A 114,117-nucleotide genomic window follows, 5' to 3' on the forward strand; every position below is an offset into this window, starting at 1 on the left:
CCATGCGTGACGCGCTGGAGCGAGCCAATATCTCGGCCATCGTAATGTCAGCCATTTCCATGGTGGGCGTGACCGATCACTACGACCGTCGCAAAGCCATGCGTCACCTCAACGCCAAGGAAGTCGTGATCTTCGCGGCCGGTACCGGCAATCCGTTCTTCACTACGGATTCGGCGGCTTGCCTGCGCGCGATCGAGATCGACGCTGATGTCGTGCTGAAAGCAACCAAGGTCGATGGTGTGTACACTGCCGATCCATTCAAGGACCCGCATGCCGAGAAGTTCGATCGTCTGACCTATGACGAAGTGCTGGATCGCAAGCTGGGTGTAATGGATCTGACAGCCATCTGTCTGTGTCGTGACCACAAGATGCCACTGCGTGTCTTCAATATGAACAAGCCCGGCGCCCTGCTGAACATTGTGCATGGCGGCGCGGAAGGTACTTTGATCGAGGAAGGCGAACAATGATCAACGAAATCAAGAAAGACGCTCAAGAGCGGATGAAAAAATCCCTTGAGTCCCTGGCCCATGCATTCGGCCAGATCCGTACCGGCAAGGCGCACCCGAGCATTCTCGGCAGCGTGATGGTGCCGTACTACGGTTCCGACACCCCGTTGAGCGGCGTCGCCAACGTGACCGTGAAGGACTCCCGTACGCTGCAGGTCGTGGCGTTCGAGCGCAACATGCTTTCTGCGGTCGACAAGGCCATTCAGAGTGCTGGCCTGAACCTCAACCCGACCAACCTGGGCGAGATGCTGTTGATCTCCATGCCTGCCCTGACGGAAGAGACCCGCAAGGGCTTTACCAAGCAGGCGCGCAGCGCCGCAGAAGACGCCCGCGTTGCCGTGCGTAACATCCGCCGTGACGCGTTGGGTGAACTGAAGAAGCTGGTCAAGGACAAGGAAATCAGTGAAGACGAAGAGCGCCGCGCCGCTGCCGACATCCAGAAGCTGACGGACAAGGCTGAGGCGGACATCGACGCCGCGACCAAGTCCAAAGAAGCGGACCTGATGGCCGTATAAGGGCCGGGAAGCTTTCATGGATAAGACAAAGCTGGCCGCGCCGGGATCGGTGCCGCGTCATGTCGCGATCATCATGGATGGGAACAACCGCTGGGCCAAGAAGCGCCTGCTACCGGGTGTAGCAGGCCATAAGGCCGGCGTGGACGCTGTTCGTGCGGTGATTGAAGTCTGCGCCGAGGCCAAGGTCGAGGTGCTGACTCTGTTCGCGTTCTCCAGCGAAAACTGGCAGCGTCCGGCGGAAGAGGTCGGCGCGCTGATGGAGTTGTTTTTCACGGCGCTGCGTCGCGAGACCAAGCGCCTGAACGAGAATGGCATCAGCCTGCGCATCATCGGCGACCGTTCGCGGTTTCACCCCGAGCTTCAGGCTGCCATCCGCGAAGCCGAGCAGCGCACGGCTGAAAACAGCCGCTTCGTTCTGCAGATCGCCGCCAACTACGGCGGTCAGTGGGATATCGCGCAGGCTGCCCAGCGGCTGGCCCGTGAAGTTCAGGCGGGCCATCTGCGTCCGGAGGACATCACCCCGGAGCTGCTGCAAACGTGCCTGGCCACGGGCGACCTGCCGTTGCCCGACCTGTGTATCCGCACCGGCGGCGAGCACCGCATCAGCAATTTCCTGCTCTGGCAGCTGGCCTATGCCGAGCTGTATTTCTCCGACCTGTTCTGGCCGGACTTCAAACACGATGCCATGCGCACTGCGCTGGCCGATTTCGCTTCTCGCCAACGCCGCTTCGGGAAAACCAGCGAGCAGGTAGAAGCTGGAGCCCGCGCTTAATGCTCAAACAACGAATCATCACTGCGCTGATCCTCGCGCCGCTGGCCCTGTGCGGTTTCTTCCTCCTGGCAGGCGGCAGCTTCGCGTTGTTCATCGGCGCGGTCGTCGTGCTCGGCGCCTGGGAATGGGCGCGTCTTTCCGGCTTCGAAGCGCAATCGGCCCGCGTTCTGTACGCCGTGGTGGTCGCTGCGCTGCTGTTTCTCTTGTACCTGTTGCCCGACCTCGCGCCATGGTTGCTGGTGGCGGCGCTGATCTGGTGGCTGGTGGCAACCTGGCTGGTGCTCACTTATCCCGCGTCCAGCGAGCATTGGTCCAGTGCCATCTGCAAACTGCTGATCGGTTTGCTGATACTGCTGCCGGCATGGCAGGGGCTGGTGCTGATCAAGCAAATGCCGCTGGGCAACTGGCTGATCCTGTCGGTGATGATTCTGGTGTGGGGCGCCGACATCGGCGCCTACTTCTCTGGCAAGGCATTCGGCAAGCGCAAGCTGGCGCCGAAGGTCAGCCCGGGCAAAAGCTGGGAAGGCCTTTATGGTGGTCTGGCGGCGTGCCTGGTGATCACTGCGGCGGTGGGTGTCTACCGCGGCTGGTCACTGGGCGAAATCATCTTCGCTCTGGTATGTGCAGCCATTGTCGTGCTGATCTCGGTCGTTGGTGATCTCACCGAAAGCATGTTCAAGCGCAAATCCGGGGTCAAGGACAGCAGCAATCTGTTACCGGGTCACGGCGGCGTGCTGGATCGTATCGACAGTTTGACTGCCGCCATCCCGGTATTCGCCTTGCTGCTCTGGGCTGCCCAGGACTGGGGCGTAATGTGAGTACGCCTCAGCTCATTACCGTGCTTGGCGCAACGGGTTCGGTGGGTTTGAGCACGCTGGACGTCATCGCGCGGCATCCCGCGCGTTACCAGGTGTTTGCCCTGACGGGTTACACGCGTCTGGCCGAGCTGTTGGCGTTGTGCGTTCGTCACACCCCCCAGTTCGCCGTGGTGCCGACGACGGCCGCCGCCCGCCAGTTGCAGGACGACCTGCGCGCAGCCGGTCTCGATACCCGCGTGCTGGTGGGGGAGGGCGGGCTCTGCGAAGTGTCTGCTCACCCTCTGGTGGATACCGTGCTGGCTGCCATCGTCGGTGCCGCCGGTTTGCGCCCGACCCTCGCCGCGGTCGAGGCGGGCAAGAAAGTTCTGCTGGCCAACAAGGAAGCGCTGGTCATGTCCGGCGCCTTGTTCATGCAGGCCGTTCGCCGCAGTGGCACGGTGCTGCTGCCGCTCGACAGTGAGCACAATGCGATCTTCCAGTGCCTGCCCCGTGACTACGAAAGCGGTCTCGGGAAGGTCGGCGTCAGACGTATTCTGTTGACCGCATCCGGTGGCCCGTTCCGGCAGACGCCGCTGGCCGAGCTGGAACATGTCTCCCCGGATCAGGCCTGTGCCCATCCCAACTGGTCCATGGGTCGCAAGATTTCCGTTGATTCCGCCAGCATGATGAACAAAGGCCTTGAGCTGATCGAAGCATGCTGGTTGTTCGACACGACGCCCGCGCGGATCGAGGTGGTGATTCACCCTCAGAGCGTGATCCATTCGATGGTCGATTACGTCGACGGTTCGGTGCTGGCGCAGTTGGGTAATCCCGACATGCGTACCCCGATTGCCCACGCACTGGCCTGGCCCGAGCGCATCGACTCAGGTGTCGCCCCGCTGGATCTGTTCAGCATCGCGCGGCTGGACTTCGAAGCACCGGACGAAGTGCGCTTCCCATGCCTGCGTCTGGCGCGGCAAGCTGCCGAGGCGGGCGACAGTGCGCCTGCCGTGCTGAACGCGGCCAATGAAGTTGCGGTGGCTGCGTTTCTGGACAAGCGCATTCGCTATCCGGAGATCGCGAGTATGATCGACGAGGTTTTGAACCTTGAACCTGTTGTCGCCGTGTCCCAGCTGGAGACGGTGTTCGAGATCGATGCACGTGCCCGCGCGCTGGCCGGGCAATGGCTGGATCGCAATGGCCGCTAGGCAGTCGGTCCCGGCAGTAATGTTTTCTATGATTCGCAGGCAATGTGGGCTTCAACGCACCGCTAGATCGGTACCCGGAGAGCAGCGATGAGCGCGCTATACATGATTGTCGGCACCCTGGTTGCGCTGGGCGTGCTGGTGACGTTTCACGAATTCGGTCATTTCTGGGTGGCGCGTCGCTGTGGCGTCAAGGTCCTGCGCTTCTCGGTGGGCTTCGGCATGCCGTTGCTGCGCTGGAGTGACCGCAAGGGCACCGAATATGTCGTCGCGGCGATTCCGCTCGGTGGCTACGTAAAAATGCTCGACGAACGGGAGGGCGACGTTCCCCCCGAGCTGGCTGATCAGTCATTTAACCGCAAGTCGGTTTATCAGCGCATCGCCATCGTGATCGCCGGCCCGGTTGCCAACTTTTTGCTGGCAATTGTATTTTTCTGGGTACTCGCCATGCTGGGTAGTCAGCAGGTTCGGCCCGTCGTGGGCGGTGTCGAGCCGGGTAGTATTGCGGAAAAGGCCGGGCTGGGTTCCGGTCAGGAAATTGTCTCGGTTGATGGTGAGGCCGTTACCGGATGGGCGGGTGTGAACCTGCAACTGGTGCGGCGCCTGGGTGAGAGCGGCAGCATCGCGTTGAAGGTCCGTGAGCAAGGTTCCGACGTGGAAACGCCGCGTTCGCTGGTGCTCAGCGACTGGTTGAAGGGCGCAGCCGAGCCGGACCCGATTCGCTCGCTGGGTATTCGCCCGTGGCGTCCGGCCCTGCCACCGGTTCTGGCAGAACTCGATCCTAAAGGGCCCGCTCAAGCCGCCGGATTGAAAACCGGTGACCGCCTGCTGGCGCTTGATAACGAGCCTGTCGACGAATGGCAGAAGGTCGTGGACTGGGTTCGTGTCCACCCCGATACCCGGATTTCAGTGCGCGTCGAGCGTGACGGCGCGCCGCTGGATGTTCCCGTCGATCTGGTGAAACATGGTGAAGGCACTGCGGCGACCGGGTATCTCGGTGCCGGCGTGAAAGGCGTCGATTGGCCGCCGGAGATGTTGCGCGAGGTCAGCTACGGCCCTGTAGCCGCCGTGGCAGAAGGCGCGCGGCGTACCTGGACCATGAGCGTGCTGACCCTCGATTCGCTGAAGAAAATGTTGTTCGGCGAGCTCTCGGTAAAAAACTTGAGCGGACCGATAACCATTGCTAAAGTGGCGGGCGCTTCGGCCCAGTCAGGCGTAGGTGACTTCCTGAATTTCCTCGCTTATCTGAGCATAAGCCTGGGCGTTCTCAATTTGCTGCCCATACCCGTGCTGGATGGGGGGCACTTGCTGTTTTATCTGATCGAGTGGGCGCGTGGTCGACCACTGTCAGAGAAGGTGCAGGGCTGGGGGGTTCAGATCGGTATCAGTCTGGTGGTTGGAGTGATGTTGCTCGCACTGGTCAACGATCTGGGACGACTGTAAAAGCTACGCCGAATTGTGAATCTGCCGCATTTTGCGGCAGTTTGTTTATTGCCAGTTGGAATAAGAAAGGACTTCATGAAACGTCTGCTGCTAACTGCGGTTCTTGCCGTACTGATGATCGCCGAAGTTCACGCCGAGTCCTTCACTATCTCCGATATCCGTGTCAACGGTCTGCAGCGGGTTTCCGCCGGCAGCGTGTTTGGCGCGCTGCCGTTGAACGTGGGTGAACAGGCCGATGATGGGCGTCTTGTCGACGCAACTCGCGCGCTGTTCAAAACCGGATTTTTCCAGGACATCCAGCTGGGCCGCGACGGTAACGTCCTGGTCATCACAGTTGTCGAGCGTCCGTCGGTTTCGAGTATCGAGATCGAAGGCAACAAAGCGATCACCACTGAGGACCTTATGAAAGGTCTGAAGCAGTCGGGTCTGGCAGAAGGCGAAATCTTCCAGCGCGCCACGCTGGAAGGCGTGCGCAACGAGCTGCAACGTCAGTACGTTGCACAGGGCCGCTATTCCGCAGAAGTTGCCACTGAAGTCGTGCCGCAGCCGCGTAACCGTGTGGGTCTGAAGATCAACATCAACGAAGGCGCGGTCGCCGCCATCCAGCACATCAACGTGGTGGGTAACTCGGTTTTTCCTGAAGACGATCTGGTTGATCTCTTCGAGCTGAAAACCACCAACTGGCTTTCTTTCTTCAAGAACGATGACAAGTACGCCCGTGAGAAACTCTCCGGCGACCTGGAACGTCTGCGTTCGTACTACCTCGACCGCGGCTATATCAACATGGATATCGCCTCGACCCAGGTGTCCATCACGCCCGACAAGAAAAGCGTGTACATCACCGTCAACATTCATGAAGGCGAGAAGTACAGCGTCAAGTCGGTCAAGCTGAGCGGTGACCTCAAGGTTCCTGAAGATCAGGTCAAGTCGCTGCTGCTGGTCAAGCCGGGCCAGGTGTTCTCCCGCAAGGTGATGACCACCACGTCCGAACTGATCACCCGCCGCCTGGGTAACGAGGGTTACACCTTCGCCAACGTCAACGGCGTTCCGACACCGAACGATGAAGACCACACGGTCGACATCATGTTTGTCGTCGATCCGGGCAAGCGCGCGTATGTCAACCGCATTAACTTCCGTGGCAACACCAAGACGGCGGACGAAGTGCTGCGTCGCGAAATGCGCCAGATGGAAGGCGGCTGGGCATCCACTTACCTGATCGACCAGTCCAAGACCCGTCTTGACCGTCTGGGCTTCTTCAAGGAAGTGAACGTCGAAACCCCGGCGGTGCCTGGCACCGACGATCAGGTTGACGTGAACTACGCCGTTGAAGAGCAGGCGTCCGGTTCGATCACCGCCAGCGTTGGCTTTGCGCAGAGCGCCGGTCTGATCCTCGGTGGCTCCATCAGCCAGAACAACTTCCTGGGTACGGGTAACAAGGTCACCATCGGTCTGACCAAAAGCGAATACCAGACCCGTTACAACTTCAGCTATGTCGATCCGTACTTCACCCCGGACGGCGTGAGCCTTGGCTACAGCGCGTTCTACCGCAAGACCGACTACAGCGACCTCGACGTCGACGTGGCGAGCTACTCGGTCGACAGTCTGGGTGGCGGCATCAACATGGGCTACCCGATCAGCGAGACCTCTCGCCTGAACTTCGGCCTGTCGGTACAGAAAGATGAAATCAGCACCGGTAAGTACACCGTTGATGAGATCTTCGATTTCATCGACAAAGAAGGCGACAGCTTCACCAACTTCAAGGCATCGGTGGGCTGGTCCGAGTCGACGCTGAATAAAGGCACACTGCCGACCCGTGGCAGCTCCCAGAGCCTGACCCTGGAAACCACTATTCCAGGCAGCGACCTGTCGTTCTACAAGCTTGATTATCGCGGTCAGCTGTTCCACCCGATCACCAATAACTACACCCTGCGTTTGCACTCGGAGTTGGGTTACGGTGACGGTTATGGTTCAACGTCCGGTCTGCCGTTCTATGAGAACTACTACGCCGGTGGCTTTAACTCGGTGCGTGGCTTCAAGGACAGCACCCTGGGCCCTCGCAGTACGCCGAGTAACGGTAAGCGTGGCACCACCTCAGATCCCGATCAAGATCCGCTGCCGTTCGGTGGTAACGTCCTGATCACCGGCGGTGCAGAAATCCTGTTCCCGCTGCCGTTCATCAAGGATCAGCGTTCGCTGCGTACCTCGGTTTTCTGGGACGTGGGTAACACCTTTAATACCAACTGCGGGTCGCAGAAGACCACGCTCGACGGCCAAAAAGTCGAATGCAACGGCCCCGATCTGTCCGGTCTGGCCAGCTCCGTCGGTGTCGGCGTGACATGGGTCACTGCGTTGGGTCCGTTGAGTTTTGCCCTGGCGATGCCGGTCAAGAAGCCGGACGACAGCACCGAAACCCAGGTCTTCCAATTCTCTCTCGGTCAGACCTTCTAAGGGCCTGATCACTGCTAACGACAACGGATTCTGTAGGAGTTACATCGTGCGTAAGTTGACCCAATTGGCATTGCTGGCAACGGTTCTGATCGCAGGCCCGGCATTTGCTGACATGAAAATCGCAGTACTGAACTACCAGATGGCCCTGCTCGAATCCGACGCAGCCAAGCGGTACGCAGTGGATGCAGAGAAAAAATTCGGTCCTCAGTTGACCAAACTGAAGGCTCTGGAAAGCAGTGCCAAAGGTATTCAGGATCGTCTGGTCGCCGGTGGCGACAAAATGGCCCAGCCTGAGCGCGAGCGTCTGGAGCTGGACTTCAAGCAAAAGGCCCGTGACTTCCAGTTTCAGTCCAAAGAGCTGAACGAAGCCAAGGCTGTTGCTGACCGCGACATGCTCAAGCAACTCAAGCCGAAGCTGGACCAGGCGGTAGAAGAAGTCATCAAGAAAGGCGGCTTTGACCTGGTGTTCGAGCGCGGTGCCGTGATTGACGTCAAGCCGCAATATGACGTCACTCGCCAAGTTATCGAGCGCATGAATCAGCTGAAGTAAGTTAATGACCGCGATCATCACACTCGGCCAATTGGCCGAGTTCCTCGGCGCCACCTTGCGTGGCCCGGCGGACAAGCAAATCACAGGACTGGCAACCTTGCAGGAAGCCGGTCCTGATCAGGTCAGCTTTCTGGCCAATCCTCAGTACCGAAAATTCCTCGCGACCACCCAGGCCGCTGCCGTGCTGCTCAAGCCGGCGGATGCAGAAGAGTACGCCGCTGACGCATTGCTGGTGCCTGATCCGTATCTGGCCTACGCCCGTATTTCCCATCTGTTCGATCCCAAGCCCAAGGCTGCCGTTGGTGTACACCCGACGGCCATAGTGGCGCAGGATGCGTTCGTCGACCCGGCGGCCAGCGTTGGCGCTTATGCGGTCATCGAGAGCGGCGCACGGATTGCGGCCGGCGTGACCATTGGTGCGCATTGCTTCATCGGTGCCCGCAGCGTGATTGGCGAGGGCGGCTGGCTTGCCCCGCGCGTCACGCTCTATCACGACGTCCGTATCGGGCAACGCGTGGTCATTCAGTCCGGTGCGGTACTGGGCGGCGAAGGTTTTGGTTTTGCCAACGAGAAGGGCGTCTGGCAGAAGATTGCGCAGATTGGCGGCGTGACCATCGGTGACGATGTCGAGATTGGCGTGAACACCGCCATCGACCGCGGCGCCATGGATGACACCCGCATCGGCAATGGCGTGAAGCTGGATAACCAGATTCAGATCGCTCACAACGTTCAGATCGGTGATCACACAGCCATGGCAGCGTGCGTCGGCATTTCAGGTAGCGCCAAGATCGGCAAGCATTGCATGCTCGCAGGCGGTGTCGGGCTGGTGGGCCACATCGAGATTTGCGACGGGGTTTTCGTCACCGGCATGACCATGGTCACCCGGTCGATCACCGAGCCAGGCTCGTATTCGTCGGGGACGGCGATGCAGCCGGCGGCGGAGTGGCGCAAGAGCGCGGCACGCATGCGTCATCTCGATGACATGGCGCGACGCCTGCAGCACCTGGAAAAGATTGTCGAGGCAGTGACCTCAGGCGGTAAAGCTTCATCTGATGGCTGATACTTTTTTCTTATCAAGCGTGCACAGCCGATAAACTGCCTCCTTGATTTGCTAGAGGAGTGACGCGCGTTAGTCGCGCCCTCCCACTCTTTACTACAGGCTTCCTTTCGAAATGATGGACATCAACGAAATCCGCGAATATCTGCCGCACCGTTACCCGTTCCTGCTTGTGGACCGTGTGGTGGAGCTGGATGTCGAGACCAAGAGCATTCGTGCCTACAAGAATGTCAGCATCAACGAGCCTTTCTTCAACGGTCACTTTCCTCAGCACCCGATCATGCCGGGCGTGCTGATCATTGAGGCCATGGCTCAAGCTGCCGGCATCCTTGGCTTCAAGATGCTCGATGTGAAGCCTGCCGATGGCACCCTGTATTACTTCGTCGGCTCCGACAAACTGCGCTTCCGCCAGCCGGTGCTGCCGGGTGATCAGCTGATCCTCGAAGCGAAGTTCCTGAGCTGCAAGCGGCAGATCTGGAAGTTCGAGTGCCAGGCATCGGTTGATGGCAAGCCGGTGTGCTCGGCTGAAATCATCTGTGCGGAACGCAAACTATGAGTTTGATTGACTCTCGCGCAATCATCGATCCGACGGCCGTGCTGGCTGACAATGTGGAGGTCGGCCCATGGTCGATCGTCGGACCTGGTGTGGAAATCGGCGAGGGTACAGTGATCGGTCCGCATGTGATCCTGCGCGGGCCGACCAAAATCGGCAAACACAACCACATCTACCAGTTTTCTTCGGTAGGTGAGGACACGCCTGATCTGAAATACAAAGGTGAAGCGACGCGTCTGGTGATCGGTGACCACAACGTCATCCGCGAAGGCGTGACGATCCACCGCGGCACCATTCAGGACCGTGCGGAAACCACCCTCGGTGACCACAACCTGATCATGGCCTACGCCCATATCGGTCATGACAGCGTCATCGGCAATCACTGCATTCTGGTCAACAACACCGCTTTGGCCGGCCACGTGCACGTGGATGACTGGGCGATTCTGTCCGGGTTCACCCTGGTGCATCAGTACTGCCACATCGGCGCGCACAGCTTTTCCGGGATGGGCACTGCCATTGGCAAGGACGTCCCTGCGTTCGTCACCGTATTTGGCAATCCGGCCGAAGCCCGCAGCATGAACTTCGAAGGCATGCGCCGTCGCGGCTTCTCCGAGGACGCGATCCATGCGCTGCGTCGCGCCTACAAGACCGTCTACCGTCAGGGCCTGACCGTAGAACAGGCGATCGTCGAGCTGAGCGAACCTGCTGCACAGTTTCCTGAAGTCGAGCTGTTCCTCAAGTCCATCCAGTCCTCGACCCGCGGCATCACCCGCTGACCATGGCTCGTCTGCGTATTGCGCTGGTGGCCGGTGAGGCCTCCGGTGACATTCTCGGCTCCGGCCTGATGCGTGCGATCAAGGTGCGGCATCCAGACGCCGAGTTCATCGGTGTCGGCGGGCCGCTCATGGAAGCCCAGGGCATGACGTCGTATTTTCCGATGGAGCGCCTTTCGGTCATGGGCCTCGTGGAAGTGCTGGGCCGCCTGAAAGAGCTGCTCGCCCGTCGCAAGTTGCTGGTTCAGACCCTTATCGATGAAAAGCCGGACGTGTTCATCGGCATCGATGCGCCCGACTTCACCCTCAACATCGAGCTCAAGCTGCGTCAGGCCGGGATCAAGACCGTTCATTACGTCAGCCCCTCCGTGTGGGCGTGGCGTCAGAAGCGTGTTCTGAACATCCGCGAAGGCTGCGACCTGATGCTGACATTGCTGCCGTTCGAGGCTCGTTTCTATGAAGAGAAGGGCGTGCCGGTGCGCTTTGTCGGGCATCCGTTGGCCGACACCATCCCGCTGCAAGCGGATCAACGGGCCGCGCGCGCTGAGCTTGGCTTTGGCGAAGGCCCGGTGGTTGCGTTGATGCCGGGCAGTCGCGGTGGCGAAGTCGGGCGACTGGGTGCCCTGTTTTTCGATGCGGCGCAGCGTCTGCTGTCCGCGCGTCCCGACATCCGTTTTGTGCTGCCGTGTGCCAGCCCTCAGCGCCGTGAACAGATCGAGCAACTGCTGCAAGGGCGTGAACTGCCGCTGACCCTGCTCGACGGCCAGTCTCACCTGGCGCTGGCCGCCTGCAATGCCGTGCTGATCGCTTCCGGGACCGCGACCCTCGAAGCGCTGTTGTACAAACGACCGATGGTGGTTGCCTATCGTCTGGCGCCACTGACTTACTGGATACTCAAGCGGATGGTGAAAAGCCCGTACGTGTCGCTGCCGAACCTGCTGGCCCAGCGCTTGCTGGTCCCGGAGCTTCTGCAGGAAGCGGCGACCGCCGAGGCCCTGGCGCAGACGCTGTTGCCGTTGCTGGACAACGGCGACGCACAGACGGCCGGCTTCGACGCGATTCACCGAACCTTGCGTCGCGATGCCTCCAATCAGGCCGCCGAAGCGGTGTTGAACCTGATTGGCGCAACGCCTTCACAATGAGCAGGCAATCAATGCAAATGGGTCTGGACTTCAATCTTGTCGAGGATCTGGTCGCCGGTGTCGACGAAGTCGGCCGCGGCCCACTGTGTGGTGCCGTGGTCACCGCCGCGGTCATTCTCGATCCCAAGCGCCCGATTCTGGGCCTGAATGATTCGAAGAAACTCACCGAAGCCAAGCGCGAAAGGCTGTTCGACGAGATCTGCGAGAAGGCGCTGTGCTGGCACATCGCGCGGGCTGAAGTCGAAGAGATCGATGAGCTGAATATTCTCCACGCCACCATGCTGGCGATGAAGCGTGCGGTTGAAGGCTTGATCATCACTCCCAAGCTGGCGCTGATCGATGGCAACCGCTGCCCGCAGCTGTCGGTGCCCAGCGCGCCCGTCATCCAGGGCGATGCCCACGTGCCGGCCATTGCCGCCGCCTCGATTCTGGCCAAGGTCAGTCGCGACCGGGAAATGGCGCGCATGGAGCTGCTTTACCCGGGCTATGGCATCGGCGGCCATAAAGGTTATCCCACGGCTGTGCACCTTGAAGCGCTGGCGCGTCTGGGGCCTACGCCCATTCACCGGCGTTCCTTCGGTCCGGTCCGTCAAGCCTGGGCGGCGCGGGACATGATGGTCTCTACCGGCTTCATGTCGCTGCCACTCAGTTGATAGCAGGCTGATGTTTTCCTGAATGGCCGGTACAATCCGGCCTTCGTTTTTTGTGCACCATAGGATCACCCATGCCGGCTTCTTTCGTTCATCTACGCCTGCACACCGAATACTCCCTCGTTGATGGTCTGGTCCGTGTAAAACCCTTGGTCAAGGCGCTCGCGGGCATGAACATGCCGGCCGTGGCGGTGACCGACCAGAACAACATGTGCTCGCTGGTCAAGTTCTACAAAGCGGCGATGGGGGCGGGCATCAAGCCAATCTGCGGCGCCGACATCTGGCTGGCCGGGCGCGACCGCGATGCACCGCTCAGCCGTTTGAGCCTGCTGGTTATGAACCCGAAAGGCTACCTGAACCTCACCGAACTGATTTCCCGTGGCTTCATGCACGGCCAGCGCAATGGCCTGGTGGTGATCGAGCGCGAATGGGTGGCCGAGGCCAGCGAAGGGCTGATTGCCCTGTCTGCGGCGAAGGAGGGCGAGATCGGCATGGCCTTGCTCGGTGGCAACCCCGCCGAAGCCGATGAGCTGCTGAAGGAGTGGCTGACGGTTTTTCCGGACCGCTTCTACATCGAAATCCAGCGCACCAACCGTATCAACGACGAAGAACACCTGCACGCCGCCGTCGCCCTGGCCGAGCGCCATGGCGTGCCGCTGGTGGCCAGCAACGACGTGCGCTTTATCAAGCAGGAAGATTTCGAAGCCCACGAGACTCGCGTGTGCATCGGCGAAGGTCGGGCGCTGGACGATCCGCGCCGTTCGCACAACTACAGCGATCAGCAGTACCTGAAGAGCGCGGAGGAGATGGCCGAGCTGTTCAGCGATCTGCCGGACGCCCTCGCCAACACCGTCGAGATCGCCAAGCGCTGCAACATCGACGTCAAGCTGGGCACGCACTTTTTGCCCAACTTCCCGATCCCCGATGGCATGACCATCGACGAGTATTTCCGCAAGGTGTCCTTCGAGGGGCTGGAAGAGCGTCTCGCGGTGCTCTGGCCGAAGGAGACCACGCCGGACTACGAGGCCAAGCGACAGGTCTACGTCGACCGCCTGAATTTCGAGCTGGATATCATCATCCAGATGGGGTTCCCCGGTTACTTCCTGATCGTTATGGACTTTATCCAGTGGGCGAAGAGCAACGGCGTCCCGGTGGGTCCGGGCCGGGGTTCGGGTGCCGGCTCGCTGGTGGCTTACGTGCAGAAAATCACCGACCTCGACCCGCTGGAATACGACCTGCTGTTCGAACGTTTCCTTAACCCCGAGCGGGTCTCCATGCCCGACTTCGACGTCGACTTCTGCATGGACGGTCGCGATCGGGTCATCGAGTACGTCGCCGAAAAATACGGCCGCAACGCGGTCAGTCAGATCATCACCTTCGGTTCCATGGCCGCGAAGGCGGTGGTCCGGGACGTGGCGCGGGTGCAAGGCAAGTCCTACGGATTGGCCGATCGTCTGTCGAAGATGATCCCCTTCGAAGTCGGCATGACCCTGGAAAAAGCCTACGAGCAGGAAGAGATCCTGCGCGACTTCCTCAAGGTGGATGAGGAAGCGGCAGAAATCTGGGAGATGGCGCGCAAGCTCGAGGGCGTTGTGCGTAACGTCGGCAAGCACGCCGGTGGTGTGGTCATCGCGCCCACCAAGCTGACTGACTTCTCGGCGATTTACTGCGATGAAGAGGGCGGCGGTCTGGTCACCCAGTTCGACAAGGATGACGTCGAGGCAGCCGGTCTGGTGAAGTTTGACTTCCTGGGTCTGCGTACCCTGACCATTATTGACTGGGCACTGAAGACGATTAACCGCGACCGCGCCAAGGTCGACGAAGAGCCTCTCGATATCGCGTTCATCCCGCTGGATGACATGCCGACCTACGAGCTGCTGCAGCGCGCCGAAACCACGGCCGTCTTCCAGCTTGAATCCCGCGGCATGAAAGAGCTGATCAAAAAGCTCAAGCCCGACTGCCTGGAGGACTTGATCGCACTGGTGGCGCTGTTCCGTCCCGGTCCGTTGCAATCGGGCATGGTCGACGACTTCATCAACCGCAAGCACGGTCGTGCGGAACTGTCGTACCCCCACGTCGATTACCAGTACGAAGGCCTCAAGCCGGTGCTCGCTCCGACCTACGGCATCATCCTGTATCAGGAACAGGTGATGCAGATTGCCCAGGTCATGGCCGGCTACACCCTCGGCGGGGCCGACATGCTGCGTCGTGCAATGGGTAAAAAGAAGCCCGAGGAAATGGCCAAGCAGCGCGGGGGCTTCATCGAGGGCTGCAAGACCAACAACATCGACCCGGACCTGGCCGGTAACATTTTCGACCTGGTGGAGAAATTCGCCGGTTACGGTTTCAACAAGTCGCACTCGGCGGCCTACGGGCTGGTGTCGTACCAGACCGCCTGGCTCAAGCGTCACTACCCGGCACCGTTCATGGCGGCGGTGCTTTCAGCGGACATGCACAACACCGACAAGGTCGTGACCTTGATCGAAGAAGTGCGGATCATGAAGCTGCGCCTTGATGCGCCGGACGTGAACAATTCCGAATTCAAGTTCACCGTGAACGACGACGGCCGTATCGTCTATGGCCTCGGCGCGATCAAGGGCGTCGGCGAAGGCCCGGTGGAAGCCATCACCGAAGCGCGGCAGGAGGGCCCGTTCGCCGACCTGTTCGATTTCTGCGCCCGCATTGACCTCAAGCGCGTCAACAAGCGCACCCTCGACGGCCTGATCCGCAGCGGTGCGCTGGACCGTCTGGGGCCGTTTTTCTACGACGAGCCGAAACAGTACCAGGCCAACATCGACCGCAACCGCGGGGTTCTGCTGGCCGCGCTCGAAGAAGCCATTCAGGCCGCCGAGCAGACCGCGCGCAGTCACGACAGCGGCCATGCCGATCTCTTCGGCGGCCTGTTCGTCGAAGCCGACGCCGACGTGTACGCGAATCACCGCAGCGCCAAAGAGGTCACGCTCAAGGAGCGGCTGCGTGGCGAAAAAGAAACCCTGGGCCTGTACCTGACCGGGCACCCGATCGATGAATACGAAGGCGAGATACGCCGCTTCGCGCGCCAACGTATCGTTGATCTCAAGCCCTCGCGGGAAACCCAGACCATTGCCGGTCTGATCATCGCGCTGCGGGTGATGAAGAACAAAAAGGGCGACAAGATGGGCTTCATCACCCTGGACGACCGTTCGGGGCGCATAGAAGCGTCGCTGTTTGCCGATTCGTTCCAGGCCGCCCAGTCGCTGCTGCAAACCGACGCGATGGTAGTGGTAGAGGGGGAGGTCAGTACCGACGACTTCTCCGGTGGTCTGCGGTTGCGCGCCAAACGGGTGATGAGCCTGGAAGAAGCGCGCACCGGGCTGGCGGAGAGTCTGCGCCTGAACGTGCGTGCCGAAGCGCTCAAGGGCGATCGGCTACGCTGGCTGGGCGAGCTGTGCAAAAAGCACCGCGGCGCGTGCCCTATCACCCTCGACTACACCGGGCAGGAAGCCAAGGCACTGCTGCAGTTTGGCGAAGCGTGGCGAATCGATCCCGCAGACAGCCTGATTCAGGCGCTGCGTGACCAGTTCGGACGAGAGAACGTCTTCCTGCAGTATCGCTGACACCGATCAGCTCAACATTTGTGATTCGACACTTTAAACTCGACCGAAAGGCGCCCGCTCCATTAAGGTATGGCGCTTATCGGATCAACCGGCCGGCCTCTTGGCCGTCGACCCAAGACGGATGCCTATGAACCCGAATTTTCTGGATTTCGAACAGCCGATCGCTGACCTGCAAGCCAAGATTGAAGAGCTGCGTCTGGTAGGCAATGACAACTCGCTGAACATCGGCGACGAAATCTCTCGACTGCAAGAGAAGAGCAATACGCTCACCGAAAGCATTTTCGGCAACCTGACCAGTTGGCAGATCGCGCGCATGGCGCGTCATCCGCGTCGTCCGTACACGCTGGACTACATTCAACACATCTTCACCGAGTTCGACGAGTTGCATGGTGATCGCCACTTCTCCGACGACGCCGCCATCGTCGGCGGTATTGCCCGCCTGAACGACCAGCCGGTGATGGTGATCGGTCATCAAAAGGGCCGCGAAGTGCGCGAGAAGGTTCGCCGCAACTTCGGCATGCCGCGTCCCGAAGGCTACCGCAAGGCCTGCCGCCTGATGGAGATGGCCGAGCGCTTCAAGATGCCAATCCTGACCTTCATCGATACGCCAGGCGCTTACCCGGGCATCGACGCCGAAGAGCGTAACCAGAGCGAAGCCATCGCCTGGAACCTGCGTGTCATGGCGCGATTGAAAACCCCGATCATTGCCACCGTGATTGGTGAAGGCGGTTCGGGCGGCGCACTGGCTATTGGCGTGTGCGATCAACTGAACATGCTGCAGTACTCGACCTATGCGGTGATCTCGCCGGAAGGCTGCGCGTCCATCCTGTGGAAAACCGCAGAAAAAGCGCCGGACGCTGCTGAAGCGATGGGCATCACTGCCGAGCGTTTGAAGGGACTGGGCATCGTTGACAAGGTCATCAACGAGCCACTGGGTGGCGCGCACCGTGACCCGGCCGCTGCCGCTGCATTGATCCGCGAAGAACTGAGCAGCCAACTGAGCATGCTCCAGAAATTCGATAACGACGCGCTGTTGGCCCGCCGTTACGACCGCCTGATGAGCTATGGCCTTTAACCGGACCGTTCTGCATGAAGAGCGTCACCGAACCCGGTGACGTCTCCCGGTCCGGCGAGCTTTAAGCAGGGTTAACCAGCATGAGCAAACCGGACAGCATCGCACTCGCACTCTCCAGACGTCTGTTGTCGCGCCTCGAACCCTGGCGCGCTGCAGCCGCCTGGCGCGTTGCATTCTCCGGTGGGCTCGATTCCACTGTTCTGCTTCACCTGCTGGCCGAACTGGCCAGGGTTCACCCCCTTCCTCCTCTGACCGCTGTTCACGTCAACCATGGCCTTCAAGCGGTGGCGGCCTCGTGGCCGGTGCATTGCCGGCAGATGTGTCAGATTCTGGGTGTGCCGATGCAGGTCATCGACGTCCAGGTACGCCCCGGCGCAAGCCTTGAGCAAGCGGCACGCGACGCTCGCTATGCCGCGTTCAACTCAACCCTCGGGGCGGGCGAGGTGCTGCTCACTGCCCAGCACCGTGACGATCAGGCTGAAACGCTGCTGTTCCGGCTGCTGCGCGGCGCCGGGGTGCGCGGACTGGCGGCCATGCCGGCGCAGCGTCCTTTGGGCGCAGGACAGTTGTTTCGGCCGCTGCTGGACGAATCCCGCGCTACCCTCGAGGCCTATGCCCGGGAGCAGGGTCTGAGCTGGATCGAGGATCCGAGCAACAAGGACAGCCGCTTTTCGCGCAACTACCTGCGCAGCCATGTGCTGCCACTGGTGACGACCCGCTGGCCGCAAGCGGTCTCGAGCATGGCCCGCAGCGCCGCTCATCTGGCCGAAGCCCAGCAGCTGCTGGACGAGCTGGCGGTGCAGGACCTCGCCCTCGCCGATACGCCGTGCCCCTGGCCCTGGCTGGATATGCCATCCCTTGAACTCGCACCGCTCGAAGCCCTGTCACCCGCCCGCCAGCGCAACGCATTGCGTCATTGGCTGGCGCCGCTCACTCGATTGCCGGACACCGATCACTGGGTGGGCTGGGACTCGTTGCGCGACGCCGGGCCGGACGGTCGCCCCATCTGGCGACTGGCCGACGGTCAGATGCACCGTGCCGAAGGGCGCATCTGGTGGCTATCGGGGATCTGGCTGAAAAACGTCGCCGGCTCGCAGCACTGGTCCCTGGCCTCGCAACCTCTCACGCTGCCGGGCAACGGCATGCTGCAGATCCTCGGCGCCGCGCCCGCGGGTGGTCTGCATGTGCATTACCGTCAGGGCGGTGAAACCTTCGATGTGCCGGACCGAGGCCGACGAGACCTCAAACGGCTCCTCAATGAGAAGGGCGTGCCGGTGTTTCTGCGCGGCCGATTGCCGCTGTTGTACCGCGGCGAGCAGTTATTGGCCGTGGCAAACCTCCCGGGACTGGACGCCAGCCCCCGTGGCGACTGGCGATTGCACTGGTTGCCACCGACGAATGACCAAAGTTTGAGCTGAATGGTCGTTTCCGGTAGACTACGCTCCCTTCTTGATACAGCTTATGTCGATCCTTCCGGAACGATGCAAGTTGCCGATTACCAGCCAGTTTTTACTGGGCGATTCTCAAAAATGTGGCGAGCCACGGACAGACCTTTTCAAGGCCGGTCGTTGACTTGGGCGCGACAGATTCGAAAATGCACAGTGAAACACGCAGGTTGTCGGGGGCTTCGGCCTTCCTTCGCTTTCCCCGGCGGCTCTGACCGCTTTAACGCAGACTTCTAGGGTTTTTCATGACGCGCTACATCTTCGTCACGGGCGGTGTTGTTTCTTCATTGGGGAAAGGCATCGCCTCGGCTTCATTGGCGGCCATCCTGGAGGCGAGGGGACTTAAGGTCACCATGCTCAAGCTGGACCCCTACATCAACGTCGACCCCGGCACCATGAGCCCGTTCCAGCACGGTGAGGTGTTCGTCACCCACGACGGCGCCGAGACTGACCTGGACTTGGGTCACTACGAGCGTTTCATTCGCACCACCATGACCCAGAACAACAACTTCACCACCGGCCGTGTGTACGAACATGTCCTGCGCAAAGAGCGCCGTGGTGATTATCTGGGCGCGACCATTCAGGTGATCCCGCACATCACCGACGAAATCAAGCGTCGCATCATCAAGGGCGCCGGCGATGCCGACGTCGCCATGGTCGAAATCGGCGGGACCGTGGGCGATATCGAGTCGCAACCGTTCCTCGAAGCGATCCGCCAGCTGCGTTTCGAAGTGGGCGCCAAGCGCGCCATGCTCATGCACCTGACCCTCGTTCCGTACATCGCCACCGCGGGCGAGACCAAGACCAAGCCGACTCAGCATTCGGTAAAGGAACTCCGTTCGATCGGCCTGCAGCCAGACGTACTGGTCTGCCGCTCCGACCACCCGATCGACATCTCGTCGCGCCGCAAGATCGCGCAGTTCACCAACGTTGAAGAGCGCGCGGTCATCGCCCTCGAAGACGCCGACACCATCTACAAGATCCCGGGCATCCTGCATTCCCAGGGCCTTGACGACTTCGTCGTCGAGCGCTTCGGCCTGCAGTGCGGCAGCGCCGACCTGTCCGAGTGGGAAAAGGTCGTCGACGCCAAGCTCAATCCGGAACACGAAGTCACCATCGCGATGGTCGGCAAGTACATGGAGCTGCTGGATGCGTACAAGTCGCTGATCGAAGCGATGAGTCACGCCGGTATCAGCAATCGCACCAAGGTCAATCTGCGCTACATCGATTCCGAAGACATCGAGAATCAGGGCACTGGTTTGCTCGAAGGCGTTGACGCGATTCTCGTCCCGGGCGGCTTTGGTCTGCGCGGCGTCGAGGGCAAGATCACGGCGGTGCAGTTCGCTCGCGAGAACAAGGTTCCGTATCTGGGCATCTGCCTGGGTATGCAGGTGGCGGTCATCGAGTTCGCACGTAACGTGCTGGGCTGGAAAGACGCCAACTCCACCGAGTTCGATCGCGCCAGCGAGCACCCTGTCGTCGGTCTGATCACCGAATGGGAAGACGCCACCGGTGCTGTCGAAACCCGTACCGAAACCTCTGACCTGGGCGGCACCATGCGTCTGGGCGCCCAGGAGTGTCTGCTGGAGCCGGGTTCGCTGGTGCACGATTGCTACGCCAACGACGTCATCGTCGAGCGCCATCGCCACCGTTACGAAGTGAACAACAATCTGCTGCCGCAACTGGTCGAGGCCGGTCTGAAAATCTCCGGTCGTTCCGGTGACGGCGCGCTGGTTGAAGTGGTCGAGTCTCCGGACCATCCGTGGTTTGTGGCCTGCCAGTTCCACCCCGAGTTCACCTCTACGCCGCGCGATGGCCACCCGTTGTTCAGTGGTTTCGTCAAGGCAGCGCTTGCTCAACACCAGAAGAACGGTTGATAGGGAATCCATCACATGGCACAGAAAATCATCCGCGTCGGCTCGATCGACATCGCCAACGACAAACCCATGGTTCTGTTCGGCGGCATGAACGTCCTGGAGTCGCGCGACATGGCGATGCAGGTCTGTGAAGAATACGTACGAGTGACCGAGAAGCTCGGCATTCCGTACGTGTTCAAGGCCAGCTTCGACAAGGCCAACCGTTCGTCCGTGACCTCCTATCGCGGCCCTGGCCTTGAAGAAGGCATGCGGATTTTCCAGGATATCAAGCAAGCCTTCGGCGTGCCGATCATCAGCGACGTGCACGAGCCTGAGCAGGCCGCTGCCGTGGCGGAAGTCTGCGACATCATTCAGTTGCCAGCCTTTCTGTCCCGTCAGACCGACCTGGTCGTGGCCATGGCCAAGACCGGCGCCGTGATCAACATCAAGAAAGCCCAGTTCCTCGCGCCCCACGAGATGAAACACATCCTCGCCAAGTGCGTCGAAGCGGGCAACGATCAGTTGATCCTGTGCGAGCGCGGTTCGAGCTTCGGTTACAACAACCTGGTCGTCGACATGCTCGGTTTCGGCATCATGAAATCGTTCGAATACCCGGTGTTCTTCGATGTGACCCACGCCTTGCAGATGCCGGGCGGTCGCTCCGACTCCGCCGGTGGCCGTCGCGCCCAGGTCACCGATCTGGCCAAGGCCGGGATGAGCCAGGGCCTGGCCGGTCTGTTTCTGGAAGCCCATCCGGATCCGGACAACGCCAAGTGCGACGGTCCCTGCGCCCTGCGTCTGGACAAGCTGGAGCCGTTTCTGGCCCAGCTCAAGGCCCTCGACGAACTCGTTAAAAGCTTCCCGACGATCGAAACGGCGTAAAACCCGCTTCTCCGGCGCCGAGCCCTCCGGTAGAGTGCCGTTCGTTGTTTTCCCGACCAGAGGGTCGGGAAAATTGTCGTTTCAGGGCCTGCCCGTTGTCCTAGAGCCCTGAGACGCCGAATCGTTTTCCCAGCTGCGTCGTTTTCGTCAATCTTGGAGTGTTAACAACAATGGCAAAAATCGTCGACATCAAAGGTCGTGAAGTTCTCGACTCCCGTGGCAATCCCACCGTGGAAGCAGACGTGCTCCTCGACAACGGCATCATCGGCAGCGCCTGCGCGCCGTCCGGTGCTTCCACCGGCTCGCGTGAAGCGCTTGAGCTGCGTGATGGCGACAAAAGCCGTTACCTGGGCAAGGGCGTTCTGAAAGCCGTGGCCAACATCAATGGCCCTATCCGCGACCTGCTGCTGGGCAAAGACCCGGTTGACCAGAAAGCCCTCGATCACGCGATGATCCAGCTGGACGGCACCGAAAACAAAGCCAGCCTGGGCGCCAACGCGATCCTCGCTGTGTCCCTCGCCGCTGCCAAAGCGGCCGCTCAGGATCAGGATCTGCCGCTGTACGCGCACATCGCCAACCTGAACGGCACGCCGGGTGTTTACTCGATGCCGGTCCCGATGATGAACATCATCAACGGTGGCGAGCACGCCGATAACAACATCGACATCCAGGAATTCATGATTCAGCCGGTGGGCGCCAAGACCTTCTCCGAAGGCCTGCGCTGGGGCACCGAGATTTTCCACCACCTCAAAGCGGTGTTGAAAGCGCGCGGCCTGAACACTGCCGTGGGTGACGAGGGCGGCTTCGCGCCGAACCTGAACTCCAACGCCGACGCGCTGGACGCCATCGCCGAAGCCGTTGCCAACGCTGGCTACAAACTGGGCACCGACGTGACCCTGGCGCTGGACTGCGCAGCGAGCGAGTTCTACAAGAACGGCAAGTACGTGCTGAGCGAAGAAGGCGAGTATGACTCCGCCGGTTTCGCCGACTACCTGGCCGACCTGGTCAGCAAGCACCCGATCATCTCCATCGAAGACGGTCTGGACGAGTCGGACTGGGATGGCTGGAAAGTCCTTACCGACAAGATCGGCGACAAGATCCAGCTGGTGGGCGACGACCTGTTCGTGACCAACACCAAGATCCTGAAAGAAGGTATCGACAAGAAGATCGGTAACTCGATCCTGATCAAGTTCAACCAGATCGGCACGCTCACCGAAACGCTGGAAGCGATCCAGATGGCCAAAGCTGCGGGTTACACCGCCGTGATCTCGCACCGTTCCGGTGAAACCGAAGACTCCACCATTGCCGACCTGGCCGTGGGCACCGCCGCTGGCCAGATCAAGACCGGTTCATTGAGCCGTTCCGACCGTATCGCCAAGTACAACCAGCTGCTGCGTATCGAAGAGCAACTGGGCGCGAAGGCGGTGTACCGTGGTCGCGGCGAGTTTCGCGGCTGATTGCAAAGATGGTAAAAAGGCAGCAGGCGTTGTAGGAGAAGTCACTGAAGCGTGACTTCTCTTGTCGTCCTGATCCATGAGCCCGGTGACCACCGGGCTTATGGGCATTTGAAATGGTCGGTTTTGCTGTCTTTATTCGCCGGGTAACAGATATTCACAATGCGCAGTCCTAACTGGTTGTTCCTCGTTCTGCTTTTGATGCTCGCTGGCTTGCAGTATCGCCTATGGGTAGGTAACGGCAGTCTCGCGCAGGTGGCCAGTCTGACTCAGCAAATCGCCGATCAACACGCCGAAAACGATGCTCTGCTGGAGCGTAATCGAGTCCTGGATGCGGAAGTGCTGGAGCTGAAAAAAGGCCTCGAAACCGTTGAAGAGCGTGCCCGTCACGAATTGGGCATGGTCAAGGACGGCGAAACCCTTTATCAGTTGGCACAGTGACGTTGGCGTAATGACTCAATCCCTTCCTGCCTTCTGGGCAGTGATTCCCGCAGCGGGCGTTGGCGCGCGCATGGCGGCAGACCGTCCCAAGCAGTACCTGCAACTGGGCGGCCTCACGATTCTTGAACACAGCCTGCTTTGCTTTCTCGATCATCCCCGGCTCAAGGGCCTGGTGGTCAGTCTGGCTGTGGATGACCCTTATTGGCCTACGTTGCCTTGCGCCCTGGATTCCCGTATCCAGCAGGTCGCGGGCGGCAGAGAGCGGGCGGACTCGGTGCTCAATGCGCTGCTGCACCTGCACGCCAACGGCGCCGATGACAACGATTGGGTGTTGGTGCATGACGCGGCCCGCCCGAATCTGGCGCGTTCGGATCTCGACACCTTGCTGGGTGAACTGGCGGATGATCCGGTTGGGGGCTTGCTGGCGGTGCCAGCGAAAGACACCCTTAAGCGTGCGGACGCCAATGGCCGCGTGACCGAGACCGTTGATCGCAGCCTTATCTGGCAGGCCTATACGCCGCAGATGTTTCGTCTGGGCGCGCTGCACCGGGCGCTGGCGGACAGTCTGGTGTCGAACGTGGCGATCACCGATGAAGCGTCGGCTATCGAATGGGCCGGGCAATCGCCGCGCCTGATTGAGGGGCGCGCGGACAACATCAAGGTTACCCGCCCGGAAGACCTCGAATGGCTGCGTCAGCGGCGTGTGGAATTCAACGGCTGATCTGTTTGCAATGAAGGCGGATACATTCGCTGATTTTGCTTGTGTAGGAGCGCGCTTGCCCATCAACGCGATATGTCTGCACCGTCGTTGCAGCCTGACACTCTGCATTCGCGGGCAAGCGCGCTCCTACAAAGGATCGGCATGATGACTGTACTCATCCCGCGACGCCAATCCCGCCTTCAGATAATCCACCAGCTTTCTCACCTTGGGCGACAGATGCCGTTGCTGCGGGTAAAGCGCCCAGACGGCGGTGTTCGGCGGCTGATGGCCATCCAGTAACGACACCAGCGCGCCGCGCTTGAGATGCTCCAGCACGTAGTAATCCGGGAGCTGACACAGCCCGACCCCGCGCAACGCCGCATCCAGCACAGCCTGCCCACTGTTGCAGCGCCAGTTGCCTTGCACCCGCTGGGAAAACTCCCGCCCGTTTTGTTGCAACAGCCAACTGTCCGAGCTGCCGATCAGGCAGTTGTGTCGCGCCAGTTCCGACACGCTGTGGGGACGGCCGTACCGTTCGAGATAGGCGGGTGAGGCGCACAGGTACATTTTGCGTGGCGCCAGTCGGGCGGCCATCAATCGTGACTCCTGCAAGCGACCCAGCCGGATCGCCAGGTCCAGGCCTTCGTGCACCAGGTCCAGCGTGTTGTTGGTCAGCTCGATGTCCACGCGCAGTTGCGGGTATTCCTCCATGAAGCGTGTCACCAGCGGTGCGATGAACCTCTCGCCGTATGCCACGGCGCAGGTCATTCGCAGCAGTCCCTTCGGCTCGCTGGTCAGGTCCGTGACCGCACGCAGCGCTTCTTCTCGTCCGTCCTGCAAACGCTGGCAGTGATGCAGAAACGTCTGACCGGCTTCGGTCAGTGCGACCTTCCGGGTACTGCGATACAGCAGTCGCGTCTGCAAACGCTCTTCCAGTCGCGCGATCTGGCGACTGATGTGCGACGACGAGACGCCGAGTCGGTCCGCCGCTGCAGTGAACTGCCCGCACTCGGCGACGGCCACGAACTCATCCAGACCTGCCCAGCGATTGATCTGCATCGATTGTCCCTGCACAGCATTAATGTTTTGCTTTCAGGCGGATTATTCATCAGTCAGCACTGTATTACACTTCGGGCTCGTATTTATTTAGCTGGAGACCATGATGATCAAGTCACGTGCTGCCGTTGCCTTCGCGCCCAATGAACCACTGCAGATCGTCGAAGTGGACGTTGAGGCCCCGAAAGCCGGCGAAGTGTTGATTCGTACCGTCGCATCCGGCGTTTGTCACACCGATGCCTACACCCTGTCCGGTGCTGATTCCGAAGGCGTCTTCCCGTGCATCCTCGGGCACGAAGGCGGTGGCGTCGTTGAAGCCATCGGCGAAGGCGTGACCTCCCTCGCGGTGGGCGACCACGTTATTCCGCTGTACACCGCCGAATGCCGCGAGTGCAAATTCTGCAAATCCGGCAAAACCAACCTCTGCCAGAAAGTCCGCGCCACCCAGGGCAAGGGGCTGATGCCCGACGGCACCACCCGCTTCAGCTACAACGGCCAGCCGATCTATCACTACATGGGCTGCTCGACGTTCTCCGAATACACCGTGGTCCCGGAAATCTCCTTGGCGAAAATCCCCAAGGAAGCGCCTCTGGAGAAGGTCTGCCTGCTGGGGTGCGGCGTGACCACCGGCATCGGAGCGGTCCTGAACACGGCGAAGGTCGAGGAGGGCGCCACCGTTGCGGTCTTCGGGTTGGGCGGTATTGGCCTGGCGGCGATCATCGGCGCAAAAATGGCCAAGGCCTCCCGCATCATTGCGGTTGACATCAACCCGTCCAAATTCGACGTGGCCCGTGAACTGGGTGCGACCGAGTTCGTCAATCCGAAAGACCACGACAAGCCGATTCAGGAAGTAATTGTCGAAATGACCGACGGTGGTGTCGACTACAGCTTCGAGTGCGTAGGCAACGTGAACCTGATGCGCGCGGCACTGGAATCGTGCCACAAGGGCTGGGGCGAATCAGTGATCATCGGCGTCGCCGGGGCTGGTCAGGAAATCTCCACGCGTCCGTTTCAACTGGTGACCGGTCGCGTCTGGCGCGGTTCGGCCTTCGGCGGCGTTAAAGGCCGCACCGAACTGCCAAGCTACGTCGAAAAAGCACAGGCTGGCGAGATCCCGCTGGACACCTTCATCACCCACACCATGGGCCTGGACCGGATCAACGAAGCCTTTGACCTGATGCACGAAGGCAAAAGCATCCGTACGGTCATTCATTTCTAGGAAGCAGCGGCAAGCTACACGCTGTAAGCGGCAAGAGGTGCGTGTCATGCCCTCTTGCCGCGAGAAGCTTGAAGCTTGCCGCTCGGAGATCCCCATGAGTCTTGAAAATATCTCGTGCCAGAAAAGCTTCGGCGGCTGGCACAAACGTTACAAACATCACTCCGACGTGCTCGGCTGCGACATGGTGTTCGCGGTATATCTCCCTCCCCAGGCGGAGCAGGGCGGCAAGCTGCCGGTGGTCTATTGGTTGTCGGGATTGACCTGCACCGATGAGAACTTCATGCAGAAGGCCGGTGCGCTGCGCGTGGCGGCGGACCTGGGGCTTATCATCGTGGCGCCTGACACCAGCCCGCGCGGCGCCGACGTGCCGGATGATCCCGACAACGCCTACGACTTCGGCCTGGGCGCCGGCTTTTATCTGAATGCCACCGAGCAACCGTGGGCGCGGCACTACCGCATGTACGATTACGTGATCAGCGAGCTGCCCGCGTTGATCGAGGCGCACTTCCCGGCCTCGGACAAACGCAGCATCAGCGGGCATTCCATGGGCGGCCATGGCGCACTGGTCGGCGCGTTGCGCAATCCGGGCCGCTATAAATCGGTGTCGGCGTTCTCGCCCATCTGCAACCCGATGGATTGCCCGTGGGGGCAGAAAGCCTTTTCGCGCTACCTGGGCGAAGACCGTTCGCGCTGGCGTGAGTGGGACGCCAGCGTGCTCATCGCCGAGGCCACCGAGCGCTTGCCGCTGCTGGTGGACCAAGGCGATCGCGACGACTTCCTCGGCAATCAGCTCAAGCCAGAATCGCTGGTTCAGGCGGCGAAGGCGGCGGGTCATCCTCTGGAGTTGCGCATGCAGCCGGGGTACGACCACAGCTATTACTTCATCGCCAGCTTCATCGAAGATCACTTGCGCCATCACGCCCGAGCCCTGGCCGGCTGAAGTCCTCGCGCTCAATTGCAGCGTCTCGGGCAATTGAGCGCGGGCCGACCCTAATCCCGGTCAAAGTAGGTAGAATCACGCCCTGACTTTTTCAGGGCGTTTTTTTATGCGTATTGGCCACGGCTACGATGTGCACCGTTTCGCTGAAGGCGATTTCATTACCTTGGGCGGCGTGCGGATTGCGCACACGTCGGGTTTGCTCGCGCATTCCGATGGCGATGTAGTGCTGCATGCGCTGAGCGATGCCCTGTTGGGTGCTGCAGCGCTGGGCGACATCGGCAAGCACTTCCCGGACACCGATCCGCAATTCAAGGGAGCCGACAGCCGGGTTCTGCTTCGTCACGTGCTCAAGCAAGTGCAGGCAAAGGGTTGGAAGGTCGGCAACGTCGACGCGACCATCGTTGCCCAGGCGCCGAAGATGGCGCCGCACATCGAAAGGATGCGTGCCTTGATTGCCGAAGACCTCCAGGTCGACATCGAACAGGTCAACGTCAAGGCCACCACCACTGAAAAGCTGGGCTTCACCGGCCGTGAAGAAGGCATCGCCGTGCACGCCGTTGCGTTGTTGATCAGCGCATGACCGAGCTCGAACTTCTGGGCCCGAGCGCCTACGGCGACGCGTTGGGTACTGCCGTACTGAAGGCTACCGCCGAAGATTTTCAGGTTGATGAAGTCCTCGATATCCCGCTTTCCGGGGATGGCGAGCACTTGTGGTTGTGGGTCGAAAAACGCGGCCTGAACACCGAGGAAGCCGCCCGGCGTCTGGCCAAGGCGGCCGGCGTGCCGTTGCGAACCGTCGCCTACGCCGGTTTGAAGGATCGTCAAGCGTTGACTCGCCAGTGGTTCAGCATTCAGCTGCCGGGCAAGGCCGATCCGGACATGTCAGCGGCTGAAAACGATTCCCTGAAAATTCTCGACAGCAAACGCCACAAGCGCAAGTTGCAACGGGGCGCCCACGCGGCCAATGGCTTCACGTTGCGTCTGACGCAATTGCAGGCCGACAAGTCCGGGCTCGACGCGCGTCTTGAATCGATCAAACAACGCGGCATCCCCAACTATTTCGGCGCCCAGCGTTTCGGCCATGAAGGCGGGAACCTTGGTGAAGCCCGGCACTACGCCGAGCGTCAGGCCCTGCCCGAGCAGCGCAATGTGCGCTCTCGGTTGCTCTCTACCGCCCGCAGCTACCTGTTCAATCAGGTCCTGGCCGCGCGGGTGGCCGATGGCAGCTGGCAAAAGGCGCAAGTGGGCGATCTGCTGGCGTTCACCGACAGCCGCAGCTTTTTCCCCGCAGGGGAAGCCGAGTGCAGCGACCCTCGGCTGGCGATCCTTGATCTTCACCCGACAGGGCCGCAATGGGGCGAGGGCGGTTCCCCGGCGTCCGGCGCTACCGCCGAGCTTGAAAACAGCATCGCGGCGCGCGAGGCGTCGCTCTGTAACTGGTTGATAAAAGCGGGAATGGAGCATGAACGGCGCATCCTGCGACTGCCCATCGGGCGGTTGACGTGGCATTATCCCGAGCCTGACATTCTGCAACTGGAATTCGTCCTGCCGGCCGGATGCTTCGCCACCGCATTGGTGCGCGAACTCGTCGATCTCGCGCCAGCAGGGCAGACGGACAGCTCATGCGTATTCTGATTTCAAATGATGACGGGGTTATGGCCCCCGGGCTTGCTGCGCTGCATCGCGCGCTGGCCGGGTACGCCGAGTGCGTCGTGATTGCACCCGATCAAGACAAAAGCGGCGCGAGCAGTTCGCTGACGCTGGACCGGCCGTTGCACCCGCACACCCTGGACAACGGTTTCATCAGCCTCAACGGCACGCCCATCGATTGCGTCCACCTCGGACTCAACGGCCTGCTGCCCGATGAGCCGGACATGGTCGTTTCGGGCATCAACCTGGGGGCCAATCTGGGTGACGATGTGCTCTATTCAGGCACCGTCGCTGCGGCCCTGGAAGGCCGTTTTCTGCAACGCCCGTCATTTGCCTTTTCATTTTTGTCACGTCAGGTCGATAACCTGGCAACCGCTGCGCACTTTGCCCGGCTTCTGGTCGAAGCTCACGAACGCCTCGACCTTCCACCCCGTACCGTATTGAATGTGAATATCCCTAACCTTCCGTTGGCAAACGTGCGCGGTATCCAGCTGACCCGTCTTGGCCATCGCACCCGTGCGGCGGCGCCCGTGCGCGTGGTCGACCCGCGCGGAAAGGCCGGTTACTGGATTGCTGCTGCCGGAGATGCCGAAGACGGCGGGCCGGGCACCGATTTCCACGCGGTGATGCAGGGTTACGTGTCGATCACCCCGTTGCAGCTGGATCGTACCTATCAGGACGGTTTCAACAGCCTGAACGCATGGCTGGAGGGAATGGCCTGATGTCGCGTGAGCAAGATGATCTGTTACGACGTGGCGTGGGGATGACTTCCCAGCGTACCCGCGAGCGCCTGATTCAACGGTTGTGCGAAGAAGGCATCGCCAACACCCAGGTGCTGGACGTCATTCGCAAGACGCCACGGCACCTGTTCGTTGACGAAGCCCTGGCGCACCGCGCCTACGAAGACACCGCGCTGCCGATCGGCAACAACCAGACGATCTCCCAGCCTTACATGGTGGCGCGCATGAGCGAGCTGCTGCTGGCGGCGGGTCCGCTGGACAAGGTGCTGGAGATCGGCACCGGCTCGGGCTATCAGACCGCCGTGCTGGCGCAACTGGTGGAGCGTGTGTTCTCCGTTGAGCGCATCAAGGTGCTGCAGGATCGCGCCAAGGAACGCCTCGTCGAGCTGAACCTGCGCAACATGGTGTTTCGTTGGGGCGATGGCTGGGAAGGCTGGCCGGCGCTCGCGCCCTACAACGGCATCATCGTCACCGCCGTGGCCACCGACGTGCCTCAGGCCTTGCTGGACCAACTGGCACCCGGCGGTCGCCTGGTGATTCCGGTGGGTTCGGGTGAAGTACAGCAACTGATGTTGATCATCCGCGAAGAAAACGGCTTCTCCCGGCATGTGCTGGGCGCCGTTCGTTTCGTCCCGTTGCTCAACGGACCGCTGGCTTAAGCGCTATTTTGCGGCGGCAATGAATTCCACAAGACGCAGCCGGTCTACAGGCTGGCGTTTTGCAACGCTGCTTCGGTCAACTGCCGCAGCGCTGTTTCACACCATATTTTTCATGGCTGCCTGGTCTTTTCACGACCCAGGGCAGTTTCTTCTTCAGTCACCGGTAAAGGGAGTGGCGGGTGAGTCTCACAGTCATTCGGCAGCGTAGTTCTTCAACAAGTTTTCAGCGTCTGGTGATTGGAGTTGCCCTGAGTATCCTTCTGGTCGGCTGCTCCAGCACGCCATCAGGCGGCGTGCGCGTTGTCGACCGTAACGGCAAATCGACGGTGCCGACGCGTCAGCCGGTCACCACCGGTCAGTACGTCGTGAAGCGCGGTGACACGCTTTTTTCCATTGCATTCCGTTACGGCTGGGACTGGAAAGCGCTGGCCGCACGCAACAGCATTCCAGAGCCCTTCACCATTCATGTCGGTCAGACAATCCGCTTTGACGGGCGCGCCAGCTCGCCGTCCACGGCAGTGGCCGCTGGCTCGGCAGGCGTTCCGCAGACCACGACGAGCAGTTCGTCATCGCCTTCCGGATCGCTGAAAACCACCGTCATTTCAAGGCCGGTAGGCGCTGTTGCCGCGACGACGCCACCGCCGACAAGCAACTCGACGACCACGCCGGTCAACACAACCGTAGTCACCGGCGCCCGCTCGCCAAGCGGCTGGACATGGCCGACAAGCGGCGTTTTGATCAGCAAGTTCTCTTCAAACGGTAGTTTGAATAAAGGAATTGATATCGCTGGTGATTTGGGACAGCCTGTTTTGGCCGCGTCTGATGGGACCGTGGTATACGCCGGGAGTGGATTAAGGGGCTACGGCGAGTTGGTCATCATCAAACACAGCGATACCTACGTCAGTGCATACGGACATAACCGTCGGCTCTTGGTTCGGGAGGGACAACAGGTCAAGGCAGGGCAAAGTATTGCCGAGATGGGCTCCACGGGAACGGACCGGGTGAAACTGCATTTCGAGATTCGCCGCCAGGGTAAACCTGTAGATCCACTGGAATTTTTGCCACGTCGCTGATCGGTTGTCAGCCTGTTCCTGCGTAGAGGGGACAGGCTCAAGTGTTGCCATGGAAGAAGGCGTCACTGGAGCTTGAGGTCGAACTCACCAAAGGACTATAACAATGGCTCTCAGCAAAGAAGTGCCGGAGTTTGACATAGACGACGAGGTGCTCCTGATGGTGCCCGTAATCGTCCTGGATTCTGCAACGGATGAGAAGCCAGCTACACCTTCTGTCCGTGCAAAACCCAAAAACTCTGCAGCGCTCAAACAGCATAAGTACATTGATTACACGCGTGCACTGGATGCTACGCAGCTGTATCTCAATGAAATCGGCTTTTCTCCCCTGCTCTCCCCGGAAGAAGAAGTTCACTTTGCGCGACTGTCGCAAAGCGGCGATCCGGCTGGGCGCAAACGCATGATTGAGAGCAATCTGCGGCTGGTCGTGAAAATCGCCAGACGCTATGTCAATCGTGGTCTGTCATTGCTGGACCTGATCGAGGAAGGCAATCTGGGCCTGATTCGAGCGGTCGAAAAATTCGATCCAGAGCGCGGATTCCGGTTCTCGACCTACGCCACCTGGTGGATTCGTCAGACCATTGAACGCGCGATCATGAATCAGACGCGCACGATCCGCCTCCCGATTCATGTGGTCAAAGAGCTCAATGTCTATCTGCGCGCCGCGCGGGAGTTGACGCAAAAGCTGGACCACGAACCCTCTCCCGAAGAAATCGCCAACCTGCTGGAGAAGCCGGTCGGTGAGGTCAAGCGCATGCTCGGCCTTAACGAGCGCGTGTCTTCGGTGGACGTGTCGCTGGGTCCTGATTCGGACAAAACGCTGCTCGACACGCTGACCGACGATCGTCCTACCGATCCATGTGAGCTGCTTCAGGACGATGATCTGTCCCAGAGCATCGATCAATGGCTCTCCGAGCTGACCGACAAACAGCGTGAAGTCGTTGTCCGTCGCTTCGGATTGCGCGGGCATGAAAGCAGCACCCTTGAAGACGTCGGGCTGGAAATCGGCCTCACCCGTGAGCGTGTCAGGCAGATTCAAGTGGAAGGGCTGAAACGCCTTCGCGAGATTCTCGAGAAGAATGGTTTATCCAGCGAGTCACTCTTTCAATAAGGCGCAGAGGGTTGGCGCAAGTTACATCAAGCAATACGAAAGCCCCGACGCGTCGGGGCTTTTTTTATGTCGATTGAATGTAGGTTTGATGGACTGCCTGTGACAGCTTCTTGCGAGAGAAACGATCATTTTCACAATCGGGTAAGTGATGCTTACTCAGGCTGTAAGCCGTTTCTTACACGTTATGTGAGTTATCGTCTCTTCTTTAGCGGATGATGTCTCCGTCAGGTGAAAGCCGATGGTTATCTCATTGATTTAATTATCAATTTAAAACTATCGTCGGCCAGCGGGTGAATTTTCCTGAAAACTCTCAGCCCTTGCCCTCATCGTTTAAATCACTAATATCAGTCCTGTACCGACGGATTGGTACAGGCGGTCAAGGAAGACTGCTCGAGGACATCGCAGGATGCGATTCATCAGGATGATGAACAAGGATTGAAGGGATTATGGAAAAAATGTGGGCGGGTCATACCGCCCCTTTTTTCGTCTGTAGAAAAGTGAGGCTGTATCAGAGCCCCATGAAAAAAAGGCCCCGTAGGGCCTTTTTTATCAGCAAGCGCTTAGCGCTCCAGATCGGCGATCTTACCGGTCTTGCCATCCCACTGCGCCGCATCCGGCAGCGCGTCTTTGCGTTCCGTGATGTTGGGCCAGACGTCGGCCAGCTCTGCGTTCAGCTGAATGAAATTCTCCATGCCGGCCGGAATCTCGTCTTCCGAGAAGATCGCATTCGCAGGGCACTCAGGCTCGCACAGGGCGCAGTCGATGCACTCGTCCGGGTGAATCACCAGGAAGTTCGGGCCTTCGTAAAAGCAGTCCACCGGACAGACTTCTACGCAGTCGGTGTACTTGCACTTGATGCAGTTGTCGGTGACGACGAAGGTCATTTCTAATTCTCTCCTCAGGCGGCGGCAGCAAGGCCGTTCAGTCCGGCTTGCCAGGTACGGGACGTCCCCCGGCCGTAAAACTCAGCTTCTCGAGCAACGCGGCAGGCAAGGTGTCCTGCGCGGCGATGTCCGACCTTGGTTCGCTGCGTTCAAACGCGGCCAGGTGCGCTGTAAAGCCAGGCTAAAAGCTCACAGCGTCCCGAACCGCGCGGGATTCTAACAGCTTGTTACGAATCACGTTAGATGCGTGTTTTCATCGAATACAACAACTCGAGCGCCTGTCTCGGCGTCAGGTCGTCGATCTTCAGGTTCGACAACTCGTCCAGCACAGGGTGCGGCAAGCTTGCAAACATGTCGCTCTGCATCGGCAGCGGAGGTTTGCCCGGCTTGGCCCTGGGCTGCTCGTGGGGCAGGCTGGTGGTCTCCAGACGCAACAGATGCTCCTTGGCCCGCGTGATGACGCGCCCCGGTACGCCGGCCAGTTGCGCCACGGCCAGACCATAGCTCTGGCTCGCCGGGCCCGGCAGCACGCGGTGCAGGAAGACAATGCGCTCGTTGTGCTCGGTGGCATTCAGATGCACGTTGGCCACCAGCGGCTCGCTTTCCGGCAACACGGTCAGCTCGAAGTAGTGGGTAGCGAACAGCGTGTACGCGCGAAGCTGGGCGAGGCATTCTGCCGCAGCCCACGCCAGCGAAAGCCCGTCGAAGGTACTCGTGCCACGTCCCACTTCATCCATCAGCACCAGGCTTTTGTCGGTCGCGTTATGCAGAATGTTCGCCGTCTCGCTCATCTCCACCATGAAGGTGGAGCGGCCGCCGGCCAAGTCATCGCTTGAACCGATCCGCGTGAAGATACGGTCTACCAGCGAGAGTTCGCAGGTTGCCGCCGGCACGAAGCTGCCGATATGGGCCAGCAGAACGATCAAAGCGGTCTGGCGCATGTAGGTGGATTTACCGCCCATGTTAGGACCGGTGATCACCAGCATGCGCGTGCTGTCGTTCAAATCCAGGTCGTTGGCCACAAACGGCGACGTCAAGACCTGCTCCACCACCGGATGACGACCTTGCTCGATGCGCATGCACGGCTCATCGGTGAAGCGCGGCCGGTTCAGATCCAGGTTCAGCGCGCGCTCGGCCAGGTTGCTCAGCACATCCAGCTCCGCCAGCGCCGCGGCGGTGTCCTGTAGAGGCGCGAGGTGACCGATCAGGTCTTCCAGCAGCGTCTCATAAAGCATCTTTTCCCGAGCCAGCGCGCGGCTCTTGGCCGACAAAGCCTTGTCTTCGAATTCCTTGAGCTCAGGGGTGATAAAACGCTCCGCGCCTTTCAGCGTCTGGCGACGGATGTAGTCAGCCGGCGCCTGTTCCGCCTGCTTGCTCGGCAGCTCGATGAAGTAGCCGTGCACGCGGTTGTAACCGACCTTGAGGTTGGCCAGCCCGGTGCGCGCCTTCTCCCGGGTTTCGAGATCGATGAGGAACTGCCCGGCGTTCTCGCTCAGCGATAGCAACTCATCGAGCTCAGCGTCGTAACCGGTCTTCAGTACGCCGCCGTCGCGAATCACGGCAGGCGGATTGTCGATGATCGCGCGTTGCAGCAGGTCGGCCAGCTCCGGGTAGGTGCTCGCCGTTTTCGCCAATTGCTGAATGTGCGGCGCTTCGAGCTCGGCCAGTGCCTGTTGTAATTCGGGCAGGGCGCCGAGGGCATCACGCAGTCGCGCCAGGTCACGGGGGCGGGCATTGCGCAGACCGATACGCGCAAGAATGCGCTCGATGTCGCCGATCTCTTTCAGTTGCGGCTGCAGGTTCTCGAAGCGATAGCGTTCAAGGAAGCAGCCGATCGACTCCTGCCGGGCCTGAAGGATATTGAGATCGCGCAGTGGGCGGTTCAGCCAGCGGGTGAGCAGGCGCGTCGCCATGGCGGTCTGGCAGCGATCCATCACCGACTGCAGCGTGTTGTCGCGGCCGCCTGCCAGGTTGGTGTCGAGTTCCAGATTGCGGCGGCTGGCGCCGTCCAGAATCACCGTGTCGTCGAGGCGTTCATGGCGCAGGCTGCGCAAGTGAGGCAAGGCCGTGCGCTGGGTTTCCTTGGCGTAAGCCAGCAGGCAGCCCGCCGCGCCGATTGCCAGGGTCAGGTTCTCGCAGCCGAAGCCTTTCAGGTCCTGAGTGGAGAACTGCTGGCACAGGCTCTTGTGTGCCGAATCGCGCTCGAAGTCCCATGGTGCGCGACGACGGGCACCGCGGCGTTTTTCCGCTGGCAGGCCCTGTGGCCAGTCATCGGGAATCAACAACTCCACCGGATTGATACGCTCAAGCTCGGCCAGCAGATTTTCCCAGCCTTTGATTTCCAGCACCGTGAAATTGCCGCTGGTGATGTCCAGCACGGCAAGCCCGAACAGACGCTCGTCACCCAGCACGGCGGCGATCAGGTTATCCCGACGCTCGTCGAGTAACGCTTCGTCGCTGACGGTGCCCGGCGTGATGATGCGCACCACCTGACGATCAACCGGCCCTTTGCTGGTCGCCGGATCGCCGATCTGTTCGCAGATGACCACCGACTCGCCCAGCTTCACCAGCTTGGCCAGATAGCCTTCCGCTGCGTGATAGGGGATGCCGCACATGGGAATGCTTTGCCCCGCTGACTGACCGCGGGCGGTCAACGTGATGTCGAGCAGCTTGGCCGCCTTCTTGGCGTCTTCGTAGAAGATCTCGTAGAAGTCACCCATGCGATAGAACATCAGCTGGTCGGGATGCTGATTTTTCAGCCGCCAGTATTGCTGCATCATGGGCGTGTGCGAGGAGAGGTCGGAAATTGCTTTATTCATCAGTTATTTAGGCAAATTCTGTAGGAGATTGAGGCAAGTTTCGGTCGACGACGGGGATTCCACCTACGTGGCTCGACGTTAGATCCGATTGCATTTTCGATGGCGGCAAGGTTACCACGCACGTTCTCGGGACGCAGGTCCGGCTGATTCGTCACGGCGCGTTTCCGAACCGACACGAGACGCTTCGAGCTGGCTAGGATGTCGAGCACCGCCCGACTGGAGGCGGCATCATCGACAAGGATTGCACCATGCAACGCAAGCGAGGACGAGATTCAACCAACGGCCGCTTCATCCCTCTGGAGGAGGCCAAGCGACGGCCACGGGAAACCATCGTGGAAACCGTCAAGAAACCCTGCCCCGAAAAACCGGAGCGCAAATAGATGACGTGCAAGCGTGATCCGGATTCAGGTCCGTCCTGTAGTGCACATCAACCTGGCTGGTGTAGCGTGTCTGCTTTGCCTCGACCGATACGGAGAATCTTCTGTGGATGACATCACTCACCTGGCAGCAACCCTGGGTCAGCAACTGCTGGGGGCAGGCGCGCAGGTCAGCACGGCCGAATCCTGCACAGGAGGCGGCATCGCCGAAGCCATCACCCGTATCCCCGGGAGTTCGGCCTGGTTCGAGGCCGGGTATGTCACCTACTCCAACCGGCAGAAGACCCGTCAACTGGCGGTGCCGGAGGCGTTGTTCGGCCAGGTCGGCGCCGTCAGTCGTGAGGTGGTCGAAGCCATGGCCAAGGGTGCGCAGGCAAACAGCGGCGCGCATTTTTCGGTCGCGGTCAGCGGCGTGGCCGGGCCGGACGGGGGCTCGGCGGAGAAACCCGTCGGCACGGTGTGGGTCTGCTGGGGCGTGGCGGAACGATTGATCGCCGAGCGCTTTCTATTTGCAGGTGACCGTGATGCGGTCCGCCGACAAACGGTGAGCGCCGCGCTAGAGGGGCTTGTTCGCCTCTCTCGCGGAGAAATACCAAATCAGGGGTAGGCGCGCGTCGGACCCTGTGGAATAATACTGGCTACTTATACAGTTATATCGGCCGTCAAGGCCTAACCTATTACGAGAGGATTCAATGGACGACAACAAGAAGAAAGCCTTGGCTGCGGCCTTGGGTCAGATCGAGCGTCAATTCGGCAAAGGTGCCGTAATGCGCATGGGTGACCATGACCGCCAGGCTATTCCTGCTATCTCCACCGGCTCGCTGGGTCTCGATATCGCACTCGGTATCGGTGGCCTGCCAAAAGGCCGGATCGTTGAAATCTACGGCCCGGAATCTTCGGGTAAAACCACCCTCACTCTGTCCGTCATCGCAGAAGCCCAGAAAATGGGCGCGACCTGCGCATTCGTCGACGCCGAGCACGCCCTCGATCCAGAGTACGCCGGCAAGCTGGGCGTCAACGTCGATGACCTGCTGGTTTCCCAGCCAGACACTGGCGAACAGGCCCTCGAAATCACCGACATGCTGGTGCGCTCGAACGCCATCGACGTCATCGTCGTCGACTCCGTCGCCGCTCTGGTTCCAAAAGCTGAAATCGAAGGCGAAATGGGCGACATGCACGTCGGCCTGCAAGCCCGACTGATGTCCCAGGCGCTGCGCAAGATCACCGGTAACATCAAGACGGCCAACTGCCTCGTCATCTTCATCAACCAGATCCGTATGAAGATCGGCGTGATGTTCGGCAGCCCGGAGACCACCACCGGTGGTAACGCACTGAAGTTCTATGCGTCGGTCCGTCTGGACATCCGCCGTACAGGTGCGGTCAAGGAAGGCGACGAAGTCGTCGGTAGCGAAACCCGCGTCAAAGTCGTCAAGAACAAAGTGGCCCCGCCGTTCCGTCAGGCTGAGTTCCAGATTCTTTACGGCAAGGGCATCTACCGTAACGGCGAGATCATCGACCTCGGCGTGCTGCACGGTCTGCTGGAGAAATCCGGCGCCTGGTACAGCTACCAGGGCAGCAAGATCGGTCAGGGTAAAGCCAACTCCGCGAAGTTCCTGGCGGACAACCCGGAAATTGGCACCACCCTCGAAAGGCAGATTCGCGAGAAGCTGCTGACTGCAGCGCCTGATGTGAAGGCCCAGTCGTCCCGCGTAGCCGCAGACGATGTGGCTGAAGTCGAAGCTGACGCGGACATCTGATCCCCGCCATGTCGGCTGTGCTTGATACGCCCGTCGCTGTTAGGCGGACTGCAATGGACCTGCTCGCGCGACGCGAGCATGGTCGTGTCGAGCTGACGCGCAAACTGCGTCAGCGCGGCGCCCCTCCCGAATTGATTGATGCAGCGCTCGACCGTCTGACAGAAGAGGGTCTGCTGTCTGAATCCCGATACCTCGAAAGCTTTGTTTCCTACCGTGCCCGTTCTGGCCACGGCCCTTTGCGTATCCGCGAAGAGCTGGGGCAGCGCGGCTTGATGCGTGCGGACATTGAGCAGGCGCTGCGCGAGTGCGGCGTGGACTGGTGGGAAAAGCTGGAAGCACTATGGCAGCGCAAGTTCAGCGGCCAGCTACCCAGGGATGCCCGCGAACGTGGGCAGCAAATGCGCTTTCTGAGTTATCGCGGTTATCCACCCGAGCTCATCGGGCGTTTGCTGAGCGGCAAGGGCAACGACGACTGATGCTTGGTCTGCGTAAAGGCGCACAGAGGCGCCCTCACGCATTCATCATCACATCGACTTCACGGGTTCGATTCCTCGATCCTGTTGAGAATGTGCAGGTTTCGCCCAGTTTTCTTCCAGGTTTAGGAAGTCCACCAGTTCGCGCAAGCGGCCATGGTTGCGGCCGTTGAAGGCGAATGCCAGACGCGTGAGATGGCTGAACTGCGCCTCGTCATATTCGTCCTGATGGCCGTATTGCTGGAAGTCGCCACTTGACCGCAGATCAGCGAACCTGTCCTGCAGGGCGTTGAGGGCATGTTCGCCCAGGGCGTGATGCATGCGGATGACAAAGGTGTTCTTCAGCCAGCGGCTGGAGTGGAAGTTGGCGTAGAACTGATTGATTTCGGCAACAGCTTCATCGGCGCTATACACCAGCTTCATCAGGTTCATGTCCGTGGGCAGAATGTACTTATTCGCCTCCAGTTCGTCTTTGATGAAACTGAGTGCGCCTTCCCAGAACGTACCGCCCGGTGCATCCAGCAGCACGATCGGCACCAGCGGGCTTTTGCCTGTCTGGATCAGCGTCAGCACTTCCAGCGCTTCATCGAGGGTGCCGAACCCGCCCGGGCAGAGCACCAGCGCGTCGGCTTCTTTGACGAAAAACAGCTTGCGCGTGAAGAAGAAGTGGAACGGCAGCAGATTCCCGGTGCCATCCACGGTCGCGTTGGCGTGCTGCTCGAACGGCAGGGTGATATTGAAGCCCAGGCTGTGATTCAGGCCGGCGCCTTCGTGGGCTGCGGCCATGATCCCGCCACCGGCGCCGGTGATGACCATCAGGTCGGAGGCCGCCAGTTGCTTGCCCAGTTCACGGGCCAGCGCATAAACAGGATGCTCAAGGGGAGTGCGTGCAGAGCCGAAGACGGTGACCTTGCGCCGGCCTTTGAATCGTTCGAGCACCCGGAAGGCATTCTCCAGTTCACGCAGCGCTTGCAGGGTGATTTTGGCATTCCAGCGATTCAGGTCGTCTTGGGCCATGCGCAGGACGGTCAGGGTCATGTCGCGGTAGAGCGGAAGATTGGGGCTGTCCGGGGCGACCGAACCGAGGAGTTCCTCGACCTTGTGGGTGAGGTCGTGTCCGTTGCTCTGAAAGTGCTGAGACAACGCGTCACTGGGTACGTAAGGCATTCAGCTTTCTCCTTCTGCAGAATCATTGACCGGCGCCAGAGGGCGGGATCGCGACGCTTCATGCGTCGGCGTGCGCAGCGCATCCGAAGGAAAGGGAGGCATCAGACCTGCGCGGCGCCCGATTCTGGACTAATCCAGGGTTGGAAAGAGAAAACATTGATGGCAACCGGCGCCGCAGGCAACCCTTTCTTGCAGGCAAAATGTGATGAGGCATGACGAGCACGGCAATACGAAACGCATGCCCCAAGATCAGCGATCAAGCAGCGCGCGAAAAGTACCGGGTGGTGGAATTTGAGTAGCGCATGTAGCAAGGGAGGAGAGGGCAAGGCTGCGCGTTGAAGAGACCTCGAAACGCGCAGCCGGTAAAGCGGGTTAGATCACTTCTTGTGGGCAGGGGGTTTGGCAGCGCAGTCCGCCGCTTTGATTTCCTGAGTCGTGATGAGCTTGTTGGTTTTGTATTCGGTGAACTGGTAACGCAGGATTGCGCCCTTGGCCATCAGTTGGCGATAACCGGCGTTGCGGCACACGCTGCCGCCTAGCTGACCGCGGACGTCGTCCGGGTTTTCGCGCATCTGAGCTGCCTGGCCAGACTGCACACTGAGGTGGTTGATCAGCATTTTGCCTTCAACGGTGTAGCCTTCGTCGAGGATGTCTTCGTTGATGGCGCGTGGCGTGCCGACACTGCTTTCCTTCGCGACTTTATCAAGCATCTGGCTCAGTTCGTAATCCTGCTTGGACGCCGCGTTGGCGCACAGTGGAGCGACGAGCAAAAGCGTGAGAGTGGGGGCGATGAGGCGCAGCATTGAATTCTCCTGGTGCATGGACGGGTGGTGCAGAGGCAGGCCGTTGGACCGGCGACATCCCAAGGCGTTCACTGCGAGGGTGAGTGCTCTCAAGGCCGGGCAGTATAGGGGAGGAGCCTCGGCGGACACCAGAGAGCAGGGCGCGTTGGACGGTGTCTGATAGAATGCCACGACTTTTCGACCTGCCGGATACCCCTCGTGTCACTGCCTTCTATCCCGTCAATGACCCAGACGATGTTTCACAAGAATTCTGTCGCGTGTCTGAGAGATGAGCGGGAGGAGGAGAGTACAAAGCCTTACCTGGCTCGCGGATCACGTGCGCCAAGGTGCCATTACTGTCGAGTGATCGAAAGTCATTGCCTGTGCAGGTGGCGTCCCAAGGTCGAAGCACGATCAGGGGTTTGTCTCATCATGACGAAAAAAGAGGTGTTCAAACCCAGCAACACGGGTTGGCTGATTGCAGACGTCATTCAGGATAACCATGCGTTTGTGTGGTCTCGCACTGAGGTCGATGACAAGCTGATTGCATTGCTCAATGATCCGCAATGGCAACCCTACCTGGTTTTCCCGGGAGAATATGTAGCGCCAGAGCGCGTCACCAACACGGTGACAGTTGATCAAAACAAGCGACCGCTGTTCGTACTGATCGACGCTACATGGACTGAAGCGAGGAAGATCTTCCGCAAAAGCGCTTATTTTGACTCTATCCCCATTTTGAGCCTGATCCCCGAAAGGCTTTCACGATATAAGCTAAGACGCTCCACCCGCAGCGAACATCTCTGTACCGCTGAAGTGGCCGCGCTGTGTTTCGATTTAGCCGGCGATACCGAAGCCGGTTCGGCTTTGAGCTGCTACTTCGATGTGTTCAGTCAGCACTATTTAGGTGCTAAAAATCAGCTGCCCCTCGACTTGTTAAGCGATGCCCATCAAGAGTTGAAGGGTTACATGGACTAGTCAGTGGTCATGACGTCGCCGGCAAGCCGCATCAAAACGGCTCGAAACAGAAGCATGGCCTCAGGCGAGGTTTTTCTTCGGCCACAACTGCGCCAGCAGCATCCCGGCCAGCATCAATCCGCAACCGATATAACCGCGCAGTTGCAACGCCTCCCCGAGAATCCAGGCGCCGGCGATGGCGGCGAACACGGCCTCCAGCGAAAGGATGATGGCGGCGTGGGAAGCAATGGCGTGTTTCTGCGCCACCACTTGCAGCGTGTAGCCGACGCCGACCGCGACGATGCCGCCGTAGAGCAGGGCAGGGCCCGCGTCGATGATCGCGTTGAGGGTGATCGGTTCGAAGAACACTGCCAGCAGCAGACTCACCACCGAACAGGTGGCGAACTGCAGAAAGGCCAGACGGATCGGATCGTGGCGGCTGGCAAATAAACTGACTAACACTACGTGCCCGCCCCACACGAACGCGCCGATCAACTGCAGCCAGTCCCCCGAGGCGACATGAAAGTTATCGCCAATACTGAGCAGACACATGCCGACCACGGCCAACAGGCAGCCCAGCCAGGTGCCCAGCCCGGTTTTATGGCCGAGCAGCAAGCCCAGCAGCGGAACGACAATCACGTACAGGCCGGTGATGAAGCCGGAGTTGGTCACACTGGTAAACAGCAGCCCGACCTGTTGCAGGTTAATGCCCAGTGCCAGCGCCAGGCCCATGATGACGCCGGCGCGTAACATGCCGCGATTGAGCAAGGGCTCTGGCACGCGGGCGGTTTTGGCGTTGCGCAGAATCAGCGGGATCAGGCACAGCGAACCCAGCGCGAAACGAAGCCCCGAGAACAGATAGGGGCCTATGTGATCCATCCCGGCGGTCTGGGCGACAAAGCCGGTGCCCCAGATCAATGCGGTCAGGAGCATGAGCAGGTCCGCTCGCAGGGCATGGTTTGGCATGATGGCACTCGTCAGGTGGGGGGCGCAGACTGTGCCGCAAAGCGTCAGGCTTGACCACCCCGACTTCGCTGGGCATCCTTGGCGCCGCTCACGTCCGGTCCCTGTGTCAAGATGTCGCGGGTGTCTTCATTGAGTGTTGAATTCGTCGGCGCTCAGCCACTTACAGGATCATGAAATGCCATACGAAATCCTGATTGCCGACGACCATCCGCTGTTTCGCAGCGCCTTGCATCAGGCGCTGAGCCTGGGGCTCGGACCGGACGCAAGGCTGGTCGAGGCCGAAAGCATCGCTGATCTGGAAGCGCGACTGACCGAGAAGTCCGATTGGGATCTGGTTCTGCTGGACCTGAACATGCCCGGCGCTTATGGCTTTTCGGGGCTGGTGCTGTTGCGCGGTCAGTACCCGCAAGTGCCGGTGGTGATGGTCTCCGCTCAGGAAGAGGCTGCGGTCGTGGTCAAGTCCCGCGAATTCGGCGCCAGCGGTTTCATCCCTAAATCCAGTTCCCTCGAAACCATTCAGAATGCCGTGCGAACGGTGCTGGATGGCGATGTCTGGTGGCCTCCCCAGGTCAACGAAAGCATTAGCGTGTCACCTGAGGCCAAGGCGGCCAGCGAAGGCCTTGCCAGCCTGACGCCCCAGCAATTTCGCGTGTTGACGATGGTGTGCGAGGGGTTGCTGAACAAGCAGATCGCCTACGAGCTGAGCGTGTCGGAAGCGACGATCAAGGCCCATGTCACGGCGATCTTTCGTAAGCTCAATGTGCGCACCCGGACTCAGGCAGCCTTGCTGCTGCAACAATTGGAATCCATTCCGCAGAGCTGATTCCCGCGAATCAGGCTAAACCCCGGGCTTTACGCGGCCGACCTTCACACTTTTTTGACCGTCGCCGCACTAGCCTCCACCGCTTTCATTATCAGTAGTTTTCCTATGACGTCCCCATTCAAAGGCCAGACTGGTCTGAAACGTATCCTCAACGCGTCGGGCTATTCCTTCGACGGCCTGACCGCTGCCTTTAAAGGCGAAGCCGCGTTCCGTCAACTGGTGTTGCTCAACGTCGTGTTGATCCCGCTGTCGTTCGTGTTCCATGTCAGCCGTGGCGAGCGCGCGATCCTGATCGCGGTGTGCCTGTTGGCGCTGATCGTCGAACTGCTGAACTCGGCCATCGAAGCGGCGATTGACCGGATTTCCCTCGACCGCCACCCGCTGTCGAAGAACGCCAAAGACATGGGCAGCGCCGCACAGTTCGTGGCGCTGAGCATGATCGCTGTGGTCTGGGGCCTGATCCTGCTAGGCTGACAATCGTCCCCAGTGAGCCGGGCGGCGCGTCAGGCAATGCTCGGCAGGACAATCTCGTCGCTGCGGTTAACGCCGGCGGTGAATGAGCGACAAAGGTCGAGGAATTCACGGATAGCCGACGTCTGATATTTCTGTTTGTGCCAGATGAAGTAGAACTGCCGCACCAGATCCAGCTCCGGCGTTTCGACCGCGACCAAGCTGCCCCGGCGAAAAGCGTCACGCAGTGCCAGACGCGAGATGCAGCCAATCCCCAGCCCTGACTCCACAGCGCGTTTGATCGCCTCGGTGTGTTCCAGCTCCAGCCTCACGTTCAGGCTGTTCAAGTGATGACGCATGGCCTGATCGAAGGTCAGGCGCGTCCCCGAACCCTGTTCCCGCAGAATCCACGCCTCCCGCGTCAGTTCCTCCAGCGACGCCCGGCCCTTTTTGGCCAGCGGATGCTGAGGGGCGCAAAACACCACCAGCTCATCCTCGACCCAGGTTTGCACTTCGATGTCGGGGTGGCTGCAGTCGCCTTCGATCAGGCCCAGATCAATCTCGTAGTGGGCGACCTGCTGAACGATGTTCGCCGTGTTTTGCACGTGCAGCTTCACCTGGCTCTCAGGGTGGCGCTGCATGAAGCTGCCGATCAGCAGCGTGGCAAGGTAGTTGCCAATGGTGAGTGTCGCGCCGACCGCCAGCGAACCGAAGCCCGACTTGCCATTGAGCAGGTCTTCGATCTCCTTGGCCTGATCCAGCAGCGCCACGGCCTGGGGCAACAGCTGCCGGCCGGTGGCGTTGAGGCTCAGCCGTTTACCGGCGCGGTCGAACAGCTGGCAACTGGACTGGCGTTCCAGTTCGGTAATGGACGTGCTCGCCGCCGATTGCGACAAGGACAGCAGGACCGCCGCGCGGGAAACGCTTTCCTGCTGGGCGACGGCGACGAAAACCTGGAGCTGACGGAGAGTAAATCGCATATCTATATAACCGATAACCTATATCTTGATAATTCAGTTAACAGATATTGTGTCTGCCACTAGAATGTCGCGCAATGGCGCATTGACTGGCGCACGTTATTTATCAGGAGCTCCCACGTACCATGAGCAACATGAATCACGAGCGTGTCCTCAGCGTTCATCACTGGAACGACACCCTCTTCAGTTTCAAGTGCACCCGTGATCCTGGCCTGCGCTTCGAGAACGGTCAGTTCGTCATGATCGGTCTGCAGCAGCCAAACGGGCGCCCGCTCATGCGTGCCTACTCCATTGCCAGCCCGAACTGGGAAGAGCATCTGGAGTTCTTCAGCATCAAGGTACCGGACGGCCCGCTAACCTCGCAGCTGCAGCATTTGAAGGAAGGCGACGAGATCATCATCAGCAAGAAGCCTACGGGCACGCTGGTGCTGGACGACCTCAAGCCGGGCAAGCACCTTTACCTGCTCAGTACCGGTACCGGTCTGGCGCCGTTCATGAGCGTGATTCAGGACCCTGAAACCTACGAGCGTTTCGAGAAGGTCATCCTCTGCCACGGCGTGCGTTACGTGAACGAAGTCGCTTACCGCGAATTCATCACCGAGCACCTGCCGCAGAACGAATTCTTCGGGGAGATGCTGCGCGACAAACTCATCTACTACCCGACCGTGACCCGCGAGCCGTTCGAAAACGAAGGCCGTCTGACCGATCTGATGCGCAGCGGCAAGCTGTTCAGCGACATCGGCCTGCCGCCGATCAATCCGCAGGATGACCGCGCGATGTTGTGCGGCAGCCCGAGCATGCTCGACGAGACCAGCGAAGTGCTCAACAGCTTCGGCCTGACCGTTTCGCCACGCATGCGTGAGCCGGGTGATTACTTGATCGAGCGCGCCTTCGTCGAGAAGTAACACTGTTCAGCTACGACCCAATCGCCGATGAATCATCCTCGCAGCACGGCGAGGGTGACGTCATTGGCGAACAGGTCAGTACAGGCACCCGCATTTTCGGGGTCTGAAAAAAACCGCCTGGAGGTCACGGACCAGGCGGTTTTTTTGTGGGCGGGTGTAAGCGGTTTATTAACCGGCGGCGGGGACGACTTCCAGTACGCAGATGACGCCTGCTTGCGGGTAATGCCAGCGCACGTCCAGGTCCCAGAACTGCGCACCGTAGCGTCGCTCCGGCGTGGGCGTCTGGTAGGCCGGTCGCGGGTCTTGAGCCAGGCACTGCTCGATCAGCTCGATCAGCGGTTCTTCGAGGCGCAGCCCATGTTCGCGGGCCTGGGCCAGCGCCGCGTCTGCCCACTGCACCGGAATCAGCTCCGGCGCAGCGGCGGCCATGCTGTTGCGTGCATCGACGATCACATCGGCATAAGGCACGTAGGGTTTGACGTCCAGCACCGGCGTGCCGTCCAGCAGGTCGATGCCTGACAACCACAGGCGCCCGGCCTCGACCTTGTCCAGCTTGACCACCGATTGACCGATGCCGTTGGGCCGATGGGTCGCGCGGGTGGCGAACACGCCCATCGACTGATTGCCGCCCAGGCGAGGAGGGCGCACCTTGAGTCGCGGCTTGTCCTCCAGGGCCTGATGAAACAGAAACAGCAACCAGACATGACTGACCTGTTCCAGGCCCTGCACGGCGTCACCCTGATCAAAAGGTGCGACCAACTCCAGCACGCCCCGCGCGGCAGGCGCGAGTTGCGGCTGCCGGGGAATGGCGAACTTCTCTTTGAAGCACGAGCGCATGAAGCCGATCGGCGAGACGTTGTAGGCCTGGGTCATCGACGCAGCTGCAGCGCTTAGCCGCGCACGCGCAAGGTCAGGCCACGCAGGAAGTTGCGCAGCAACTGGTCGCCGCAGACGCGATAGTTGGTGTGACCGGCCTTGCGGAACAGGGCACTGAGTTCAGGCTTGGACACCGGGAACTCGGACGCTTTGAGGATCGCGTGCATGTCGTCTTCTTTCAGCTCGAAAGCCACACGCAGCTTTTTCAGGACGATGTTGTTGGTGATCGGCAGTTCGACAGGCAGCGGCGGGCGGCTCTCGTCTTTGCCACGCTTGAAGAACACCAGGCCGTCGAGGAAGTGCGCCATGACCTCGTCGCTGCACGGCAAGAAGCCTTCTTCTTCGTCTTTCTTCATGTAGGCGGCGACGTCGGCTTTGGTCGCGTCGAACCCGCCGAGCTTGATGATATCGACCACTTTGGCGTCGTTGATATCAAGCATGTAACGGATGCTGCGCAGTACATCGTTGTTCATCATGGTGCGTGTATTTCCTGGGGATTCGCAGATGAGCGCACGCGAGATGGGATACGGCGCTCAGAAAGGGATTCAGAATTTTTCTTTGTCGGTCATGTAGCGCCACTGGCCTTCAGGCACCTTGCCGATGGACACGCCGCCGATACGAATACGCCGCACCGAAACGACTTTCAGGCCCACCGCTTCGCACAGTTGGGCGATGACGCCGGGCTGCGGGTTCTTCATGGCAAAGCGCAGGCGGTTTTCGTTCTGCCAGCTGGCTTTGACCTTCGGCAGTTCCTTGCCCTTGTAGGTCATGCCGTGGTTCAGGCGGTTGAGGCCGTGGGCAACCATGTCGCCCGAGATCTCGACGACGTATTCCTGCTCGATCTTGCTGCGGTCGTCGGTGAGTTTGCGCAGGATTTTCCAGTCCTGGCTGAACACCATCAGGCCGCTGGCGTTGGCTTGCAGCGTGGAAATCGCTTCCAGGCGCAGGAAGTGCCCCTTGAGCGGACGTCGGCCGATGCTGTGGTCGGCGGATAACGTAGCGGGTGTGATCAACGCCAAGGCGCTTTCAGGGGCCATGCCCGCCGGCGCGTTGAACAGAAGGGTGACGGATTCAGGCGTATCGGCTTTCGCTTCCGCATTCAGTACCACGGTCTGATTTTCGACCTTGAACTGCGGCTCGTCGACGACAACGCCGTCCACCGTGACCCAGCCGCCTTCGATGAACAGCTCGGCTTCGCGACGGGAGCAGCCGACCAGCTCGATCAGGCGTTTGGAAAGGCGAATGGGGTCAGTCATGAGAAAAGCCGTAACAAAATGGAAAGGCGCCTATTGTACCCGCGCAGGCACCGTTAATCGCGGCCACATTGAAATTGGCGGGTGAATAAGCCTCCACTCCATGGATTTTTCCGGGAGCGACGCAGGTCTGCTCTGTATTCCTACATTGTCTGGAGCGAATTCATGACCAAATGGCTACCCGCATTGCTGATGACTGTCAGCCTGCCGCTGCTCGCTGCGCAAACCCCGTCCTACGGCCCGCAGCTGGAAGGCTTTCAGTATCCGTTCCCGGCACAGAATTTCAGTTTCGAATCACAGGGCGCGCCGGTGCAGATGGGGTACATGGACATCAAGCCAGCCGGGCCTGCCAATGGTCGTAGCGTCGTGTTGCTGCACGGCAAGAACTTTTGCGGCGCCACGTGGGAAGGCACCATCAAGGCGCTGACGGGCGCGGGCTATCGGGTGGTCGCGCCGGATCAGATTGGCTTCTGCCGCTCCAGCAAACCGGCGGACTACACATACACTTTCGAGCAACTGGCGCAGAACACCAGAGCGCTGCTGACCCAACTGGGCATCGATCACGTCACCGTGGTCGGGCATTCCATGGGCGGCATGCTGGCGACCCGCTTTGCGCTGATGTACCCCGAGCAAGTGGATCAACTGCTGCTGGTCAACCCGATCGGTCTGGAGGACTGGAAAGCCAAAGGCGTGCCGGATCGCAGTTTCGATGACTGGTATGCCCGGGAGCTGAAGACCAGCGCCGAGAGCATTCGCAAGTATCAGCAGTCAACGTATTACGCCAATGAATGGCGGCCCGAGTTCGATCATTGGGTCAACATGCAGGCCGGCATGTTCACCGGCAAAGGCAAGGAGGAGGTCGCCCGGGCGTCCGCGCAGACCTACGGGATGATCTTCAATCAGCCGGTGTTCTACGACTTCGAGAAACTCAAGATGCCCACCGTGTTGCTCATCGGGCAAAAGGACAACACCGCCATTGCCAAGGACGCGGCGCCCGAGGCCCTTCGCAAGACGCTGGGCAATTACCCGGAGCTGGGCAAGGCGGCCGCCAAACGCATTCCGCAGGCGACACTGGTGGAGTTCGCAGGTCTGGGGCATGCGCCGCAGATTCAGGACCCGCAGCAATTCAACAAGGTGCTGCTGGAAAGTCTGAAGCGCTGATGCAGACCAGCACATGCAATCTGTAGGAGCCGGCTTGCTGGCGAATGCGTTGTGTCAGGCGCTGCCGGGCGCCGACGGATTGGCTTCGCCAGCAAGCCGGCTCCTACAGTCCGAACCTCTCTCTGACCCGGTTCAGGCGTCACGGCCCGATTTCACCCGCATCCGCAATATCGGATGCGGTCGGCCGAGCCCGTCCAGCTCGGTCCTCCCCACCACTTCAAAACCCTGTTTTTCATAAAAGCCCAACGCCTGACCATTTTGTTCGTTCACGTCCAGCTCGGTGATGTGGAAATGCTCGATCGCGTAGTCCAGCAGCCGCTTGCCCAGGCCCATGCCACGGTGGTCAGGGGCGATGAAAAGCATTTCGAGTTTGCCCGGCGTAGTACCGGCGAAACCGGTGATGCGCAGGTGCGAGTCGCGGCTGCAGAACAGGTTCACGGCACCCAGGTATTGGGTTTCCAGCAGATGCCGGAGCAGCGTGATGTAGTTCTCGGACAGGAAGTCATGGGTCGCGCGCACGGAGGCTTCCCAGACCCGGGTGAGTTCGGCGAAGTCGTGCTGCCTGGGCAGATAGATGACCGAGTGCCGGGTCATGTTGCCGCTGCTCCCTGGGTTGTGATCCTGATGTGGGGACGATAGCCAGAAAAAACAAACCCCGCCGTTTTACGGGCAGGGCTGTTGGAGGCGAAGCGGCTGTCGAGCCGGAGATTGAGCGTTAAATCGGCTCAGCCCACAGGTCGTACTCATCGGCATCCACCACGCGGCACATGACCTTGTCGCCCGGCTTGAAGTCGCGGTCACTTTCGACAAACACGTTGCCGTCGATCTCCGGCGCATCGAAGAACGAACGGCCGACGAAACCCTGCTCATCCACTTCGTCGATCAGCACTTCGATTTCCTTGCCGATCTTCATCTGCAGGCGCGCGGCGCTGATGGCTTGCTGGTGCGCCATGAAGCGGTCCCAGCGATCCTGCTTGATGTCGTCCGGAACGATCGGCGCATCCAGCAGATTCGCCGGCGCGCCTTCGACAGGGGAGTACTGGAAGCAACCGACGCGATCGAGCTGGGCTTCAGTCAGCCAGTCCAGCAGGTACTGGAAATCTTCTTCGGTTTCGCCCGGGAAGCCGACGATGAAGGTCGAGCGGATGATCAGGTCCGGGCACTGCTCGCGCCAGTTCTTGATGCGCGCCAGGGTCTTGTCTTCGAAGGCCGGGCGCTTCATCAGCTTGAGGATCTTCGGGCTGGCGTGCTGGAACGGGATGTCCAGGTACGGCAGGATCTTGCCCGCCGCCATCAGCGGGATAATCTCGTCGACGTGCGGGTATGGGTAAACGTAGTGCAGGCGTACCCACACACCCAGCGAACTCAGTGCCTGGCACAGCTCGGTCATGCGCGTGCGGACCGGCTGACCGTTCCAGAAACCGGTGCGGTACTTGATGTCGACGCCGTAGGCGCTGGTGTCCTGGGAAATTACCAGCAGCTCTTTTACGCCGGCCTTGACCAGTCGCTGGGCTTCGTCGAGCACGTCGCCAATCGGGCGGCTGACCAGCTTGCCGCGCATGGAGGGGATGATGCAGAAGCTGCAGCTGTGATTGCACCCTTCGGAAATCTTCAGGTACGCGTAATGACGGGGCGTCAGCTTGACCCCTTGCGGCGGTACCAGATCGATCAGCGGGTTGTGATCGAGCTTAGGCGGCGCGGCGTCATGGACGGCATTGACCACTTGCTCGTACTGCTGCGGACCGGTGACGGCCAGCACGCTCGGGTGCACGCTGCGAATCACGCTTTCGTCCACGCCCATGCAGCCGGTGACGATCACTTTGCCGTTTTCGGCCAGCGCCTCGCCAATCGTCTCGAGGGACTCAGCCTTGGCGCTGTCGATGAAACCGCAGGTGTTGACCACGACCACGTCAGCGTCCTGGTAGGTCGGAACGACCTGATAGCCTTCCATGCGCAGCTGGGTCAGGATGCGCTCGGAATCGACCAGAGCCTTCGGGCAACCGAGGCTGACAAAGCCGACCTTGGGGGCGGCAGACGTGGTGACGGTGGACATTGACTAACCTCGGCGTAGGATGCCCGGCGAATAGCCGGGCATTGACTGGGCGCTTGGGGCGCCTCTGATCAAAAAGTGCGCAATTCTAGCGGCGCGTCTAACGATTGACCAGTGTTATACAGAGAATTACGACGAGTGCTGCGCTATGCTTCGCGGCGTTACGCCCGGCACCTCAAGTGGGCCGGGCGCATCGGAATTTACCGGTGCGGCGTGGGTCAATCCGACAACGCCGGATCGCGGTGCTCGAGTCATGGTTTCAGGAGTCGTAAATGGGTCACGCAACGAGTCAGGCAGAGGTCGGGCATTCTTCGGCGAAACCGTTGAGTCTGTTGGTGGGTGCGGTGGGTGTCGCCTATGGCGACATCGGTACTAGCCCGCTGTACACCATTAAAGAAGTGTTCGTCGGCGGCTATGGCGTGCAAGCCGGCCATGACGCCGTACTGGGCATTCTGTCGCTGATCTTCTGGTCACTGATCTGGGTGGTCTCCTTCAAATATATGGCCTTGGTGCTGCGTGCCGACAATGACGGCGAAGGCGGCATCATGGCGCTGATGGCGTTGGCGCGCAGGGCGTCGGCCAATTACCCGAGGCTGCAGGCGAGCATGATCGTCTTCGGCCTGTTCGGCGCGGCGCTGTTTTACGGCGATAGCATGATCACCCCGGCGATTTCGGTGCTGTCGGCGGTCGAGGGCATGGAACTGGCCTTTGACGGACTGGAACACTGGGTGGTGCCGATCGCGTTAGTCGTGCTGGTGGCGCTGTTTCTGATTCAGCGTCACGGCACTGCGCGGATCGGCGTGATGTTCGGCCCGATCATGGTGCTGTGGTTCGTGACCCTCGGGGTACTCGGCGTTCACGGTATCCTCCAGCAGCCGGAAGTGCTGCATGCCGTCAACCCGGTGTGGGCGGTTCGCTTCTTTATTGATCATCCCGGCATTGGCGTTTCGGTCCTCGGCGCTGTGGTGCTCGCACTGACCGGTGCCGAGGCGCTGTACGCGGACATGGGCCACTTCGGTCGCAAGCCGATCTCCCGCGCCTGGTTCGCCCTGGTCTTGCCGGCGCTGGTGCTGAACTACTTCGGGCAAGGCGCCTTGGTCATCCAGGACCCTGAAGCGGTGCGCAACCCGTTCTACCTGCTGGCGCCAAGCTGGGCGCTGTTACCGTTGATCGCCTTGTCGACGCTGGCGACCATTATTGCTTCGCAGGCGGTGATCTCCGGGGCGTTCTCGATGACGCTGCAGGCGATTCAGCTCGGCTACATCCCGCGCGTGCACATCCAGCACACCTCCAGTGACGCCCAGGGGCAGATCTACATTGGCGCGGTGAACTGGGCGTTGATGGTCGGGGTGATCCTGCTGGTACTGGGCTTTGAGTCTTCCGGCGCGCTGGCCTCGGCTTACGGCGTAGCGGTGACCGGCACGATGCTCTGCACGACGATTCTGGTGGCGTCGGTCATGCTGCTGGCCTGGAAATGGCCGCCGCTGATCGCGGTGCCCATTTTGGTCGGATGCCTATTCGTGGATGGCATGTTCTTCGCGGCGAACGTGCCAAAAGTCATTCAGGGCGGGGCGTTCCCCTTCCTGGCGGGCATCGTGCTGTTCATCCTGATGACCACCTGGAAGCGCGGCAAGCAGCTGCTGGTGGACCGCATCGATGAAGGCGGCCTGCCGCTGCCGATCTTCATCAGCAGTATTCGCGTGCAGCCGCCCCATCGTGTTCAGGGCACGGCAGTGTTTCTCACGGCCCGTGCGGATGCCGTTCCCCACGCGTTGTTGCATAACCTGCTGCACAACCAGGTGCTGCACGAGCAGGTGGTGTTGCTGACCGTTGTGTACGAAGACACCCCGCGCGTGCCGACGGCCCAGCGCTTCGAGGTCGAGGCGTTTGGCGAGGGGTTCTATCGCGTGATCCTGCATTTCGGTTTTATCGACGAGCCTGATGTGCCAGCCGCCCTGAGCCTGTGCCACCTGAAGGAGCTGGACTTCAGTCCGATGCGCACGACCTACTTCCTCAGCCGCGAAACCGTGGTCTCGTCGAAACTGGTGGGCATGGCCCGCTGGCGCGAGGGTCTGTTCTCGTTCATGTTGAAGAACGCCAATGGCAATCTGCGTTTCTTCAAGCTGCCGTTCAATCGAGTGATTGAGCTGGGCACGCAGGTGGAGATGTAAGCGGCGTCTGGGCTCAGTGGGACCGGCTTTAGTCGGGAAAGCGTTTGGTGTCGCGCCGTAAGATTGATGGCGTATGCACCGGCCTCTTCCCGGCTGAAGCCGGTCCTAAAAAGGTTGACTTCACGTCAACTTATACCCAAAACAAAAAAATCCCCGCAATCGCAAGAGAGCGGGGATTTTTTATGGCCGGGTGATTACTCGGCAGCGGGCTCTTTGCCTTTCCACTTGTCGATCACTGCACTCAGGCGCTTGGCCAGGGCAGGGTAGTCTTCGTCGAAGTGATGGCCGCCGGGCAGCTGCATCTTCTCGCCAGGTGCTGTGGTTTCCGTGCAGCCGCTTTCATCCTTCTCCTCGATGCCGTAGACGCACAGCACCTTGTCGCCGGGGAGCTTGGCCATTTCAGGCCCTGTCGCGGCTTCTTTACCGGCGGCGCCGAGCCAGCCTTCAACGGCAATCTCGAAGCTGCCAGTGCGGGCGAAGGCGAGCAGGATGATGCCGTCGACCCGCGCCTTGTCTTCTTCCAGCAAGCGGTTGTAGATCGCGGGTAGTACGTCGGCTCCGAAGGAGTAGCCGGCAAGCACAAAGTGCTTGGCGCCCCATTTCTGGCGGTAATGGGCCATCAGCTCGCTCAGGTCAGCGGCTGTTTGCTCAGGCGATTTGTGCTCCCAGTAATAACGCAGGGTGTCGATGCCGACGACCGGGTAGCCGCCCATTTTCGCCATGTCGCCTGCTACGTCTTTGTCGAGGTCGCGCCAGCCGCCGTCGCCGGACAGGAACAGCGTCACCGTGTCGGAGGGCTGCGAAGACGGCACCTCAACCACCGGAATGTTCAGGCCGCCGTTGTCGTCACCCCCGATCAGGCGACGGCGCACTTCGTTGTTCAGCACCTGGGGGTACTTGATGTCGTAGTCGCTGATGCTGGTTTCGGTGTTGGGTGCGTCACGGACCAGCGTGGCGCTTTCGTCGTCGGGGCCGTCGTTCCAGGCGACCGTCCACTTGCCGTGGGCGGCGGCTTTCGGCACCGGCTCGGTGCAGCCCGGCTGATCGCGGACGAAGCCGACCGAGATGGCCCGGGCGTTGTCATTGCTTTGACCGGCCAGCCAGCGCCAGGCCAGGGAAGCACCAGGTCCGACGCCGGCAACCAGATCAGGTGCGCCGTCGAGCTTCTGCAGCGCGGCATTGAAGGTCTTCGCCTGAAGCTGGCAATCGTCCTTCGGCAGCGTCACTTGGATCACGCGAGCGGAGGCGTCGTAGCTCAGGGCGAGCAGTTGCTTCTCGGTCAGTGATTCTTCAGTGGTAACGGCCAGCGCGACCTGGGTTTTCACCTTGGTCGAGGGCACCACACGGATTAGCGCAGAGCCGTCATCCAGGGTGATGTGTTCAAGGGCCGGTTGCGCGGCGGGGCGGTTCCACAGCCAGAAACCCAATGCCACCACCAGAATTACCAGGGCTGCGAGCAAAAAGCGCCAGTAGCGTTGAATCATCAGCGTTTCACCAATCCAGTCAGGCCGCCCGCGATCAGGGCGGCGGTATCTGCCAGTGCCACGAGCGGATCAAGTCCTGCGGGCACGGCCATGTAACGAGGTTCCCAGTCAGGCTGGAATTTGTCTTTGAAACGACGCAGCCCCTGGAAGTTGTAGAGCTGTTCGCCACGGCTGAACACCATCGAACCCAGGCGCTGGGTCAGAGGCGCGCCACGCCGCGGTTGCAGCCCGGACAACGGCACCATGCCGAGGCTGAAGCGGGCGTAACCTTCTTTTTTGTAATGCAGGATCAGCCCGACCATCATGAATTCCATGGTCAGCTTCGGCGCTTCCGGGTGCGAGCGCATCAGGTCCAGGCTCGCCAGGTCATTGCGCGAGGTCTCCAGCAAATTGGAGAACGCGACCGGCTTGCCCTGGAAATGGACGATGGCGATGCGGAAATGCTTGAGGTAATCCAGGCTGAAACGGCCCAGCGAGAACCCTTTTTCGCGCACGTTCTTGCCCATCAGCCATGCATCGGAAATCACTTTGAGCTCGTCCATGGGCGCTTGACCCACTTCGTAGATTTCCAGCGAAAGACCGTCGCGCCCACCCCGATTCCAGGTGTAGCGCAGGTCTTTCATTTCCTTGCCCTTGGCTTCGATGTCGAACTTGTGCAGATCGACCCGGGCTTCTTCGCCCAGCTTGATCGCGGTCAGGCCGATGTCCATGTAGAACGGCAGGTTCTCGGCACGCACCTGATAGAACACGGGGCGTGCATGGTGAACGTCGCACAGATCGCGGAACTGCCAGATCAGCTCGGCCCGTTGCTGGGTCGGGCCAATCGGGTCGTACAGCGCAACCAGGCTGCGGCCTCGATGGGCGTACATCAGAAAGGCGTTGCCGTCCGGGTGCATCAGCACGGCTTTGTCGCCGGTCAGGACCAGGCCGCCGTCGGGCTGGCTGGACGCTTTGATGATCTCGGCGGCTTTGGCAAGCTGCGCCTCGTCGGGCAAGTTGATCACCGGGCGGGCGGTGCGCAGCAGCCAGGTCAGCGAGACGATCAGCAGCAACACCGCGCTGCCCAGTGCCGAACGCAGGCCACGAGGGGCGTCTGCGTCAAGCGTGAATTGCCACCACAGCTGATGGCTGTAGGGCACGTCCTGATAGGCGAACAGCAGCAGCCAGACCGACGCACCCAGTACGCAAACACTGGCAACCAGATACAGCGGCGAAAACGGCAGTTCCAGCAAGCGACTCGGGCGGTAGAACGAGCGCCGGAAGATCGCCAGCAAGCACGCGGTCAGCAGCAGCAGGCTCGCTTCTTCCCAGTCGAAACCCTTGAGAATCGACAGGATGGAGCCCACAAACAGCAGGATCGTGGTCAGCATCCACGCAGCTGAAAGACGACGGCGCAGTCCCTGGGCGAGCAACAGGCACAGCACGCCAATCAGGCTGGCGCCAAAGTGCGAAGCGTCGATCAATCGATGGGGAATGAGGAACCCGAGACTCTCCAGACGGGTGTCGATCTCGGGCGTGGAGCCGGAAAACAGCAGCACCACCCCGGAGAGAAATACCAGCAATGCCAGAATCGGCGCGCCGAGGCCGGATGCAACGCGCATGGCCTGCTGCGCAAACAGCAATCGCTTGGCCTCGCTGTAAAGCAGCACCAGACACGCGATCAGCAGCGGCATCACCACGTAGATCAGTCGGTACAGCAGCAGCGCGGCAGCCAATGGTGCAGCGCCCAGTTCGTCGGCAAATGCGGCGAGCAGAATGGCCTCAAAGACGCCGACCCCACCGGGCACGTGACTGAGAACGCCGGCGGCCAGGGCCAGCAGGTAAACCAGCAGGAACGCGCCGTAGGGCGGGGCAGAGGGCAGCAACAGATACAGGACGGCGGCAGCGGCAGCGACGTCCAGCGCAGTGATCACCAGTTGCATCAGGGTCAGGCGCACGCCAGGCAGACGCAGCGTGCGGCGTCCGGCGCGGACCAGCAGGTTATGCGGGATCGTCTGTTCCGGCAGGCGGCGGCGATAGATGGCATAACCCAGGATTGCGCTGATCGCCAGCACCGCGACCGCGACGGTTGCCAGTACCGGCACCGATACATGCAGCGCCAGCGAGGCTGCGGGCAGGTCGCTCAAGGTCGCGAGCGCAGCCAGAGGGGGAAGTGCGCAGCCCAATGACAGACTGGCAAACAGGGTCATATGGGCAACTTCGCCCGCACCCAGTCCCAATCGCGAGTAGAGACGGTAACGAACCGAGCCGCCGGACAGCATCGACAGACCTACGGCGTTGCCGATGGCGAACGCGCAAAAGCCGCCCATGATCAGCGACTTCGGTGGCAGATCGACATTGGCGTAGCGACTGGCGGACCACTCGTAGCCCAGCAGAATCACGAAACCGATGGCTGTTGCCAGCACTGCGCCAGCCAGAGAAGGCAGCGGCACACTGAGCAGCGAATCCTGCAGAGCGTAGATGTCCAGCTCGGTCAGCATGTGCCGACAGGCGATCAGGGCGACGGCGAACAGAAGTATGGTGACGCCCAACCCGATGGGTTGGCGGTACTTGCTCACCAGTTCGCGTAGACGCAGTCGTTTCGGGGGAGCCGGAGGATGCTCCGTCACTGCTTCATTTGTGTCGGACGGGTTGGCGCGCATCAATCACTCCTTGGATCGTGCGCGACAGGATGGAGGTATACAGCCAAGTTACCAATCCCTACGCAAAAAATAATTCAGGATGTTAGCGTTTCAACGTCTAACGGGCGAATACCACGGATACGTATCAGTGACCGTTCAGTCTAGGTTCAGTCGCTGGCCAGCGTATCGGCAGGGGAGATCAAAACTATTGCTCCCGGCAACATACAGTAACAAGACCTCTCGGATGAACGCACCCCCGGTAATGGGATGTGACAAGGATTCAGGCTCGCTGTTCGTGAGCTTTCAGCGAGGCAAAAAAAAGGCCACTCTTTCGAGTAGCCTTTTTAGATGTTGGTTGCGGGAGCCGGATTTGAACCGACGACCTTCGGGTTATGAGCCCGACGAGCTACCAGACTGCTCCATCCCGCGTCTGTGTGGCGGCATTCTACAGTCGAACGACGCAGTGTCAACCTTTAATGCCAGAGATCGACAAAATAACCCCATCGAGAGCGCTGGCGTGCCTAAGTGGCGGTTGGAAAAGGCTTTTATCGCAATCCGCGCCTTACGGCAGGCCGCCATCATCCACGGGCCTGGTTTCATTTAAATGAACAGGTGAGGGGGGAAATAGCGGTGAGAGCGGGCTTGCCCAAATGACGGCCACAAAAAAGGCCACTCTTTCGAGTAGCCTTTTTTGATGTTTGGTTGCGGGAGCCGGATTTGAACCGACGACCTTCGGGTTATGAGCCCGACGAGCTACCAGACTGCTCCATCCCGCGTCTGTGTGGCGGCATTCTACAGAGGATCGCCGGGCTGTCAAGCAATCGGCAGAAAAAAAGGCTGTTTCTTCAATCGGTTAGCGTTGGACGTATCGCGGACGGCCATGGCGCGTCTCGCTTTCGGGCTTTCAGGGGCGGTTTCGCGGAGTCGCATGGCCGTAGGGAACGAGGCTTATTCAGTGTCAGAAAGTCGCGTGAATGAGATACTGCACGACCGTTTTCCTACGACCCCATGTGATGCCGCAGCGCAAAATCATCCATATCGACTGTGATTGCTTCTACGCCGCCATTGAGATGCGCGACGATCCGCGTCTGGCCGGCAAACCGTTGGCAGTCGGCGGGTCGGCAGAGCGACGGGGTGTGATCGCCACCTGCAACTATGAGGCCCGGGCCTACGGCATCCGCTCGGCGATGTCATCCCGGCATGCGCTGACACTGTGCCCGGACCTCACCATCGTCAAACCGAGAATGGATGCCTATAAAGAAGCATCGAAAGAGATCCAGACGATCTTCCGCGACTACACCGACCTGATCGAGCCGCTGTCGCTGGATGAGGCTTATCTGGATGTGACGGAATGCGAACACTTTGCCGGCAGTGCGACCCGCATCGCCCAGGACATTCGCCGGCGGGTCTCCAATCAGCTGCACATTACTGTTTCCGCCGGCGTGGCCCCGAACAAGTTTCTGGCCAAGATCGCCAGCGACTGGAAAAAGCCCAACGGGCTGTTCGTGATCACACCTGATCAGATCGAAGACTTTGTCTCCCAGCTGCCGGTGTCCAAATTGCACGGCGTCGGCAAAGTGACCGCCGATAAGCTTGGCCGCCTCGGCATTGTCACCTGCACCGATTTGCGTGGCTGGAGCAAGCTGTCGCTGGTGCGGGAATTTGGCTCGTTCGGCGAGCGGCTGTGGAACCTGGCCCATGGTGTCGATGAGCGGCCCGTGCAAAACGACAATCGACGCCAGTCGGTCAGTGTCGAAAACACATACGACACAGATCTGCCGGACCTGGCCAGTTGCTTATTGATGCTGCCGGCATTGCTGGAAACGTTGAATGACCGCATCGCACGGATCGACAGTCTTTACCGCCCCGGCAAGCCGTTCGTGAAGGTCAAGTTCCACGACTTCACCCAGACGACGCTGGAGCAGGCGGGGAAAGGGCGGGACCTGGGCAGTTACGAGCAACTGCTGACCCAGGCCTTCGCACGCGGCGGCAAGCCGGTGCGATTGCTGGGGATCGGTGTGCGTCTGCATGACCTTCGGGCTGCCCATGAGCAGCTGGAGTTGTTCAGCTAAGGCGAGTTCAGGCCAGGCTATTCACTGCCCGGTGGCACCGCGACCAATCGACCGGCGTCTTTTGCCAGTGACCGAAGGAATTCGTGCTGCAACTGCGGATCGTTGCGGGTCAGCTCGATCAATGACTGTTCCAGCTCACTGGCTTCTTCTTCAAGGCCCAGCTCGGACAGGCGCTTGACGCGGTGTACCCACTGGCTGACTTCGTCATCTTCCAGATCGTCATAGATCAGATCGTGGGCTTCAATCAGCTTGCCGCGCAGTGATTTGCTCAGCGGCAACGTGGCGGTTGCCTGAACGTTGCTCTGGTCATCCTGCACTTTGATGTTCAGTTGCGTGACATAACTGAGGTTTTGCTCGGCAAACGGGCTGTCCAGCAGATTCACCCGGAGCACGCCGTTGCGGTCTGTATTCAGCTCGTGGGTCTCTTTGCCCGCAGTGACTTCAACCGGCGCTTCACTCCAGGGCAGGCTCGAATGCTCGACCCGGTGATCAAGCTGTACTTCGTCGATACCGGCCAGATTCTGTTGAGCGCGACCATGGGAGGGGGCGTTCATGAATGGGTTGACGCCCGCGATCCCGTAAGTGAGCCAGTCCTTGGTGACGCTGTCGGGCAGACTGCCAAACGTCAGCACGTTGACCACATTGGCGCCGATGCCCGCGACGATGGCCACGGCGCCCAGGGGGATTTCATAGACTTCCCGCCACGGTTGATACGGCGTGTATCGATCGTAGTGCCGGGTGACTTCAAATTCGGTAATGTCGAAGGTTTTCAGCTCGTGGATGCGTATCCGGCGCTGGGGCAATTCCAGCGTCTTGGGTTCGCCCAGGTCGACCTGAAAGCTGTGGTCGAGCAATTTGCGCTCGACACGTTCTTCATGCTCGCTGCGTTGAGACAGATGGTTGGCGCAGCCGCCGAGTAACAGGCTGGTGCACAACACAGCGCCTGCGAGACGTGAGGGATTTCGCTTGAACATGAGATCTCTAGTGCAGGTAAGGCGCATCGCAGAGGCGTGGCGGATGAAAGCGCGCCTGCACAATCGCAGGCGCGCCATCCGGTCAGCGCTTGATCCGGTCCTTGATGAAAGACAACACCTCGGCAACAGGCAGGGCCTGCGCTTCGGCTTCGGTGCGGCTTTTGTATTCGAGGTTGCCTTCGGCAAGCCCACGGTCACTGACCACGATGCGATGCGGAATGCCGATCAGTTCCATGTCGGCGAACTTGATCCCCGGGCTGGTCTTCTTGTCGCGGTCATCCAGCAACACTTCGAAGCCCGCAGCGGTCAGTTCGGCGTACAGCTTGTCGGTCGCCTCTTTAACGGCATCGGTTTCGTAGCGCAGCGGCACGAGGGCGATCTGGAAAGGCGCGAGCGCGTCGCTCCAGATGATGCCGTTTGCGTCATTGTTCTGCTCGATCGCGGCAGCCACGACGCGCGACACACCAATGCCGTAGCAGCCCATGGTCAGTGTGACCGGCTTGCCATTCTCGCCCAGTACCTGGCACTTCATCGCGTCGCTGTACTTGGTGCCCAGCTGGAAGATGTGACCGACTTCGATGCCGCGCTTGATGATCACGTTGCCCTGACCATCCGGGCTTGGGTCGCCAGCGACGACGTTACGCAGGTCAGCGACGGTCGGAACCGGCAGATCGCGCTCCCAGTTGACGCCGAAGTAGTGCTTGTCATCGATGTTCGCGCCAATGCCGAAGTCGCTCATCAGCTCGACTGAGCGGTCGATGATGCACGGCAGCGGCAGATTCAGCGGGCCGAGGGAACCCGCGCCGGCGCCAATGGCGTCACGCAGTTCGGCTTCGGAGGCCATGACCAGCGGACTGGCGACCTGCTCCAGATTGGACGCCTTGATTTCGTTGAGCTCGTGATCGCCACGGATGATCAGCGCAATCAGCTTGCCTTCTTCAGCGGCATGGACAACCAGCGTTTTGACGGTCTTTTCGATCGGCAGATTGAATTGCTCGACCAGGGCCGCGATGGTCTTGGTGTCAGGGGTGTCGACCAGGCGCAGTTCTTCAGTCGGCGCCGGACGGCTGGCCTCGCGCGGTATGGCTTCGGCTTTCTCGATATTCGCGGCGTAGTTGGAGGTGTCGCTGAACACGATGTCGTCTTCGCCGGACTCGGCGAGTACATGGAACTCATGGGAGCCCGCACCACCAATGGAACCGTTGTCAGCCACCACTGGGCGGAAGTTCAGGCCCAGGCGGATGAACACGTTGCAGTACGCCTGATGCATACGGTCGTAGGTTTCCTGGAGGGAATCCTGGGTCGCATGGAAGGAGTAGGCGTCCTTCATGATGAATTCGCGTCCGCGCATCAAGCCGAAGCGCGGACGGATTTCGTCACGGAATTTGGTCTGGATCTGGTACATGTTGATGGGCAGCTGTTTATAGCTGTTGAGTTCGTTGCGGGCCAGATCGGTGATGACTTCTTCGTGGGTCGGGCCCGCGCAGAAATCACGATCGTGACGGTCTTTCAGGCGCAACAGCTCAGGGCCGTACTGTTCCCAGCGGCCGGACTCCTGCCAGAGCTCCGCCGGCTGGATGCCCGGCATCAACACTTCCAGCGCGCCCGCTGCGTTCATCTCTTCACGAACCACCGCTTCGACCTTGCGCAATACCCGCAGGCCCATGGGGAGCCAGGTGTAGAGACCGGAGGCAAGTTTGCGAATCATGCCGGCACGAAGCATCAGCTGATGGCTGATCACGACCGCATCGGATGGCGTTTCTTTCTGTGTGGCGAGCAAATATTGACTGGTACGCATGGTCGGCCGTTGTCGGTTGCGGTGACTGGGAAATGACCCGGCATTGTACGGTGGTGATATCGCTGAGTACAGGCCGGGCGGGCGCTGGGAGGGGAGGGATTGTCAGTCGTACGCCCATGAAAAAGCCCGGCGCGAAGGCCGGGCTTTTCGTTGACGAGTGTCAGACAGTGCGATTACAGGACCGAAATCGGGTAGTCGACGATCAGACGGAACTCGTTGATATCGCCTTCGCCTTCGTCGCTGTTGGCGCGGTGCCACGCTTGGCGAATACGGAACGACAGGTCTTTGGCCGGGCCGGCTTGAACAACGTACTTGGCCTCGACGTTGGTTTCGTGGTGGCTGCCATCAGCGCCATACTGGTTTGCATAAAACGTGTTGTTACCGCGAGTACCGTCGATGTTGGTACCGCTGACGTAACGTGCCATGAAGCTTAAGCCGGGGGTGCCGTAGGGGGCCATGTTCAAGTCATAGCGACCTTGCCACGATCTTTCGCCAGGCGCGTTAAAGTCGGAGTATTGAATCGAGTTCGCTAGGAAGATCGAGTCGCCGCCCTTGTTGTTGTCGCCGATACCGATGTAGTCGAACGGCGTGTTGCCGTTAACTTTCTGGAATGCCAGTGTCAGTGTATGGGCAGCGAGGAAGGAGTAAGCAGCCGAACCCGACCATGCGGTGTTGTTGATGGTGCCAGCTTTGGCGCTGCCAGTATCTTTGGTGTTGTAGATGTTGAAGTCGAAGGCCAAGGCCTGGTCGTCAGTCAACGGCAGTGCATAGTTGATGTTGCCGTAGTACTGGTTCCACACGTCTTCCAATTTGGCGTAGTAGAAACCGACGCCCAAGTTGTCAGTGACGGAATATTTACCGCCGCCGAAGTCAGCAGACCGAGCCTGCACGTTGGCGTATTGAGCAAAGATTGAACCATCGTGGCTGGTGTCGTTCTGGCTGGTGCCCGAGTAGTAGTGACCGGCTTCGACATCCAGACCCTTGATCTCGCTGCTCTGCAGGCTCAGGCCGCTCGCAGTTTGTGGCAATAGGCGCGAGCCACCCACCGCAAATACCGGGTTCTGAGGTTGCATGTCACCGATTTTCAGTTCAGTTTTCGAAACCCGGAACTTGACGGCGCCACCGGCTTTACCAAAGCTATCGTGGTTGTCGCGGAAGCCGTCGGAATTTGGTGTGGTGTCCAGCGTCAGGTTGCCGGAGCCCGAATGCTTGTCGTCGCCGCTGAGTTTGAAGCCAGCATAGCCGAAGGCGTCAACACCTACGCCAATCAGGCCCTGGGTGTAACCCGAGGTGTAGTTACCCCAGAAACCTTGAGTCCAGTCGCGTTGGTCTTTGCGGTTTTCGTTGTGCAGGATGTGACGGTTGAAATAGTAGTTACGAGCCTTAACGTCGAGCTTGCTCCCCTCTACAAAACCAGTTGCTTCGGACTGATCGCTTACGAATGCCGCAGCCGATGCCAATTGTGTGCTGGCTGCAGTAACGGCCAGTGCGATTGCGCTCCACTTCATCACTCTCATCGTGACTTTGCTCCTTTGGTTTTTAAGAAGAGTACTGCCGTCCACCTGTTTTTTTATCTGGCCGGCTTCTTTCTTTTTGGTGTCGGCGAAAATTACAGCACGCTGACATTATTGGCGATAGTTACGAACCTACCGTTGCAGTTTCTTTACGGCCTTGTCGCCGCCTGCGCTGTCCGTGTCGCTCCTGAACAGCTCCTTATTCCTAAATCGTGACAGCGCCCGGTCATTTTGACGGCTGGATTCATTGACACCCTCATCGAATCCAGTCATCCCGGTTGAATCGCGCTCCATTCCTTCGCTCCCGCTTGTCTCTCGACACGCTCGTCTTCAGCTTGTGTGTGACAAAGCAACAACCGTGCACAAAATTTCGACGAACATGAAAAAAATGTCGAAAGCGCGGTAAAAGCATACGATGTAGGCTCCAACCTGCTGAATCATAAAGATAAAAATATTTTAGATAGCCTGCTTTGCAACCGCAGGTTTCTTGAGAGTAGCGCGCGCTAATGTCACTGACGTTACCTGTTACCCACAAGAAGTGGGTAAATCGCGGATAGCTGTCACATATTCGCGCCTCATCTGAGTCTTTTTGGTGCGTCGTCCATCACAATTGCCTGCGTTTGGTTCTTCCCGGACGGATTCCGCGAGCTACCGGGCTTCATGACCACAGCGCCACGCCTGAACGCTGTCCGTGAGGCCCGGCTTGACTGGCATCGCTCGCGATGTGGGGCACGGTTTTGAGCGGCAGTGATGTTGCCCTGAGCTGCTTCATGAAAGTGCGAGGCGGTTTTTTTCGCGCATTCCTGGTGCAAGGCGCATGTGTAGTGGTCGCCGATCAACACCCGATCCGCAAAATGCCCAGAACCGCAGCGCTGGATGAATCGTCCGGAATTCGCGAGTATCCTTCCCGCTACCCAGGGCATCTTTATCGGGCCAGTCAGCCGGCTCAATCAATCCAATTCGCGATCAGGAGTCTTTACGTGTTTGTTCTAGATCCGCGCTTGCTGCAAGACACACTACCCATCGGCGACTTCCCGCTGTGCACGCTGCTGCTGTCCAATGATTCAAATTACCCATGGTTCATTCTGGTGCCGAAGCGTCCGGATATCAGTGAAGTGTTCCAACTGTCCGAAGCGGAGCAGGCGCAGTTGTGGAAGGAAACCACCTACCTCTCGTCCGTGCTTGATCGCGCGTTTCAGGCCGACAAGATGAACGTCGCTGCGCTGGGTAATGTGGTCAGTCAGCTGCACATGCACGTCATTGTTCGCCGTGTTGGCGACGCGGCCTGGCCAGCCCCGGTGTGGGGCAAACATCCCGCCAAGCCTTACTCGACGGAGGAGGTTGCGCGGATCGTTGCGCAACTCAAGCCCGAACTGACCGAAGCATTCACATTTAAGGAGGACTGACCATGGATCTCGAGTCGCGTGTCATGGAGCTGGAAAGTCGACTGGCCTTTCAGGACGATACGATTCAGGCCCTCAACGACGTATTGGTCGCCCAGCAGCGCAGTCTTGATCGTCTGGAGTTACAGATCGCCGCCCTGATCAAGCGTCAGGAGGAGATGGGCGGGCAGGGCGACGGCTTCGCTGAAGACTCGCGTCCCCCTCACTATTAAGGGAACGAGAGCCAAGGGCAGGAATTTCAACCAAAAAAAACCGCGCTGGTGAGCGCGGTTTTTTTATGCGGCAACGTTAACGGCGCGGGAGCGCAGCGATGACGTCTTCCGCTTGCAGGCCTTTGTCGCGGTTCATCACCGAAAACTCGACGCGCTGGCCCTCGACCAGAACACGGTGGCCTTCACCGCGAATGGCGCGAAAATGCACGAAGATATCGTCGCCCGAATCACGGGAAATGAATCCGAAGCCTTTGGAGGTGTTGAACCACTTCACTGTGCCCGTATCGCGGTTGCCCAGATCCTGGGACTGCGCGGCAGGCGCAGGAGAGGAGCGGTAGAAGCTGACCGCCAGGTGCAACGCCACGGCAATGACGACAGCGAGCAGGCTGACCAGAACGGCCGGCTGGCCGGCAATGGTTTCAAGAGGAACGACCAGCGTGAGGATTTGAAGCACGACGGCGAGCACGAGCAAGCCGCTGACCAGATTTTGCAATTGATGACGTGGACCTTTGTTCCAGTATGGAATCACTGGCGCGAGCACCAGGTTGATGAGGCCGAAGAGCGCCAGATACAGCGCATCCGGTTGGGACAGGTAAGAAGACAGCGCTTCACTACGCAGGCTGGGGATGAAAGACAGCAGCAGGGCAGCTGCGCCCGTTAGCAGGTGGACTATTTTCAACATTTCGATGACTCACATTAAGATGGATCACAAGGAAATAGCGGGTGACCTTCGGTACGCTTCGAGAAAAAAGGGAGGCGTGATGCACGAGTGTCGGTCCTGCCTGTGCGCTGCCGCCGGACGGCACTTTGGCTGCAGCGCGTCTGTATTTAACAGCAAAGCCGAGAGCTACTCAAATCAAGCGCTTAGCGCGCGCACAGGCGTGTGATGGATGCGGTCTGCCGGTTTTTGTTGATTCCGATCAAACGCTCGTTCCAGAGCGGCGCGCATAAACAAACCGTCACGCCGATCGTGGCTATTAAAGGAAGCGGGTCTGACTGCGGCCGCTGTGGCTGGACTAATCCCGACAGATGGCTGCGCAGGGTCGATGGTCTTGATAGAGTGGTCTGCAGTCGTTTGAAAAAAACCATCATAGAAGAGGGCTGAACATGGCAATCGATATCGGCATCAGCGAAGAAGACCGCAAGTCCATCGTGGACGGTCTTTCCCGCCTGCTGGCAGACACCTACGTGTTGTATCTGAAAACCCATAACTTTCACTGGAACGTGACTGGCCCGGCTTTTCGTACGCTGCACCTGATGTTTGAAGAGCAATACAACGAGCTGGCGCTGGCGGTGGATCAAATCGCTGAACGGATCCGTGCGCTGGGCTTCCCGGCGCCGGGCACCTATTCGACCTATGCACGCTTGTCGTCGATCAAGGAAGAAGAGGGCGTGCCTGCGGCCGAGGACATGATTCGTTCGCTGGTTCAGGGTCAGGAAGCAGTCACCCGTACGGCCCGGGGTATCTTCCCGTTGCTGGACAAAGTGAGCGATGAGCCAACGGCGGACTTGCTGACCCAGCGCATGCAGGTGCATGAGAAAACGGCCTGGATGCTGCGCTCGATGCTGGAAGCTCAGTAATCAGAAGCTGATCAGTGAAAACAGGAGCGGGCCGCGTAAACAGGGTCCGCTCCGCATTGCTGTTACCCGCCGCGCACCACAATTCCCGCCCGAATCACCCTCTGCCTTTATCCTTCCACCCTGGCCTGCAAGGCTTACTTGCCCTCTTTTCGGGTCGCGCTGTCGTCAGCGATCGGGCTAAGCAGGATGAAATAAATCAGTAAAAAATACATATCTAATACCCCGAGAAAGCTGAGGGATGGGCCATTTTCTGGCTCTCGAAAATCACCCCTGCGCTGTGGTGATCTCCTACAGGTTCAGAGTGCTCCTTCTGCTGGTTGCGCCTCTTGGAATGCGGCTTGATAGACACCTCTTTTCAACTGATTGCGAAGGTGCCGATGCCATATCCGTAATCGCAACAAGGGGGACCTGCATGAACCTGAATACTGCCCGAGAGGGATGGGAGCCGACCCAGTGTCTTAACGCCCGGGGCGACCCGTTTATTGAAAATTTCAACATGAGCCTGGCCCAGCCACACTCCAGGTCGGTGAGGCTCAATGGGCTGGCCACATGCCTGCGACTTGAGGAGGTGTACTGGAATATTCTGTCGGAAATGGCACGATTCAACGATTGCTCCATCAATGCCGTGCTGTCCTATGTCGATCGCGAGGTTCACCTGCGTTATGGCGGCGTCAAGAACTTCAGCGGCCTGATCCGCGTCGTGTGCGTGGCGCACGTATTGAGTGCCGAGGGCCTGCGGTTGACGCCGGCCCCGACATGACCTGATTTCAGCAGGCCCGTTGCGGCGGGCCTGCATTCGCTGGCGGCACCGCGGCATCAAAGCCACGCGCCGACATCTTCTTGCCCGGTATCGGGCTGCGCGGCTGCACAGCGATGATTATCCCTATATAATCCCCCGCCTTACTGTGGAAGGCAGGAACTGACCGTCAGGTCGGACTGCATGCCAAAGCTTGCGCACCCTCGCACCGGCGACGGGCGAAAGCTCCATCGAATTCCGAATTACGAGAAGTGAACACACGATCATGATGCGCAGCCATTATTGCGGCCAACTGAACGAGAGCCTGGAAGGTCAGGAAATTACCCTTTGTGGATGGGTCCATCGCCGTCGCGACCACGGGGGGGTGATTTTCCTCGATATTCGCGATCGTGAAGGTCTGGCCCAGGTGGTTTTCGATCCGGATCGTGCTGACACCTTTGCCATCGCCGACCGTGTTCGCAGTGAATACGTTGTCAAGCTGACTGGTAAGGTGCGTGCGCGTCCTGCCGGCGCCGTCAACCCGAACATGGCGTCGGGCGCGATCGAAGTGCTGGGCTATGAGCTGGAAGTGCTCAACGAGTCGGAAACCCCGCCGTTCCCGCTCAACGAGTACTCCGACGTCGGCGAAGAAACCCGCCTGCGTTATCGCTTCATTGACCTGCGTCGTCCGGAGATGGCTGAAAAGCTGCGTCTTCGCTCGCGCATCACTTCCAGCATCCGTGGGTTCCTGGACGGCAACGGCTTCCTCGATGTCGAGACGCCGATCCTCACCCGCGCCACGCCGGAAGGCGCCCGTGATTACCTGGTGCCAAGCCGTACTCACCCGGGCAGTTTCTTTGCTCTGCCGCAATCGCCTCAGCTGTTCAAGCAGCTGCTGATGGTTGCCGGTTTCGACCGTTACTACCAGATCGCCAAGTGCTTCCGCGACGAAGACCTGCGTGCCGATCGTCAGCCTGAATTCACTCAGATCGACATCGAGACCAGCTTCCTCAACGAAGCCGACATCATGGGCATCACCGAGACCATGGTCCGCAAGCTCTTCAAGGAAGTGCTGGATGTGGAGTTCGATGACTTCCCGCACATGACCTTCGAAGAAGCCATGCGCCGCTACGGTTCCGACAAGCCAGACCTGCGTAACCCGCTGGAGCTGGTTGACGTTGCCGATCAGCTTCAGGCTGTGGATTTCAAAGTATTCAGCGGTCCGGCAAACGATCCGAAGTGCCGTGTCACGGCGCTGCGCGTTCCCGGCGGCGCGAGCATGCCGCGCAGCAAGATCGACGACTACACCAAGTTCGTCGGTATCTACGGGGCCAAAGGTCTGGCCTACATCAAGGTCAACGAGCGTGCCAAAGGTGTCGAAGGCCTGCAGTCGCCGATCGTCAAGAACATCCCTGAAGCCAACCTCAACGTGATCCTTGATCGCGTAGGTGCAGTGGACGGCGACATCGTGTTCTTCGGTGCCGACAAATTCAAAATCGTCAGCGAAGCACTGGGCGCCCTGCGCATCAAGCTGGGCCACGACCTGAACCTGCTCACTCGTGAATGGGCACCGATGTGGGTCGTCGACTTCCCGATGTTCGAAGAAAACGACGACGGCAGCTTCTCTGCGCTGCATCACCCGTTCACCGCGCCGAAATGCTCGCCTGAAGAGCTTGAAGCCAATCCTGCCACTGCGCTGTCCCGCGCGTACGACATGGTGCTGAACGGCACTGAGCTGGGCGGCGGTTCAATCCGTATCCACCGCAAGGAAATGCAGCAGGCGGTGTTCCGTCTGCTGGGTATTTCCGAAGACGAACAGCAAGAGAAGTTCGGCTTCCTGCTCGACGCTCTGAAGTACGGCGCGCCGCCTCACGGTGGTCTGGCGTTCGGCCTGGATCGTCTGGTCATGCTGATGACCGGTGCTCAGTCCATTCGTGAAGTCATTGCCTTCCCGAAAACCCAGAGTGCTGCGGACGTGATGACCCAGGCGCCGGGCGTGGTTGATGCCAAGGCACTGCGCGAGTTGCACATCCGCCTGCGCGAGACGCCGAAGGCCGAATAAGCCGTGTAGCCAAGGGCTCGGCGGACCGACCATTCGGTCCGCCCTGATCCCCGCCCATTCCGGGCACAGATTCGAGTGAAACGTCTGCGTTTGAGTGATCAAGCGCGGGCGTGCGTGTTTCAAGGTTTGGAGCGTGTTATGGCTGGTCATTCCAAGTGGGCGAACATCAAGCACCGCAAAGAGCGTCAGGATGCCAAGAAAGGCAAGATCTTCACCAAGTGGATCCGCGAACTGACCGTCGCTGCCCGTCAGGGCGGTGGTGATCCCGCGTCCAACCCGCGTCTGCGTCTGGCCCAGGACAAGGCCCTTGGCGCGAACATGAGTCGCGATATCATCGACCGCGCCATCGCTCGCGGTGCCGGCGCAGCCGATGCCGACGACATGGTTGAACTGGGTTATGAAGGCTACGGTCCCGGAGGCGTTGCGGTGATGGTCGAAACCATGACCGATAACCGCAACCGGACCGCTGCTGCCGTGCGCCATGCGTTCAGCAAGTGCGGCGGTAACCTGGGAACCGACGGTTCGGTGTCGTATCTGTTCGAACGCAAGGGCCAGATTTCCTTTGCACCGGGCGTGGATGAAGACGCGCTGATCGAAGCCGCGATGGAAGCGGACGCTGACGACGTGGTCACCCACGAAGACGGCTCCATTGACGTGTTTACCTCGTTCTCCAGTTTTTACGCTGTGCGCAACGCCCTGGAAGCCGCTGGTTTCACGCCCGCCGATGCGGAAATCGTGATGCAGCCGACCACCAGTGCGGTGCTCGATCTGGACATGGCGGAGAAGGTCCTCAAGCTGATCGATATGCTGGAAGACCTGGACGACGTACAGAACGTCTACTCCAACGCTGAAATCCCGGACGAGGTACTGGAGCAGCTCGGCTGATCCTTTGCCCGTTCGGAACTTGAGGCCGGAGCGCACGAAGCGTTGATGATCAACGCTATCGGCCTCCGGCTTCTGCCTTTATGCTGCGTCCAATTGTTCGCGTTACCTCTCAAGCTGCAGGCGTTATGACTCTTATTTTAGGTATCGACCCCGGTTCACGAATTACCGGCTTTGGCGTGGTGCGTGATACCGGGCGCGGCTGCGAGTACGTGGCCTCGGGCTGCATTCGCACCGGCACCGGCTTGCTCCATGAACGGCTGCAGATCGTGTACCGCGGCGTGCGCGAAGTCATTCAGACGTACGGCCCGGTGACGATGGGCATTGAAAAAGTGTTCATGGCGCGCAACCCGGACTCGGCTTTGAAGCTGGGTCAGGCCCGCGGTGCGGCGATTGTTGCGGGTGCCGAAGAGGGGCTGGAGATCGCCGAGTACACCGCGACTCAGGTCAAGCAGGCCGTCGCCGGAACCGGCGGCGCCAACAAGGATCAGGTGATGATGATGGTCATGCATCTGCTCAAGCTGACCACCAAGCCTCAGGTGGATGCGTCGGATGCACTGGCGATTGCCATGTGTCACGCGCATACCCGGTCCAGCCTCATCCCTCACGGCCTCAATACCGCGCGCAGTCGTGGCGGTCGTCTGCGGCTCTGATGGCAATATTTGCGTTAGCACGGCCCGTCGCAGAGACGGGCATCTGGAAAGGATTTGAGTCGTGATTGGACGTCTACGCGGTACGTTGGTCGAGAAGCAGCCGCCGCATCTGGTACTGGATGTCAACGGCGTGGGTTACGAAGTCGAAGTGCCCATGACCACGCTTTATCGCCTGCCTCATCTGGGCGAAACCGTGACGCTGCATATCCATCTGGTGGTCCGCGAGGACGCGCACCTGCTGTTCGGGTTCTACGAAAAGCGTGACCGCGAGATGTTCCGCGAGCTGATTCGCCTGAACGGCGTCGGACCGAAACTGGCGTTGGCCCTGATGTCGACGCTGGAAGTCGACGAATTGGTACGCTGTGTCCAGGCGCAGGATACTTCTGCGCTGACCCGCGTCCCGGGCGTTGGCAAGAAGACCGCCGAGCGTCTGTTGGTCGAGCTGAAGGATCGCTTCAAGGCGTGGGATTCGTTGCCGGGCACCTTCGCCCTGGTGTCGGACGGGCCGGGCGCGCCGATTGCAGTGGCGACAGCCGAGTCGGATGCCGTCAGCGCCTTGATTTCCCTGGGCTACAAACCCCAGGAGGCAAGCAAGGCGGTGACCGCGATAAAAGACAAGAATCTCAGCAGCGAAGACCTCATTCGCCGCGCACTGAAGGGGATGCTGTAAGTGATAGATGCCGACCGTCTGATCGCCGCCACCGGGCGTGACCGTGACGAGCAACTGGACCGTGCGATCCGGCCGCTGAGTCTGGCCGACTACATCGGTCAGCCCACCGTGCGTGAGCAGATGGAGCTGTTCATCCAGGCGGCGCGCGGGCGCAGTGAGGCGTTGGACCACACGCTGATTTTCGGTCCGCCGGGCCTGGGTAAAACCACGCTGGCGCACATCATCGCTCAGGAAATGGGCGTGTCGATCAAGAGCACCTCGGGCCCCGTGCTCGAGCGGCCGGGTGATCTTGCGGCGATTCTCACCAATCTAGAGCCGCACGATGTGCTGTTCATCGATGAAATCCACCGTCTGTCACCCATTGTCGAGGAAGTGCTGTACCCGGCAATGGAAGATTTCCAGTTGGACATCATGATCGGTGAAGGCCCTGCGGCGCGCTCCATCAAGCTCGATCTGCCGCCGTTCACGCTGGTGGGTGCGACCACTCGCGCGGGCATGCTGACCAATCCACTGCGTGACCGATTCGGAATCGTGCAGCGTCTTGAGTTCTACAGCACTGCGGACCTGGCCACGATCGTGTCACGTTCGGCAAAAATTCTCGGGCTGTACATCGAAGACGAAGGCGCATTCGAGATTGCCCGCCGTGCACGGGGAACGCCACGGATTGCCAACCGGTTGCTGCGTCGGGTGCGCGATTTCGCCGAGGTACGCGCCAAGGGCGAGATTACCAAGGCGATTGCCGATCTCGCACTGAACCTGCTGGATGTCGACGAACGCGGTTTTGATCATCAGGACCGGCGCTTGCTGCTGACGATGATCGAGAAGTTCGATGGCGGGCCGGTCGGGGTGGATAACCTTGCGGCCGCCATCAGCGAAGAACGACACACAATTGAGGACGTGCTGGAGCCCTATTTGATTCAGCAAGGCTATATGATGCGCACACCTCGCGGACGCATGGTCACGCGGCATGCGTATCTGCACTTCGGCCTGAACATCCCCTCGCGGATGGGCGACCGGGCGGTGCTGGATGAACCGGTCGAAGACCCTGACGAATAAATGCACAATTGACCGATTTATTCGGGTGATTGAGGGTCTGAAGGGCAGTCACCGCAGAGTGATGTGACGCAGGCAGTAAAAACGATGAAAAACAGTTGCCTGGCCGGATTGGCAACCTGAGGAGTAAGCACTAGAGTATGCGCGCGCAAAACGGGGCTCAGTCGTTCGCACATCGTTGTCGCGTTTATTACGAGGACACCGATGCCGGCGGCATCGTTTATTACGTCAATTACCTGAAATTCATGGAGCGGGCTCGAACCGAGCGACTGCGGGAGCTGGGCTTTGCCCAATCCGCAATGGCGGGTATCGAGAACCTGTTGTTCGTCGTGCATTCAAGCGAGGCTCGCTACCATAAGCCCGCGCGGCTGGACGACGAACTACTGATCAGCGCCGAAGTAATCGAATTGAACCGCGCCAGCCTGCGCTTTCAGCAACAGGTCAGGCGGGCTGCGGATGATGTGCTGCTCTGCGAAGGGCAGTTTTTGGTGGCGTGTGTGCGCGCCGACAGTTTGAAACCCCGGGCCATTCCCGAAGCTCTGCGCACGGCCTTTGCCGGGCAGGGCGGCGCGGGTACACATTCAGAGCAGGAGATACAGCGTGGAAGCTAACGTCGTCGACCATTCCTCCATGTGGAGTTTGGTCAGCAATGCCAGCGTGGTTGTGCAGTTGGTGATGCTGATCCTGGTGGCCGCCTCGGTCACCTCGTGGATCATGATTTTCCAGCGCAGCGCCATGCTGCGCGCCGGTCGTCGGGCACTGGAGAGCTTTGAGGAGCGCTTCTGGTCAGGCATCGATTTGTCCAAGCTTTACCGTCAGGCTGGCAGTAATCCGGATCCGGACTCAGGCGTTGAGCAGATCTTCCGCGCGGGCTTCAAGGAATTTTCCCGTCTGCGTCAGCAGGCTGGCGTCGATCCAGACGCCGTCATGGAAGGTGTTGCACGTGCCATGCGCGTTGCCATCTCCCGTGAAGAAGAAAAGCTCGAGCAGAGCCTGCCATTCCTGGCAACCGTGGGCTCTACCAGCCCATACGTCGGCCTGTTCGGTACCGTCTGGGGGATCATGAACTCCTTCCGCGGTCTGGCCACTGCGCAGCAAGCCACGCTGGCCACCGTTGCACCGGGTATCGCCGAAGCGTTGATCGCCACCGCCATCGGCCTGTTCGCTGCGATCCCCGCGGTCATCGCTTACAACCGTTTCGCCGCTCGTGGCGAGAACCTGATCGGTCGTTACTACACATTCGCCGACGAGTTCCAGGCGATCCTGCACCGTAAAGTGCACACCAGCGAAGAATAAGCAGGTATTTCCCAATGGCTTTAATCGCTCGCGGCCGACGCAACAAGCGCAAGCCGGTCGCCGAAATGAACGTGGTGCCTTACATCGACGTGATGCTGGTGCTGCTGGTCATCTTCATGGTGACGGCTCCGATGATCAACCAGGGCGTGAAAGTTGATCTGCCCAAGGTCTCCAGCGAGGCTTTGCCGCAGGACAACAACAATCAGGTCCTGACGATCTCGATCAAGGCTGACAAGACCTATTACTGGAACCTTGGCAGCGAAGTCGACACCGATAAGCAAATGGACAAGGCGATGACCTTGCCGCAACTGACCAGCGCAGTGACCAAAATCATTGCGGCCGGTCGTGACGCGGGCAAGCAGACTCAAGTGTTCATCCGTGGCGACAAGACGGTCGACTACGGCGCCGTGATGGGCACCATGGGCGGGTTGCAGAAGGCCGGGGTCGGGAACGTTGGTTTGATTACCGAGGCCCCCTGATGCAGCCGATTCGAGAGCCGTCTGCCTCGGAAAGCTACTTCTGGCCGTCCGTCTGGGCGGTGGGACTGCACGTCCTGATTTTTGGTTTGTTGTTCGTCAGCTTCGCAATGACGCCCGAGCTTCCTGAAGCCAGGCCGATCGTTCAGGCCACGCTCTATCAGTTGAAATCAAAAAGTCAGGCAACTACTCAGACCAACCAGAAGCTTGCCGGTGAGGCGAAGAAATCCGCTGCGCGACAAACCGAAGTCGAGCAGATGGAGCAGAAAAAAGTTGAGCAAGAGGCGGTGAAGGCGGCGGAACAAAAGAAAGCCGATGCCGCTCAAAAAGCCGAAGAGCAAAAGGCTGAAGAGGCGAAGAAAGCTGACGACGCCAAAAAAGCCGATGACGCTAAAAAAGCTGCAGACGACGCCAAGAAGGCCGAAGCCAAAAAGGCGGATGACGCGAAGAAAACCGCTGAAGAGAAACAATTGGCTGATATAGCCAAGAAGAAAGCCGAAGACGACGCGAAGAAGAAAGCCGAGGAAGACGCCAAGCGCGCGGCCGCGGAGGAAGCCAAGAAACAGGCTGCCGAGGACGCGAAGAAGCAGGCTGCAGACGACGCCAAGAAAAAGGCTGCCGAAGACGCGAAGAAAAAAGCGGCTGAGGATGCCAAGAAGAAGTCGACCGAGGACGCGAAGAAGAAGGCCCAGGACGCTGCTCGCAAATCAGCGGAAGACAAGAAGGCGCAAGCATTGGCCGACCTGCTTTCCGACAAGCCGGAACGCCAACAGGCGCTGGCCGATGAGCGTGGCGACGAAGTGGCCGGTAGCTTCGATGACTTGATTCGCTCTCGGGCGGCTGAAGGCTGGGCTCGTCCTCCTTCTGCGCGCAAGGGCATGACAGTCGTATTGCAGATCAACATGTTGCCGGACGGCACCGTGACTTCGGTCAACGTGAGCAAATCCAGCGGCGATGGTCCTTTCGACAGTTCAGCAGTAGCGGCGGTCAAGAATATTGGTCGTTTGACAGAGATGCAGGGGATGAAGCCTTCGGACTTCGCACCTTACCGTTCATTCAAGATGACATTCACACCTGAGGACCTAGCCTTGTGATTAACCTTCTTCGAGGAATGCTTGTCGTTCTGTGTTGCGCAGCGGGTTTCGCCGCTGCCGACGAAAAGAACATTCTGGTAACAAGCGGCAGTGACCGCGCCACGCCTATCGCAGTCGTGCCGTTTGGCCTGCAGGGCGGCAGCGTACTGCCGGAAGACATGGCAAAGATTATTGGCAACGACCTGCAGAACTCGGGCTACTACTCGCCGATTCCAAAGGAAAACATGATCAGCCAGCCGAGCCAGGCCAGCGAAGTCATCTTCCGTGACTGGAAAGCGCTGGGTGCCCAGTACGTCATGGTCGGCAGCATCGTGCCTTCGGGCGGTCGCCTTCAGGTTCAATACGCGCTGTTCAACGTGGCCACCGAGCAACAGGTTCTGACCGGCAACGTTTCGGGCACCGCCGACCAGCTGCGTGACATGTCGCACTATATTGCCGACCAGTCGTTCGAGAAGCTGACCGGCATCAAGGGCGCGTTTTCGACCCGCATGTTGTACGTGACGGCCGAACGTTTTTCGACTGACAACACGCGCTACACCCTGCAGCGTTCGGACTACGACGGCGCCCGCGCGGTGACGTTGCTGCAATCCCGCGAGCCGATTCTGTCGCCTCGCTTTGCGCCGGACGGCAAGCGTATTGCCTATGTGTCGTTTGAACAAAAGCGTCCACGAATCTTCGTTCAGCACATCGACACCGGTCGTCGCGAGCAGATCACCAACTTCGAAGGCCTGAACGGCGCGCCTGCGTGGTCCCCGGACGGCACTAAGCTGGCGATGGTGCTGTCGAAAGATGGCAACCCGGAAATCTATGTGATGAATCTGGCGTCGCGTCAATTGTCGCGAGTGACCAACGATTCTTCCATTGATACAGAACCGTTCTTCGGTAAAGACGGCTCCACGCTTTATTTCACGTCTGACCGCGGCGGCAAGCCACAAATTTATAAAACCAATATTAATGGCGGAGGGGCAGAGCGCGTTACTTTCATCGGTAACTACAATGCCAACCCTAAGTTATCGGCGGACGAAAAGACTCTGGTGATGATCCATCGTCAAGATGGCTTCACCAACTTCAAGGTGGCAGCTCAGGATTTGCAGCGCGGTAGCGTAAAAATCCTCACAGACAGCAACCTTGATGAGTCGCCTACTGTTGCGCCTAACGGCACCATGGTAATCTACGCCACCCGCCAGCAGGGCCGGGGAGTCTTGATGCTCGTGTCCATTAATGGACGCGTAAGGCTCCCGCTTCCTACCGCTCAAGGCGAAGTCAGAGAACCTTCCTGGTCCCCTTACCTGAACTGACGCGGCGCTTTACGTTGTACTTAACACACTTGGGGTTCATTAGGAGTTTTACGATGGAAATGCTGAAGTTTGGTAAATTTGCTGCGCTGGCTCTGGCCATGGCTGTAGCTGTAGGTTGCTCGTCCAAAGGCGGCGACAATGCCGGTGCTGGCGGCGCTGCTGTTGATCCTAACGCTGGTTACGGCGCTAACTCTGGCGCTGTTGATGGCAGCCTGAGCGAAGAAGCTGCTCTGCGCGCTATCACCACTTTCTACTTCGAATACGACAGTTCTGACCTGAAACCAGAAGCCATGCGCGCTCTGGACGTTCACGCCAAAGACCTGAAAGCCAACGGCGCTCGCGTAGTTCTGGAAGGCAACACCGACGAACGCGGTACTCGCGAATACAACCTGGCACTGGGCGAGCGTCGTGCGAAAGCCGTTCAACGCTACCTGGTTCTGCAAGGCGTTTCGCCAGCTCAGCTGGAACTCGTTTCCTACGGTGAAGAGCGTCCTGTTGCTACCGGTAACGACGAGCAATCGTGGGCTCAAAACCGTCGCGTCGAACTGCGTAAGTAATTTGACATGCGAACGTGCCGACGTGCTTTAACCGTTTTGGCTCTCACCCTTCCTCTTGCAGCGATGGGTGCGGTTCCTGTGGTCGATGACAACTCTGGCTCTGCTGGTAGCAGTTATCCGCCATCGGGTTATGGTACGTCTGGCGCCTACGCCGGAGGCGCGGCTACGGCCGCCCCTTCGGCGCAAGGTCAGCTTTTCATGCAATTGCAGCAAATGCAGGACGAAATTTCGCGCTTGCGCGGAATAGTCGAAGTTCAGCAAAACGATATCCAGCAGATGAAACAAGAAGCGCTGGATCGCTACAAAGATCTTGACTCCCGTATAGGAGCTGGCGGCGCATCTGCCGCATCACCTGCCAACAATTCTGCGTCCGACGGCGGCACCAATGCCGGCGGAGCACCCGCGTCACAAGCCGCTCAAGCGCCTCAGGCGAGCAGCGAGCCCGGTGACCCAGCGAAAGAAAAGCTCTATTACGACGCTGCTTTCGACTTGATCAAGGCGAAGGATTTCGACAAGGCCAGCCAGGCGTTTGCGGCATTCCTGCGCAAATACCCGAACAGCCAGTACGCGGGCAATGCTCAATACTGGCTGGGCGAAGTGAATCTGGCCAAGGGCGACCTTCAAGGTGCCGGCCAAGCCTTTGCAAAGGTCAGTCAGCTTTACCCAAAGCACGCCAAAGTGCCTGACTCCTTGTACAAGCTGGCGGACGTCGAACGTCGTCTGGGTCACACCGACAAAGTGAAGGGCATCCTTCAGCAAGTCGTTGCTCAGTATCCTGGCACTTCAGCTGCTCAGCTGGCTCAACGGGACCTCCAGCGTCTCTGATTGCCTGTCAATCTGACCGCTGATTCAAGAAAGCCGCGCATTGCGCGGCTTTCTTCGTTAGAATTCCGCCCCCGAAATTCCGGTATTGATTACGCTTCTGTGGATTCTGCGTGCGCAGGGTGGACAGAAGTGCCTGACGGAGGCGGATGGCCTGTTTAGCCGTTACGCCCGTGGCCCCTATGCAAGACACATTACGTATCACCGAAGTTTTCTACTCTCTGCAGGGTGAGACACGCACGGCAGGCTTGCCTACCGTTTTCGTGCGACTCACCGGCTGCCCGTTGCGTTGCGGTTACTGCGACAGCGAATACGCCTTCACTGGCGGAACAATCCAGACCCTCGACTCGTTGATGGAGCAGGTGGCCAGCTATCGCCCGCGCTATGTCTGCGTCACGGGCGGCGAGCCCCTTGCTCAGCCGAACGCCATTCCTTTGCTTCAGCGGCTGTGTGACGCGGGCTACGAGGTTTCTCTGGAAACCAGCGGCGCGCTGGACATCTCGAAGGTTGATCCGCGCGTCAGCCGTGTCGTCGATCTGAAAACCCCGGGTTCAAAAGAAGTGGCGCGCAACCGATACGAAAATATCGACCTGCTCACGCCCAACGACCAGATCAAATTCGTCATTTGTTCGCGGGAAGATTACGACTGGGCCGTTTCGAAGATCATTCAGTACGGTCTGGACCGTCGCGCCGGCGAAGTTCTGTTTTCCCCTGTCCACCGCGATCTCAACGTCAGAGACCTGGCCGACTGGATCGTTGCCGACAACCTCCCGGTGCGCCTGCAATTGCAGTTGCATAAAATCCTCTGGAACGACGAACCGGGGCGCTGAATGAGTGAGCAATCGATGACTGAGAAAAGAGCGGTAATCCTGCTGTCCGGCGGGCTGGATTCGGCCACCGTGGTGGCAATGGCCAAGGCCGACGGCTTTAGCTGCTACACCATGAGCTTCGACTACGGCCAACGGCATCGCGCCGAGCTGCAGGCGGCGGAGCGTGTAGCGGCCGATATGGGCGTGGTTGAACACAAGGTCATCGGCCTCAACCTGAACGGCATCGGCGGGTCTGCACTGACTGACAGCAGCATCGCGGTACCCGAGACGCCGGGTGATGGCATACCGGTGACGTACGTCCCTGCGCGTAACACCGTCTTCCTCTCTCTGGCACTGGGCTGGGCGGAAGTGCTTGGTGCTCGGGACATCTTCATCGGTGTCAACGCCGTGGATTACTCCGGCTACCCGGATTGCCGTCCGGAGTTCGTCGAGTCATTCGAGCGCATGGCCAATCTCGCCACCAAGGCTGGCGTTGAAGGGAAGGGCTTCACGATACAGGCGCCGCTGCAGATGCTGAGCAAGGCCGATATCGTCAAGACCGGTACGCGTCTGGGTGTGGATTACGGGTTGACGGTTTCCTGCTATCAGGCCGACGAGCAGGGACGTGCGTGCGGAAAATGCGACAGCTGCCGCTTGCGCGCTGAGGGCTTCGCGGCGGCGGGTGTGGCGGACCCGACGCGTTATTTTTAAATTATTTTCGCTTGGGTGTTGAATTACTGTGAAATATCAGTAATATACGCGCCACAACGAAGCGGGTCGTTAGCTCAGTTGGTAGAGCAGTTGGCTTTTAACCAATTGGTCGTAGGTTCGAATCCCACACGACCCACCATTTCGAAAATCTGGAAGGCCCATGAAAATGCGGATTTCCAGATTTTTTTTTGCCTGTCAGAAAGTACCGACCGGGGCTGACTCAATAACTCAGCGCCCCTCGCGTTCACCTCACGCCTTGCCGAAAACCACGTCCAGGGACATAGAGTCAGTGTGCCGCATAGGGTTGCTGCCTTGGCCCAGGGTGTCGTCATTCGGATGCTGATAGGTCATTCCAGTGCCCAGCTCGTTGGTCAGGAAATCGCCCCCCTGTTTCATCTTGTCCGTGGACCCGTCGTACCATCCGGCGATGGTCTTGTTCCCGGCCGAGTCCAGGGAAGTAATGCTGTCTGGGGCTTTGTCAGCGATACTTTGCTTGTCACCGACTTCAAATCCTTTGCCGTCGCTCGCATGAATTGCAGCGTTGCGGCCATCGATGTCGCTGGTGTTGATGAAGCCGTTATAGAACTCAAGGCGGCTCGCATCAGGTTTGTAGTTGCCGTCCGCGTCGGCCTGTTTGAGCAGGCCCGTTGTGTCTGCCTCGTACTTCATGGTTCCTTTTTGTCCAGGCTCCAGTGACAACTCACCGACCAGCTTCTCGTTTTTGTCGAACTGGCCAATCTTTATGGCGTGGTCTTGAGCGTTGGTGATATTGAGGGAGTAAGGGCCACTGCCAGCGGTGGCCGCGTCGCCCACAGCGCCAGCCTTGCCTACGGACTCAGGCGCAGTTGCGGGCCTGGATGCCGTCGAAGTGTCTGGCGCAGATGTGGAGGCGTGAGGCGCGGCGGATGATGCCTGACTGACACCTGGCGTCGCAGCCGCCTGTGGGGGCGCAACGTTCGCAGCCATCGGCTGAGCAGGGGCGGAGGCTGCCGCTGACCTGCCTTGCGGACTGCCACTGCCTTGGGAAGATGCGCCCGTATCGCCCCGACTTTGCTGCATGAACTGTGCGAGCGCCTGCATGATCTGCTCGACCAGATTACGTACCGATGCCGCCAGGTCTTGATCGATGGGATTGGCCGCGCGCTCGCTGGCATTCACACGGCTGTCACTGTTGTGCGGCGAGGGTCCCCCGAAGTTCACCGACTGCGCACCGGCACCGGGCGAACTACCGAAATCGATTCCTCCGCCCGCTTGCCGTTGATCAGCGAAACGCCCGTGGGGCGAGCCAAAATCATTGCTTTGCAAGCCAACGCCCTGATCGACAGGTCCTGCCACTTTCATCGACATACGTCACCCGTTCTGGACTTTATACCGCTTGAGTGGCAACTGATCCGCTTTGGTTCCGTCGTCCCAACCTATTGGTCCGAGGCAACATCGTGCTTTTTTGCAGAAAGAGGAGTTAAGAGAATCGTATGGGCCATCAAAAACTCCCAACTCCCTCGCTCTCACATTCCAGAGGGGGAGGCAATGGAAAAACTAATACCACTCAAGTCTAGACGTCGAGCTGGGCGGCGGCAGTAGGAATGGCGGGGTTTTCTCACCCGGTAGCGGCTAATGGCTGAGAAAGCCTCCTGTCTGTATGGGTTCTACAGGTAAAGAACGCCACTTTGCGAACCTGTCCCTCTCAGGCTGTCGTACTGACCATCGAACCTGAAGTGCTTCCACCGGAATTTTGTACCAGTTGAAGCAAAGAGGCGGTTGCTGTCTCTAGAGCAGAAGAGGTCGCCGCCACTTGTGATTGAGCTGCTCCAACGGCCGCAGCTTTAGCTTGCTCTTCTTGCCGACTTGCTTGCGCCTTAGCCAAGGCTTGCTGTTGCTGCTGAAGTTGCTTTTGCAGCTCGGCAATTTGCTTCTTCAACTGCTCGATGGCACTTGATGAATTGCTGCTACTCCCAGTGTCTCCGGTACTGCCGGAAGCCGGGGCTTTCGTCTGATTGGTTTCGCTGCTCTCCACTGCGGTTTCGCTATCATTCTTGGTCGAAACTGTGGCAATGGCCGTCGATTCAGAGGTACGAATATTAAGGGTTTTGGACATGCTTGATAGGCTATTCATATAAGTTCTTCTTGATGTTGGAAAAATCTGTCGACGCCGTTACTTCAGGTTCAAACAGGATCGATGGGTCGGTTCGTTTCTATTGGTTTGTCCATGGGTAACTTTCCAGTTCAAAAGTTGTTAATGACTACTAAGGGCCGCGGTCCCTTGCTTAAGCTGCTGCTATGGACCCCTGTACCGTTGTCTCGGGTAATTTTCTGACGATATAAACTGGAAAAAAAGCGATTTTCTGTGATAAGCAGCAGGAGGCGTCGATTTCATGCCTTATATAAAAATTTCCTATAGCTTGAATCGTGAAACCAGTGTTTGCAAGTGAACGCCTAACCTAGCCAGTTCGGCGCTGGACGCTGCTGTTTCGTGACTGGCTTCAGCCGTCTGGTCCGAGATGGCGCGGACATTGACGATGCTACGGTTAATATCTTCCGCCACTGTTGCCTGTTGCTCTGCTGCTGCCGCAATCTGCTGGTTCATTTCCTCAATAGAACTGACCGAGTGACTGATATGGTTCAGCGATACGCCCGCCTGGTGAGTGAGTTCCACGCTATTGTGACTGAGCGTTCTGGTGGTATACAGAATGGTGGCTACGTCCTCAGTGCTTTGATGTAATTGCGTAATAAGTTGCTCTATCTCTTCTGTAGAAGTGTGGGTGCGCTGAGCCAGGCCTCTAACTTCTTCCGCCACTACGGCAAATCCTCGACCCAACTCTCCTGCGCGAGCTGCTTCAATCGCTGCGTTCAGAGCGAGCAGGTTCGTCTGTTGAGCGACAGACTTTATGACTACCAAAACTCCGCCGATTTGGTTGCTTTGGTGTTTTAGATGTTCCATGGCGCCTGTGCAGTCCGTCATCTTTTCTGCCAACTGTGCCATCGTCTCAACAACGCCTTTCACAATCTGATCCCCATCCCTCGATTCTTTAGCCGCACTGATCGCTGCGGTCGAGCCGGCTTGCGCATTGCGGGCAACCTCGTTCACCGCCGACGTCATCTCGTGCATGGCAGCCGCAACCATGTCCGTTTCAGCTTTCTGTCCAGTGACACCAGCGCTGGTCTGGTCAGTTACCACAGACAACTCCTCGGCAGCGCTGGCGATTTGGGTCACGCCGTCGCGCAATTCAGCCACCAGAACGTTCAAATTGACTGTCATTTCTTGCAGGCCGACTTGCACTTGACCAAACTCATCACGGCGCGTTATATCCACCCGCTCTGTCAAGTCACCCGCCGCCACGCGTCGCACTGAAGCAATAAGTCTAAACAAGGGCGTTGTAATGAGCTTATAGAGGATGAGTGCTGCAGCGACACCCATGATAAAAGCCAGAAGCGTAGAAAAAATTAGCGACTGTTCAACCCAAGCCACATCGGCCATGCGGAAGTTATTTTGGTTGATGTACAGGGTGGCGCAGACTTTCGAGACCTTTTCCAAGTCGCTTTCGAGGGTCTGCCGAATCGGGGTCAATGAATCCAGGCTGTCCGACATTTTCAGTACTTGCGTCTCCAGCCCTGCTATAGCTGGATTGATCACAGAAGGGATATGCGATGCTGCTCCCGCATCATTTGTCTGCCCCAGCTCCGCTTGCACAGTTCTCATTGACTCACGAAGACGGCGCTCATCGGCTGAGCTGGCGGTCGTTATATAAGCTCTCAAATCAGAGAGCATCTCGGCATAGCGCATCGGAAAAGTATTTAAGCTATTGCCAGAATTTTTGTCGGTCGGCGCGGTCGGCGCAGCAGATGAAGTCTGCACTGGAGGGACCATACCTTCATATAGCGAGCGCAGCGTTGCGCGCTCCGCCTCAAGGACCTTGGCGGTGCTCAGATAACGGGCAAGGCTGTCTGTATAATCACTGGCAGCTTCTTTTGCTTTTGTGACCAAGGGTGCGTTTATTGCTGAGATGAATACTGAAGGTAAATAAGCGGTGTGAGCCCTGAGTTTTTCTGCCGTCTCTTGCCAGTTATTAGCGTCTTGAAATTGTTGCTGACTGTTGGCTACCGCATAGGCGATTTTTAAGTCACGAGTCAACTCATTGAGTTTGGCTATGTCAGCAAGCCTGTCGTATCGACGGCTCAACGACTGGTTGCCTTGCCACCCTACATAGGCTATCGCCAGCGAAAGCACAATAAGCAGGCCAAAACCGGTAATCAGCTTGGGCTTGATCTTGGCATTGTAAAAAAAGCTATCGAAAACCCTTATCATTCTGCTGCCTTAATTAATACTTGGGCATCACGATGTGTGCCCGGACAATGTGTATATCGGTCGGTATTAAGTTAACTAGATCGCTTTACGCTACAAGTAGATGAGCGGTATCTGCTCCAGCATCTATGCATTAATGTTCTTTCTTTTTTTAACACCGGCGGCAGGCAGCATTGGTCAGCCTTTATTGTTCTACGTTTCTAGTGAGAATTGCTTTCACTTATTGCGGCCGGCATTGCGAGTTTCACAATGCCGGCACCGCACGCTGCCCAGTGCCCTGCAGCCGCAATGTTCCTATATTCAAGCCGTATAAACGCGACGCGTATGCTTTATGTAGCTTGTCGTTGAATTCATAAAGACTTTGCATTGCCCTTGCTGCGAGATTTAAGGTTTTTTGGGCCGAGGCGGCCTGGCGTTGAAATGGCTGCAGCTGGTGAACGCTCGGGATCAACGTGTCAGACACACAGTCATTAGTGTCCGATAACCCGCTTCGCCACCTCTACCCTGAGCACATTGTTGGCGGCAGTAATATAAATCCAACTTCCCTGTGCACTTGAGCAGAACGTCAGGTTACTCGTGTCCTTAGCATCCACCAGCAGTTTGCCCAGCAGCTTCCCCGCAGACGAAAACACCTGAATCCCTTCTTTACTGCTGCTCCACACGTTCCCGAGTGCGTCCACTTTGATACCGTCAGGAATGCCGGACTCGATGTTGGCGAACAACTTGCCGTTGATCAGGTGGCGATCGCGCACCTGATACACCATGATGCGGTGCGCGAGGTTCTTGTTGGTGAAATCATGCGCCAACTGAGAGTCCGCCACATACAGTAGTTGCTGATCTGGCGAGAAGGCCAAGCCATTAGGCGAATGGACTTCGGGCGTGTCGAGACGGGTGATCTGGCCGGTGTCCGGGCCGTAGCGATATAGAAACTCACCGCCTTGCTCAGGTGTGCCGCCATTACCTTCACTCTTGCTTAGGACCCCAAATGTGGGATCCGAAAACCATAAATTGCCGTTTTTATCCGCCACCACATCGTTCGGGCTGTTTAAGTGCTTACCTTGGTAGGTATCTACCAGCGTACGCCACTCACCGTTACTTTCCTGCCGCACAATGCCGCGCTTGCCATGAGAGGCTGCGACCACAAGACCTCGACCGTCAAGTGTATGTCCATTTTGATAGTCAGCCGGTTCCAGCCAAGTGGACACGCCAGTCCTCACCTGCCAGTTGTTGACCTTGTTGGATTTGATGTCGCTCCATATGAAACGGCCATCGGCTAGGCAAAGCGGGCCTTCGGCCCACTTCGCTTGATCGGTCAGCAGCTCGACGCGAGCCCCGGCGGCAACCAGTTGGCTGAACTCCGGGTCGGAGACGACTTGCTGGACAGGTGCGACCGCGCCGGTTGCGCCTGCATGGGGGGCGGTCAGAAGCGCACTGCTCAGTAGCCACCAAGATGGGCACATAAAAAGTTTTCGCAAGGTCGGGTTCATGGCATGCGTCTGTATGAAATTAGTAGGAACAGCTGCCGTTGGTGCGTTTGTCAGCCGCACCAGGTTTCAACTTGATAATTAGTTGCACATTGGGCTCATCACCCACCGTACGGGTGAGGTGGCCCACACGCTCGTCATCAGGACGAGGCCGAGACCGGGTGTCGGCATTGAACTGCATCTCCCCAGGACCTTGGACAAGCACGGTGCCGTCGGTGGTTTCAACAGACCATTTGCCCTGCAGGGTAATTACCCACTGTGGCCCAGGCGCGTGGTGCCAGCTGCCGACATAACCGGGAGGTAACACAGCGTAGGCGATGCTCTCAATATCATCAGGTGAGACGCCGATCCATTGCGGCGCGGCCGGAGGTGCATAGCTCTTGAATTCCAGGCCCTCAATGCGGCAGTGGCCCACATGGGTAGCGCCTTTCTCGTCGGCCCACAGCGTGGCATATGAAATAGGCGGTTGAAGTTGACCATTGCTGGTCGTTGTTTGCGAAGACTCTTTGGATACCGACCCTACAGTGGCATTGGCGCTGCCTGTACCAGCGCATACGGCTGCGCATGCCAACGCTAGTGGATACAGAGGTTTCATCAAAATACTCCATCTATGTAAACGTTCCGAATTAACCAGGGCACAGCGCATCTCACTCTCACTTTAGATGGGGCAACCAGCGTTGCAGCAAATCCCGCCGTATGACTTCGATTACCCACATCCACAGCAGGTGCCCGACCGTCTCAGACATCCACTCTTCTGGAGGAAGGTCCCAGAGCGGTGGCGCCCAGTGAAACACCGGGAGGATCACTCCGTGAAAGCCAACGGTGACCAACAGACCGAAGCCAACGCCTTGCCACAAGGCGGCACGCGGATACCTGATTACGAGCAGGCAATAGAGCATGGCAAAGACGATGGAAAATCCATGATGAATTAGGCCGCTTCCGTAATTGATGACGTGCTGGGAATATTCGTAAGTGAGCTGTTGAGCATCGATACCGATGGAGTCAAGCATTTCCAGAGGAGGCAGAGGTCGATCTGGGGCGCGAGGGGGGAAAGGAATCTCTGTACCCCACTTGATGAAGCTGGAAACGTTGCCGCCAATGAAACCGGCCAGTGCAGCTGCACCATAATCACGAGCGTTCAAGACAGAATCCTTTATTCAGGGACCAGGCCGAAACGGATCTTTTGGTCTTCAATGACCAATTATGTCCAAGTCAAATAAGTATGTAACATACTATTTTGATGGCTTATTGATACTAAGAAGGTATCGGATGATTGATTTGAGGTTGATGCGCCAGTACGTGGCGGTGGCAGAAACGCTGAATTTCCGCAAGGCCGCGCAGCGCTTGAACATGTCACAGCCACCCCTGAGTGTGGCGATTCGCCGCTTGGAAGAATGCCTTGGCGTACAGCTGTTGCAGCGCAGTACGCGTGCCACTCAGTTAACCCCGGCAGGTGTTGTATTTTTGGTTGAGGCCCGTCAGACCTTGTTGCAAGCCGAGCGTGCGTGTGAGATGGCGCGTCGTTCTGCTGCGGGGATGATCGGAACCATTCGCTTGAGCTTCGTCGACAGTATCGTCGACGGCTTGCTCCCAGAACTGCTGCGGCGTTACCACGCTGAGAACCCGAACGTCGACATCCAGCTGCAAGAGGCTACTCCGCCAGAACAACTGGACGGTCTGCGCGATGACCGGCTTGATTTGGGTATTCTGGTGCTGCCGGTCATGGAACCGAGGAATATCCACATCGAGCCACTGTTCGAAGACCGGATGGTGGCGGTATTGCCGCAGGACCATCCTTTGGCACACGACGCGTGCATAGCGCTGACGGCGTTGGCCGATCAACCATGGATACTGTTCGCTGCGCACCATGGCCCTGGCATGCATTCGCGCATTTTGTCGGCTTGCGCGACCGCAGGTTTCACTCCCCGGGTAGTACAAAAGCCTCGCCAAATGCAGACCACCGCCGGACTAGTAGCCGGCGGGGTCGGTGTGGCGCTCATGCCGAACAGCTATGCCCGCCGTCAACCTGGCCGGCTCGAGGTTCGAGAACTCATAGGGCCAGGGACTCCTGTTCCCTATGTGCTGGCGCTGGCCTATCGCGAGTTGTCTCCGTGTGGGAAGTCCCTGCGCGATGAAACAATAAAATTGGTTCAGTCTCCAGAATTCCATTTATAACTCGTGTGCTGCTGCTCTACAGCAGGAAAAGCGAGTTGGCCGCCAAATTCAAAACAAATGTTGATGAGGCCATCCGTGACGTGCCCGATGCGCTAACCACTGCCCTTACCGACCGACGCCTACCCCCGCGCTTCAGTCTCCTCGCCCACAGCCGATACAGAGAAAAGCTGCCGTGCATGTAGCCATGCGCTCAGCGATCCTTCCGAGTGAGCCAAGTGATGAACCCATTGAACTTCTTCAATCGATCCCGTGCCCATCGCCAGGAAGCGGTCAGCATTAACTGCACCGCTGGCGAGCTGGACGGTGCCTTGGCAGGCGTGCGTTCGGTTCCCGTTCTGGTAACGGGTTTCGTCTCTCCTCATCTGGATATCGACCAAATCGCCGCCCGCATCAAGCAGCGCTTCCCCGACAGTGCGCTGAGCTTGTGCACCACGTCAGGCGAGTTGTGCAACAGTGCGACCGGTTTGTACTGTGCGACCGGCGATCGCTGGGACCGCATCGTCCTTCAGCTCTTCGAGCGCAGCGTGATTGCCTCAGCCGAAGTGGTGATGGTGCCGCTGGAGTGCGAAGACATCCGCAGCGGCGGCAAGCGCATGGAGATGCGTGAGCGCATTGAAAAACTGATCAGCAACATCAAGCGTGCGCAGGTCAGCACGGCCATCGACCACCGCGACACCCTGGCTTATGTCGTGTTCGACGGCTTGTCGGCGTCCGAATCGTTTTTCATGGAAGCGCTTTACGAGTCCGGTCGCTTTCCCTGCCTGTTTGTCGGCGGCTCGGCCGGTGGCAAGTCGGATTTCAAGAAAACGCTGATCCACGACGGCAAGCGCAGCTATCAGAATCATGTGCAAATTGTCTTCATCAAGACAGCCGCCGACGTACGTTTCGGCGTGTTCAAAAGTCAGAATTTCCAGCCTGCCGGATTGACCTTCAGTGTTCTGACCGCTTCCGTCGAAGACCGTACCATCGACCAGGTGATCGACAGCAAGGGCAACATCATGAGCATGGTCCAGGCGCTGTGTAACGCGTTTGATTGTGATGCTCAGGCCCTGGAAAAGAACCTCGCGGATTACTCCTTCGCCATCCGGGTAGGCAGCGAGTTGTTCGTGCGCTCCATCGCGCGCATCGACCATGGACAGCAAATCATTCAGCTGTTCTGCGACGTGGCCCCCGGCGAGGAACTGGTGATGGTCAAGCGCACCCCTTTGCGCGAAGCCACCCGCGTGGATTACGAGCAATTCCTGCGCGGCAAGGGCGGGCAGCCCGTCGCGGCGATCCTCAACGACTGCATCTTGCGTCGGGCCAACAACGGCAAGGATCTGGGCAGCATGACCGGATTGTTCGGTGACGTGCCGCTGGTGGGGTTTTCGACCTTCGGCGAAATTCTCGGCCTGAACCTGAACCAGACGCTCACGGCGATCTTTTTCTTCCGAGTGGCGAAGGGCGCTTCGTTCACCGATGAGTACGTGGATAATTTCATTGCTCACTATGGCGAATTCAAAGCGTTTTTCCTGCGCCGCCAGCTCAAGAAGATGGTGGGTTTGAACCACGTCATCGTTAAACAGATCGAGGCGTTCAAGCTCAACGATTTCAACAACGCCCTGGACACACGCGGGCTGGATACCAAAGTGTTACCTGTCTTCGAAGGCCTCGCCGCACTGGGGCGGGTTCTTGCCCAGGCCGGGCAGCAGCAGGAAGAGATGTCCACGCAAATCAAGCATTACTCCGGCGAGCTGCACCTGTCGATGGACGATCTGGCCGGTACGATTGACCAGCAAAATACCGTCTCGACAAACGCCGGCAATACCGTGGTTGCGCTGGTCAGCCAGGCAGACGAAGCGGTGGTCGGTGCACGAGCCCTCGCGGAATCGAGCCTGCGCATCCAGTCCATCGTGCAGGTGATTCAACAGATCGCCGGGCAGACCAATCTGCTGGCGCTCAACGCCGCCATTGAAGCCGCAAGGGCTGGGGATTTGGGCAGAGGTTTCGCCGTGGTTGCCGATGAAGTGCGCAAGCTGGCGGAAATCACCCGTAAGAACGCGGCGGAGATCGGCGTCGACATCGACCTGCTCTCCAGCGAGATCCAGCGGGTGGCGCAACAGATCGAGGACCAGTCAACCGGCGTCGGCGCGCTTCGCGAAATGCTCGACTCTCTGGAGCACTCGAACCAGGCCACCGAAGGCACGGCGCGGCGCACCAAAGCCATCGCCGATACCTTGACCGGCTTGACCCACGCCAGAGCTTGACCCACGATGCCTGATTGTCGGCGATCAACGACAGCATGGATCACGAGTGAGTTATGGCAAAAAGACCGTCGATAGAGCAGCGCCGCGAGTTCGGCAATTTCCTGTCCAGCCGGCGGGCGCGCCTTGATCCGAAGGACTTCGGGCTGCCGGAAGGGCCGCGGCGCACGCCCGGATTGCGCCGCGAGGAAGTCGCGGCGCTGGCCGGGGTCAGCGTCAGTTGGTACACCTGGCTTGAGCAGGGCCGCGACATTCAGCCCTCGCCGGACGCGCTCCAGCGGATATCCAAAGTCCTCAAGCTTGATCGTGTGGAGTCCGCGCACCTGTACGCGCTTTCCGCACTGGAGGTGCCGGTGGCCGACACCGGGGGCGGGGTGACCGCCGGCCTGGAAATGCTGGTGCGCGCGATCAACCCCATACCGGCGTATGTGCGCAACGCCCGCCTCGACATTCTGGCGTGGAACGACGCCATCGCCGAGCTGTTCGTCGACTACGGTTTGTTGCAGCCCCATGAGCGCAACACGCTGCGTCTGCTGTTTCTGTACATCCCGTACCGAACCATCATTCTGGATTGGGAGCAGATGGCGCGGGGCATGATCAGTGCGTTTCGGGCATCGCGTGCGCTGGCCCAGGACAAGGCACCGTTCGACAGCCTGATCGAAGAGCTCTCGGCCCTGAGCCCCGAGTTCAAAGAGTGGTGGCAGGACACCGAGGTCAAAGGTTTCGAAGAGGGCCGCAAGCGTTTGCTGCACCCCATCAGCGGCCACATCGATTTCACCTACGTCGCGCTGACGCCTGAAGGGCGGCCGGACCTGTCGCTGGTGACCTACATTCCCCGCCACACTGCCTATGACTCACGGTCATAGGATAACAACACGCCTTCTTCGCTTTTTCGGGCTTGCCTAGAGTGACGGTCATCGCAGCGCACCTGTGCTGCACCGACCGCCAACGAGGTAATCACGATGTCTGACTTGAGCCCGATCTCCACCGCATACGTCGCCACGTCACGCAACCCTGCCACCGGTGAGCTGATCGCCACTTACCCCTTCCAGACCCAGACTGACGTCGAGCAGTTGCTGGATGTGAACGCTGCGGCCTTTCGTCTGTGGCGCGCCACGCCGATGGGCGAGCGCGTGGCGGCCTATCGCCGGCTGGCGGACACGCTGCGCGAGCGGTCGGAATCCTTCGCCGCACTGATCACCGCTGAAATGGGCAAAACCCTGGCGGCCGCTCGTGGTGAAGTGGAGAAGTGCGCCGCCACCATCGAGTGGATTGCCGACAACGGCCCGGCGATTCTTGCCGACGAGCCGGTCAATGTAGGCAGCGACGACGAAGTCCACGTGTCCTTCCTGCCGATCGGCACCGTGCTGGCGGTGATGCCCTGGAATTTCCCGCTGTGGCAGGTGATTCGGGCGTCCGGGCCGATCATGTTGTCGGGCAATGGCTTCATGCTCAAGCACGCGCCAAACGTCATGGGCTCGGCTTACGCGCTGCAAGAAGCGTATGAAGCAGCGGGCTTTCCAAAAGGGCTGTTCACCAACCTTATTGCCGACAACGACACCGTGGCCCGCACCATTGAAGACCCGCGCATCGCCGCCGTGACGCTGACGGGCAGCATGCGTGCAGGCTCTGCCGTGGCAGCCACCGCCGGCAAGGCGCTCAAGAAGAGCCTGCTGGAGCTGGGCGGTTCGGACGCCTTTATTGTGCTGGCCGACGCGAATATCGACCTTGCGGTGAAAGCCGCCGTCGAAGCGCGTTTCCAGAACGCCGGCCAGGTCTGTCTGGCGGCCAAGCGTTTCATTCTGGAGGCGCCGATCGCCGAGCAATTCACCCGTCAATTCGTGGCGGCGGTCGAGCAACTGAAAGTGGGCGATCCGCTGGACAGCTCGATCAATGTCGGCCCGATGGCCCGCGCTGATCTGCGTGATGAGCTGGACGGTCAGGTTCAACGCACCATTGCCGCCGGCGCGACGTTGTTGCTGGGCGGGAAGAAGATCGACGGCCCCGGCAATTTCTACGCGCCCACCGTGCTTTCCGATGTGAAGCCAGGCATGGCCGCATTCGATGAGGAAACCTTCGGTCCGGTAGCCGCGATCACCATTGCCGCCAATGCCGAAGACGCCATCGTGCTGGCCAACACAAGCGACTATGGATTAGGTGGCAGCCTGTGGACCCAGGACATTCCGCGCGCGCAACGCATCGCCCGGCGTCTGGAGACCGGCGGCGTGTTTATCAATGGATTCCCGGCCACCAACGCGCGGATCCCGGTGGGCGGCGTCAAGAAGAGTGGCTACGGTCGCGAACTGTCCCACTTCGGGCTGCGCGAATTCACCAACGCCCAGGCGGTATGGGCCAAAAGCGTTGACTGATATTCAGTGAGCAGTTTCAGTATGGGAGTACGTTTGTAGTCGCCCATGCTGCAAAAAAGCCGTCGCACTTGCGACGGCTTTTTCATGCCTGCCATTTGGAATGGCGCTTCTGGGTTCAGCCGATCGGGTGCAGGTCAGCGGGTGCCAGGCCCACAAGCTCGATGTGCGCAGCGTTCGCGTCGGCCACAATCAGGTTATCGGCGGTGAAGGTCTTGGCGACGTTCTTGTCGATACTGATCTCGAACCGGTTGCCGTCAGCGTCCGCTTCGTAATCCTTGAGATAGGTGCGGTGCAGGGCGGTGTCGTAGATCAACTTGAGCGTGCCATCGGTGCCGTCCCCCAGACCCGTGTACCCCAGCGCTGACACATCGATGCGGTCCTGCGTGGCGTCGAAATTCTTGATGAAGTCCGAGTTGCCCCGGAAGCTGTCGCTCTTCTCGACGTATCGAAAGGTGTCGACCCCGGTATTGCCCACCAGCAGATCATCATCACCGCCCCCGACAAGGATGCCGCCTGCTGTCGAGTTGGTGAACTCGTCACGGTAGTTGTCGCCGGTCAGCGTCTGTTTGGCGCGGTCTGCTGCACTGTCTCCGGCAAAGGTGAACCGGTCCATGTCCTGCAGGCCGGTGAGCGGATCCCGGTCATGTGGCGTCAGGTGCACGGCGAATCGGTTGCCGTCTTCATCGGCCTCGAAGGATTGGGCAACCGCGTAACCCGCTTCGCTGTCGTAGCTGTAATGGAGTGTGCCGTTATAGCCATCGCCCAGTCCGGTGAACCCCAGTGCCGAAACGTCCAGCAGATCACCGTCACCGAGGCTGAAGCTGTGGATGAGGTCAACGCTGGACTGGCCTGTCCCGTCGTTCACGAAGCTGTCGGTGAGATGCTCGAAGACAAACGTGTTACGCGAACCGCCACCATACATCTCGTCCGCTCCGCCTCCACCGGTCACGATGTTGCCGGAGCGGGGTACGACCAGAAAGTCATCGCCATCGGTCCCGGTGATGACGTATTGCTTGTTGCTTAGCCCATGTTCGCGGCCATTGCTTTCTGCAGTCAGGTCGTAACGCAGGGCGAAATTCTGCGTGCCAAGCTCGGCGGCGTGATCGCCTTCCAGTCTGACTTCGAATGCCTGGCCCAGGGCGTTTTTATCCATAGAGCGCACATAGGTGATGTCCTCAATGGCGTTGTAGGTCACCGCCAGATCGCCGTTGTGGCCATCGCCAACGCGCTCCAACCCCAGGGCTGTCAGGTCAAGTACGTCAGTGGATTGAAAGTTTTTGATCAGGTCAGAGTGGGAACCCTGTTTGTCGAAGTAGCTGTCCGTCACCGAGGTGTAGACGAACGTGTTCCCGTAGACATAAGCGGAGTGGCTGGTGATCGTATCGACACCCGCGCCGCCGTTGTAGCGATCCTGCGCGTTGCTGAACGGGTCGGGATCCCCTCCCTGACCGATGAGAATATCGTCGCCATCGCCGCCAAAGATGAAATCCCGCTTCGTGGTGCCCGTGATGGTGTCGTTATCGGCTGTACCCACGTAGCTGTCATACGTGCCATGAGCAGTCATGACAACCGCTTCACTCTGCAACGCTGTTTTCTTTCCCTGAGCCATTTTTTTTCTCGCGATAGAGGGTTTGGCACTGCCACCGCCGTAGACGGCAGATCCAGTAGCAACGGGCATCGTGAGCGTTCATCAATGCCCGCCATTGGCGTGGTAGACCCGCCGAAGACCTGTTTGTTTGATAATTCGCCTCCGTCCAGAAACGACAAAGCCCGACATATAGTCGGGCCTGGGGTCGGGTTGAATCCGTTCATTACCAGTTCATGGCGGTTATCTCGGTGCAAGGGTGAGAAGCGGTGAGGGGTGCGAACACCCCTCGCGCCGGGCGGTGATCAGGCCGATTTGTTTTGCAGTGCCTTGATCAGCACGTCTGCTGCAGGGCCGGAAGAAGCAGGGTTCTGGCCGGTGATCAGCAGACCATCGGTGAGGACGTACGAGCCCCAGTCCGGACCTTTGGAGTAGACGCCGCCCAGTGATTTGAGCTCGTCTTCCACCAGGAAAGGCACCACGTTGGTCAGGCCGACCGCTTCTTCTTCACTATTGGCAAAGCCGGTGACCTTTTTGCCTTTAACCAGGGGCGTACCGTCGGCGTTCTTCACGTGGCGCAGCACGCCGGGGGCATGGCAGACGACAGCGACTGGCTTGTTGGCGGCGATGAATGATTCGATAAGCTGGACGGAATGCTTGTCCTCAGCCAGATCCCACAGCGGGCCATGGCCGCCTGGGTAGAACACAGCGTCGAAATCTGCCTGAACTACGCTGTCCAGGCGGACGGTGTTGGCGAGCAGGGCTTTGGCGGTTTCGTCTTTCTCGAAACGGCGGGTCAGGTCGGTCTGGAAGTCAGGCTCGTTGCTCTTTGGGTCCAGCGGAGGTTGACCGCCTTGTGGCGACGCCAGAACGATCTCGGCGTTGATGTCGCTGAACGCGTAGTAGGGCGCGGCCAGTTCTTCCAGCCAGAAGCCGGTAGGGCGGCCGGTGTTGCCAAGGGTGTCGTGGGAAGTCAGAACCATGAGAACTTTCATCGGTGTATTCCTTGTGACGGGCTAAAGTAGGTACACCATAGTCCTGAGTAGACCAGTCGTCTAGAGTTATTTCAAAAAATTATCGAGCTCGTTGCCGGCATGATGCATAGGCGCGCAGGAAAAGGTTCACGGACATGGACGCACAAGACGGCTGGTGCGCTGGCAGGCATCACGGCGGGGGAGACGAAGGATCAGGGGTAGCAGATGTTGCGGCGCACAGTGGCTGTGCGCCGATCAGGCAAGGCGCAGGATCGTGCGCGTCGTTGTCATGGCAGTTTCGAAGGGGGAAAGGCTTCTTTCAATCTTAACCATGACGCTGGCGCCGACCCAGAGCTGGTAAAGGCTCTGCGCGACGGCGTAGGGATTCTCACAGGCGGGCAGCGAGCCATCGGCAACGCCAGCCTCGATCGCGCTGCCGAGCCGGTCAGTGATCCCGGCCGTGCCGCGTTTGAGCACCGCGCGCATGGTCTCAGACAGATCCGCCACTTCAACACCGAGCTTCACGGCGAGGCATTTGCCCTGGCACTCCTGGAACGACTGCGTATCTTGCCAGACGCGCCAGTAGTTCATCAGCCGCTCGCCCATGGGCAGGCCGGGCTCGCCGAGGATGCGATCGATGTCAGCGAGGTAGTCGTCGAAGTAGTGCTCAAGCAACGCCTCGCCGAAGGCATCCTTGGAGCCGAAGTAATGATAGAAGGAGCCTTTCGGCACGCCAGCGGCGGCAAGAATCTCGTTGAGGCCTACGCCGGAATACCCCTTGGCGGCCATGATGCGTTGGCCGACGTCGAGGATTCCTTGACGGACATCAGATGAACCACGTGTTTGAGGAGTATTCATGGCTCGGAGAATACATCCTAGTAAGTCGGTCTACTACAAGATTCGGATGGACGCTGCTTTCGCGTGTCAGCACAGCCGCTTGGCTCGAACGACGGCTCTGACAGCAAGCCGTCGTTCTGCTCCGGGTAATCGACGCGCGTCTGCGCTAGACCTGATCCACCGCTTCAGGCACGCCCTGATCCTCGCCCAGAAACCCGCCGCTCTGGTGATGCCACAACCGCGCATAAGTGCCGTTCTTGCTGAGCAGTTCAGCGTGGGTGCCTTGTTCGATGATGCGCCCGTTGTCCATCACGATGAGCCGGTCCATGGCCGCAATGGTCGACAGACGGTGGGCGATGGCAATGACGGTCTTGCCTTTCATCATTTCGTCGAGGCTTTCTTGAATCGCCACTTCGACTTCCGAATCCAGCGCGCTGGTCGCTTCGTCCAGCAGCAGGATCGGCGCGTTCTTCAGCATCACGCGGGCAATGGCAACCCGTTGGCGCTGGCCGCCCGACAGCTTGATGCCGCGTTCACCGACCAGCGTGTCGTAGCCGCTGTGGCCATGCTTGTCGCTGAGCTGGCTGATGAAGCCATCCGCCTGGGCGTTGACCGCCGCGGTGTGAATTTCCTCATCGGTGGCATCAGGTCGACCATACGCAATGTTGTCGCGAATGGAGCGATGCAGCAGCGACGTGTCCTGAGTCACCATGCCGATGGTGCTGCGCAGGCTGTCTTGGGTGACCTGCCGGATGTTCTGCCCATCGACGCGAATCTCGCCGCTGTCCACGTCATAGAAGCGCAGCAGCAGATTGATCAGCGTGGATTTGCCGGCCCCTGAACGGCCAACCAGCCCTATCTTCTCGCCCGGCCGGATGGCCAGATCCAAACCATCCAGCACCTGGCGCTCGCCGTTGTAGTTGAAGCTGACGTTGTCGAAGGTCACCGCGCCGCCGGTGGTCTTCAAAACGGTAGCATCCGGCGCGTCCTGAACTTTAGGGCCCTGGGTCAGGGTCGCCATGCCGTCCTGCACCGTGCCGATGTTCTCGAACAGCGAGGTCATCTGCCACATGATCCAGTGGGACATGCCATTGATGCGCAGCGCCATTGCAGTAATCGCGGCCACCGCTCCAGTCCCGACGTCACCCTGATGCCACAGCCACAGGGCATAACCGCCCGCGCCCAGAATCAATGCGACGACCAGTGCCTGATTGACGATCTCGAACTGGCTGACCAGACGCATCTGGCGAAAGCCCGTTTGCTTGAAATCCTCCATCGCCGCGCGTGCAAACTGCGCTTCCCGTTTGGAGTGGGAGAACAGCTTTACCGTGGTGATGTTGGTGTAGGCGTCGGAGATTCGCCCGGTCATCGACGACCGCGCGTTGGCCTGCTCCTGACCGACCTTGCCCAGGCGCGGCACGAAGTACAGCATGGCCAGCCCGAACAGCACGATCCAGGCAAGGAACGGCAGCATCAGCTTCAAGGCGAAGCCGCCGGCCAGGGCGATGATCGCGATGAAGTAAACGCCGATGCCGGGCGCGATTTCGATCAGCGTGAACAGCACGTCCCGCACCGCCAGCGCGGTCTGCATGACCTTGGTGGTGACCCGGCCGGAGAATTCATCGGAAAAGAACGACAGGCTTTGCCGCAGCATCAGTCGGTGAAAATCCCAGCGCAGCCGCAGCGGCAGGTTGATCGCCAGCACCTGGTGCTGAACCATCGTGCGCAGGGCCACCAGTGCGATGCTGACCACCAGCACGATGCCGATGCCCCACAGCGCGCGACTTTCCTCACCTGCGGTGGCGCCGCCGTCCTTCCAGGTCGACAGCAGATCGACCACTTGTCCGAGGAACGAGAAAAGCCAGGCTTCGTAGAGCGACACACAGGCGCTGAGCACCGCAAGGGCGAGAATATAGCCACGCGCGCCCCGGGTGCAGGCCCAGAGAAACCGCGCCAGCCCCACGGGCGGCGGCGGTGCTTCGTCGGGAGGGAAGGGGTCGAGTCGTCGTTCAAACACGCTCAGCATGAGGGGCTCCAAAACTGTCCAGTGGTGCAGATTCTGCCATTGAATGGCGGGCTTGAGGGTTTCGGCGGTTTTTCGGGTGACTCGTTCAAACCATTGCGGCCGTGTTTTTACAATGGCCTGCGCTTGAGGTGATTGCGCTGGCATTGAGGGCGGAGCCTGCCGGTAAGTGATCGCTCAACGGATCCCGTGCTAACTTCCGGGCCGTTTTCTATCATGCGGACTTTCCGTCCGTACGCGCATTCAGGTCCAACGACATGACACACATCTCCGAACGCCTCCTGGTCCAAGCGCACTTGGACGCCAAGCAGCCCAAAACCCTGAGCCCGCACGAGGAAGCGGAATACCGCCGGCTGATCGCTGCCGAGCTCAAGGCCCAGGACGCCGTGCTGGTCGCTCACTACTACTGCGATCCGGTGATTCAGGCACTGGCGGAAGAAACCGGCGGTTGCGTCTCGGATTCTCTGGAGATGGCGCGATTCGGCAAAAACCATCCGGCGAAAACCGTGCTGGTGGCCGGGGTGCGTTTCATGGGCGAAACCGCAAAAATCCTGACCCCTGAAAAACGCATCCTGATGCCGACCCTCGAAGCGACCTGCTCACTGGACCTCGGTTGCCCGGTCGATGAGTTCGCTGCGTTCTGCGATCAGCATCCCGAACGCACTGTGGTGGTTTACGCCAATACGTCAGCCGCGGTAAAAGCCCGTGCCGACTGGGTGGTGACGTCCAGTTGCGCGCTGGAGATCGTCGAAAGCCTGATGGACAACGGCGAGAAAATCATCTGGGCGCCTGACAAGCATCTGGGCCGTTACATCCAGCGTGAGACCGGGGCGGACATGCTGCTGTGGGACGGCGCCTGCATCGTGCACGAGGAGTTCAAGTCCCGGCAACTGGAGGACATGAAGGCGTTGTACCCGGACGCCGCCATTCTGGTGCACCCGGAATCCCCCGAGTCTGTCATTGATCTGGCTGACGCAGTGGGCTCTACCAGCCAGTTGATCAAGGCGGCGCAAACGCTGCCGAACACCACCTTCATCGTCGCCACCGACCGCGGCATCTTCTACAAGATGCAGCAGCTGTGCCCGGACAAGGTCTTCATTGAGGCACCGACCGCCGGAAATGGCGCCGCATGCCGCAGTTGCGCCCATTGCCCGTGGATGGCGATGAACACCCTGGCGCGCACGCTTCAGTGTTTGCGCAAAGGCACCAACGAGATCTTCGTTGACCCCGCCGTTATCCCTCACGCCGTCCGGCCGTTGCAGCGCATGCTCGACTTCACCCAGGCGGCACGCATGAAAGCCTCGGGGAATGCTTGAATAACGGCCGCAAGCCGCAAGCCGCAAGCCGCAAGCTTCAAGCTTCAAGCTTCAAGCTTCAAGCTTCAAGCTTCAAGCTTCAAGCTTCAAGCGAAAAGCCAGCTCGCCGCATTTCAGCTTGCCGCTTATAGCTTGCCGCTCGTAGCTCACCTCAATTCATCATGTCCTTCACCGCCCGTTCCTGGGCGATGATTTCCTGCTGCCGTGCGTCGATGCGCGAGGCCAGCTGGAAGTTGTTGTTCGCGCGGCGCTTGGCGAATTCAAGCTGTTGAATCGCCTGTTTGAAATCGCCCATCAGCGCGAAATATTCCGCACGCGCCTGATGCAGGCCGATGGTGTCGCCCGACAGGCCACGGGTGTCAGCCACCTGATTCCAGATGTCCGGATCGTCCGGGCGGCTCTTCAGCAGAATCTCCAGAGACTTCAACGCCTCGGGCGCCTTGGACTGCTTGAGCAAGACGTCGACTTTGGCCTGATTGAGCGGATAGTTATCGGGATACAGATTCAGCATTCGGTCCACCCGCTGTTGAGCGTCGGGCAGGCGATTGTTGGAGATGTCCAGGTTCACGGCGGCGAGGTTGTAAGGAATGTTGTCCGGCGCCTTGTCGAGCAGGGGCTTCAAGGTTTCGCGGCCTTCGTTCAGCTGACCTGCCTTGGTCTGTGCGAGCGCCAGGCCATAGCGGGCGGCGTCGTTTTTCGGGTTCTCGGCCAGTTGCGCCCGGAAACGCTTGGCGGCCATGCCGGGGGTTTCTTCGTAGATCAGCACGGTGCGGGCGCGCATCAATTGATACGCAGGACTGTCTTCCTTGCCGCCGGGCTTGGCTTGCTCGGCGCGGTTGCGGGTGTCGGCGATACGGGATTCGGTCACCGGGTGGCTCATCAGGAATTCCGGTGGCTTGGCGTCATAGCGATACTGGCGCGCCAGACGCTCGAACATGGTGGGCATGTTGCGCGGGTCGTAGCCGGCCTTTTCCAGGTTAAGAATGCCGATGCGGTCCGCTTCTGCTTCGTTTTGCCGGGAGAATCGCGCCTGTTCCTGAATCGCGGCGGCCTGGGTGCCGGCAATCGCGGCAATCCCTGCATCGCCCGCGCCCGCTGCGGCCATGACAATACCGGCGAGCATCGCCGCCATCACCGGCACTTGCATGCGCTGCTGCGCCTGCACGCCCCTGGCAAAGTGCCGTTGCGACAAGTGAGCCAGTTCGTGGGCGAGTACTGCGGCGTATTCGCCTTCGGTTTCAGCGTGGAGGAACAACCCGCCGTTGACCCCGATGATCCCGCCGGGCGCGGCGAAGGCGTTGATCTCCGGCGTGTTGATCAGAATGAATTCGAGACGGCGGTCCTGCACCTGGCTGGTTTCGGCAAGACGGTAGACCGACGACTCAACAAAGTCCTTGAGCAGCGGGTCGGACAGCTGCGCCACTTCAGAGCGCAGCAGCCCGAGCCAGGCGCGCCCCAGGTCATGTTCTTGCTGCGGAGAAACGATGGATGAACTCGCGTCGCCGAGGGAGGGCAGGTCATCTTCTGCGAAACTCGGTGCTGCCAGCAGGCATGCGAGGGTCAGCAGCGTGGGGCGCAAAAAATTCATGCACGAAACTCTGGGGCAGAAAGACGTCACTGTAGCTGGCTCAATGGCTTGCTGACCAGAGTGGGGTATTCTGGAAAACTTGTAAGAATGTTCTTCCGCCCGTTGGCTTTTATGCGAGGGCGGATGTGTCTACCCGGAGAGAAACGATGTCTGACGCTGTAGGACACCCCGCAGCCTGCGATGCAGAGCTTGACGCCAGCGGTCTCAATTGCCCGCTTCCCTTGCTCAAGGCCAAGATGGAACTCAACCGTCTGGCCAGCGGCGCGGTCCTCAAAGTGACGGCCACGGACGCAGGCTCGCAGCGCGACTTCCGTACCTTCGCAAAACTGGCCGGGCATGCGCTGCTGCACGAAGAAAACGCTGACGGCATTTATCGGTACTGGCTACGCAAGGCCTGAGCGTTTCTGACCCCTCGCAACAACCCCCTTAGGATTCTTGATGTTCAAAGTGCTTCGCGACTGGATACAGCGCTACTTTTCCGACGAGGAAGCGGTAGTGCTGGCGGTGCTGTTGGTTCTCGGATTTACCGTTGTTCTTACCCTTGGCGGCATGCTTGCCCCGGTGCTGGCCGGGCTGGTACTCGCGTTTCTGATGCAAGGGTTGGTCAACCTGCTCGAGCGCTTGCGAGTGCCGGAAGGTGGCGCAGTGGGGCTGGTCTTCGCTTTATTCATGGGGGCGCTGGCGCTGTTTCTGCTGGTGCTCGTGCCTCTGTTGTGGCGCCAGCTCATCACGTTGTTCAACGAATTGCCCGGCATGCTCGCCAAGTGGCAGTCATTGCTGTTGCTGCTGCCGGAGCGTTATCCGCATCTGGTGTCGGACGAGCAGGTCTTGCAGGCCATCGAAGTGGCTCGCGGCGAGGTCGGAAAGTTCGGCCAATGGGCGCTGACGTTTTCTCTGTCCAGCCTGCCGCTGTTGGTCAACATGATGATCTACCTGGTGCTGGTGCCGATCCTGGTGTTCTTCTTCCTTAAAGATCGTCGGATGATCAGCCGCTGGGCGAGGGGCTATCTGCCCCGCGAACGAACGCTGATTACCCATGTGGCCGAGGAAATGAACCGGCAGATCGCCAACTACATTCGCGGCAAGGTCATCGAGATTTTCATCTGCGGCGGGGTGACGTACATCGCCTTTGTGACCATGGGCCTGAATTATTCGGCGTTGCTGGCGATGCTGGTGGGGATTTCGGTAGTCGTGCCGTATGTGGGCGCTGTGGTGGTGACGGTGCCCGTGGCGTTCATCGCGCTGTTCCAGTGGGGCTGGAGCGATCAGTTCATCTACCTGATGGTGGTCCACGGCATTATCCAGACCCTGGACGGCAACGTGCTGGTCCCGCTGCTGTTCTCCCAGACCGTCAGCCTGCACCCGGTGGCAATCATTTGCGCCGTGTTGTTGTTCGGCGGGCTGTGGGGGTTCTGGGGGATTTTCTTTGCGATTCCGCTGGCGACCCTGTTCAAGGCCGTGCTTGATGCGTGGCCACGGAATGAGCCGACAGTGGCGCCGTTGTTGTAGGTGTTGCCTTGCTTTTGTAGGAGTGAGCTTGCTCGCGATTGGCGTCGTCCAGGTCAAGATGCGATGACTAAACGAACCCGATCGCGAGCAAGCTCACTCCTACAGTATGGCGATCAAGCCTGGTTCAGCACCTGAGCTGCTTCCAGCACCGCCGCCACATGCCCTGGCACCTTCACGCCGCGCCATTCCTTGCGCAGCACACCGTCCTTGTCGATCAGGAAGGTGCTGCGGTCGACGCCCAGGTATTCCTTGCCGTACAGCTTCTTCAGCTTGATCACATCGAACAACTGGCACAGCGATTCATCTTTGTCCGAGATCAACTCGAACGGGAATTCCTGCTTGGCCTTGAAGTTCTCGTGGGATTTCAGGCTGTCCCGTGAAACACCGAACACTACGGTGTTGGCAGCCTTGAAGTCGGCGTGATGATCGCGAAAGCCCTGGCCCTGGGTGGTGCAGCCTGGGGTGCTGTCCTTCGGGTAGAAATAAAGGACGACTTGCTGACCTCTCAGTGCCGACAGGCTGACCGCCTGTTCGCTCGTGGCCTGCACCTGAAAGTCGGCAACGGGTTGGTCGAGTTCTACAGCCATACGGGACTCCTTACATCGGTGCTTGAGGGCGCCACGGTTCGATCAGCGCATCGAGGTTGAGTGCGTCGGCGAAGTCCAGGAACTGGTCGCGCAACCAGCTGATCTGGGTGCCGGCCGGCAATGTCACGGTGAACGTCGCGTTGAGCATGGTGCCGCCGGTCTGCGGTGCCTGGTAGGTGTCGCAGATCAGGTTTTCCAGCTCGACATTGTGGTCGATGAAGAACTGGCACAGCTCGTTAATGATGTCCGGGCGGTACGCCGAACTGACGTAGGCCACGTAGGGCAGGGCTTCCGGACGGTTTTCCAGCGAAGCACTGCGCACCACATTGACGGTGAAGGCGTGTTTCTTCGCCAGATTGGGCAGGCCGGTTTCCAGACGCGCCAGGGCGTCCCAGCTGCCGGAGATCTGCAGGATCAGCGCGCTGCACTCACCGTGGCGAGTGAGGCGTGAGCTGACGACCGAGCAACGGCTTTCGTTACTGGCGCGGCACAGCACGTTGGTCAGCTCCATTGGGTTGGCGCCAAGGGCACTGATGACAAGGAATTGTTCGCGAACTGTGGGGATGGATGACATGCAGCATTCCTAAACGATGAGCGGTCGGTACGCAGCAGGCCTTTGCCGGCGGGCTCGACGAACGAAGGCATCGTGACGTCGCCCCGACCCACAGCCGTCAATCGCGTCCATGAGCCTGTCATGGCGCGCGATAGCGACGCAGGGCGGGGTAAGTGACGACAAAATCGAGCAGTCGAACGAGCCGGGCAGATGACCCGTACCGATCAAAGACCGAAGGGTAGCGAAAACCGGCGCCGAGGGGAATGCTCGCCTTGTGCAAGGATCATGGCGCCAGTACCATTACCGCTCTCTTTTTCCGGCAGGAGCGGTTTGCATGATTGCGGGCAGTATGGTGGCACTGGTCACACCCATGGATGCACAAGGTCGTCTCGATTGGGACAGCCTGAGCAAACTGGTGGACTTTCACCTGCAAGAGGGCACCAACGCCATTGTTGCCGTCGGCACCACCGGTGAATCCGCGACGCTCGACGTCAACGAGCACATCGAAGTCATCCGCCGCGTGGTCCAGCAGGTCGCTGGTCGCATTCCGGTCATCGCCGGCACGGGCGCCAACTCCACCCGCGAGGCGGTCGAACTGACCACCAACGCCAAGAACGCCGGTGCCGATGCCTGCCTGCTGGTCACCCCGTACTACAACAAGCCGACCCAGGAAGGCTTGTACCAGCACTTCAAGCACATCGCCGAAGCCGTCGACATCCCGCAGATTCTCTATAACGTGCCGGGCCGTACTGCCTGCGACATGTCAGCCGAGACCGTCATCCGCCTGTCGAAAGTCAAAAACATCATCGCCATCAAGGAAGCCACCGGTGACCTGCAGCGCGCCAAGGATATTCTTGCCGGCGTGAGCAGCGACTTCCTGGTCTATTCCGGCGACGACGCCACCGCAGTCGAGCTGATGTTGCTCGGCGGCAAAGGCAACATCTCGGTCACTGCCAACGTCGCGCCGCGCGCCATGGCCGACCTGTGCAAGGCCGCAATGGACGGTGATGCCGACACCGCCCGCGCGATCCACGAAAAACTGATGCCGCTGAACAAGACCCTGTTCATCGAATCGAACCCTATTCCCGTGAAATGGGCCCTGCATGAGATGGGTTTGATGCCAGACGGTATTCGTCTGCCGCTTACCTGGCTCAGCGAGTCCTGCCACGAGCCGCTGCGTCAGGCCCTGCGCCAGTCCGGTGTATTGGTCTAATGAGGAAGCATTACGCAATGAAGCGACTGGCCGGACTTTCCGCACTAGCCTTGATTATCTCCAGCACCAGCGGTTGCAGCTGGCTTTTTGGCCAGGACGGTTATTTCCGCGATCGCAGCAGCGATTACCTGGAAGCGACCCAGAAGCCTCCGATGCAAATGCCCGAGGGCGTTCAGGAAGTCAAACGACTGGACCCGTTGCTGCCGATCCCGCGCAACGTCGCCGACGACACCCAGAAGGGTGAATTCACCGTGCCGCGTCCGCAGCCGTTGACCACTGCTCAGGACTCCGGCGACTACACGCTGCAGAAGAGCGGCGACAACCGCTGGATTCTTGCCCAGCGCGCACCGGCTGAAGTCTGGCCTGTGGCGCACCAGTACTTTGAAGACAACGGTTTCCGCATCGCCGAAGATCGTCCGCAAACCGGTGAATTCAACACCACCTGGCAGCGCATGGACGAGCTGTCCGTATCGGTAGCCAAGCGCATGGGTTCGAGTGGCGATGCCGCCAACACCGAGACCCGCGTCCGCGTTCGTATCGAGCCGGGCGTGCAGCGCAACACCAGTGAAATCTATGTGGTCAGTGTGCAACGCCCTGCTGGCAGCAAAGACGATCCTGCATTTCCGTCGCGCAGCACCAACGTCGGCCTCGACTCCGTGCTCACCGACGACATGCTCGCAAGCCTGACCCGTACGGCCGAGAAGGGCGGTTCGGTGTCCTTGCTGGCGGCGCGTGATTTCGATACCCCAAGCCGCGTTTCCCTCAGCGAAGACGGCAGCGGCAACCCGGTGCTGAACCTGGGCGCGGACCTGGATCGCGCGTGGTCGAGCGTTGGTCGTGCGCTTAACCAGGGCGACTGGCGCGTTGAAGACATCAACCGCAGCCTGGGCCTGTACTACATCAACCTGGCGGAAAAAGCCGACAAGCCTGAAAACAAGCCTGGCTTCCTCAGCCGCGTGTTCGGCAGCGAAGAGTCCAAGGAAGAGAAAGAAGCCCGCGCCGAGCGTTATCAGGTTCGCCTGAGCAAGGTCGGTGAAAACGTTCAGGTCACGGTCGAGAAGAACATCAACACCGTGGCGCCGACGGAAGTCGCTCGTCGTGTGTTGAGCGTCATTCAGGACAACCTGGGTTAAGTGCGCTTCGCGGTTCTGGGCAGCGGCAGTCGCGGCAATGCCACGCTGGTTGCGAGCAACGACACGTACGTGCTGGTCGATTGCGGTTTCTCCCTGCGGGAAACCGAACGCCGGCTCGACAGGCTGGGCGTCAGCGGTAAACAGCTCAGCGCCATTCTAGTGACCCACGAACATGCCGATCATGTGCATGGCGTGGGTTTGCTGTCTCGGCGCTACGATGTGCCGGTGTACCTTAGTGACGGCACGCTGCGCGGCATGCGCAAGCCTGTCGAAGCCGGTCTTCGGCTGGTGGGCGGGCAGGGTCTGCGCATTGGTGGTCTGGATATCGACGTAGTATCTGTGGCTCACGATGCGCTGGAGCCGACGCAGTTCGTGTTCAACGACGGGCGCCGCCGCTTCGGCTTGCTGACCGACCTCGGCTCGTATTGCCCGATGGTGCTCGACAGCTACCGCGGGCTCGACGCGCTCATGGTCGAGTCCAATCACTGTCGCGATCTGCTTGCCCGAGGTCAGTACCCCTACTTTCTCAAGCAGCGGGTGGGGGGCGATCACGGTCATTTGAACAATCATCAGGCGGCCGGCCTGGTGAACGAGTTGGGATGGCGGGATCTGCAGCATCTGGTGCTGGCCCATCTGAGCAGCAAGAACAATCTGCCGCACCTGGCCCGGCAATGCTTCGTCGACACCCTTGGGTGCGACGAGGACTGGCTACAATTGGCCGATCAGGATTCAGGGCTCGACTGGCGCGAAATCGCCTAGCGTCCCAAACGGGCGATTCGCCCCCACTATTTCAGCAAGATTCAGCAAGCGGAGCCCATCATGGAAAAACGTGAAGAACTCTACCGCGGCAAAGCCAAGTCGGTTTACAAGACCGACGACGCTGACCGCTTGATCCTGGTGTTCCGCAACGACACCTCGGCGTTCGACGGCAAGCGCATCGAGCAGCTCGACCGCAAAGGCATGGTGAACAACAAGTTCAACGCCTTCATCATGCAGAAGCTGGAAGCCGCAGGCGTTCCGACCCAGTTCGACAAACTGCTGGGCGACAACGAAGTGCTGGTCAAGAAGCTCGACATGATCCCGGTCGAATGCGTTGTGCGTAACTACGCCGCCGGCAGCCTGGTCAAGCGCCTGGGCGTGGAAGAGGGCATGAAACTCAACCCTTACACGTTCGAGCTGTTCCTGAAGGACGACGCCAAGGGCGACCCGTTCATCAACGACTCCCACGTCGTCGCGTTCGGTTGGGGCACCGCGGAGCAACTGGTTCGCATGAAAGAACTGTCGCTGAAGGTCAACGAAGTCCTGAGCAAACTGTTCGACGACGCCGGCCTGCTATTGGTCGACTTCAAGCTTGAGTTCGGCGTGTTCAGCGACGGCTCGATCGTCCTGGGTGATGAGTTCAGCCCGGACGGCTGCCGCCTGTGGGACAAAGAAACCCGCAAGAAAATGGACAAGGACCGCTTCCGTCAGGGCCTCGGCGATGTCATCGAAGCCTACGAAGAAGTCGCCCAGCGTCTAGGCGTACCGCTCTGATCCGATGCTTTAGTTGGGAATTGCTGCAAGCATCTGAAAGAACGCGAAAAAATCCGTAAAAAGGGTTCGCGTTCTTTGAGCGAGCTGTTATGATGCGCGCCGTTGGAGAGATGCCGGAGTGGCCGAACGGGACGGATTCGAAATCCGTTGTACTGGCGACAGTACCTAGGGTTCAAATCCCTATCTCTCCGCCATTATTGATACACGCCAAACCCCTGATAACGTTGCCGTTATCGGGGGTTTTTCGTTTCAGGCTTATAAATTTAGGGCAAATTTAGGGCAAAAATATGCCTGTCCAGCCCGCTCCAGAACGCCTGAGTCCAAAGCATGGAGGTCATTTTATTCACCCGACGGAAAGGTGGTGCTACAGTGTTCTGTGCAGCTGATCGGCGATCTGTGATGTCCGGAAGTGTGGACCGACCTTTCTAGGATTGGCTCGGATTCTGCAGCAGTTGAGAATCGTACAAAACATTGACGCATAGCCTCCCGGAATACCGGACTGGCTGATGTTTGTTGGACATTGGTGCTGAGAGGAAAATTTGATGGCATTGCCGGAAATCAGCGCGTGGCGCGTTGAAGTCTTGAGATTCACGTTTTTCTACAGCGAGCCTCAGTCTGGCCGCGGCAGAGACTGGTGGAAGGCGCTGACCGGTATCGACCCAGAAACCACCGTTAATAAGCAGCAGACCGGTGAATATGTGGAGTCCGGGCCTTATCTACAGGGACAACTGGACCTGAAGGTCGCTTTCAATCGTTTGGACTGGACGCTTACTTATCCTCTAGCGAGCATGCCAGATTACGTGCCCCCTATGGATCTTCAGACGTCGCTGGATACGATGTATGATGCTTTTAAAAAGATAACACTTGATCCGAACGTTATCCGCGTAGCGTTCGGGGCGGTCTTGCTGATGCCAGTGGAAAACGCGCATAAAGGAAATATTATATTCAATGAATATATGCCCTTTGTTAAGGTTGACCTAGATAATGTTGAGGATCTTTTTCTTCAGGTTAACTTCCCGTATGTAGCCCGTTCGTATGATGGCATGAAAATAAACAATGTCGCGAAGTGGAGTGTAATGAGTGGCCAGTTTATGCAAATGGCAATTGGCGGTTTTCCGCAAATCTCTACCAATTTTTTAGTTCGTGGAGAGGTTGACCTAAGCTCTGCTGGAGAAAGGCAGACCCCGCTCGACGGAGAGTCCGTCATTCCGCTGTTAGATGAATTCGTAGCCAAAACTTACTCAATATTCCAGGAAGGTTTTAAGTCATGATAGGGAATCTAACGTCTGAAGATTTGGATGGTGCTAAGGTCGAGCCGCAAACAACGTGGGGTACAGTCACCTCTGGCTGGGTAAGCGATATTGATCACCTATTTCCTAATAGTGCATATTCGACGTTCGTTAAGATTGATGATCATCCTGCATACCAAGCTGTCGCCCAAGCGGGATCTGTGCACTTTCCGCGTGTGAGTACGTTTGCGAAGTGGGCAGGTGTTTCAGTTACTAAGTTGAGCCACGATGAGTCTGTCGGGCTGGCAGATGCTTACAGTGCAATGCAAATGCTTTACCAGTGGGAGCACAACAGGCAGGGCAGGATCGCATCTGCATACGCTGTTTATTTCGTAGAGCGTAATTTCTCCGCAAGGAACCTCGCAGCGGTAAACGACCTCTTGTTGAATGTTTCTGCGGAAAGGCTCACAGAATGGTCGATGGTTGCGATTCTCAGATCCTCCTTTTCTGCAAGGTCGAGTCTTCCTGCTTGGCCGTCATTTATGGCAGCAGTGCGCGAGAGACTTAAAGATAATGAACGCTTAGAACGTCTTCTTGTTGGCTTGACCAGATAGGTAGTCATGGAACTTAGACTATATAAATTTAACGTGCAGTTGCCTGATGATGTCTATTTGGCGTTGGCGATAACTGGTGAGCTTGGCGCTGAAGGACAGCGCCATACTGGATTCGTAGTAAAGGACTTTAACGATAACTCTCAGCTTTTTCACTTAGGGCGCAATAATCTTTATCGGCAAGATTTACTGGCCCCGCGTTACTCTTACTTGCTTATCCCATCTATGGAGCCTGAAACCGCCAATTCAATAATTGCATTACTGGTAAAAGTGCTTGAGGACACTCAAGGGAACGTCCCTTACTCCATAGCATGGGAAGATGAAGAGTATTTCGACTCCAGTGGGGTATTGGTCAAGACCGACCCAATTGATGGTTTCACATGCGCTACATTCGTATTAGAAATTCTTAGACGGCAGGGTATGGAGCTTATCGACAAAGCTAGTTGGCCAGTCCAGCCGGCAGACATGGTTTGGCAGGCCGGAATTTTGCCATTTCTTGGTCTTTCTACGGAAAGTTTGATGGCTCAGCTAGAAGCGATAGGTAGGTATCCGAGGATTCGCCCGGAGGAGGCGCTGGGCGCCGCCCATCTGTATGTTGGGGAAGTGCTCCAATTTCCCACTGTTGCCCCTGCGGCAAGTCAGGTGATCGCAGAAATGGTGAGACTGAGTGCTCCGGCCTAGCTTAACTGCCGTTCACTAAAGCTAACTCATCTGAACCCCATCATTTCTGAAACCATGCCGGCCATGCTTTTTGTATCGCCTGGAATCCATCTCCCGTAATGCTTCCTGACCATTGTTGTATCGCTGTGGCCAAGCTGGCGCGCGACCCATTCCACTGGAACGTAGCTCGAAAGCGCCTGGCTGGCGAAAGTGTGTCGGCATTGGTTTACGCCGCGATGGCGGACCCCGGCCTTCACAAGGTGATCGGTGAACCAGTTGCTCAGGTTGCGGCCGGTCCACGCCACGCCTTCTGATGGTGTTCGGAACAGAAACCGCAAGGTCTCTTTCTTGATCGAGTTGTTGTCGCGCTGTGTGACCGCCACCGTCTGGGCTGGCGCATCGGCGGCATCGAGCATGATCAGCTTCAGCAGCTCAATCGCGGGATCGATCAGTTCAACCATGCGCGCCCGGGCTCGCTCCTTCGGCACCTTGTATTCGCCAACGACCAACGCTCGCCGGACGTGCACGACGCCCAGGGTCATATCAACGTCCTCGATGGCCAGTGCGACCATTTCCGACATTGAAAGCCCTGCCCAACAGTTGAACATCACCATCCGTGCCGCCGCCATGCGCTCGGTGTCGGCATTGCCAATCAGCTCGATCTCCTCGCGGTTGAAGGGGTCGGCGTGCTCGTTGTCATGGTCGGATTCAATATTGCTGATCCGCTCCAGCGGGTTGAACTTCAGGATGCCGTCACCGAAGGCGTCAGCCCAAATCCCCCTCACCACTGTGAACACGTCGTTCACTGTCTTAGGCGCAAGACCCTTCTTCAACAGCTGCGCCTGGAACAACTCCAAATCGCTTTTGCTGATGTCGACGATCTTTGCTCCTCCGAACTTCTGATCGAGGTGCTTGGCCTTGCTGATGTAGTTGATCAGAGTGCTGCTGGCCTTCTTCGCCCGCTGTACCTCCATCCAGCGTTCAATGCCTTCCCTCACAGTGCGTTTGGTTGAGGGGCCGCCGTGGCCTGAGAAAATCGCGGCGCGCGCCGACTCAGGGAAGTGAGCGGCGTAATCGAACCGACCCTCCTTGATCTCTGTGATGATCGTCCGGCGCTTGTTGTCGGCGTACGCGATCGAGGCTTTGTTGATCTTGACAATGCCGGGCAGTGGCTCCCGGCATCGCTGGCCATTGAGCATGAACGTGATGCGAAGTTGCTTTCCGTTCAGCTCGACACCTGGTGGCATCTTGTCTGTCATGGAGCGCCTTCCATCCACGTTTCGATGGCTTTCCGGCTGTAGACCACGCGGTTGGCGGGATCCTTACGCCAATGTTTTCCTTCTAGCCAAAGGCCACGTTCCCGGTATTTTCGGGCGGCCTCGGTGGTGATGCCGAAGATCGGCCCCAGCAGTTCCTGACGGAACCATGCACCGGGATAAACCTGATACTCAATCTGTTGTGCTGCTGCCATGATGAGTTCCTTCCCCGTCCGGGGTCTATGCGGGGTTGAGTGGCGGGTACTTGGCCAGAAATTCGTCGGCAACTTTCATCGCGGCCTGGGCATCGTTCACGTAGGCGGGATCGAAGCCGCCGGCGTAATGGATGGTGGCCTGGCAGGCGCGGAGGTTTTCGCGGTTCATCTTGAGCGCCGCGGTCAACTCTTCACGCATCTCACCTTCGGCCCGTCCTATTTCCCAGAAGCGCGTCGCCCAATGCCCCTCGGGCGGCGGATTCGTGTTCTGGTATCCGAACGCCATGGCTCCAGTGATGCTGTCGCACAGATCGCGCTTATAGGCGTTCTCGCCCAGCGTGCTCAGGCCTTGCCGACGCAGCGCGTCGAGCGCGTTGCTGAGGTTTGATTCTGGCGATGGCAGCACTAGGTCGTAATCTTTACTCCCTGGCCGGCATACGATGAGAAACATCTCGCAGTCGAGTGGGAGGTGCTGGGCTACGTCAGATATGGCCTGGATCGCCACTTCGTGCAGCAGTTCCTTTTCAGCGGACATACGAATTCCTCGCCCGCCGTACACCGGCAGACATGTGGATAGATGGGGAAGGGGTTAATCAGCGCGAGTGAATTCGCGCTCGAATGCGGCAACGGTCTTGTAGTGCGTGCGGCCTTCCCAGACCGGCCTGAGCAGATAGCTCGGGCCGAATCGTGAGTGGCCGGGCCAGGCCCTCGGCACCAGATCGCATGTGTAGCGTCCACCGTCACGCTTGCGGATGAAGTGAGTCATGGCATCACCCGCTTGAACTCGACGACCCAGACCCATGGGTTGGCCTCCCACGCGCCGGCGCCGTTGATTGATTCCCACAGATCGCGCCACGCGGCGGGATACCAGTCGCGATAATTGGGCGATACATCGTCACTCGCCAGTTCCGGCGGGCATTCCAAGCCCTCCGCCCGGATGTCGCTGCGGGAAATGGCCTGCAGGCGCTCGACGCGCACGTCGGTGATCTCCAGCACGATGCGGCTGGCCCATCGGTGCATGTGGATGGATGGGCGGGATCTGCGCGGATAGTCCCAGTGAGCAACGGTCCCGTTGTACTCGGGGTCCGCACAGCCGGAGTACAGGACGGGCTCACCGTCGACGGCATAGCGGGTAAGTGCAACGCTATCGCTAGTTTGTTCGTCCATCTCGGTTGTCTCGCGCACCCACAGGCGGTCGCCGGGCCGACCTTGGGGACAAAGATCAGAGTTACCAGGCAGCGCCAAAAAGGCAGGCTCAAAACCGGCAGCCAGACAATCCAGCGCTGCCTGTTTCTTCACCTCGCGCCGCGTCACCGTCTTCCGGCCTTCCAGGATGGCGCGCACCATCGGCGCCGCGAACAGGATCGGGCGTTCTTTGATCAAGGTCATGGCGTTACCTGCTGTATGTGCCCATCGACCCATTTACGCATGCGTTGCCAGCGCGCCTCGGGCGTGTCGCGGATGAACTTGTAGTTGCCATCAGCCTGCAGCTCGTAATCACCGTCGCGCTCGTCGTTCTCGAAAACGATTTCAGCGGCCATCGCTTCAGCAATACCGAAGGCTTTCGATACGCTTTCCCGGCAGTGTGCGTCGAGACTGCTCATGTCGAGCCCGCGCTTGGCGCCGATGACACCCAGGGTGCAGAACTCGCCGTCAGACTCGAGCGTGTCCTTCGTGAGCCGCTTCGCCGGCATGGCATCCATAGCGTCGCGAAGCTCAAGCAGGAACGCTTGGCCTCGCTTACCTTTCAAAGCAGACATCACGGCGCCACGCCAGCAGATCAGGCTCCAGTTTTCGCAATCGTCGCTGTATCCGCTGCGGCTCATGGCGTCACCAAAGGTCTGACCCAAACGCAGATAGGACCGTCTTCAGTGTCGTGGATCGAGAAGATGAACCAGCCGTCTCCGGCAGGCTTCGAAGGCTCCCATGCGCTGCAGTCGGGAATGCCGTTCAAAAACCAGGCGGCCTGCAGCTCCTCGGGCGCGTCGCCTTCGAAAAACCGTTGGTGGACTTCAAGCCCCCGATCAGCGAACCACACGAAGGGAATCAGCTCATCATCGGTTGATGGCCAGGCGGGGTGAGTCCAGCAGCCCGAGTCATCGCGCTCGACCGGCATGGGTTGAATCAAAGCTTTTGCTTCAGGCATGACTTCGTCCTCGCCGCATACGCAGCAGGCAATAGGTATGGGTTGGGCCGACCGGGCGGCTGGGTTACTTGATCAGCTTCGAGAGTCGCGGAAGGAATGGGCTGGATGATCAGGCCAGCAGACCGGACAGCTGCATCGGTCGAGGGACTCCGTCACTGCCGGACGTACATTCTCAGAAGGGGCGACGCGTTTGTTCCACAGCTCAACCGCATTCTGGCCGGGCTTTGCTATTGGCCCATCTGCATCACACCCGAGACACATGACGTAACTGGAAGCGTGGCTGACGCTGTTGGATTCGCTGCCACAAAAGGGGCACGGCAGCAGCTCGATTTTATTGTTCATGGCTCGTCGTGCTCCATCGGAGGGGTGTGCACGATGCCTATCATGCTGGCGTCGAGCTTCGCGGCTGGCGCAGACTGGTTGGCTATGAAATCTCTTGCCGAATCCATCATCGCGGTGCCGACTTGATGGACGTTGGCATGGGTGTAGAACCAGCGGACCATGTCCCGCGCCTTGGTCAGTTCGGACTGGTAGCAATCACGCTCGGCACGAATGGCCGTATTCGCCTCGCTGTCGTTTTGCGCCTGAGCTTCCAGCAAATCAACCTTGTCTTTGAGCCCGCCACGCTCCGCGGTCAGATCACACACCCG

112 protein-coding genes, 4 tRNA genes and 2 pseudogenes (2 of these 118 running past the window's edge) are annotated in these 114,117 nt (G+C 59.3%); 74 read left to right on the top strand and 44 right to left on the bottom strand.

Going from position 1 to position 114,117, the window contains the following annotated elements; translation table 11 throughout:
- From pyrH to ispD, 21 genes are all read left to right on the top strand, one after another.
- On the top strand, positions 1-467 hold the 3' portion of the coding sequence (gene pyrH, locus EC919_RS07645; protein ID WP_037014256.1) for a UMP kinase. It extends 277 nt beyond the left edge of the window; 467 of the gene's 744 nt are visible here — the last part of the coding sequence; the start codon falls outside the window, past its left edge; the stop codon is at positions 465-467.
- On the top strand, positions 464-1,021 hold the full coding sequence (gene frr / locus EC919_RS07650; protein WP_065989845.1) for a ribosome recycling factor: 558 nt from the start codon (positions 464-466) through the stop codon (positions 1,019-1,021). The genes pyrH and frr overlap by 4 nt, the downstream gene beginning before the upstream one ends.
- A gap of 16 nt (positions 1,022-1,037) precedes the next feature.
- Positions 1,038-1,793: a polyprenyl diphosphate synthase gene (gene uppS / locus EC919_RS07655; protein ID WP_133772726.1), complete on the top strand. Its 756-nt coding sequence runs from the start codon at positions 1,038-1,040 to the stop codon at positions 1,791-1,793.
- Positions 1,793-2,611 (top strand): phosphatidate cytidylyltransferase, encoded by an 819-nt coding sequence (locus tag EC919_RS07660; protein ID WP_133772728.1) that lies wholly within the window; start codon positions 1,793-1,795, stop codon positions 2,609-2,611. Before uppS ends, EC919_RS07660 begins: the two co-directional genes overlap by 1 nt.
- Positions 2,608-3,798 carry a 1-deoxy-D-xylulose-5-phosphate reductoisomerase gene (gene ispC, locus EC919_RS07665; protein WP_133772730.1) on the top strand — a complete coding sequence of 397 codons (1,191 nt, stop codon included), beginning with the start codon at positions 2,608-2,610 and terminating at the stop codon, positions 3,796-3,798. The genes EC919_RS07660 and ispC overlap by 4 nt, the downstream gene beginning before the upstream one ends.
- 87 nt (positions 3,799-3,885) lie before the next feature.
- Entirely contained in the window at positions 3,886-5,238 is a 1,353-nt protein-coding gene (gene rseP, locus EC919_RS07670; protein ID WP_133772732.1) for an RIP metalloprotease RseP, read from the top strand.
- A gap of 75 nt (positions 5,239-5,313) precedes the next feature.
- Complete coding sequence (bamA, locus tag EC919_RS07675; RefSeq protein ID WP_133772734.1) at positions 5,314-7,686, top strand: outer membrane protein assembly factor BamA; 2,373 nt, start codon at positions 5,314-5,316, stop codon at positions 7,684-7,686.
- 46 nt (positions 7,687-7,732) lie between these two features.
- Complete coding sequence (locus EC919_RS07680; RefSeq protein ID WP_037014235.1) at positions 7,733-8,236, top strand: OmpH family outer membrane protein; 504 nt, start codon at positions 7,733-7,735, stop codon at positions 8,234-8,236.
- A gap of 4 nt (positions 8,237-8,240) precedes the next feature.
- Entirely contained in the window at positions 8,241-9,296 is a 1,056-nt protein-coding gene (gene lpxD, locus EC919_RS07685) for a UDP-3-O-(3-hydroxymyristoyl)glucosamine N-acyltransferase (RefSeq protein ID WP_133772736.1), read from the top strand.
- Between the two features lie 112 nt (positions 9,297-9,408).
- Positions 9,409-9,849, top strand: a complete 441-nt coding sequence (fabZ, locus tag EC919_RS07690; RefSeq protein ID WP_037014232.1) for a 3-hydroxyacyl-ACP dehydratase FabZ — start codon at positions 9,409-9,411, stop codon at positions 9,847-9,849.
- Positions 9,846-10,622, top strand: coding sequence for an acyl-ACP--UDP-N-acetylglucosamine O-acyltransferase (lpxA, locus tag EC919_RS07695; protein WP_133772739.1), 777 nt, complete (start codon positions 9,846-9,848; stop codon positions 10,620-10,622). The genes fabZ and lpxA overlap by 4 nt, the downstream gene beginning before the upstream one ends.
- Before the next feature lie 2 nt (positions 10,623-10,624).
- Positions 10,625-11,761, top strand: coding sequence for a lipid-A-disaccharide synthase (gene lpxB / locus EC919_RS07700; protein WP_133772741.1), 1,137 nt, complete (start codon positions 10,625-10,627; stop codon positions 11,759-11,761).
- Positions 11,762-11,772: 11 nt separating this feature from the next.
- The gene (gene rnhB / locus EC919_RS07705) at positions 11,773-12,414 is read left to right on the top strand and encodes a ribonuclease HII (protein WP_122622967.1); all 642 of its coding nucleotides are present in this window, start codon (positions 11,773-11,775) and stop codon (positions 12,412-12,414) included.
- A gap of 71 nt (positions 12,415-12,485) precedes the next feature.
- Complete coding sequence (dnaE, locus tag EC919_RS07710; protein ID WP_133772743.1) at positions 12,486-16,007, top strand: DNA polymerase III subunit alpha; 3,522 nt, start codon at positions 12,486-12,488, stop codon at positions 16,005-16,007.
- Between the two features lie 127 nt (positions 16,008-16,134).
- Positions 16,135-17,082, top strand: a complete 948-nt coding sequence (locus tag EC919_RS07715) for an acetyl-CoA carboxylase carboxyltransferase subunit alpha (RefSeq protein WP_065989826.1) — start codon at positions 16,135-16,137, stop codon at positions 17,080-17,082.
- A gap of 80 nt (positions 17,083-17,162) precedes the next feature.
- Complete coding sequence (gene tilS, locus EC919_RS07720; protein WP_133772745.1) at positions 17,163-18,500, top strand: tRNA lysidine(34) synthetase TilS; 1,338 nt, start codon at positions 17,163-17,165, stop codon at positions 18,498-18,500.
- 272 nt (positions 18,501-18,772) lie between these two features.
- A complete protein-coding gene (locus EC919_RS07725; protein WP_133772747.1) occupies positions 18,773-20,404 on the top strand; it encodes a CTP synthase in 1,632 nt (543 codons plus the stop codon).
- A 15-nt stretch (positions 20,405-20,419) separates the two neighbouring features.
- Positions 20,420-21,265 carry a 3-deoxy-8-phosphooctulonate synthase gene (gene kdsA / locus EC919_RS07730; protein WP_133772749.1) on the top strand — a complete coding sequence of 282 codons (846 nt, stop codon included), beginning with the start codon at positions 20,420-20,422 and terminating at the stop codon, positions 21,263-21,265.
- A gap of 170 nt (positions 21,266-21,435) precedes the next feature.
- The gene (gene eno, locus EC919_RS07735) at positions 21,436-22,722 is read left to right on the top strand and encodes a phosphopyruvate hydratase (protein ID WP_133772751.1); all 1,287 of its coding nucleotides are present in this window, start codon (positions 21,436-21,438) and stop codon (positions 22,720-22,722) included.
- Between the two features lie 159 nt (positions 22,723-22,881).
- Positions 22,882-23,160 (top strand): cell division protein FtsB, encoded by a 279-nt coding sequence (gene ftsB / locus EC919_RS07740; protein WP_037014212.1) that lies wholly within the window; start codon positions 22,882-22,884, stop codon positions 23,158-23,160.
- 10 nt (positions 23,161-23,170) lie between these two features.
- Positions 23,171-23,881 carry a 2-C-methyl-D-erythritol 4-phosphate cytidylyltransferase gene (gene ispD / locus EC919_RS07745; RefSeq protein WP_133772753.1) on the top strand — a complete coding sequence of 237 codons (711 nt, stop codon included), beginning with the start codon at positions 23,171-23,173 and terminating at the stop codon, positions 23,879-23,881.
- Between the two features lie 126 nt (positions 23,882-24,007).
- Here ispD and EC919_RS07750 read toward each other — a convergent pair whose 3' ends face one another.
- Positions 24,008-24,913: a LysR substrate-binding domain-containing protein gene (locus EC919_RS07750; RefSeq protein WP_208294964.1), complete on the bottom strand. Its 906-nt coding sequence runs from the start codon at positions 24,911-24,913 to the stop codon at positions 24,008-24,010.
- Positions 24,914-25,022: 109 nt separating this feature from the next.
- Here EC919_RS07750 and EC919_RS07755 point away from each other — a divergent pair, with 109 nt between their 5' ends.
- The 8 genes from EC919_RS07755 to rpoS all read left to right on the top strand — a co-directional run bounded on the left by EC919_RS07755 (position 25,023) and on the right by rpoS (position 32,305).
- Positions 25,023-26,135, top strand: a complete 1,113-nt coding sequence (locus EC919_RS07755) for an S-(hydroxymethyl)glutathione dehydrogenase/class III alcohol dehydrogenase (protein WP_122537380.1) — start codon at positions 25,023-25,025, stop codon at positions 26,133-26,135.
- Between the two features lie 88 nt (positions 26,136-26,223).
- Entirely contained in the window at positions 26,224-27,075 is an 852-nt protein-coding gene (gene fghA / locus EC919_RS07760; RefSeq protein WP_208294965.1) for an S-formylglutathione hydrolase, read from the top strand.
- Between the two features lie 106 nt (positions 27,076-27,181).
- Positions 27,182-27,655, top strand: a complete 474-nt coding sequence (gene ispF, locus EC919_RS07765; protein WP_133772759.1) for a 2-C-methyl-D-erythritol 2,4-cyclodiphosphate synthase — start codon at positions 27,182-27,184, stop codon at positions 27,653-27,655.
- Positions 27,652-28,710, top strand: a complete 1,059-nt coding sequence (gene truD / locus EC919_RS07770; RefSeq protein WP_133772761.1) for a tRNA pseudouridine(13) synthase TruD — start codon at positions 27,652-27,654, stop codon at positions 28,708-28,710. The genes ispF and truD overlap by 4 nt, the downstream gene beginning before the upstream one ends.
- The gene (gene surE, locus EC919_RS07775) at positions 28,698-29,447 is read left to right on the top strand and encodes a 5'/3'-nucleotidase SurE (RefSeq protein WP_133772764.1); all 750 of its coding nucleotides are present in this window, start codon (positions 28,698-28,700) and stop codon (positions 29,445-29,447) included. Before truD ends, surE begins: the two co-directional genes overlap by 13 nt.
- A gap of 41 nt (positions 29,448-29,488) precedes the next feature.
- Complete coding sequence (locus EC919_RS07780; protein WP_172610991.1) at positions 29,489-30,124, top strand: protein-L-isoaspartate(D-aspartate) O-methyltransferase; 636 nt, start codon at positions 29,489-29,491, stop codon at positions 30,122-30,124.
- Positions 30,125-30,303: 179 nt separating this feature from the next.
- Complete coding sequence (locus tag EC919_RS07785; protein ID WP_133772766.1) at positions 30,304-31,197, top strand: peptidoglycan DD-metalloendopeptidase family protein; 894 nt, start codon at positions 30,304-30,306, stop codon at positions 31,195-31,197.
- 103 nt (positions 31,198-31,300) lie between these two features.
- Positions 31,301-32,305 carry an RNA polymerase sigma factor RpoS gene (rpoS, locus tag EC919_RS07790; RefSeq protein ID WP_133772768.1) on the top strand — a complete coding sequence of 335 codons (1,005 nt, stop codon included), beginning with the start codon at positions 31,301-31,303 and terminating at the stop codon, positions 32,303-32,305.
- 560 nt (positions 32,306-32,865) lie between these two features.
- On the opposite strand, the gene fdxA is transcribed toward rpoS, so the two are convergent.
- Both fdxA and mutS read right to left on the bottom strand, forming a co-directional pair.
- Positions 32,866-33,189 (bottom strand): ferredoxin FdxA, encoded by a 324-nt coding sequence (fdxA, locus tag EC919_RS07795; protein WP_065989796.1) that lies wholly within the window; start codon positions 33,187-33,189, stop codon positions 32,866-32,868.
- A gap of 239 nt (positions 33,190-33,428) precedes the next feature.
- Entirely contained in the window at positions 33,429-35,996 is a 2,568-nt protein-coding gene (gene mutS, locus EC919_RS07800) for a DNA mismatch repair protein MutS (RefSeq protein WP_166650519.1), read from the bottom strand.
- 260 nt (positions 35,997-36,256) lie between these two features.
- Between mutS and EC919_RS27570 the strand changes: the two genes are divergently transcribed.
- From EC919_RS27570 to recX, 4 genes are all read left to right on the top strand, one after another.
- The gene (locus tag EC919_RS27570; protein ID WP_265386899.1) at positions 36,257-36,388 is read left to right on the top strand and encodes a hypothetical protein; all 132 of its coding nucleotides are present in this window, start codon (positions 36,257-36,259) and stop codon (positions 36,386-36,388) included.
- A gap of 103 nt (positions 36,389-36,491) precedes the next feature.
- Positions 36,492-36,992: a CinA family protein gene (locus EC919_RS07805; RefSeq protein WP_133772772.1), complete on the top strand. Its 501-nt coding sequence runs from the start codon at positions 36,492-36,494 to the stop codon at positions 36,990-36,992.
- A gap of 85 nt (positions 36,993-37,077) precedes the next feature.
- Positions 37,078-38,142 (top strand): recombinase RecA, encoded by a 1,065-nt coding sequence (gene recA, locus EC919_RS07810; RefSeq protein ID WP_065989790.1) that lies wholly within the window; start codon positions 37,078-37,080, stop codon positions 38,140-38,142.
- An 8-nt stretch (positions 38,143-38,150) separates the two neighbouring features.
- The gene (recX, locus tag EC919_RS07815) at positions 38,151-38,618 is read left to right on the top strand and encodes a recombination regulator RecX (protein ID WP_133772774.1); all 468 of its coding nucleotides are present in this window, start codon (positions 38,151-38,153) and stop codon (positions 38,616-38,618) included.
- A 48-nt stretch (positions 38,619-38,666) separates the two neighbouring features.
- On the opposite strand, the gene EC919_RS07820 is transcribed toward recX, so the two are convergent.
- Both EC919_RS07820 and EC919_RS07825 read right to left on the bottom strand, forming a co-directional pair.
- Positions 38,667-39,782 carry an LOG family protein gene (locus EC919_RS07820; protein WP_133772776.1) on the bottom strand — a complete coding sequence of 372 codons (1,116 nt, stop codon included), beginning with the start codon at positions 39,780-39,782 and terminating at the stop codon, positions 38,667-38,669.
- 377 nt (positions 39,783-40,159) lie between these two features.
- Positions 40,160-40,585 carry a quorum-sensing-regulated virulence factor family protein gene (locus EC919_RS07825; RefSeq protein WP_065989783.1) on the bottom strand — a complete coding sequence of 142 codons (426 nt, stop codon included), beginning with the start codon at positions 40,583-40,585 and terminating at the stop codon, positions 40,160-40,162.
- Between the two features lie 222 nt (positions 40,586-40,807).
- On the opposite strand from EC919_RS07825, the gene EC919_RS07830 reads away from it, so the two are divergent.
- Positions 40,808-41,539 (top strand): tRNA-uridine aminocarboxypropyltransferase, encoded by a 732-nt coding sequence (locus tag EC919_RS07830; RefSeq protein WP_133773449.1) that lies wholly within the window; start codon positions 40,808-40,810, stop codon positions 41,537-41,539.
- Between the two features lie 60 nt (positions 41,540-41,599).
- Here the strand turns inward: EC919_RS07830 and EC919_RS07835 are convergent, their stop codons facing one another.
- Complete coding sequence (locus EC919_RS07835) at positions 41,600-42,484, bottom strand: DMT family transporter (protein ID WP_133772778.1); 885 nt, start codon at positions 42,482-42,484, stop codon at positions 41,600-41,602.
- Between the two features lie 175 nt (positions 42,485-42,659).
- On the opposite strand from EC919_RS07835, the gene erdR reads away from it, so the two are divergent.
- Complete coding sequence (gene erdR / locus EC919_RS07840; protein WP_133772780.1) at positions 42,660-43,307, top strand: response regulator transcription factor ErdR; 648 nt, start codon at positions 42,660-42,662, stop codon at positions 43,305-43,307.
- A gap of 105 nt (positions 43,308-43,412) precedes the next feature.
- Positions 43,413-43,781: a diacylglycerol kinase gene (locus EC919_RS07845; RefSeq protein ID WP_065989780.1), complete on the top strand. Its 369-nt coding sequence runs from the start codon at positions 43,413-43,415 to the stop codon at positions 43,779-43,781.
- A gap of 29 nt (positions 43,782-43,810) precedes the next feature.
- Here the strand turns inward: EC919_RS07845 and EC919_RS07850 are convergent, their stop codons facing one another.
- Complete coding sequence (locus EC919_RS07850; RefSeq protein ID WP_065989779.1) at positions 43,811-44,737, bottom strand: LysR family transcriptional regulator; 927 nt, start codon at positions 44,735-44,737, stop codon at positions 43,811-43,813.
- 122 nt (positions 44,738-44,859) lie between these two features.
- On the opposite strand from EC919_RS07850, the gene fpr reads away from it, so the two are divergent.
- Complete coding sequence (gene fpr / locus EC919_RS07855) at positions 44,860-45,639, top strand: ferredoxin-NADP reductase (RefSeq protein ID WP_065989778.1); 780 nt, start codon at positions 44,860-44,862, stop codon at positions 45,637-45,639.
- A gap of 168 nt (positions 45,640-45,807) precedes the next feature.
- On the opposite strand, the gene tsaA is transcribed toward fpr, so the two are convergent.
- The 3 genes from tsaA to EC919_RS07870 all read right to left on the bottom strand — a co-directional run bounded on the left by tsaA (position 45,808) and on the right by EC919_RS07870 (position 47,771).
- Positions 45,808-46,512 carry a tRNA (N6-threonylcarbamoyladenosine(37)-N6)-methyltransferase TrmO gene (tsaA, locus tag EC919_RS07860; protein ID WP_133772781.1) on the bottom strand — a complete coding sequence of 235 codons (705 nt, stop codon included), beginning with the start codon at positions 46,510-46,512 and terminating at the stop codon, positions 45,808-45,810.
- Between the two features lie 17 nt (positions 46,513-46,529).
- On the bottom strand, positions 46,530-46,991 hold the full coding sequence (locus EC919_RS07865; RefSeq protein ID WP_133772783.1) for a DUF1456 family protein: 462 nt from the start codon (positions 46,989-46,991) through the stop codon (positions 46,530-46,532).
- A 69-nt stretch (positions 46,992-47,060) separates the two neighbouring features.
- On the bottom strand, positions 47,061-47,771 hold the full coding sequence (locus EC919_RS07870; RefSeq protein WP_133772785.1) for an rRNA pseudouridine synthase: 711 nt from the start codon (positions 47,769-47,771) through the stop codon (positions 47,061-47,063).
- A 162-nt stretch (positions 47,772-47,933) separates the two neighbouring features.
- Between EC919_RS07870 and EC919_RS07875 the strand changes: the two genes are divergently transcribed.
- On the top strand, positions 47,934-48,929 hold the full coding sequence (locus EC919_RS07875; RefSeq protein ID WP_133772786.1) for an alpha/beta fold hydrolase: 996 nt from the start codon (positions 47,934-47,936) through the stop codon (positions 48,927-48,929).
- 132 nt (positions 48,930-49,061) lie between these two features.
- On the opposite strand, the gene EC919_RS07880 is transcribed toward EC919_RS07875, so the two are convergent.
- Together EC919_RS07880 and rimO are read right to left on the bottom strand one after the other, a co-directional pair.
- Positions 49,062-49,523, bottom strand: a complete 462-nt coding sequence (locus tag EC919_RS07880) for a GNAT family N-acetyltransferase (protein WP_133772788.1) — start codon at positions 49,521-49,523, stop codon at positions 49,062-49,064.
- A gap of 121 nt (positions 49,524-49,644) precedes the next feature.
- A complete protein-coding gene (gene rimO / locus EC919_RS07885) occupies positions 49,645-50,982 on the bottom strand; it encodes a 30S ribosomal protein S12 methylthiotransferase RimO (RefSeq protein WP_122537399.1) in 1,338 nt (445 codons plus the stop codon).
- 269 nt (positions 50,983-51,251) lie between these two features.
- Between rimO and EC919_RS07890 the strand changes: the two genes are divergently transcribed.
- Positions 51,252-53,150, top strand: a complete 1,899-nt coding sequence (locus tag EC919_RS07890) for a potassium transporter Kup (RefSeq protein WP_133772790.1) — start codon at positions 51,252-51,254, stop codon at positions 53,148-53,150.
- Positions 53,151-53,344: 194 nt separating this feature from the next.
- Here EC919_RS07890 and EC919_RS07895 read toward each other — a convergent pair whose 3' ends face one another.
- The 4 genes from EC919_RS07895 to EC919_RS07910 form a co-directional block, all read right to left on the bottom strand.
- Positions 53,345-54,634 (bottom strand): virulence factor family protein, encoded by a 1,290-nt coding sequence (locus EC919_RS07895; protein ID WP_133772792.1) that lies wholly within the window; start codon positions 54,632-54,634, stop codon positions 53,345-53,347.
- Positions 54,634-57,276: a bifunctional lysylphosphatidylglycerol flippase/synthetase MprF gene (gene mprF, locus EC919_RS07900; protein ID WP_133772794.1), complete on the bottom strand. Its 2,643-nt coding sequence runs from the start codon at positions 57,274-57,276 to the stop codon at positions 54,634-54,636. The genes EC919_RS07895 and mprF overlap by 1 nt, the downstream gene beginning before the upstream one ends.
- Before the next feature lie 331 nt (positions 57,277-57,607).
- Positions 57,608-57,684, bottom strand: a tRNA-Met gene (locus EC919_RS07905).
- Positions 57,685-57,954: 270 nt separating this feature from the next.
- Positions 57,955-58,031 (bottom strand) — tRNA-Met (locus EC919_RS07910).
- 237 nt (positions 58,032-58,268) lie between these two features.
- Here EC919_RS07910 and dinB point away from each other — a divergent pair.
- Positions 58,269-59,327, top strand: coding sequence for a DNA polymerase IV (gene dinB, locus EC919_RS07915; RefSeq protein WP_133772796.1), 1,059 nt, complete (start codon positions 58,269-58,271; stop codon positions 59,325-59,327).
- A 17-nt stretch (positions 59,328-59,344) separates the two neighbouring features.
- Here the strand turns inward: dinB and EC919_RS07920 are convergent, their stop codons facing one another.
- The 3 genes from EC919_RS07920 to EC919_RS07930 all read right to left on the bottom strand — a co-directional run bounded on the left by EC919_RS07920 (position 59,345) and on the right by EC919_RS07930 (position 63,616).
- Positions 59,345-60,301, bottom strand: coding sequence for a hypothetical protein (locus EC919_RS07920; protein WP_133772798.1), 957 nt, complete (start codon positions 60,299-60,301; stop codon positions 59,345-59,347).
- 82 nt (positions 60,302-60,383) lie between these two features.
- Positions 60,384-62,099, bottom strand: a complete 1,716-nt coding sequence (locus EC919_RS07925; protein ID WP_133772800.1) for a proline--tRNA ligase — start codon at positions 62,097-62,099, stop codon at positions 60,384-60,386.
- Between the two features lie 173 nt (positions 62,100-62,272).
- Positions 62,273-63,616 (bottom strand): OprD family porin, encoded by a 1,344-nt coding sequence (locus EC919_RS07930; protein WP_133772802.1) that lies wholly within the window; start codon positions 63,614-63,616, stop codon positions 62,273-62,275.
- A 977-nt stretch (positions 63,617-64,593) separates the two neighbouring features.
- Between EC919_RS07930 and EC919_RS07935 the strand changes: the two genes are divergently transcribed.
- Positions 64,594-65,019 (top strand): HIT domain-containing protein, encoded by a 426-nt coding sequence (locus EC919_RS07935; protein ID WP_133772804.1) that lies wholly within the window; start codon positions 64,594-64,596, stop codon positions 65,017-65,019.
- Positions 65,020-65,021: 2 nt separating this feature from the next.
- Complete coding sequence (locus EC919_RS07940; protein WP_133772807.1) at positions 65,022-65,228, top strand: SlyX family protein; 207 nt, start codon at positions 65,022-65,024, stop codon at positions 65,226-65,228.
- Between the two features lie 76 nt (positions 65,229-65,304).
- Here the strand turns inward: EC919_RS07940 and EC919_RS27780 are convergent, their stop codons facing one another.
- Together EC919_RS27780 and EC919_RS27785 are read right to left on the bottom strand one after the other, a co-directional pair.
- Positions 65,305-65,526 (bottom strand): cold shock domain-containing protein, encoded by a 222-nt coding sequence (locus tag EC919_RS27780; protein ID WP_004667445.1) that lies wholly within the window; start codon positions 65,524-65,526, stop codon positions 65,305-65,307.
- A gap of 108 nt (positions 65,527-65,634) precedes the next feature.
- Positions 65,635-65,910: pseudogene (locus EC919_RS27785) on the bottom strand (cold shock domain-containing protein membrane protein); the annotation flags it as partial.
- Between the two features lie 425 nt (positions 65,911-66,335).
- On the opposite strand from EC919_RS27785, the gene EC919_RS07950 reads away from it, so the two are divergent.
- The 17 genes from EC919_RS07950 to EC919_RS08030 all read left to right on the top strand — a co-directional run bounded on the left by EC919_RS07950 (position 66,336) and on the right by EC919_RS08030 (position 80,067).
- Complete coding sequence (locus EC919_RS07950; protein WP_074893279.1) at positions 66,336-66,809, top strand: Dps family protein; 474 nt, start codon at positions 66,336-66,338, stop codon at positions 66,807-66,809.
- Positions 66,810-67,221: 412 nt separating this feature from the next.
- Positions 67,222-67,569 carry a ribbon-helix-helix domain-containing protein gene (locus EC919_RS07955; RefSeq protein ID WP_133772809.1) on the top strand — a complete coding sequence of 116 codons (348 nt, stop codon included), beginning with the start codon at positions 67,222-67,224 and terminating at the stop codon, positions 67,567-67,569.
- Positions 67,570-67,831: 262 nt separating this feature from the next.
- On the top strand, positions 67,832-69,607 hold the full coding sequence (aspS, locus tag EC919_RS07960; RefSeq protein ID WP_133772811.1) for an aspartate--tRNA ligase: 1,776 nt from the start codon (positions 67,832-67,834) through the stop codon (positions 69,605-69,607).
- Positions 69,608-69,745: 138 nt separating this feature from the next.
- On the top strand, positions 69,746-70,492 hold the full coding sequence (locus EC919_RS07965) for a YebC/PmpR family DNA-binding transcriptional regulator (RefSeq protein ID WP_065989740.1): 747 nt from the start codon (positions 69,746-69,748) through the stop codon (positions 70,490-70,492).
- Between the two features lie 125 nt (positions 70,493-70,617).
- Positions 70,618-71,142: a crossover junction endodeoxyribonuclease RuvC gene (gene ruvC / locus EC919_RS07970; protein ID WP_065989739.1), complete on the top strand. Its 525-nt coding sequence runs from the start codon at positions 70,618-70,620 to the stop codon at positions 71,140-71,142.
- A gap of 61 nt (positions 71,143-71,203) precedes the next feature.
- Complete coding sequence (gene ruvA, locus EC919_RS07975; protein WP_074893272.1) at positions 71,204-71,812, top strand: Holliday junction branch migration protein RuvA; 609 nt, start codon at positions 71,204-71,206, stop codon at positions 71,810-71,812.
- Positions 71,813-72,868: a Holliday junction branch migration DNA helicase RuvB gene (gene ruvB / locus EC919_RS07980; protein ID WP_074893270.1), complete on the top strand. Its 1,056-nt coding sequence runs from the start codon at positions 71,813-71,815 to the stop codon at positions 72,866-72,868. It begins immediately after the preceding gene.
- Between the two features lie 137 nt (positions 72,869-73,005).
- Positions 73,006-73,476: a tol-pal system-associated acyl-CoA thioesterase gene (gene ybgC, locus EC919_RS07985; protein ID WP_074893268.1), complete on the top strand. Its 471-nt coding sequence runs from the start codon at positions 73,006-73,008 to the stop codon at positions 73,474-73,476.
- Positions 73,466-74,161 (top strand): protein TolQ, encoded by a 696-nt coding sequence (gene tolQ, locus EC919_RS07990; protein WP_133772813.1) that lies wholly within the window; start codon positions 73,466-73,468, stop codon positions 74,159-74,161. The genes ybgC and tolQ overlap by 11 nt, the downstream gene beginning before the upstream one ends.
- A 14-nt stretch (positions 74,162-74,175) precedes the next feature.
- Positions 74,176-74,640: a protein TolR gene (tolR, locus tag EC919_RS07995; RefSeq protein WP_037014073.1), complete on the top strand. Its 465-nt coding sequence runs from the start codon at positions 74,176-74,178 to the stop codon at positions 74,638-74,640.
- Positions 74,640-75,731, top strand: a complete 1,092-nt coding sequence (tolA, locus tag EC919_RS08000) for a cell envelope integrity protein TolA (protein ID WP_133772815.1) — start codon at positions 74,640-74,642, stop codon at positions 75,729-75,731. Before tolR ends, tolA begins: the two co-directional genes overlap by 1 nt.
- A 17-nt stretch (positions 75,732-75,748) precedes the next feature.
- The gene (tolB, locus tag EC919_RS08005) at positions 75,749-77,029 is read left to right on the top strand and encodes a Tol-Pal system beta propeller repeat protein TolB (RefSeq protein WP_205902582.1); all 1,281 of its coding nucleotides are present in this window, start codon (positions 75,749-75,751) and stop codon (positions 77,027-77,029) included.
- Positions 77,030-77,082: 53 nt separating this feature from the next.
- Positions 77,083-77,586, top strand: coding sequence for a peptidoglycan-associated lipoprotein Pal (gene pal / locus EC919_RS08010; protein ID WP_065989719.1), 504 nt, complete (start codon positions 77,083-77,085; stop codon positions 77,584-77,586).
- Positions 77,587-77,592: 6 nt separating this feature from the next.
- Entirely contained in the window at positions 77,593-78,411 is an 819-nt protein-coding gene (gene ybgF, locus EC919_RS08015; protein WP_133772817.1) for a tol-pal system protein YbgF, read from the top strand.
- 179 nt (positions 78,412-78,590) lie between these two features.
- The gene (queE, locus tag EC919_RS08020; RefSeq protein WP_065989715.1) at positions 78,591-79,238 is read left to right on the top strand and encodes a 7-carboxy-7-deazaguanine synthase QueE; all 648 of its coding nucleotides are present in this window, start codon (positions 78,591-78,593) and stop codon (positions 79,236-79,238) included.
- Between the two features lie 15 nt (positions 79,239-79,253).
- On the top strand, positions 79,254-79,928 hold the full coding sequence (gene queC, locus EC919_RS08025; RefSeq protein WP_166650506.1) for a 7-cyano-7-deazaguanine synthase QueC: 675 nt from the start codon (positions 79,254-79,256) through the stop codon (positions 79,926-79,928).
- A gap of 63 nt (positions 79,929-79,991) precedes the next feature.
- Positions 79,992-80,067, top strand: a tRNA-Lys gene (locus EC919_RS08030).
- A gap of 110 nt (positions 80,068-80,177) precedes the next feature.
- Here EC919_RS08030 and EC919_RS08035 read toward each other — a convergent pair.
- From EC919_RS08035 to EC919_RS08060, 7 genes and pseudogenes are all read right to left on the bottom strand, one after another.
- Entirely contained in the window at positions 80,178-81,086 is a 909-nt protein-coding gene (locus tag EC919_RS08035) for a hypothetical protein (protein ID WP_133772822.1), read from the bottom strand.
- A gap of 526 nt (positions 81,087-81,612) precedes the next feature.
- Positions 81,613-82,041 carry a hypothetical protein gene (locus tag EC919_RS08040; RefSeq protein WP_133772824.1) on the bottom strand — a complete coding sequence of 143 codons (429 nt, stop codon included), beginning with the start codon at positions 82,039-82,041 and terminating at the stop codon, positions 81,613-81,615.
- A gap of 279 nt (positions 82,042-82,320) precedes the next feature.
- Entirely contained in the window at positions 82,321-83,184 is an 864-nt protein-coding gene (locus tag EC919_RS27790; RefSeq protein WP_432213803.1) for a methyl-accepting chemotaxis protein, read from the bottom strand.
- Positions 83,182-84,231 (bottom strand): annotated as a pseudogene (locus EC919_RS27795) (HAMP domain-containing protein); the annotation flags it as partial. The gene EC919_RS27790 and the pseudogene EC919_RS27795, both read right to left, overlap by 3 nt.
- A 467-nt stretch (positions 84,232-84,698) precedes the next feature.
- Complete coding sequence (locus tag EC919_RS08050) at positions 84,699-85,715, bottom strand: SMP-30/gluconolactonase/LRE family protein (protein ID WP_133772828.1); 1,017 nt, start codon at positions 85,713-85,715, stop codon at positions 84,699-84,701.
- A gap of 19 nt (positions 85,716-85,734) precedes the next feature.
- Positions 85,735-86,307: a hypothetical protein gene (locus tag EC919_RS08055; protein WP_133772829.1), complete on the bottom strand. Its 573-nt coding sequence runs from the start codon at positions 86,305-86,307 to the stop codon at positions 85,735-85,737.
- Positions 86,308-86,365: 58 nt separating this feature from the next.
- A complete protein-coding gene (locus EC919_RS08060; RefSeq protein WP_133772831.1) occupies positions 86,366-86,854 on the bottom strand; it encodes a YagU family protein in 489 nt (162 codons plus the stop codon).
- Between the two features lie 61 nt (positions 86,855-86,915).
- Between EC919_RS08060 and EC919_RS08065 the strand changes: the two genes are divergently transcribed.
- The 4 genes from EC919_RS08065 (at position 86,916) to EC919_RS08080 (ending at position 92,499) form a co-directional block, all read left to right on the top strand.
- Positions 86,916-87,887 carry a LysR family transcriptional regulator gene (locus EC919_RS08065; protein ID WP_243842221.1) on the top strand — a complete coding sequence of 324 codons (972 nt, stop codon included), beginning with the start codon at positions 86,916-86,918 and terminating at the stop codon, positions 87,885-87,887.
- A 218-nt stretch (positions 87,888-88,105) separates the two neighbouring features.
- The gene (locus EC919_RS08070; protein ID WP_133772833.1) at positions 88,106-90,133 is read left to right on the top strand and encodes an FIST N-terminal domain-containing protein; all 2,028 of its coding nucleotides are present in this window, start codon (positions 88,106-88,108) and stop codon (positions 90,131-90,133) included.
- 53 nt (positions 90,134-90,186) lie between these two features.
- Entirely contained in the window at positions 90,187-90,996 is an 810-nt protein-coding gene (locus EC919_RS08075; protein ID WP_133772835.1) for a helix-turn-helix transcriptional regulator, read from the top strand.
- Positions 90,997-91,101: 105 nt separating this feature from the next.
- The gene (locus tag EC919_RS08080; protein ID WP_208294966.1) at positions 91,102-92,499 is read left to right on the top strand and encodes an NAD-dependent succinate-semialdehyde dehydrogenase; all 1,398 of its coding nucleotides are present in this window, start codon (positions 91,102-91,104) and stop codon (positions 92,497-92,499) included.
- A gap of 115 nt (positions 92,500-92,614) precedes the next feature.
- Here EC919_RS08080 and EC919_RS08085 read toward each other — a convergent pair whose 3' ends face one another.
- From EC919_RS08085 to EC919_RS08100, 4 genes are all read right to left on the bottom strand, one after another.
- The gene (locus tag EC919_RS08085) at positions 92,615-94,063 is read right to left on the bottom strand and encodes a M10 family metallopeptidase C-terminal domain-containing protein (RefSeq protein ID WP_208294957.1); all 1,449 of its coding nucleotides are present in this window, start codon (positions 94,061-94,063) and stop codon (positions 92,615-92,617) included.
- A gap of 326 nt (positions 94,064-94,389) precedes the next feature.
- Complete coding sequence (locus EC919_RS08090; protein WP_133772841.1) at positions 94,390-95,079, bottom strand: type 1 glutamine amidotransferase domain-containing protein; 690 nt, start codon at positions 95,077-95,079, stop codon at positions 94,390-94,392.
- 234 nt (positions 95,080-95,313) lie between these two features.
- Positions 95,314-95,916 carry a TetR/AcrR family transcriptional regulator gene (locus EC919_RS08095; RefSeq protein ID WP_133772843.1) on the bottom strand — a complete coding sequence of 201 codons (603 nt, stop codon included), beginning with the start codon at positions 95,914-95,916 and terminating at the stop codon, positions 95,314-95,316.
- 145 nt (positions 95,917-96,061) lie between these two features.
- Positions 96,062-97,921, bottom strand: a complete 1,860-nt coding sequence (locus tag EC919_RS08100) for an ABC transporter ATP-binding protein (RefSeq protein ID WP_133772845.1) — start codon at positions 97,919-97,921, stop codon at positions 96,062-96,064.
- Positions 97,922-98,175: 254 nt separating this feature from the next.
- Here EC919_RS08100 and nadA point away from each other — a divergent pair, with 254 nt between their 5' ends.
- Positions 98,176-99,234 carry a quinolinate synthase NadA gene (gene nadA / locus EC919_RS08105; protein WP_133772847.1) on the top strand — a complete coding sequence of 353 codons (1,059 nt, stop codon included), beginning with the start codon at positions 98,176-98,178 and terminating at the stop codon, positions 99,232-99,234.
- A 151-nt stretch (positions 99,235-99,385) separates the two neighbouring features.
- Here nadA and EC919_RS08110 read toward each other — a convergent pair whose 3' ends face one another.
- Entirely contained in the window at positions 99,386-100,822 is a 1,437-nt protein-coding gene (locus EC919_RS08110) for a M48 family metalloprotease (protein ID WP_133772849.1), read from the bottom strand.
- A 146-nt stretch (positions 100,823-100,968) separates the two neighbouring features.
- Here EC919_RS08110 and EC919_RS08115 point away from each other — a divergent pair, with 146 nt between their 5' ends.
- Both EC919_RS08115 and EC919_RS08120 read left to right on the top strand, forming a co-directional pair.
- Entirely contained in the window at positions 100,969-101,220 is a 252-nt protein-coding gene (locus EC919_RS08115) for a sulfurtransferase TusA family protein (protein ID WP_065986752.1), read from the top strand.
- A gap of 40 nt (positions 101,221-101,260) precedes the next feature.
- Positions 101,261-102,331 (top strand): AI-2E family transporter, encoded by a 1,071-nt coding sequence (locus EC919_RS08120; RefSeq protein WP_133772851.1) that lies wholly within the window; start codon positions 101,261-101,263, stop codon positions 102,329-102,331.
- A 113-nt stretch (positions 102,332-102,444) separates the two neighbouring features.
- Here the strand turns inward: EC919_RS08120 and EC919_RS08125 are convergent, their stop codons facing one another.
- Positions 102,445-102,918: a peroxiredoxin gene (locus tag EC919_RS08125; protein WP_133772853.1), complete on the bottom strand. Its 474-nt coding sequence runs from the start codon at positions 102,916-102,918 to the stop codon at positions 102,445-102,447.
- A 10-nt stretch (positions 102,919-102,928) separates the two neighbouring features.
- A complete protein-coding gene (locus EC919_RS08130) occupies positions 102,929-103,492 on the bottom strand; it encodes a glycine cleavage system protein R (RefSeq protein WP_037014004.1) in 564 nt (187 codons plus the stop codon).
- A 313-nt stretch (positions 103,493-103,805) separates the two neighbouring features.
- Between EC919_RS08130 and dapA the strand changes: the two genes are divergently transcribed.
- The 8 genes from dapA to EC919_RS08170 all read left to right on the top strand — a co-directional run bounded on the left by dapA (position 103,806) and on the right by EC919_RS08170 (position 109,871).
- Entirely contained in the window at positions 103,806-104,684 is an 879-nt protein-coding gene (gene dapA / locus EC919_RS08135) for a 4-hydroxy-tetrahydrodipicolinate synthase (protein ID WP_122623058.1), read from the top strand.
- A 17-nt stretch (positions 104,685-104,701) separates the two neighbouring features.
- Positions 104,702-105,817, top strand: a complete 1,116-nt coding sequence (bamC, locus tag EC919_RS08140) for an outer membrane protein assembly factor BamC (protein ID WP_133772854.1) — start codon at positions 104,702-104,704, stop codon at positions 105,815-105,817.
- A complete protein-coding gene (locus EC919_RS08145) occupies positions 105,818-106,576 on the top strand; it encodes an MBL fold metallo-hydrolase (protein WP_133772856.1) in 759 nt (252 codons plus the stop codon). It begins immediately after the preceding gene.
- A gap of 60 nt (positions 106,577-106,636) precedes the next feature.
- Positions 106,637-107,350 carry a phosphoribosylaminoimidazolesuccinocarboxamide synthase gene (gene purC / locus EC919_RS08150; protein ID WP_133772858.1) on the top strand — a complete coding sequence of 238 codons (714 nt, stop codon included), beginning with the start codon at positions 106,637-106,639 and terminating at the stop codon, positions 107,348-107,350.
- A 104-nt stretch (positions 107,351-107,454) separates the two neighbouring features.
- A tRNA-Ser gene (locus EC919_RS08155) sits at positions 107,455-107,544 on the top strand.
- Positions 107,545-107,892: 348 nt separating this feature from the next.
- The gene (locus tag EC919_RS08160; protein ID WP_133772860.1) at positions 107,893-108,621 is read left to right on the top strand and encodes a hypothetical protein; all 729 of its coding nucleotides are present in this window, start codon (positions 107,893-107,895) and stop codon (positions 108,619-108,621) included.
- On the top strand, positions 108,618-109,193 hold the full coding sequence (locus EC919_RS08165; RefSeq protein ID WP_133772862.1) for a hypothetical protein: 576 nt from the start codon (positions 108,618-108,620) through the stop codon (positions 109,191-109,193). The genes EC919_RS08160 and EC919_RS08165 overlap by 4 nt, the downstream gene beginning before the upstream one ends.
- Positions 109,194-109,199: 6 nt before the next feature.
- Positions 109,200-109,871 carry a hypothetical protein gene (locus tag EC919_RS08170; protein ID WP_133772864.1) on the top strand — a complete coding sequence of 224 codons (672 nt, stop codon included), beginning with the start codon at positions 109,200-109,202 and terminating at the stop codon, positions 109,869-109,871.
- Between the two features lie 26 nt (positions 109,872-109,897).
- Here the strand turns inward: EC919_RS08170 and EC919_RS08175 are convergent, their stop codons facing one another.
- The 9 genes from EC919_RS08175 to EC919_RS08210 all read right to left on the bottom strand — a co-directional run.
- Complete coding sequence (locus EC919_RS08175; protein WP_133772866.1) at positions 109,898-111,109, bottom strand: Arm DNA-binding domain-containing protein; 1,212 nt, start codon at positions 111,107-111,109, stop codon at positions 109,898-109,900.
- Entirely contained in the window at positions 111,106-111,321 is a 216-nt protein-coding gene (locus EC919_RS08180) for an excisionase family protein (protein ID WP_133772867.1), read from the bottom strand. The genes EC919_RS08175 and EC919_RS08180 overlap by 4 nt, the downstream gene beginning before the upstream one ends.
- Positions 111,322-111,346: 25 nt before the next feature.
- Positions 111,347-111,856, bottom strand: a complete 510-nt coding sequence (locus EC919_RS08185; protein ID WP_133772869.1) for a hypothetical protein — start codon at positions 111,854-111,856, stop codon at positions 111,347-111,349.
- Positions 111,857-111,910: 54 nt separating this feature from the next.
- A complete protein-coding gene (locus EC919_RS27095) occupies positions 111,911-112,087 on the bottom strand; it encodes a hypothetical protein (RefSeq protein WP_166650507.1) in 177 nt (58 codons plus the stop codon).
- Positions 112,084-112,710, bottom strand: a complete 627-nt coding sequence (locus EC919_RS08190) for a hypothetical protein (protein WP_133772871.1) — start codon at positions 112,708-112,710, stop codon at positions 112,084-112,086. Before EC919_RS08190 ends, EC919_RS27095 begins: the two co-directional genes overlap by 4 nt.
- Complete coding sequence (locus EC919_RS08195; protein ID WP_133772873.1) at positions 112,707-113,147, bottom strand: hypothetical protein; 441 nt, start codon at positions 113,145-113,147, stop codon at positions 112,707-112,709. The genes EC919_RS08190 and EC919_RS08195 overlap by 4 nt, the downstream gene beginning before the upstream one ends.
- The gene (locus EC919_RS08200; protein WP_133772875.1) at positions 113,144-113,467 is read right to left on the bottom strand and encodes a hypothetical protein; all 324 of its coding nucleotides are present in this window, start codon (positions 113,465-113,467) and stop codon (positions 113,144-113,146) included. The genes EC919_RS08195 and EC919_RS08200 overlap by 4 nt, the downstream gene beginning before the upstream one ends.
- 72 nt (positions 113,468-113,539) lie before the next feature.
- Complete coding sequence (locus tag EC919_RS27800; protein WP_133772877.1) at positions 113,540-113,809, bottom strand: Lar family restriction alleviation protein; 270 nt, start codon at positions 113,807-113,809, stop codon at positions 113,540-113,542.
- Positions 113,806-114,117 carry the 3' portion of a hypothetical protein gene (locus tag EC919_RS08210; protein ID WP_133772879.1) on the bottom strand. The gene runs 270 nt beyond the window's last position, so only the last 312 of its 582 coding nucleotides appear in the window; its start codon lies beyond the right edge, outside the window; it ends in the stop codon at positions 113,806-113,808. Before EC919_RS08210 ends, EC919_RS27800 begins: the two co-directional genes overlap by 4 nt.

It is taken from the genome of Pseudomonas graminis (assembly GCF_004364335.1).
GTDB lineage: Bacteria > Pseudomonadota > Gammaproteobacteria > Pseudomonadales > Pseudomonadaceae > Aquipseudomonas > Aquipseudomonas graminis_D.

Coding starts and splice junctions, on each gene's coding strand:
- frr (WP_065989845.1), top strand. CDS start 464: ATGATCAACGAAATCAAGAAAGACGCTCAAGAGCGGATGAAAAAATCC.
- uppS (WP_133772726.1), top strand. CDS start 1,038: ATGGATAAGACAAAGCTGGCCGCGCCGGGATCGGTGCCGCGTCATGTC.
- EC919_RS07660 (WP_133772728.1), top strand. CDS start 1,793: ATGCTCAAACAACGAATCATCACTGCGCTGATCCTCGCGCCGCTGGCC.
- rseP (WP_133772732.1), top strand. CDS start 3,886: ATGAGCGCGCTATACATGATTGTCGGCACCCTGGTTGCGCTGGGCGTG.
- bamA (WP_133772734.1), top strand. CDS start 5,314: ATGAAACGTCTGCTGCTAACTGCGGTTCTTGCCGTACTGATGATCGCC.
- lpxD (WP_133772736.1), top strand. CDS start 8,241: ATGACCGCGATCATCACACTCGGCCAATTGGCCGAGTTCCTCGGCGCC.
- fabZ (WP_037014232.1), top strand. CDS start 9,409: ATGATGGACATCAACGAAATCCGCGAATATCTGCCGCACCGTTACCCG.
- lpxA (WP_133772739.1), top strand. CDS start 9,846: ATGAGTTTGATTGACTCTCGCGCAATCATCGATCCGACGGCCGTGCTG.
- lpxB (WP_133772741.1), top strand. CDS start 10,625: ATGGCTCGTCTGCGTATTGCGCTGGTGGCCGGTGAGGCCTCCGGTGAC.
- rnhB (WP_122622967.1), top strand. CDS start 11,773: ATGCAAATGGGTCTGGACTTCAATCTTGTCGAGGATCTGGTCGCCGGT.
- dnaE (WP_133772743.1), top strand. CDS start 12,486: ATGCCGGCTTCTTTCGTTCATCTACGCCTGCACACCGAATACTCCCTC.
- EC919_RS07715 (WP_065989826.1), top strand. CDS start 16,135: ATGAACCCGAATTTTCTGGATTTCGAACAGCCGATCGCTGACCTGCAA.
- tilS (WP_133772745.1), top strand. CDS start 17,163: ATGAGCAAACCGGACAGCATCGCACTCGCACTCTCCAGACGTCTGTTG.
- EC919_RS07725 (WP_133772747.1), top strand. CDS start 18,773: ATGACGCGCTACATCTTCGTCACGGGCGGTGTTGTTTCTTCATTGGGG.
- kdsA (WP_133772749.1), top strand. CDS start 20,420: ATGGCACAGAAAATCATCCGCGTCGGCTCGATCGACATCGCCAACGAC.
- eno (WP_133772751.1), top strand. CDS start 21,436: ATGGCAAAAATCGTCGACATCAAAGGTCGTGAAGTTCTCGACTCCCGT.
- ftsB (WP_037014212.1), top strand. CDS start 22,882: ATGCGCAGTCCTAACTGGTTGTTCCTCGTTCTGCTTTTGATGCTCGCT.
- ispD (WP_133772753.1), top strand. CDS start 23,171: ATGACTCAATCCCTTCCTGCCTTCTGGGCAGTGATTCCCGCAGCGGGC.
- EC919_RS07755 (WP_122537380.1), top strand. CDS start 25,023: ATGATCAAGTCACGTGCTGCCGTTGCCTTCGCGCCCAATGAACCACTG.
- ispF (WP_133772759.1), top strand. CDS start 27,182: ATGCGTATTGGCCACGGCTACGATGTGCACCGTTTCGCTGAAGGCGAT.
- truD (WP_133772761.1), top strand. CDS start 27,652: ATGACCGAGCTCGAACTTCTGGGCCCGAGCGCCTACGGCGACGCGTTG.
- surE (WP_133772764.1), top strand. CDS start 28,698: ATGCGTATTCTGATTTCAAATGATGACGGGGTTATGGCCCCCGGGCTT.
- EC919_RS07780 (WP_172610991.1), top strand. CDS start 29,489: ATGACTTCCCAGCGTACCCGCGAGCGCCTGATTCAACGGTTGTGCGAA.
- rpoS (WP_133772768.1), top strand. CDS start 31,301: ATGGCTCTCAGCAAAGAAGTGCCGGAGTTTGACATAGACGACGAGGTG.
- fdxA (WP_065989796.1), bottom strand. CDS start 33,189: ATGACCTTCGTCGTCACCGACAACTGCATCAAGTGCAAGTACACCGAC.
- EC919_RS27570 (WP_265386899.1), top strand. CDS start 36,257: ATGCAACGCAAGCGAGGACGAGATTCAACCAACGGCCGCTTCATCCCT.
- recA (WP_065989790.1), top strand. CDS start 37,078: ATGGACGACAACAAGAAGAAAGCCTTGGCTGCGGCCTTGGGTCAGATC.
- recX (WP_133772774.1), top strand. CDS start 38,151: ATGTCGGCTGTGCTTGATACGCCCGTCGCTGTTAGGCGGACTGCAATG.
- EC919_RS07820 (WP_133772776.1), bottom strand. CDS start 39,782: ATGCCTTACGTACCCAGTGACGCGTTGTCTCAGCACTTTCAGAGCAAC.
- EC919_RS07825 (WP_065989783.1), bottom strand. CDS start 40,585: ATGCTGCGCCTCATCGCCCCCACTCTCACGCTTTTGCTCGTCGCTCCA.
- EC919_RS07830 (WP_133773449.1), top strand. CDS start 40,808: ATGACCCAGACGATGTTTCACAAGAATTCTGTCGCGTGTCTGAGAGAT.
- EC919_RS07835 (WP_133772778.1), bottom strand. CDS start 42,484: ATGCCAAACCATGCCCTGCGAGCGGACCTGCTCATGCTCCTGACCGCA.
- erdR (WP_133772780.1), top strand. CDS start 42,660: ATGCCATACGAAATCCTGATTGCCGACGACCATCCGCTGTTTCGCAGC.
- EC919_RS07845 (WP_065989780.1), top strand. CDS start 43,413: ATGACGTCCCCATTCAAAGGCCAGACTGGTCTGAAACGTATCCTCAAC.
- EC919_RS07850 (WP_065989779.1), bottom strand. CDS start 44,737: ATGCGATTTACTCTCCGTCAGCTCCAGGTTTTCGTCGCCGTCGCCCAG.
- fpr (WP_065989778.1), top strand. CDS start 44,860: ATGAGCAACATGAATCACGAGCGTGTCCTCAGCGTTCATCACTGGAAC.
- tsaA (WP_133772781.1), bottom strand. CDS start 46,512: ATGACCCAGGCCTACAACGTCTCGCCGATCGGCTTCATGCGCTCGTGC.
- EC919_RS07865 (WP_133772783.1), bottom strand. CDS start 46,991: ATGATGAACAACGATGTACTGCGCAGCATCCGTTACATGCTTGATATC.
- EC919_RS07870 (WP_133772785.1), bottom strand. CDS start 47,771: ATGACTGACCCCATTCGCCTTTCCAAACGCCTGATCGAGCTGGTCGGC.
- EC919_RS07875 (WP_133772786.1), top strand. CDS start 47,934: ATGACCAAATGGCTACCCGCATTGCTGATGACTGTCAGCCTGCCGCTG.
- EC919_RS07880 (WP_133772788.1), bottom strand. CDS start 49,523: ATGACCCGGCACTCGGTCATCTATCTGCCCAGGCAGCACGACTTCGCC.
- rimO (WP_122537399.1), bottom strand. CDS start 50,982: ATGTCCACCGTCACCACGTCTGCCGCCCCCAAGGTCGGCTTTGTCAGC.
- EC919_RS07890 (WP_133772790.1), top strand. CDS start 51,252: ATGGGTCACGCAACGAGTCAGGCAGAGGTCGGGCATTCTTCGGCGAAA.
- EC919_RS07895 (WP_133772792.1), bottom strand. CDS start 54,634: ATGATTCAACGCTACTGGCGCTTTTTGCTCGCAGCCCTGGTAATTCTG.
- mprF (WP_133772794.1), bottom strand. CDS start 57,276: ATGCGCGCCAACCCGTCCGACACAAATGAAGCAGTGACGGAGCATCCT.
- dinB (WP_133772796.1), top strand. CDS start 58,269: ATGCCGCAGCGCAAAATCATCCATATCGACTGTGATTGCTTCTACGCC.
- EC919_RS07920 (WP_133772798.1), bottom strand. CDS start 60,301: ATGTTCAAGCGAAATCCCTCACGTCTCGCAGGCGCTGTGTTGTGCACC.
- EC919_RS07925 (WP_133772800.1), bottom strand. CDS start 62,099: ATGCGTACCAGTCAATATTTGCTCGCCACACAGAAAGAAACGCCATCC.
- EC919_RS07930 (WP_133772802.1), bottom strand. CDS start 63,616: ATGAGAGTGATGAAGTGGAGCGCAATCGCACTGGCCGTTACTGCAGCC.
- EC919_RS07940 (WP_133772807.1), top strand. CDS start 65,022: ATGGATCTCGAGTCGCGTGTCATGGAGCTGGAAAGTCGACTGGCCTTT.
- EC919_RS07950 (WP_074893279.1), top strand. CDS start 66,336: ATGGCAATCGATATCGGCATCAGCGAAGAAGACCGCAAGTCCATCGTG.
- EC919_RS07955 (WP_133772809.1), top strand. CDS start 67,222: ATGAACCTGAATACTGCCCGAGAGGGATGGGAGCCGACCCAGTGTCTT.
- aspS (WP_133772811.1), top strand. CDS start 67,832: ATGATGCGCAGCCATTATTGCGGCCAACTGAACGAGAGCCTGGAAGGT.
- EC919_RS07965 (WP_065989740.1), top strand. CDS start 69,746: ATGGCTGGTCATTCCAAGTGGGCGAACATCAAGCACCGCAAAGAGCGT.
- ruvC (WP_065989739.1), top strand. CDS start 70,618: ATGACTCTTATTTTAGGTATCGACCCCGGTTCACGAATTACCGGCTTT.
- ybgC (WP_074893268.1), top strand. CDS start 73,006: ATGCGCGCGCAAAACGGGGCTCAGTCGTTCGCACATCGTTGTCGCGTT.
- tolR (WP_037014073.1), top strand. CDS start 74,176: ATGGCTTTAATCGCTCGCGGCCGACGCAACAAGCGCAAGCCGGTCGCC.
- tolA (WP_133772815.1), top strand. CDS start 74,640: ATGCAGCCGATTCGAGAGCCGTCTGCCTCGGAAAGCTACTTCTGGCCG.
- tolB (WP_205902582.1), top strand. CDS start 75,749: ATGCTTGTCGTTCTGTGTTGCGCAGCGGGTTTCGCCGCTGCCGACGAA.
- pal (WP_065989719.1), top strand. CDS start 77,083: ATGGAAATGCTGAAGTTTGGTAAATTTGCTGCGCTGGCTCTGGCCATG.
- ybgF (WP_133772817.1), top strand. CDS start 77,593: ATGCGAACGTGCCGACGTGCTTTAACCGTTTTGGCTCTCACCCTTCCT.
- queE (WP_065989715.1), top strand. CDS start 78,591: ATGCAAGACACATTACGTATCACCGAAGTTTTCTACTCTCTGCAGGGT.
- queC (WP_166650506.1), top strand. CDS start 79,254: ATGACTGAGAAAAGAGCGGTAATCCTGCTGTCCGGCGGGCTGGATTCG.
- EC919_RS08040 (WP_133772824.1), bottom strand. CDS start 82,041: ATGAATAGCCTATCAAGCATGTCCAAAACCCTTAATATTCGTACCTCT.
- EC919_RS27790 (WP_432213803.1), bottom strand. CDS start 83,184: ATGACAGTCAATTTGAACGTTCTGGTGGCTGAATTGCGCGACGGCGTG.
- EC919_RS08050 (WP_133772828.1), bottom strand. CDS start 85,715: ATGAACCCGACCTTGCGAAAACTTTTTATGTGCCCATCTTGGTGGCTA.
- EC919_RS08055 (WP_133772829.1), bottom strand. CDS start 86,307: ATGAAACCTCTGTATCCACTAGCGTTGGCATGCGCAGCCGTATGCGCT.
- EC919_RS08065 (WP_243842221.1), top strand. CDS start 86,916: ATGTCCAAGTCAAATAAGTATGTAACATACTATTTTGATGGCTTATTG.
- EC919_RS08070 (WP_133772833.1), top strand. CDS start 88,106: ATGAACCCATTGAACTTCTTCAATCGATCCCGTGCCCATCGCCAGGAA.
- EC919_RS08075 (WP_133772835.1), top strand. CDS start 90,187: ATGGCAAAAAGACCGTCGATAGAGCAGCGCCGCGAGTTCGGCAATTTC.
- EC919_RS08085 (WP_208294957.1), bottom strand. CDS start 94,063: ATGACTGCTCATGGCACGTATGACAGCTACGTGGGTACAGCCGATAAC.
- EC919_RS08090 (WP_133772841.1), bottom strand. CDS start 95,079: ATGAAAGTTCTCATGGTTCTGACTTCCCACGACACCCTTGGCAACACC.
- EC919_RS08095 (WP_133772843.1), bottom strand. CDS start 95,916: ATGAATACTCCTCAAACACGTGGTTCATCTGATGTCCGTCAAGGAATC.
- EC919_RS08100 (WP_133772845.1), bottom strand. CDS start 97,921: ATGCTGAGCGTGTTTGAACGACGACTCGACCCCTTCCCTCCCGACGAA.
- nadA (WP_133772847.1), top strand. CDS start 98,176: ATGACACACATCTCCGAACGCCTCCTGGTCCAAGCGCACTTGGACGCC.
- EC919_RS08110 (WP_133772849.1), bottom strand. CDS start 100,822: ATGAATTTTTTGCGCCCCACGCTGCTGACCCTCGCATGCCTGCTGGCA.
- EC919_RS08115 (WP_065986752.1), top strand. CDS start 100,969: ATGTCTGACGCTGTAGGACACCCCGCAGCCTGCGATGCAGAGCTTGAC.
- EC919_RS08120 (WP_133772851.1), top strand. CDS start 101,261: ATGTTCAAAGTGCTTCGCGACTGGATACAGCGCTACTTTTCCGACGAG.
- EC919_RS08125 (WP_133772853.1), bottom strand. CDS start 102,918: ATGGCTGTAGAACTCGACCAACCCGTTGCCGACTTTCAGGTGCAGGCC.
- EC919_RS08130 (WP_037014004.1), bottom strand. CDS start 103,492: ATGTCATCCATCCCCACAGTTCGCGAACAATTCCTTGTCATCAGTGCC.
- dapA (WP_122623058.1), top strand. CDS start 103,806: ATGATTGCGGGCAGTATGGTGGCACTGGTCACACCCATGGATGCACAA.
- bamC (WP_133772854.1), top strand. CDS start 104,702: ATGAAGCGACTGGCCGGACTTTCCGCACTAGCCTTGATTATCTCCAGC.
- purC (WP_133772858.1), top strand. CDS start 106,637: ATGGAAAAACGTGAAGAACTCTACCGCGGCAAAGCCAAGTCGGTTTAC.
- EC919_RS08160 (WP_133772860.1), top strand. CDS start 107,893: ATGGCATTGCCGGAAATCAGCGCGTGGCGCGTTGAAGTCTTGAGATTC.
- EC919_RS08165 (WP_133772862.1), top strand. CDS start 108,618: ATGATAGGGAATCTAACGTCTGAAGATTTGGATGGTGCTAAGGTCGAG.
- EC919_RS08170 (WP_133772864.1), top strand. CDS start 109,200: ATGGAACTTAGACTATATAAATTTAACGTGCAGTTGCCTGATGATGTC.
- EC919_RS08175 (WP_133772866.1), bottom strand. CDS start 111,109: ATGACAGACAAGATGCCACCAGGTGTCGAGCTGAACGGAAAGCAACTT.
- EC919_RS08180 (WP_133772867.1), bottom strand. CDS start 111,321: ATGGCAGCAGCACAACAGATTGAGTATCAGGTTTATCCCGGTGCATGG.
- EC919_RS08185 (WP_133772869.1), bottom strand. CDS start 111,856: ATGTCCGCTGAAAAGGAACTGCTGCACGAAGTGGCGATCCAGGCCATA.
- EC919_RS27095 (WP_166650507.1), bottom strand. CDS start 112,087: ATGACTCACTTCATCCGCAAGCGTGACGGTGGACGCTACACATGCGAT.
- EC919_RS08190 (WP_133772871.1), bottom strand. CDS start 112,710: ATGACCTTGATCAAAGAACGCCCGATCCTGTTCGCGGCGCCGATGGTG.
- EC919_RS08195 (WP_133772873.1), bottom strand. CDS start 113,147: ATGAGCCGCAGCGGATACAGCGACGATTGCGAAAACTGGAGCCTGATC.
- EC919_RS08200 (WP_133772875.1), bottom strand. CDS start 113,467: ATGCCTGAAGCAAAAGCTTTGATTCAACCCATGCCGGTCGAGCGCGAT.
- EC919_RS27800 (WP_133772877.1), bottom strand. CDS start 113,809: ATGAACAATAAAATCGAGCTGCTGCCGTGCCCCTTTTGTGGCAGCGAA.